This is a genomic window from Chryseolinea lacunae (genome assembly GCF_016735595.1).
Classification (GTDB): domain Bacteria; phylum Bacteroidota; class Bacteroidia; order Cytophagales; family Cyclobacteriaceae; genus Chryseolinea; species Chryseolinea lacunae.
On sequence record NZ_JAERRB010000003.1, the window covers coordinates 631,904 to 747,246 of the forward strand.

99 protein-coding genes and 2 tRNA genes (2 of these 101 running past the window's edge) are annotated in these 115,343 nt (G+C 50.3%); 53 read left to right on the top strand and 48 right to left on the bottom strand.

The window, feature by feature from the left end:
• The 4 genes from uvrA to JI741_RS11965 all read right to left on the bottom strand — a co-directional run.
• Positions 1-2,025, bottom strand: partial view of an excinuclease ABC subunit UvrA gene (gene uvrA, locus JI741_RS11950; protein ID WP_202009586.1) — the 5' portion only. 825 nt of this gene lie to the left of the window's left edge; only the first 2,025 of its 2,850 coding nucleotides appear in the window; its start codon is at positions 2,023-2,025; the stop codon falls past the left edge of the window.
• A gap of 184 nt (positions 2,026-2,209) precedes the next feature.
• Positions 2,210-2,740 carry a Uma2 family endonuclease gene (locus tag JI741_RS11955; RefSeq protein WP_202009588.1) on the bottom strand — a complete coding sequence of 177 codons (531 nt, stop codon included), beginning with the start codon at positions 2,738-2,740 and terminating at the stop codon, positions 2,210-2,212.
• 184 nt (positions 2,741-2,924) lie between these two features.
• Positions 2,925-3,797 (bottom strand): aldo/keto reductase, encoded by an 873-nt coding sequence (locus tag JI741_RS11960; protein ID WP_202009590.1) that lies wholly within the window; start codon positions 3,795-3,797, stop codon positions 2,925-2,927.
• Positions 3,798-3,810: 13 nt separating this feature from the next.
• The gene (locus tag JI741_RS11965) at positions 3,811-4,572 is read right to left on the bottom strand and encodes an alpha/beta fold hydrolase (RefSeq protein WP_202009592.1); all 762 of its coding nucleotides are present in this window, start codon (positions 4,570-4,572) and stop codon (positions 3,811-3,813) included.
• 72 nt (positions 4,573-4,644) lie between these two features.
• Between JI741_RS11965 and lysA the strand changes: the two genes are divergently transcribed.
• From lysA to JI741_RS11995, 6 genes are all read left to right on the top strand, one after another.
• Positions 4,645-5,877, top strand: coding sequence for a diaminopimelate decarboxylase (gene lysA / locus JI741_RS11970; RefSeq protein ID WP_202009594.1), 1,233 nt, complete (start codon positions 4,645-4,647; stop codon positions 5,875-5,877).
• An 88-nt stretch (positions 5,878-5,965) separates the two neighbouring features.
• Positions 5,966-8,077: a protein-disulfide reductase DsbD family protein gene (locus JI741_RS11975; RefSeq protein WP_202009596.1), complete on the top strand. Its 2,112-nt coding sequence runs from the start codon at positions 5,966-5,968 to the stop codon at positions 8,075-8,077.
• A 220-nt stretch (positions 8,078-8,297) separates the two neighbouring features.
• Positions 8,298-9,581: a M23 family metallopeptidase gene (locus JI741_RS11980; RefSeq protein WP_202009598.1), complete on the top strand. Its 1,284-nt coding sequence runs from the start codon at positions 8,298-8,300 to the stop codon at positions 9,579-9,581.
• An 86-nt stretch (positions 9,582-9,667) separates the two neighbouring features.
• Positions 9,668-11,956 (top strand): patatin-like phospholipase family protein, encoded by a 2,289-nt coding sequence (locus JI741_RS11985; protein ID WP_202009600.1) that lies wholly within the window; start codon positions 9,668-9,670, stop codon positions 11,954-11,956.
• Positions 11,957-12,099: 143 nt separating this feature from the next.
• Complete coding sequence (locus tag JI741_RS11990) at positions 12,100-14,130, top strand: OmpA family protein (protein ID WP_202009602.1); 2,031 nt, start codon at positions 12,100-12,102, stop codon at positions 14,128-14,130.
• A 15-nt stretch (positions 14,131-14,145) separates the two neighbouring features.
• A complete protein-coding gene (locus JI741_RS11995) occupies positions 14,146-14,847 on the top strand; it encodes an OmpA family protein (RefSeq protein WP_202009605.1) in 702 nt (233 codons plus the stop codon).
• Positions 14,848-14,868: 21 nt separating this feature from the next.
• On the opposite strand, the gene JI741_RS12000 is transcribed toward JI741_RS11995, so the two are convergent.
• The gene (locus JI741_RS12000; protein ID WP_202009607.1) at positions 14,869-15,687 is read right to left on the bottom strand and encodes a hypothetical protein; all 819 of its coding nucleotides are present in this window, start codon (positions 15,685-15,687) and stop codon (positions 14,869-14,871) included.
• A 118-nt stretch (positions 15,688-15,805) separates the two neighbouring features.
• Between JI741_RS12000 and JI741_RS12005 the strand changes: the two genes are divergently transcribed.
• From JI741_RS12005 to JI741_RS12015, 3 genes are all read left to right on the top strand, one after another.
• A complete protein-coding gene (locus JI741_RS12005) occupies positions 15,806-17,239 on the top strand; it encodes an aldehyde dehydrogenase family protein (RefSeq protein ID WP_202009609.1) in 1,434 nt (477 codons plus the stop codon).
• A gap of 142 nt (positions 17,240-17,381) precedes the next feature.
• Entirely contained in the window at positions 17,382-20,375 is a 2,994-nt protein-coding gene (locus tag JI741_RS12010; protein ID WP_202009611.1) for an AsmA-like C-terminal region-containing protein, read from the top strand.
• A gap of 153 nt (positions 20,376-20,528) precedes the next feature.
• Complete coding sequence (locus JI741_RS12015; RefSeq protein WP_202009613.1) at positions 20,529-21,677, top strand: MFS transporter; 1,149 nt, start codon at positions 20,529-20,531, stop codon at positions 21,675-21,677.
• An 8-nt stretch (positions 21,678-21,685) separates the two neighbouring features.
• Here the strand turns inward: JI741_RS12015 and JI741_RS12020 are convergent, their stop codons facing one another.
• Positions 21,686-22,525 (bottom strand): AraC family transcriptional regulator, encoded by an 840-nt coding sequence (locus tag JI741_RS12020; protein WP_202009615.1) that lies wholly within the window; start codon positions 22,523-22,525, stop codon positions 21,686-21,688.
• Positions 22,526-22,615: 90 nt separating this feature from the next.
• Between JI741_RS12020 and JI741_RS12025 the strand changes: the two genes are divergently transcribed.
• Together JI741_RS12025 and JI741_RS12030 are read left to right on the top strand one after the other, a co-directional pair.
• Entirely contained in the window at positions 22,616-23,617 is a 1,002-nt protein-coding gene (locus JI741_RS12025) for a zinc-dependent alcohol dehydrogenase family protein (RefSeq protein WP_202009617.1), read from the top strand.
• Between the two features lie 158 nt (positions 23,618-23,775).
• Positions 23,776-24,384, top strand: a complete 609-nt coding sequence (locus JI741_RS12030) for a pyridoxamine 5'-phosphate oxidase family protein (RefSeq protein ID WP_202009619.1) — start codon at positions 23,776-23,778, stop codon at positions 24,382-24,384.
• Between the two features lie 12 nt (positions 24,385-24,396).
• Here JI741_RS12030 and JI741_RS12035 read toward each other — a convergent pair whose 3' ends face one another.
• Positions 24,397-26,862 (bottom strand): TonB-dependent receptor, encoded by a 2,466-nt coding sequence (locus JI741_RS12035; RefSeq protein WP_202009621.1) that lies wholly within the window; start codon positions 26,860-26,862, stop codon positions 24,397-24,399.
• Between the two features lie 293 nt (positions 26,863-27,155).
• On the opposite strand from JI741_RS12035, the gene JI741_RS12040 reads away from it, so the two are divergent.
• Positions 27,156-28,331 carry a sensor histidine kinase gene (locus JI741_RS12040; RefSeq protein WP_236676012.1) on the top strand — a complete coding sequence of 392 codons (1,176 nt, stop codon included), beginning with the start codon at positions 27,156-27,158 and terminating at the stop codon, positions 28,329-28,331.
• A gap of 11 nt (positions 28,332-28,342) precedes the next feature.
• Positions 28,343-29,065 carry a LytR/AlgR family response regulator transcription factor gene (locus JI741_RS12045; RefSeq protein ID WP_202009625.1) on the top strand — a complete coding sequence of 241 codons (723 nt, stop codon included), beginning with the start codon at positions 28,343-28,345 and terminating at the stop codon, positions 29,063-29,065.
• A 13-nt stretch (positions 29,066-29,078) separates the two neighbouring features.
• Here JI741_RS12045 and JI741_RS12050 read toward each other — a convergent pair whose 3' ends face one another.
• From JI741_RS12050 to JI741_RS12070, 5 genes are all read right to left on the bottom strand, one after another.
• Positions 29,079-30,050, bottom strand: coding sequence for a Gfo/Idh/MocA family protein (locus tag JI741_RS12050; RefSeq protein WP_202009627.1), 972 nt, complete (start codon positions 30,048-30,050; stop codon positions 29,079-29,081).
• 34 nt (positions 30,051-30,084) lie between these two features.
• Positions 30,085-31,407: a sigma-54-dependent transcriptional regulator gene (locus tag JI741_RS12055; protein WP_202009629.1), complete on the bottom strand. Its 1,323-nt coding sequence runs from the start codon at positions 31,405-31,407 to the stop codon at positions 30,085-30,087.
• Between the two features lie 72 nt (positions 31,408-31,479).
• Positions 31,480-32,661 (bottom strand): SMI1/KNR4 family protein, encoded by a 1,182-nt coding sequence (locus JI741_RS12060; protein WP_202009631.1) that lies wholly within the window; start codon positions 32,659-32,661, stop codon positions 31,480-31,482.
• A complete protein-coding gene (locus JI741_RS12065) occupies positions 32,613-35,288 on the bottom strand; it encodes an FtsX-like permease family protein (protein ID WP_202009633.1) in 2,676 nt (891 codons plus the stop codon). Before JI741_RS12065 ends, JI741_RS12060 begins: the two co-directional genes overlap by 49 nt.
• Positions 35,285-35,629, bottom strand: a complete 345-nt coding sequence (locus tag JI741_RS12070) for a PadR family transcriptional regulator (RefSeq protein WP_202009635.1) — start codon at positions 35,627-35,629, stop codon at positions 35,285-35,287. Before JI741_RS12070 ends, JI741_RS12065 begins: the two co-directional genes overlap by 4 nt.
• Positions 35,630-35,881: 252 nt before the next feature.
• Between JI741_RS12070 and JI741_RS12075 the strand changes: the two genes are divergently transcribed.
• Entirely contained in the window at positions 35,882-36,406 is a 525-nt protein-coding gene (locus JI741_RS12075; protein WP_202009637.1) for a DinB family protein, read from the top strand.
• A gap of 48 nt (positions 36,407-36,454) precedes the next feature.
• Here JI741_RS12075 and JI741_RS12080 read toward each other — a convergent pair whose 3' ends face one another.
• Positions 36,455-37,057 (bottom strand): hypothetical protein, encoded by a 603-nt coding sequence (locus tag JI741_RS12080; RefSeq protein ID WP_202009639.1) that lies wholly within the window; start codon positions 37,055-37,057, stop codon positions 36,455-36,457.
• A 156-nt stretch (positions 37,058-37,213) separates the two neighbouring features.
• On the opposite strand from JI741_RS12080, the gene JI741_RS12085 reads away from it, so the two are divergent.
• Together JI741_RS12085 and JI741_RS12090 are read left to right on the top strand one after the other, a co-directional pair.
• Entirely contained in the window at positions 37,214-37,639 is a 426-nt protein-coding gene (locus JI741_RS12085) for an SRPBCC family protein (RefSeq protein WP_202009641.1), read from the top strand.
• Positions 37,640-37,656: 17 nt separating this feature from the next.
• Positions 37,657-37,953 carry an RNA polymerase alpha subunit C-terminal domain-containing protein gene (locus tag JI741_RS12090; RefSeq protein WP_202009643.1) on the top strand — a complete coding sequence of 99 codons (297 nt, stop codon included), beginning with the start codon at positions 37,657-37,659 and terminating at the stop codon, positions 37,951-37,953.
• Between the two features lie 64 nt (positions 37,954-38,017).
• Here the strand turns inward: JI741_RS12090 and JI741_RS12095 are convergent, their stop codons facing one another.
• The 4 genes from JI741_RS12095 to JI741_RS12110 all read right to left on the bottom strand — a co-directional run bounded on the left by JI741_RS12095 (position 38,018) and on the right by JI741_RS12110 (position 41,207).
• Positions 38,018-38,464 (bottom strand): DUF2188 domain-containing protein, encoded by a 447-nt coding sequence (locus JI741_RS12095; protein ID WP_202009645.1) that lies wholly within the window; start codon positions 38,462-38,464, stop codon positions 38,018-38,020.
• 221 nt (positions 38,465-38,685) lie between these two features.
• Positions 38,686-39,663, bottom strand: coding sequence for a hypothetical protein (locus JI741_RS12100; protein ID WP_202009647.1), 978 nt, complete (start codon positions 39,661-39,663; stop codon positions 38,686-38,688).
• A 54-nt stretch (positions 39,664-39,717) separates the two neighbouring features.
• Entirely contained in the window at positions 39,718-40,656 is a 939-nt protein-coding gene (locus tag JI741_RS12105) for a YihY/virulence factor BrkB family protein (protein ID WP_202009649.1), read from the bottom strand.
• 83 nt (positions 40,657-40,739) lie between these two features.
• Positions 40,740-41,207: a GNAT family N-acetyltransferase gene (locus JI741_RS12110; protein WP_202009651.1), complete on the bottom strand. Its 468-nt coding sequence runs from the start codon at positions 41,205-41,207 to the stop codon at positions 40,740-40,742.
• A gap of 683 nt (positions 41,208-41,890) precedes the next feature.
• Between JI741_RS12110 and JI741_RS12115 the strand changes: the two genes are divergently transcribed.
• From JI741_RS12115 to JI741_RS12140, 6 genes are all read left to right on the top strand, one after another.
• A complete protein-coding gene (locus JI741_RS12115) occupies positions 41,891-42,532 on the top strand; it encodes a DUF4047 domain-containing protein (RefSeq protein ID WP_202009653.1) in 642 nt (213 codons plus the stop codon).
• 3 nt (positions 42,533-42,535) lie between these two features.
• The gene (locus JI741_RS12120; protein WP_202009655.1) at positions 42,536-43,501 is read left to right on the top strand and encodes a coiled-coil domain-containing protein; all 966 of its coding nucleotides are present in this window, start codon (positions 42,536-42,538) and stop codon (positions 43,499-43,501) included.
• Between the two features lie 39 nt (positions 43,502-43,540).
• A complete protein-coding gene (locus JI741_RS12125) occupies positions 43,541-45,307 on the top strand; it encodes an OmpA family protein (RefSeq protein ID WP_202009657.1) in 1,767 nt (588 codons plus the stop codon).
• Between the two features lie 19 nt (positions 45,308-45,326).
• Positions 45,327-46,115, top strand: a complete 789-nt coding sequence (locus tag JI741_RS12130) for an ABC transporter permease (RefSeq protein WP_202009659.1) — start codon at positions 45,327-45,329, stop codon at positions 46,113-46,115.
• Complete coding sequence (locus JI741_RS12135; protein ID WP_202009661.1) at positions 46,112-46,909, top strand: ATP-binding cassette domain-containing protein; 798 nt, start codon at positions 46,112-46,114, stop codon at positions 46,907-46,909. Before JI741_RS12130 ends, JI741_RS12135 begins: the two co-directional genes overlap by 4 nt.
• Before the next feature lie 279 nt (positions 46,910-47,188).
• Positions 47,189-47,593: a hypothetical protein gene (locus JI741_RS12140; protein WP_202009664.1), complete on the top strand. Its 405-nt coding sequence runs from the start codon at positions 47,189-47,191 to the stop codon at positions 47,591-47,593.
• Positions 47,594-47,766: 173 nt separating this feature from the next.
• On the opposite strand, the gene JI741_RS12145 is transcribed toward JI741_RS12140, so the two are convergent.
• Genes JI741_RS12145 through JI741_RS12155 form a run of 3 tightly spaced genes read right to left on the bottom strand, consistent with a single transcriptional unit; the run spans position 47,767 to position 52,241 of the window.
• Positions 47,767-50,139: a hypothetical protein gene (locus JI741_RS12145; RefSeq protein ID WP_202009666.1), complete on the bottom strand. Its 2,373-nt coding sequence runs from the start codon at positions 50,137-50,139 to the stop codon at positions 47,767-47,769.
• Complete coding sequence (locus tag JI741_RS12150; RefSeq protein ID WP_202009668.1) at positions 50,136-51,200, bottom strand: S8 family peptidase; 1,065 nt, start codon at positions 51,198-51,200, stop codon at positions 50,136-50,138. The genes JI741_RS12145 and JI741_RS12150 overlap by 4 nt, the downstream gene beginning before the upstream one ends.
• Positions 51,201-52,241: a hypothetical protein gene (locus JI741_RS12155; RefSeq protein WP_202009670.1), complete on the bottom strand. Its 1,041-nt coding sequence runs from the start codon at positions 52,239-52,241 to the stop codon at positions 51,201-51,203. It abuts the gene before it with no gap.
• A gap of 483 nt (positions 52,242-52,724) precedes the next feature.
• Between JI741_RS12155 and JI741_RS12160 the strand changes: the two genes are divergently transcribed.
• Genes JI741_RS12160 through JI741_RS33050 form a run of 5 tightly spaced genes read left to right on the top strand, consistent with a single transcriptional unit; the run spans position 52,725 to position 55,961 of the window.
• Positions 52,725-53,183: a hypothetical protein gene (locus JI741_RS12160; RefSeq protein ID WP_202009672.1), complete on the top strand. Its 459-nt coding sequence runs from the start codon at positions 52,725-52,727 to the stop codon at positions 53,181-53,183.
• A gap of 9 nt (positions 53,184-53,192) precedes the next feature.
• On the top strand, positions 53,193-53,840 hold the full coding sequence (locus tag JI741_RS12165) for a hypothetical protein (protein WP_202009674.1): 648 nt from the start codon (positions 53,193-53,195) through the stop codon (positions 53,838-53,840).
• 9 nt (positions 53,841-53,849) lie between these two features.
• Positions 53,850-54,620 (top strand): sensor histidine kinase, encoded by a 771-nt coding sequence (locus JI741_RS12170; RefSeq protein WP_202009676.1) that lies wholly within the window; start codon positions 53,850-53,852, stop codon positions 54,618-54,620.
• A gap of 6 nt (positions 54,621-54,626) precedes the next feature.
• Positions 54,627-55,307 carry a response regulator transcription factor gene (locus JI741_RS12175; RefSeq protein WP_202009678.1) on the top strand — a complete coding sequence of 227 codons (681 nt, stop codon included), beginning with the start codon at positions 54,627-54,629 and terminating at the stop codon, positions 55,305-55,307.
• A gap of 57 nt (positions 55,308-55,364) precedes the next feature.
• Positions 55,365-55,961, top strand: coding sequence for an acyl carrier protein (locus JI741_RS33050; protein WP_202009680.1), 597 nt, complete (start codon positions 55,365-55,367; stop codon positions 55,959-55,961).
• Positions 55,962-55,968: 7 nt separating this feature from the next.
• On the opposite strand, the gene JI741_RS12185 is transcribed toward JI741_RS33050, so the two are convergent.
• The 3 genes from JI741_RS12185 to JI741_RS12195 all read right to left on the bottom strand — a co-directional run bounded on the left by JI741_RS12185 (position 55,969) and on the right by JI741_RS12195 (position 58,385).
• Positions 55,969-56,268 (bottom strand): hypothetical protein, encoded by a 300-nt coding sequence (locus tag JI741_RS12185; protein WP_202009682.1) that lies wholly within the window; start codon positions 56,266-56,268, stop codon positions 55,969-55,971.
• A gap of 306 nt (positions 56,269-56,574) precedes the next feature.
• Positions 56,575-57,642 carry a DNA polymerase beta superfamily protein gene (locus JI741_RS12190; protein WP_202009684.1) on the bottom strand — a complete coding sequence of 356 codons (1,068 nt, stop codon included), beginning with the start codon at positions 57,640-57,642 and terminating at the stop codon, positions 56,575-56,577.
• A complete protein-coding gene (locus JI741_RS12195) occupies positions 57,639-58,385 on the bottom strand; it encodes a nucleotidyltransferase domain-containing protein (protein WP_202009686.1) in 747 nt (248 codons plus the stop codon). Before JI741_RS12195 ends, JI741_RS12190 begins: the two co-directional genes overlap by 4 nt.
• 170 nt (positions 58,386-58,555) lie before the next feature.
• Here JI741_RS12195 and trxA point away from each other — a divergent pair, with 170 nt between their 5' ends.
• Entirely contained in the window at positions 58,556-58,858 is a 303-nt protein-coding gene (trxA, locus tag JI741_RS12200) for a thioredoxin (RefSeq protein WP_202009688.1), read from the top strand.
• Between the two features lie 23 nt (positions 58,859-58,881).
• On the opposite strand, the gene nhaA is transcribed toward trxA, so the two are convergent.
• Positions 58,882-60,045: a Na+/H+ antiporter NhaA gene (nhaA, locus tag JI741_RS12205; RefSeq protein ID WP_202009690.1), complete on the bottom strand. Its 1,164-nt coding sequence runs from the start codon at positions 60,043-60,045 to the stop codon at positions 58,882-58,884.
• 332 nt (positions 60,046-60,377) lie between these two features.
• On the opposite strand from nhaA, the gene JI741_RS12210 reads away from it, so the two are divergent.
• The 5 genes from JI741_RS12210 to JI741_RS12230 all read left to right on the top strand — a co-directional run bounded on the left by JI741_RS12210 (position 60,378) and on the right by JI741_RS12230 (position 63,840).
• Positions 60,378-61,247: a sensor histidine kinase gene (locus JI741_RS12210; protein WP_202009692.1), complete on the top strand. Its 870-nt coding sequence runs from the start codon at positions 60,378-60,380 to the stop codon at positions 61,245-61,247.
• Between the two features lie 3 nt (positions 61,248-61,250).
• A complete protein-coding gene (locus tag JI741_RS12215; RefSeq protein ID WP_202009694.1) occupies positions 61,251-62,003 on the top strand; it encodes a LytR/AlgR family response regulator transcription factor in 753 nt (250 codons plus the stop codon).
• A gap of 142 nt (positions 62,004-62,145) precedes the next feature.
• Positions 62,146-62,409 carry a hypothetical protein gene (locus JI741_RS12220; protein WP_202009696.1) on the top strand — a complete coding sequence of 88 codons (264 nt, stop codon included), beginning with the start codon at positions 62,146-62,148 and terminating at the stop codon, positions 62,407-62,409.
• Positions 62,410-62,481: 72 nt separating this feature from the next.
• The gene (locus JI741_RS12225; RefSeq protein ID WP_202009698.1) at positions 62,482-63,168 is read left to right on the top strand and encodes a hypothetical protein; all 687 of its coding nucleotides are present in this window, start codon (positions 62,482-62,484) and stop codon (positions 63,166-63,168) included.
• 9 nt (positions 63,169-63,177) lie between these two features.
• Positions 63,178-63,840 carry a hypothetical protein gene (locus tag JI741_RS12230; protein ID WP_202009700.1) on the top strand — a complete coding sequence of 221 codons (663 nt, stop codon included), beginning with the start codon at positions 63,178-63,180 and terminating at the stop codon, positions 63,838-63,840.
• A gap of 5 nt (positions 63,841-63,845) precedes the next feature.
• On the opposite strand, the gene JI741_RS12235 is transcribed toward JI741_RS12230, so the two are convergent.
• Positions 63,846-64,604 (bottom strand): rhomboid family intramembrane serine protease, encoded by a 759-nt coding sequence (locus JI741_RS12235; RefSeq protein ID WP_202009702.1) that lies wholly within the window; start codon positions 64,602-64,604, stop codon positions 63,846-63,848.
• Positions 64,605-64,911: 307 nt separating this feature from the next.
• Here JI741_RS12235 and JI741_RS12240 point away from each other — a divergent pair, with 307 nt between their 5' ends.
• The 3 genes from JI741_RS12240 (at position 64,912) to JI741_RS12250 (ending at position 68,434) form a co-directional block, all read left to right on the top strand.
• Complete coding sequence (locus JI741_RS12240; RefSeq protein WP_202009704.1) at positions 64,912-66,123, top strand: patatin-like phospholipase family protein; 1,212 nt, start codon at positions 64,912-64,914, stop codon at positions 66,121-66,123.
• 125 nt (positions 66,124-66,248) lie between these two features.
• A complete protein-coding gene (locus tag JI741_RS12245) occupies positions 66,249-66,977 on the top strand; it encodes an ATP-binding cassette domain-containing protein (protein ID WP_202009706.1) in 729 nt (242 codons plus the stop codon).
• Between the two features lie 23 nt (positions 66,978-67,000).
• A complete protein-coding gene (locus JI741_RS12250; RefSeq protein ID WP_202009708.1) occupies positions 67,001-68,434 on the top strand; it encodes a glycine betaine ABC transporter substrate-binding protein in 1,434 nt (477 codons plus the stop codon).
• Positions 68,435-68,516: 82 nt separating this feature from the next.
• Here the strand turns inward: JI741_RS12250 and JI741_RS12255 are convergent, their stop codons facing one another.
• The 15 genes from JI741_RS12255 to JI741_RS12325 all read right to left on the bottom strand — a co-directional run bounded on the left by JI741_RS12255 (position 68,517) and on the right by JI741_RS12325 (position 87,693).
• A complete protein-coding gene (locus JI741_RS12255) occupies positions 68,517-68,804 on the bottom strand; it encodes a UBP-type zinc finger domain-containing protein (RefSeq protein WP_236676013.1) in 288 nt (95 codons plus the stop codon).
• Positions 68,805-68,831: 27 nt separating this feature from the next.
• Positions 68,832-70,493, bottom strand: a complete 1,662-nt coding sequence (locus JI741_RS12260) for a response regulator (protein ID WP_202009710.1) — start codon at positions 70,491-70,493, stop codon at positions 68,832-68,834.
• Positions 70,494-70,535: 42 nt separating this feature from the next.
• Entirely contained in the window at positions 70,536-71,936 is a 1,401-nt protein-coding gene (locus tag JI741_RS12265; RefSeq protein WP_202009713.1) for an ATP-binding protein, read from the bottom strand.
• 285 nt (positions 71,937-72,221) lie between these two features.
• Positions 72,222-75,137, bottom strand: coding sequence for an FAD-binding and (Fe-S)-binding domain-containing protein (locus JI741_RS12270; protein ID WP_202009715.1), 2,916 nt, complete (start codon positions 75,135-75,137; stop codon positions 72,222-72,224).
• 138 nt (positions 75,138-75,275) lie between these two features.
• Positions 75,276-76,868: a class I SAM-dependent methyltransferase gene (locus JI741_RS12275; protein WP_202009717.1), complete on the bottom strand. Its 1,593-nt coding sequence runs from the start codon at positions 76,866-76,868 to the stop codon at positions 75,276-75,278.
• Between the two features lies 1 nt (position 76,869).
• Positions 76,870-77,838, bottom strand: coding sequence for an ADP-ribosylglycohydrolase family protein (locus tag JI741_RS12280; protein ID WP_202009719.1), 969 nt, complete (start codon positions 77,836-77,838; stop codon positions 76,870-76,872).
• Positions 77,839-77,854: 16 nt separating this feature from the next.
• The gene (locus JI741_RS12285) at positions 77,855-78,787 is read right to left on the bottom strand and encodes a diacylglycerol kinase catalytic domain-containing protein (protein ID WP_202009721.1); all 933 of its coding nucleotides are present in this window, start codon (positions 78,785-78,787) and stop codon (positions 77,855-77,857) included.
• 33 nt (positions 78,788-78,820) lie between these two features.
• The gene (locus JI741_RS12290; RefSeq protein ID WP_202009723.1) at positions 78,821-79,843 is read right to left on the bottom strand and encodes an SPFH domain-containing protein; all 1,023 of its coding nucleotides are present in this window, start codon (positions 79,841-79,843) and stop codon (positions 78,821-78,823) included.
• Between the two features lie 29 nt (positions 79,844-79,872).
• Positions 79,873-80,307, bottom strand: coding sequence for a hypothetical protein (locus JI741_RS12295; RefSeq protein WP_202009725.1), 435 nt, complete (start codon positions 80,305-80,307; stop codon positions 79,873-79,875).
• A gap of 13 nt (positions 80,308-80,320) precedes the next feature.
• Positions 80,321-81,754 carry a nicotinate phosphoribosyltransferase gene (locus tag JI741_RS12300; RefSeq protein WP_202009727.1) on the bottom strand — a complete coding sequence of 478 codons (1,434 nt, stop codon included), beginning with the start codon at positions 81,752-81,754 and terminating at the stop codon, positions 80,321-80,323.
• A 4-nt stretch (positions 81,755-81,758) separates the two neighbouring features.
• Positions 81,759-82,658: an NUDIX domain-containing protein gene (locus tag JI741_RS12305; RefSeq protein WP_202009729.1), complete on the bottom strand. Its 900-nt coding sequence runs from the start codon at positions 82,656-82,658 to the stop codon at positions 81,759-81,761.
• A 136-nt stretch (positions 82,659-82,794) separates the two neighbouring features.
• A complete protein-coding gene (locus JI741_RS12310) occupies positions 82,795-83,478 on the bottom strand; it encodes an NUDIX hydrolase (RefSeq protein WP_202009732.1) in 684 nt (227 codons plus the stop codon).
• A 72-nt stretch (positions 83,479-83,550) separates the two neighbouring features.
• The gene (locus tag JI741_RS12315; RefSeq protein WP_202009734.1) at positions 83,551-85,266 is read right to left on the bottom strand and encodes an amidohydrolase; all 1,716 of its coding nucleotides are present in this window, start codon (positions 85,264-85,266) and stop codon (positions 83,551-83,553) included.
• 67 nt (positions 85,267-85,333) lie between these two features.
• Entirely contained in the window at positions 85,334-85,582 is a 249-nt protein-coding gene (locus JI741_RS12320) for a hypothetical protein (protein WP_202009736.1), read from the bottom strand.
• A gap of 8 nt (positions 85,583-85,590) precedes the next feature.
• Positions 85,591-87,693 (bottom strand): M48 family metalloprotease, encoded by a 2,103-nt coding sequence (locus JI741_RS12325; protein ID WP_202009738.1) that lies wholly within the window; start codon positions 87,691-87,693, stop codon positions 85,591-85,593.
• A 215-nt stretch (positions 87,694-87,908) separates the two neighbouring features.
• Between JI741_RS12325 and JI741_RS12330 the strand changes: the two genes are divergently transcribed.
• The gene (locus JI741_RS12330; protein ID WP_202009740.1) at positions 87,909-88,109 is read left to right on the top strand and encodes a hypothetical protein; all 201 of its coding nucleotides are present in this window, start codon (positions 87,909-87,911) and stop codon (positions 88,107-88,109) included.
• 193 nt (positions 88,110-88,302) lie between these two features.
• Here the strand turns inward: JI741_RS12330 and JI741_RS12335 are convergent, their stop codons facing one another.
• From JI741_RS12335 to JI741_RS12345, 3 genes are all read right to left on the bottom strand, one after another.
• Positions 88,303-88,944, bottom strand: coding sequence for a DUF4349 domain-containing protein (locus JI741_RS12335; protein WP_236676014.1), 642 nt, complete (start codon positions 88,942-88,944; stop codon positions 88,303-88,305).
• A gap of 78 nt (positions 88,945-89,022) precedes the next feature.
• Positions 89,023-90,579 (bottom strand): vWA domain-containing protein, encoded by a 1,557-nt coding sequence (locus JI741_RS12340; RefSeq protein ID WP_202009744.1) that lies wholly within the window; start codon positions 90,577-90,579, stop codon positions 89,023-89,025.
• Between the two features lie 219 nt (positions 90,580-90,798).
• Entirely contained in the window at positions 90,799-90,984 is a 186-nt protein-coding gene (locus tag JI741_RS12345) for a hypothetical protein (RefSeq protein ID WP_202009745.1), read from the bottom strand.
• A 120-nt stretch (positions 90,985-91,104) separates the two neighbouring features.
• On the opposite strand from JI741_RS12345, the gene JI741_RS12350 reads away from it, so the two are divergent.
• The 6 genes from JI741_RS12350 to JI741_RS12375 all read left to right on the top strand — a co-directional run bounded on the left by JI741_RS12350 (position 91,105) and on the right by JI741_RS12375 (position 98,515).
• Positions 91,105-91,668 (top strand): RNA polymerase sigma factor, encoded by a 564-nt coding sequence (locus JI741_RS12350; protein ID WP_369411765.1) that lies wholly within the window; start codon positions 91,105-91,107, stop codon positions 91,666-91,668.
• 1 nt (position 91,669) lies between these two features.
• On the top strand, positions 91,670-92,740 hold the full coding sequence (locus tag JI741_RS12355; protein ID WP_202009747.1) for a S1 family peptidase: 1,071 nt from the start codon (positions 91,670-91,672) through the stop codon (positions 92,738-92,740).
• Between the two features lie 283 nt (positions 92,741-93,023).
• Positions 93,024-93,647 carry a hypothetical protein gene (locus JI741_RS12360; RefSeq protein WP_202009750.1) on the top strand — a complete coding sequence of 208 codons (624 nt, stop codon included), beginning with the start codon at positions 93,024-93,026 and terminating at the stop codon, positions 93,645-93,647.
• Positions 93,648-94,090: 443 nt separating this feature from the next.
• A complete protein-coding gene (locus tag JI741_RS12365) occupies positions 94,091-95,497 on the top strand; it encodes an RtcB family protein (RefSeq protein ID WP_202009752.1) in 1,407 nt (468 codons plus the stop codon).
• Between the two features lie 6 nt (positions 95,498-95,503).
• Positions 95,504-97,621: a hypothetical protein gene (locus tag JI741_RS12370; RefSeq protein WP_202009754.1), complete on the top strand. Its 2,118-nt coding sequence runs from the start codon at positions 95,504-95,506 to the stop codon at positions 97,619-97,621.
• 6 nt (positions 97,622-97,627) lie between these two features.
• On the top strand, positions 97,628-98,515 hold the full coding sequence (locus JI741_RS12375) for a hypothetical protein (RefSeq protein ID WP_202009756.1): 888 nt from the start codon (positions 97,628-97,630) through the stop codon (positions 98,513-98,515).
• A gap of 16 nt (positions 98,516-98,531) precedes the next feature.
• On the opposite strand, the gene JI741_RS12380 is transcribed toward JI741_RS12375, so the two are convergent.
• Both JI741_RS12380 and JI741_RS12385 read right to left on the bottom strand, forming a co-directional pair.
• The gene (locus JI741_RS12380; protein WP_236676015.1) at positions 98,532-101,969 is read right to left on the bottom strand and encodes a TraB/GumN family protein; all 3,438 of its coding nucleotides are present in this window, start codon (positions 101,967-101,969) and stop codon (positions 98,532-98,534) included.
• Positions 101,970-102,104: 135 nt separating this feature from the next.
• Positions 102,105-104,213 (bottom strand): PrsW family glutamic-type intramembrane protease, encoded by a 2,109-nt coding sequence (locus JI741_RS12385; RefSeq protein ID WP_202009760.1) that lies wholly within the window; start codon positions 104,211-104,213, stop codon positions 102,105-102,107.
• Between the two features lie 297 nt (positions 104,214-104,510).
• On the opposite strand from JI741_RS12385, the gene JI741_RS12390 reads away from it, so the two are divergent.
• The 10 genes from JI741_RS12390 (at position 104,511) to JI741_RS12435 (ending at position 113,525) form a co-directional block, all read left to right on the top strand.
• Positions 104,511-104,903, top strand: a complete 393-nt coding sequence (locus JI741_RS12390; RefSeq protein WP_236676016.1) for an S-adenosylmethionine decarboxylase family protein — start codon at positions 104,511-104,513, stop codon at positions 104,901-104,903.
• Positions 104,904-104,905: 2 nt separating this feature from the next.
• The gene (locus JI741_RS12395; RefSeq protein WP_202009762.1) at positions 104,906-105,544 is read left to right on the top strand and encodes a hypothetical protein; all 639 of its coding nucleotides are present in this window, start codon (positions 104,906-104,908) and stop codon (positions 105,542-105,544) included.
• A complete protein-coding gene (locus tag JI741_RS12400) occupies positions 105,531-106,781 on the top strand; it encodes a DUF4178 domain-containing protein (protein WP_202009764.1) in 1,251 nt (416 codons plus the stop codon). Before JI741_RS12395 ends, JI741_RS12400 begins: the two co-directional genes overlap by 14 nt.
• Positions 106,782-106,794: 13 nt before the next feature.
• Positions 106,795-106,977: a hypothetical protein gene (locus JI741_RS12405; RefSeq protein WP_202009766.1), complete on the top strand. Its 183-nt coding sequence runs from the start codon at positions 106,795-106,797 to the stop codon at positions 106,975-106,977.
• Between the two features lie 12 nt (positions 106,978-106,989).
• Positions 106,990-107,196: a DUF350 domain-containing protein gene (locus JI741_RS12410; protein WP_202009768.1), complete on the top strand. Its 207-nt coding sequence runs from the start codon at positions 106,990-106,992 to the stop codon at positions 107,194-107,196.
• Positions 107,197-107,208: 12 nt separating this feature from the next.
• On the top strand, positions 107,209-108,735 hold the full coding sequence (locus JI741_RS12415; protein WP_202009770.1) for a polyamine aminopropyltransferase: 1,527 nt from the start codon (positions 107,209-107,211) through the stop codon (positions 108,733-108,735).
• Positions 108,732-110,333 carry an FAD-dependent oxidoreductase gene (locus JI741_RS12420; RefSeq protein WP_202009772.1) on the top strand — a complete coding sequence of 534 codons (1,602 nt, stop codon included), beginning with the start codon at positions 108,732-108,734 and terminating at the stop codon, positions 110,331-110,333. The genes JI741_RS12415 and JI741_RS12420 overlap by 4 nt, the downstream gene beginning before the upstream one ends.
• Positions 110,330-111,385, top strand: a complete 1,056-nt coding sequence (locus JI741_RS12425) for a hypothetical protein (protein ID WP_202009774.1) — start codon at positions 110,330-110,332, stop codon at positions 111,383-111,385. Before JI741_RS12420 ends, JI741_RS12425 begins: the two co-directional genes overlap by 4 nt.
• 319 nt (positions 111,386-111,704) lie before the next feature.
• Positions 111,705-112,400, top strand: coding sequence for an RNA ligase family protein (locus JI741_RS12430; protein WP_202009776.1), 696 nt, complete (start codon positions 111,705-111,707; stop codon positions 112,398-112,400).
• Between the two features lie 18 nt (positions 112,401-112,418).
• A complete protein-coding gene (locus JI741_RS12435; protein WP_202009779.1) occupies positions 112,419-113,525 on the top strand; it encodes an AAA family ATPase in 1,107 nt (368 codons plus the stop codon).
• Positions 113,526-113,606: 81 nt separating this feature from the next.
• Here JI741_RS12435 and JI741_RS12440 read toward each other — a convergent pair whose 3' ends face one another.
• From JI741_RS12440 to JI741_RS12450, 3 genes are all read right to left on the bottom strand, one after another.
• On the bottom strand, positions 113,607-114,758 hold the full coding sequence (locus tag JI741_RS12440; RefSeq protein ID WP_202009781.1) for a LamG domain-containing protein: 1,152 nt from the start codon (positions 114,756-114,758) through the stop codon (positions 113,607-113,609).
• A 243-nt stretch (positions 114,759-115,001) separates the two neighbouring features.
• Positions 115,002-115,074, bottom strand: a tRNA-Arg gene (locus tag JI741_RS12445).
• A gap of 204 nt (positions 115,075-115,278) precedes the next feature.
• Positions 115,279-115,343: transfer RNA gene (locus tag JI741_RS12450), tRNA-Pro, on the bottom strand (it continues 9 nt past the right edge of the window).

Below are 115,343 nucleotides of genomic sequence, written 5' to 3' on the forward strand. Positions count from 1 at the left end.
GGTGCGCGAGTTGTAGAAATATTGGTTGAGCAGCGGGAACAGCGTGTCGTGTATGAGCGTGGACTTGCCGCTTCCCGAAACGCCGGTGATGCACGTGAGCGTGCCCAGCGGAATGGTGAGGTCAACATTCTTCAGATTGTTGCCACTGGCCTGGGTAAGTTTTATTTTTTCGCCGGTTCCTTTTCTGCGTTCATTCAGAATTTTGATACCCAGTTTTCCATTCAGGTATTGTGCGGTGGAGCTGTTGCCCTTCAGAAAATCGGCGGGCTCTCCTTCGGCCACCACATGTCCACCATGTCGGCCAGCACCGGGGCCGATGTCGAGAATGTAGTCCGACTCCAGCATCATGTCTTTGTCGTGCTCCACCACAATCACCGAGTTGCCAAGGTCGCGAAGGTCTTTCAACGCCTTAATAAGTTTCACGTTGTCGCGTGCGTGCAAGCCAATGCTGGGCTCGTCCAGAATGTAGAGCACGCCCACAAGCTGTGTTCCGATTTGTGTGGCCAGACGAATGCGCTGCGATTCGCCACCGCTCAACGTGCGGATGGGTCGGTTCAGGTTGAGATAGTCAAGACCCACGTCGAGCAGGAAGCCGATGCGTTTCCGGATTTCTTTCAGCACTTCGGTGGCAATGATGCGTTGCTTGTCGTTGAGTCGTTTCTCCAATCCTTCAAACCACTTCTGCAGTGCTGTAATGTCAAGCACAGCCAGCTCGGCAATATTTTTTTCGTCGATCTTGAAGTGCAACGATTCTTTTTTCAGGCGCGCACCGTTGCACTCGGGGCATGTTTTCACGATGGTGAAATCTTCCACCCACTTGCGTATCGCTTCCGAACCTTCGTCGCGTTGTTTTTCAAGAAATGAAATGATGCCTTCAAACTTTGTGTTCCACTCCGTGCCCGGATGTTTCACCGAGGCAACCGCCACCGGCACATCGTCGCCATAGAGCATGATCTGGATCACTTCTTTGGGAATGTCTTTGATGGGTGTGCTGAGCGTTACTTTGTAGCGCTTCAAGATGGATTCTACCTTTTTGAAAATCCAGATGTCGCGATACTCGCCCAGCGGAAGAATGCCACCACGGCTAATGCTGAGCGACTTGTCGGGAATGACCGACGCTTCGGTGATCTCTTCAATTTGCCCCAGACCATTGCAGGTAGGGCAGGCGCCATAGGGCGAGTTAAACGAAAATGTGTTGGGAGCAGGCTCGTCGTAGGCGAGGCCTGTTTTGGGATCCATAAGAAATTTGGAGAAGTGATGCACCTTGCCGTTCTCTTCCATCACCATCATCACCCCTTTGCCTTCCTTGAGCGATTTGTTGATAGACTGTCCGATGCGCGCCAGGTCCTTGCGGTCGGCCACGATGCGGTCCATCACAATCTCGATGTCGTGAATCTTATAACGGTCCACCTGCATCTTGGCGGTGATGTCGAGCAACTCGCCGTCGACACGCACTTTGGTATAGCCCGACTTCCGGATTTGCTGGAACAGTTCGCGATAGTGGCCCTTGCGACCTTTCACCACCGGTGCCAACAACACCAGCTTCTTGTTCTTGAAGTGTTGCAGCAACGAATCGAGAATCTGGTCTTCCGACTGGCGCACCATCTTTTCACCCGTGAGGTAGGAGAACGCTTCGCCGGCGCGGGCAAACAACAAACGCATGAAATCGTAGATTTCTGTGACGGTGCCCACGGTTGACCGTGGATTTCGCGACGTGGTTTTCTGTTCGATAGAAATAACGGGGCTCAGGCCGTTGATCTTGTCCACATCGGGGCGCTCCAGGTTGCCCATGAAGCTGCGGGCATAGGCCGAAAAGCTCTCCATGTAGCGGCGCTGCCCCTCGGCATAGATTGTATCGAACGCCAGCGACGACTTGCCGCTGCCACTGATGCCCGTGATCACCACAAGCTTGTTGCGGGGAAAACTGACGGAAATATTTTTAAGGTTATGCTCACGGGCACCGACAATTTCGATGACATCGTGGCCCGTACTGTCAAATTTCTTTTTCGCTGCTGATTTGGCCATGAAAGGTAATAAAGGAGAATACAAAAATGAACGCCTTATTGTTGCAGTACAACTAAAAAATAAAATAGGTAAACAAAAAGTAAAAGGAGGAACTAATTAGAAAAAATACCAGGCAACAGTGCAGTGGCGGAGAATGCCGGGTTGGAAAGGGAGCGGTAGCAGCCACGTTTGCGTGGCCCGGGCATCAGAATTCGATTTTTGTGTTTAACAAAGGCGATTTGATCCGGCCAGGCTCGTCCTGAACAAGAACGTAGGTGGCACCCTGCAACGAAAACCCCTGTGCACGTCTGGTTTTTGGATCGATGATCCAGTATTCCTTCACCCCAAATTGTTGATAGAGTTTTTTCTTTCGAACAACGTCGTGACTTCTGTTGAAAGGCGATAGAATTTCAATCAGGAAGTCGGGTGTGCCATAGAAATGTTCATCTTCTTTTAGCTGCGACAGATTCGTGTCGAGAATGATCACCACATCAGGTTGCACGATATTCCGTTCATCTAAATGAATGTCGAATGGCGCGATGGCGACTTTTCCTTGCCCGTTCTGTTTGAACAAATCTCTCAACTCCGATGCGAGGTTGAGAAGAACTTCCTGATGGCCATAAATCGGTGAAGGAGACATAAACAAAACGTTATCGATCAATTCTGCCAACGTGCCTTCCGGAAGATTGTCGAAAACTTCGCGAGGGTTGGAAATATGCTTCAGAGGGCTGGTCATACCATGAAATTAAGAAATATCAGAACACAAAAAGTAACATCGCCTCCTTCCCGAAGGCACCAACGTGCATCGAACTTCCAGAAATTTCAGCCAAGCGAAATGCCATCGCGAGAATTCGCATGACTTCGCGCCATAAGTGCAACGAAAGAAATAAAAAAAGATTTCTGAAAAATTTACACTCACCCTACGGCATCTCTCGCCCCTGCACAACTTTCAACATCTCGAACCAATCCTGAAGATCAAGACGAATGTCTACGGCCTTGCCGCTTTCAATGACGCGCTCCGGCTTGGTGGTACCGATCACGGGGAAGATAGACGATGGATGTCGGAGCAACCACGCGAGCGAAAGCTGAGCGTCGGTGGCCTGATAGTGCGGGCCCTTGGCAAACAAACCGTGCGGCGTTTCGCTCACCAGTTTCCCGCCACCCAGCGGCGACCACGCCATAGGCGCCACGCGATGTTTCATGAGCACATCAACGTTACCATCGAACAGAGGCGCGTGGTGTGTGATAGAGATTTCGAGTTGGTTCGTCACCAACGGAAACGGCAAATAGCTCTGCAGCATTTCGAATTGTGTGGGCGTGAAGTTTGACACACCAAAGTGCAACACCTTGCCGTTCTGCCGAAGCTGCGAAAAGGCTTCCGCCACTTCTTCCGGATTCAGCAACGGATCGGGTCGGTGAATCAAAAGCAAATCCACCCGGTCGGTGCCCAGCATCTTCAACGAATTCTCGGCCGACCACACAATGTGCGCCTTCGAGGTGTTGTAGTGTTTCACCCACGACTCGGGCCGGTGTGCCGAAGGAAACTTGATGCCGCACTTGGTCACCAGCTCCATGCGCTGTCGCAGCGACGGGTTGTTCTTCAGCACACGTCCGAAAATTTCTTCGTTGCCATGGTCGCCATAAATGTCGGCATGGTCAAACGTGGTCATGCCGGCGTCGAGCGAAGTGTGAATGAGTTTTTCCACCGTTTCGGTGTCGATGTTCCAACGCCATGCGCCCACCACAATGCGTGAAAATTCGGGACCGTCTTTATGCAGTTTCTTGCGTTCCATGTTCTGTGTGTTTTTATGCGTTGAGCCAGCGTGTCACCACGTCCACAAACTCCTGGGGTTTTTCGGCTTGCACCCAATGGCCGGTCTCCATCGTTTCGAGACGCGCGTTGGGGAAAACGCTGGTGATCTTTTCCCAATCCGAATCGGGAATGTATTTCGAAAAACGACCGCGAATGAAAAGCGTGGGTTTCTCGAACGTGCCCTGCACGTGCAGGTCAACGCCAATGTTGCTGAGCTGTTCGCTGATGAGGGGCAGGTTTATTTTCCACGTGAATCCGCCTTCCGCTTTTCGTTGCAGATTTTTCAGGAGGAACTGGCGAACATCGGGTTCAGGAACATATTCCGACAGCAGCGTGTCGGCTTCGTTGCGCGAGGCAAGCGTGCCAATGGGGATGGCGTTAAGACCTTTCACGATCACATAGTGCTCCAGGTCGTAGCGCCGGGGGGATATGTCTACCACAATGAGCTTGTCCAGTTTGTCGGGATGTGTAAGCGCAAAATTCATGGCCACCTTGCCGCCCATGGAGTGACCAAGGATGACCGGGTTCTTAATGTTTTGCGCGTCGATAAATTCCGCCAGGTCCGCCACCATGCTGGGATAATTAAACGCGTCGCTGTGGGGCGACTGGCCATGGTCGCGAAGGTCCACGGTGTAGACTTTATAACTGGGCGACAAAAGTTTGGCCTGGGTCAGCCAGTTGTCGCTGGAGCCAAACAGGCCGTGGAGGATGATGAGCGGCGAACCCTCGCCGTATTCGCGAAAAAATAATTGCATAGGGCAAATTAAATAAGGCGAAGGCAGAATATAAGGGTGTGTGCCGTTATATTTGACACTTTTAATTTTACCATGGACCTGTTAAACGGAACGTATTCCATTCAAGGAATTCCCGCGCTCGACATCGCGAAACAATTCGGCACTCCCCTCTATGTTTATGATGCCGACAAAATCGGCCAGCAGATCAAAAATCTGAAGAATGCATTTTCGGGTGCCGACGTAAACGTGAAGTATGCGGCCAAGGCCCTCACCAACATTTCCATTCTCAAACTCATCCGCAAGAACGGTGCGGGCATCGAAGTGGTGTCGCTCCAGGAAGCGCACATTGCCCTGAAAGCCGGGTTCACCCCCACCGAAATCGTGTTCACTCCCAGCGGGGTCGACTTCAGCGAGATTGTGGAAGGCGTTAGCCTCGGCCTCGGCATCAACCTCGACAACCTGTCGGTGTTGCAAAAGTTTGGCGAGAAATATAAGAACACCTACCCCTGTGGCATCCGCCTCAACCCGCACATCATGGCGGGCGGCAACCTGAAAATATCCACCGGCCACAGCAACTCCAAGTTTGGCATCTCGGTGCAACAGATCGACCTCATCAAAGACATTGTGAAGACCCACGATGTGAAAATCCGTGGCCTGCATGTGCACACCGGTTCGGAGATCACCGAAACCGACGTGTTTCTGAAAATGGCCGATGTGTTGTTTAGCGTGGCCAATGATTTTCCCGACCTGAAGTTCATCGACTTTGGAAGCGGTTTCAAAGTGGCCTATAAAGAAGGCGACAAGGTGACCAACGTGAACGATGTGGGCGCGCAGCTCACTAAAATATTTAACGAATTCTGCCAGCACTACGGCCGCAAGCTGGAGCTGTGGGTGGAACCGGGAAAATATATCGTGAGCGAATCGGGAACCCTGCTGGTGCAAGCCAACGTGGTGAAGGCCACACCCACGGTCACGTTTGTGGGGGTGAATTCGGGCCTGAATCACCTTATACGCCCCATGATGTATGAAGCCTATCACCACATTGTGAACGTGTCGAACCCGGCTGCTCCCGAAAAGGTGTATACCGTGGTGGGCTATATCTGCGAAACCGACACGTTTGGTGCCGACCGGAAACTGAGCGAAGTGCGCGAAGGCGATATCCTGGCGTTGAAAAACGCAGGAGCCTACGGTTTTTCCATGTCGTCGAACTACAATTCGCGCCCGCGTCCGGCCGAAGTCATGGTCATCAACGGCCAGGCCAAGCTGATCCGCGAACGCGAAACACTGGAAGACATCATGAAACGTCAAATCGAAATAGACGTGTAGTTTGTCGCCGGCCTTACCTTTCTGCACGGGCCATCAACTTTTTTAAGCAGGCAAGCGTTATTTTAGCATTCCGAAAAATTCCATGATCATGTTGAAGCGGTTCTCATTCATTTGCACAGTAGTTCTCCTTTCGATAGCCGCACAGGCTCAGATCCTTCAGCCGGCAAAGCTCAGTGTGGAAACACCGGCAAAGCCCGTAGCCGTGGGCGACGAAATTGAGCTGGTTTTCAAAGCCACGATCGACAAAAACTGGTATATCTATTCCGTTGATTTTGACGGCGAATGTGGGCCAATCCCCCTGGCGGTGACCCTGGAAAAACATCCCAGCTTTAGCCTGGTGGGAAACCTCCGGGCCGTAGAAGACAAACCTAAACACGACAAGATTTTTGATTGTGATGTGCGCATCTTTATCGGCACAGGTGAGTTTCGTCAGAAAATAAAAATCCTTTCGCCGGATGTGAAGATTGTGGGTGCCTACGAAGGGCAAGTGTGTTCGGAAGTGGAAGGGAAATGCGTGCTCTTCAGCGGCGACCTGAGCGTCGGTCCTTTTAAAGTTACCGGCGAAAAAAAAAACGACAGTGAAAAGCAAGCCCCTCAGCAAACCACAAAAATAGAGACGACGCTTCCGGCGGCGCCTGCCATTAAAAAAGAAAAAAAAATCGATTCTGCGTCTGCCCCAGCCGTTGCAACCACCACACCCGCAAAAACCTATGGCGAAAACAAAGGTCCGCAGCTCGATCCTACGCTGAGCAAAGAAGACCCCAGCCAGAATTCCTACCTCGGCTTTTTTATACTCTCTTTTGTGGCCGGCCTCTTCGCGCTGCTCACACCCTGTGTTTTCCCGATGATGCCCATGACGGTGAGCTTCTTCACGGGTCCGGGTCGCACCAAATCGCAGGCACTCATCTATGGCCTTTCCATCATCATCATCTATACGCTCATTGGCACGGCCGTGGCCCCGCTCATGGGACCCGAAACAGCCAACCACCTCTCTACGGAGTGGCTACCCAACCTCATTTTCTTTGCCGTGTTCATCGTGTTCGGACTTTCTTTTTTGGGCTTGTTCGAGATCACCCTGCCGGGCACATTCATCAACAAAATGGATCAGCAATCGGAGAAGGGTGGCTGGATCGGCATCTTCTTTATGGCCTTCACACTGGTGCTGGTTTCTTTTTCGTGCACCGGTCCATTGGTGGGCAGCATCCTGGTGTCGTCGGCCGGAGGAGAATTTCTGAAACCGATTGTCGGCATGGTAGGCTTTTCGCTCGCGTTTGCCATACCCTTCACGTTGTTCGCGTTCTTTCCGGGCTGGATGAACTCGCTCCCCAAATCGGGCGGCTGGCTCAACTCGGTGAAAGTGATCCTGGGTTTTATCGAAATAGCCCTCGCCTTCAAATTCCTCAGCATCGCCGACCAGGCGTTTCACTGGCGAATTCTCGATCGTGAAATCAACATTGCCATCTGGATTGTAACCGTGGCCCTGATGGGTCTCTATTTGATGAAAGCCTTCCGCCTTCCCGGCGACACGGGCAAAGACGCCGAAGACAAACGCGTGGGTGTGCCCCGGCTAGTGCTGGCCATGGTGGCGTTCACGTTCCTGGTCTACCTCATCCCCGGCATGTGGGGTGCGCCGTTGAAATCGCTGGCCGGCTATTTACCGCCACTCTATACGCACGACTTTGACCTGGTTTCCAAAAACGAAACGGCAAACCAGATTTGTGAAGAACCGAAGTATTCCGAATTCCTGCACCTGCCCCACGGCCTTCAGGGTTATTTTGACTACGATCAGGCGCTGGCCTGCGCGCGTCAGCAAAACAAACCACTCTTTATAGACTTCACCGGCCACGGCTGCACCAACTGCCGCGAAATGGAAGCCGTGGTGTGGTCTGATCCCGAGGTGCTGAAACGTTTGCAGAACGACTTTGTGATCGTGGCCCTGTATGTGGACGACAAAACGGAGCTTCCGGAGTCGGAATGGTACACGTCGGCCTACGACAAGAAAGTGAAAAAGACCATCGGCAAGCAAAACGCCGACCTGCAGATTGCTAACCTGAACAACAACGCCCAGCCGTTCTATATCCTGGAGGGCAACGACGAAAAAGTGCTGGTGGCGCCCTACGGCTACGACAAGAATGTGGCCAGCTTCGTGAAGTTTCTCGACAGCGCCAAGAAGAAATTCGCCGCGTCGGCCTCGAAATAGGGGTTGTCGCGTTCCGGGAAAGCAGGACGTTCATGCCCTGTCATGACCCCTCACCGCCTGGAAGCGCCGCTTCGGGTTGTGAGGGGTTTTGAATTCTGAAACAATGGGTTATATTTGAAAAGCAAGTGGTTTCTTACATGGCCTAGGCCAATTTTTTAAACTTCGTATCTTTGCCACTCTATTTTTTAACTGCCGCAAGGCTAAAAACCCAAAGACCCTCATGCAAAAACGCTGGTTAGGATTTATTCTCGTCGCTGTCCTCACGGTAGCGGTAGTGCTCACAAACCGATATTATCTCCCCACACTGATGCAAACCGAAGCCTCGCTCGACACAGCGAAGGTGGTGGTGGCAAAAGCCCCCAGCGTGCTCTATGGCATGGTGGTGGACAACTACACGGTGATCGAAGACAAGATCAAACGCAACGAGCGTCTCGGCGACATCCTCACGGCCTATAATGTGCCTGCCAGCATCATCCATCAGATATCACAGCTTTCGCGCAACGTGTTCGACGTTCGCAAGATTGCTCCCAACAAAAAATACACACTGCTCTGCAATCAGACGGATTCGTTAAAGACCGCCAAAGTGCTGGTATACGAACCCAACTCCATCGACTATATCGTGTTCCGTTTTGAAGATACCCTCTGGGTTGACGTTTGCAAACGCGACGTGGTGATTCTGGAGAAAAGCATTGCTGGCGAAATTCGCTCCAACCTCTCCGAAACTATTGAAGAACTGGGCATCTCGCACGAACTCACCAACAAGTTTGTCGACATCTTTGGCTGGCAGGTAGACTTCCAGCGTTTGCAGAAAGGCGACAAGTTCAAACTCATCTATGAAGAAGCACAGGTAGAAGGCGTGTCGGTAGGCATCAAACAAATCAACGGCATCTACTTCGAACACTTCGGCCATCCTTATTATGCCGTTCCGTTCGATCAGGGCGAAGGCATCGACTATTTTGACGACGAAGGCAAAAGCACACGCAAAGCCTTGTTGAAATACCCCATCGAATTCACGCGCATCAGCTCGCGCTACACCATGAGCCGTTTTCATCCCGTGCAAAAACGTTGGAAGGCTCACCTGGGCACCGACTTTGCGGCACCTGTGGGCACACCCATCCGCACCGTGGGCGATGGCGTGGTGGAAGAAGCACAATACAAATCCAACAACGGCAACTATGTGAAAGTACGTCACAACGGTACGTATACCACACAGTACCTTCACATGTCGCGCATTGCCGACGGCATCCGTGCAGGCATGCACATTCGCCAGGGCCAAACCATTGGCTACGTAGGCAGCACCGGCCTGGCCACCGGCCCGCACCTTTGCTACCGCTTCTGGAGAAATGGTGTGCAGGTAGACGCCTTGCGTGTGGAGCTTCCGCCGTCGGAACCCGTGAAAAAAGATCACGAGGCCGAATTCAATGCGCTGAAAGAAAAGCTGGTTCGCAAGCTGGAAGCCATTCCATTCCCCGAACAGAAGCAAGATCCCATCGCATCGCTCTGATATATTTTTTTATTTAACGCTGCGTTGATAGATCATCCGCTTTTTCTTAGCTTTTTTGCTTAAGAATCATCCGAGATCACAACAGCATGCGGCGTGCGCTCCCGATAGTTTTCATATTCATAACGGCTTTTGCCAATGCCCAAAAAGTGGGCCTTGTGCTCAGTGGAGGTGCGGCAAAAGGATTGGCACACGTGGGTGTGCTGAAAGCGCTGGAGGAAAATGAAATTCCCATCGACTACGTAGTCGGCACCAGCATGGGTGGCATCATTGGCGGTTGCTATGTGGCTGGCATGAGTCCGGGGCAGATCGAAGACATGGTGTTGTCGGAGCACTTTCTGCGATGGATCAACGGCCTTCCCGAAACCGGCTACAACTACTACTACCACCGTCCCGACGAAACGCCACAGTTTCTGAAGGTCAATCTCGCGCTCGATTCCACCTTCAATTTTCAGCTCAACTCCAGCATCGCCAACGACGTGTCGCTGAATTTTGTGCTGGCCGAAAAAATGGCGCAGGCCTCGGCCATCTCCAACAGCAACTTCGACAGTTTGTTTGTGCCCTTCCGCGTGGTGGCTGCCGACATTTTCACACAAAACGAAGTGGTGCTTTCAAAAGGCTCGCTCAGCGATGCACTCCGCGCCACGCAAACGGTTCCATTCTTCTATAATCCCATTCGCGTCGACGGCAAATACCTCTTCGACGGCGGCGTCTATAATAACTTTCCTGTCGACGTTGCCCAACGCGACTTTAACCCCGATGTGATTCTGGGCGTGAACGTGTCGGGAAAAATCTTTGATGAATATCCCTACGACCAGGACGAAAAACTGATCTCCCACTCCTTATTGTATCTGCTGCTCGACAAGTCCGATCCGGCCCGCATCCCCAGCAGCGGTGTGTACATCCAGCCGAACCTGAAAGGTTTCACCTCGTTCGATTTTGCCCGCGTAAAAAGTTTGATCGACAGCGGCTATGTGCAAACGATGCGGCAAATGGACGAGATCAAACAGAAGGTGGCCGCGCGCGTTGCCTGCGACGACGTGATGACGCGACGCAATCGTTTCAACGATCAAAATGTGCCCATGGCCTTCGACGCCATTTTGTTCAAAGGCTACAGCTCGAACCAACGGGGCTATATACGCACCATTTTCCGCAACCGTAAAAATCAGGGCAAGTTTCAATTCAGCCAGATCAAAAGCGGCTACTTCAAGCTGGTGTCGGAAGACTATTTCACCAACACCTACCCCAGCATCCTCTACAACCACGAGCAACGGAATTTTAACCTGCAACTGACACGCCGCCCACAGCAGAATTTTCAGGTGGGCTTTGGCGGCGTCATTGCCACCCGCGACATCAGCAACGTGTTTCTCGGACTCAACTATTATTACTTCAACAAAATCCTCACCCACTACTCAGCCGACTTTCAGACGGGCAATTATTATAAGTCGGCCATCCTGAAATTGAGGATGGACTTTCCGTATCAGTTCTACCTTGAGCCCATGGTATCATTCGATTCCTGGGACTACCTGAACAACGACGACTTGCTGCGGTCGGTGTCGCTGCCCACCATTCTGCGAAGGATCAACCGTAAATATGGGGTGCGCGTTGGGGTGCCGGTCAAAAATTCGTTCAAGGGCATTTTCAGCATCGAAGGCATCAGCAACATCGACCGCTATATCAATGGCGATGTGTTCATCAGCACCGATCAGCTTGACGAGCTTCGCCTGCGCGGATACAAGGCGGGCCTCAGCCTTTCAACCAACACGTTGAACCGGCGACAGTATGCGTCGGCAGGAAGGTCGTTTGCTTTTTCGGGCGAATATTTTTCGGTGCGCGAGAAGTTCGCGCCGGGCAACACCTCGGTGCGCACTTCACCGGCATCGGTGCATCACTCCTGGTTCAGGGCGAGGGCCACGGCCGAACAGTACTTTAACCTGGGTTGGTATAAACTGGGCTATCTCACGGAAGTGGTGTTTTCCAATCAGCCACCGTTCCAGAACTACACGGGCACCATCATCAACGCGCCGGCCTTCATGCCCATGCAGGACAGCCGCACGTTGCTGCTCCAGAACTTCCGGTCGTTCAACTACCTGGCCGGGGGCATACGCAATGTGTTCACCCTGCGCAACAAGCTCGACTTCCGGGTGGAGGGATACCTGTTCAAACCGTTGGACTATCTTCAGGAGAATGCCAACCAGGAGGCGGTGAACTCAGAAGACCTTAACACGTTTTTCTTCGCGGGCACGGCCGGGCTTGTGTTTCACTCACCCATCGGACCCCTCAGCCTCAGTGTCAATTATTATGATGACAGGGAAAACCAGTTGGGTATATTATTGCACGTCGGCTTCCTGTTGTTTAACAAACACTCCCTGGAATAACGGAGGAATGAAGGGTTAGTGCAGGGTTAGGATCGTCAACGACTGACCTTAAGTATTTTGTTTCCTTTTTGATGTACTGTTTTCGGCCGAAAGTTGATTTTTTTAACTAAGTTTAAAACTAGATTTCTAACCTGACGAAGTGCATGAAGCGTTTTCTACTTTCCCTCTTTTTGTTAACAGGATTTACCCTCTTATCAAAAGCCCAAGTGGTTCAATGGGCATCGAAAGTTATCGAGTTTTCGTCTGAACTGACCCCGGTTCAATATTCAGCCAAACAAGCCTTAGGCAAACCCAACGTGCTTCCGGCCGGCGGGCAAAGCCCCAACGCCTGGGCGCCAGACAAACCCAAGCGCAAAGAATTTCTGAAGCTTGGTTTCGATAACCCCATCAGCATTCGTCAGATTGCCATTGCCGAGTCGCACAACCCCAGCGCCATCTACCGCGTGCTGGCCTACGATGAAGCAGGTAAGGAATATGTCGTGAACACCCTCAATCCCATGGCCGTGCCCCTGAAAGGCCGCATGCTCAACGTGTTCATGGAACCCACACCCTATAAGGTGGCTGCTGTTAAAATAGAGTTCGACGGTGCCGCTGTGCCCGACTACTATAGCATTGATGCCGTAGCCATCTCGGATTCCAACTATCCCATCATCGCCGACATTCCCACCATGCAGCTGCTCGCGTCGGGCATTCTCATCGAAGCCCTCGACAAAAACGTGAACAGCGAATACAGCGAATTGAACCCGCTCTTGTCGCCCGATGGCAAGACACTCTACTTCAGCCGCCGCAACCACCCCGAAAACGTGGGCGGTGTGAACGACAAGGAAGACATCTGGTATTCTCAATTGGATTCGGCCGGACATTGGCAACTGGCTCAAAACATGGGTCGCGAATTCAACAACTCCGGTCCCAACTTCGTGAATACCATCCGCTCGGTGACACCCGATGGCAAATCGGCCATCATGCTTTTGGGAAACAAATACCTCAACAACGGCAAGATGCTGGCCGGCGTGTCCATCAGCTCTAACGTGAACGGCGTTTGGTCAAAACCCAAAGCACTCGAAATTGCCAACGACTATAACTACAACGAAAAGGCAAACTACTTCCTCACAGACAATCGCCAGACCCTGCTCATGTCGGTTGAACGCGAAGACTCACAAGGCGACCGCGACCTCTATGTGTCGTTCATGAAAAGCGACAGCACCTGGACCGAACCCCTCAACCTGGGCGACGTGCTGAACACCGCTGGCGAAGAAACTGCACCCTTCCTTGCCTCCGACGACAAGACACTCTATTTCTCATCCAACGGCTTTAGCGGCTATGGCGGAAGCGACATCTATGTTACCAAACGCCTCGACGACACCTGGACAAAATGGTCGGATCCCGAAAACCTTGGACCCGAAATCAACTCGCCGCTCGAAGACTTGTTCTTCAACATTCCGGCGTCGAGCGAATTTGCCTACTACTCACGTGGCGTGAGCGAAACCAACACCGACATCTTCCGGGTGAAACTGCCCATCATCAAAAATCCTGAGCCCTGGATCACCGTGCGCGGAAAGATTATCGACAAAACAACAGGTCAACCTTTGGGTGCCAAGATCATCTACGAACGTTTGCCCGAAGGCAAAGGCGTGGGCATCGCACAATCCAATCCTGAAACCGGCGAATACGAAATCAGGCTGCCTGCCGGTCATCTCTATGGCCTGAGAGCAGAAGCAGACGGCAAATTGTCGGAAAGCCAGAACCTCGACACGCGCGATGTGAAGGCCGACAAGACCATCGACAAAAACTTTAACCTCGATCCCATCCAGGTGGCCACCATTGGCGAAAACGTGACGATCACACTCAACAACGTGTTCTTCGATTTCGACAAGGCCACGTTGAAACCCGAATCGTTCCCCGAACTGGATCGCATCGTGACGATGATGAAAGAGAAAAATACCCTGGAAATCGAAATTTCAGGTCACACCGACACCGCCGGACCGGAGCAATACAACCTGGGCCTGTCTGAACGACGCGCCAAGTCGGTGATGAAATATTTTAATGACAAAGGTGTGCCCGCAGAACGCATGAAAGCGCTGTTCTTTGGCGAAACCAAACCTACCGAATCGAACGACACAGTGGAGGGCAGAAAGAAAAACCGTAGGGTTGAGTTTAAGATTTTGAAACTCTAATCTTTTAAAAACCATATGGGAAGAAAATTTTTTAAGCTGGTTCTCCCGCTTTTCTTCATCACCACAATTTCGTTCAGCCAAAGCCAGGACAGCCTGGTGGTTGCCGAAGGACAAATTTTGAATGCCGCAACGAAAGAACCCGTCATGGCGCGCATCACCTACCAGAGTTTGCCCTATGGCAACAAGGTGGGTGTGCTCAACAACAACGCCTATTCATTCCCCATGTTCGATGGCGAAAAATATTCCATCATCGTGGAGGCGCCGGGCTTTTCGGTGGCCAAGTATATGCTTGATCCCGCCGAAGCACGCGGCAGCAAAAAAGTAATCAAAAACATAGAGCTCACCACCGGAGCACCCGTGGCGCCCGAAGTGGGAAAAGTTATTCGGCTCGACAACCTCATCTTTCAGGTGGGCAAGGCACGCATCAGCCCCGAGTCGCACTCCGAACTGGAGGCCGTGCTCGACATGATGCGCGAAAACAAAAAGATGGTGATTCAATTGGAAGGCCACACCGACTACCAGGGCGACCCGAAAGAAAACCTGAAGCTGTCGCAGATGCGGGTTGACGCGGTGAAGTCATACCTCGTGTCGAAAGACGTTTCCAAACAACGAATCAAAACCAAAGCGTTTGGTGGCACCATGCCGCTTTCGCGCGACAACACTCCGGAGGCCCACCGCCTCAATCGCCGGGTGGAACTTCGCATTCTCGAAAACTAATTTAAACTGGAAAGGCAGCGGCTAGTTTGCGCTGGCCGTCATGGAAAGTTGTTTCTTCCGCAGCGAATAAATGCTGCGGAGGCATTTTTCTTTCACGGAGGTGTCGAGGTTGCTTTCTTGCACCGACAACATCAGGATGTGTGAAAGCTCTTCGATGCGCGGCGACGAATATAAGTCGAGCGCTTTAGCCAAGTGCTGAATGGCCATCGGGAGCTGTTGACTGTTATAGTCAACGATCGACATATTGTAATACAACAACCCCAGCATTTCATCGAGGTTCACTTCGTTATACAAATTCACTTTGTATTGATAGTAGGTCTTTGTGGACGCCACCGGCTGAAGCTTGTTTTCTTTGTAAAGTCTTAACCGGTTGCTTAACGTCACGGGATCGTCGATAAAACCATGTAGGGGGTCCGTTGCTTCGAACAGCACATCGCCGTTGGCCGTTGTGGCCAGCAGGAAAATGTGATAGTTGGTTTCGATAATTTTGTAGGGCACGTTGAAATGATCCAGCAGCAATGCATAGAGGGCCGTTCCCGAAAGGCAATTGTATTGGCGTTTGTCGAGCTGCCCGAAAGAAGCGTATTGCGAATAGGTCTTTAAAAACTGCTGATGTGTTTTTGTGAACAGGTAGCGCAGAAAGTCTTTCTCTTTTTTGAAGGAGGCGCGTTTGTGATCGAGTTTCGCGGCAAAGGCCAGCACTTTGTCGGTGTTGGCGGCAGGGCCGTCTACCTGGCTATAGAGCGTGAAGTAATAGGAAAGACGGGCCGACTGAACATTCTCCTGCCCCTGGCTGAACGCCACAAAGGGAATCAGGAAAAGAACGAGCCAGCACTTCATGTTACGCCAATGTTAAATTTGTATTAATAAAGTTAATATATACATAACAAAAGTCAATCACTCGTAACCTGGGCGTAATGTATTAGGGCGAATGGCTGAATTTTGGCTATCTTGAAGTATGGAGGCAATAGCAAACCCATCGACCACCGCGCCCCTCGTGGCGGCTTTTTCCCGGCACAAAACCACCGCGCAAACCCTGCGAACAGAGCCCCTCCAAAACCGTAAAAACCGTTTAATGAAGCTCCGCGCGTGGCTTCACGCCCACCGGCAAGACATTCACACGGCCATGTTTGACGACTTCCGGAAGAATGCCACCGAAGTGGACGCCATCGAAATTTTTCACGTGCTCGGCGAACTCAAGTATGCACTGCAAAATGTTGAACAATGGTCAACACCAAAGAAAATCGACGCCCCCATCACCCTGGTGGGCACGCGCTCTTTCATACAGTATGAACCCCGAGGTGTTTGCCTCATCATATCGCCCTGGAACTATCCGCTCAGTCTGTGCCTCGGTCCACTGGTGTCGGCGTTGGCAGCGGGCAATGCCGTGGTGATAAAGCCTTCGGAAATGACACCGCATGTGTCGGCCTTGATCCGGAAAATGGTGGAGGAAATTTTTGAGCCAGAGGTTGTCTCCGTGTTTGAAGGCGGCCCCGAAGTGTCGCAGACGTTGCTTGGCCTTCCGTTTGATCACATCTTTTTCACGGGCAGCCCGGCCATTGGCAAAGTGGTGATGAAGGCCGCGGCCGAAAACCTGGCGTCGGTCACGCTGGAACTGGGTGGCAAATCGCCCGTGATTGTTACCGACACCGCGCGCATCAAAGACGCTGCACGGCGCACGGCGTTCACCAAATTTTTAAACAACGGCCAGACCTGTCTTGCCCCCGACTATGTGCTGGTGGACGAGAAAGTTGCCCCGGAGTTTACGCGTGAGCTGATCGAACAAACCAAAAAACTTTTCACGGAAACAGGCCAGACTTTTGAGACGTCGCCGCACTATTGCCGTATTGTGAACGACAAACATTTTGAACGACTGAACGGCATTCTGCAAGACGCTGTGCAGCGCGGTGCCAGGATTGAATATGGCGGGGCCGTGACCGCGGCAACACGTTTTGTGCATCCCATGATTTTGTCGTCGGTGCCGTTGGATGCGCGCGTGATGGAAGAGGAAATTTTTGGGCCCGTGCTGCCGGTTGTGCCCTATGCAAATCTGTCGGACGCGTTGGCCATTATTAATAGTAAGCCCAAGGCGCTGGCGCTCTATGTTTTCACCAACCATCAGAAAACACAGGATCGCGTGTTGCGCGAAACCAGTTCCGGTGGCGTGTGTGTAAATGATTGCGGCATCCATTTCATGCACCACGATCTTCCCTTTGGCGGCGTGAACAACAGCGGTGTGGGCAAGTCGCATGGCCATGCAGGATTTCTCGCGTTCTCCAACGAAAAGGCCGTCCTGAAGCAACGCGGCGGCTTCACGTCTGTGTCAGCTTTCTACCCGCCTTACACCCCCCTGGTGAAAAAACTGATGGATTGGTTCTTGAAGCTCTTTTAGAAACATCCGGGCCGGAAAAGATGATAAAATCTTTAAACGGCGATTACACAATTTTAAGGCGCTTTTCCGTTAGGCAGTTTTTAAACTTCTGTTTAGTAACTTTGGCCCTTGAATCGTTATTCAAATAATTACTTATTCCTATATGAAAAAAGCGCTTAAATGGACCTTTATTGTTCTTGGTGGACTGATTGTGCTGGTATTGGCCGCAGCTTTCATCATTCCCATTGTTTTTAAGGATGACATCCAGGCTGCCATAAAGAAAGAGCTGGACAAGTCGGTGAACGCCGATGTGGTGTTCGATGTCGATAAATTCAACCTCACACTTTTCCGGAATTTCCCCAACATCACTGCCGAGATGAGCGATCTGGGTGTTATTAACCGCGCCCCCTTTGAAGGCGAAGTGCTTTTTGCCACCGAAAAATTTGAAGTGGAAGTGAACCTGAAAGCTATTTTGTTTGGATCACAATTGCGCATCAAAGGCATTTCGCTTGTGCGCCCCATCATTAACGTGACGGTGCTCGAAGATGGCCGCGCCAACTACGACATCGCCATCCCCTCGGCCGACACCGTGGTGACCGACGAAGGTGCCAGCGAATTTTCGTTTGGCATCGACCATTGGGAAATCGTAGAAGGCAGCGTGGTCTACAACGACAAATCGCTCCCCTTCAAAATGGAACTGAAAGGCTTGAACCACTCCGGCAGTGGCGACTTCACCCAGGATGTGTTTGACTTGAAAACAAAAACGGTTGCCGACACGGTGAACGTGGTGTTTGACGGAACCGAATACCTCTCCAACAAACATGTTGACATCGACGCGGTGATTTCCATCGCCGAACAATACACAAAGTACACCTTCAAAGAGAACTCGGCCAAGATCAACGACTTTGCCATGAGCTTCGACGGGTGGTTTAAAATGAATGAAAAAGATTTTGGAATGGACATCGCGTTCAAGAGCCCTGAAAATTCATTCAAGAGCTTGTTGTCGCTGGTGCCCGGCATGTATACACAAAGCTTTGGCGACATCGAGACCAAGGGCGACCTGGCTTTTAATGGTTTTGTGAAAGGAACATACAGCGAAAAACAGATGCCCGCGTTCAACGTGAACCTGTTGGTGAAAGACGCCATGTTCAAATACCCCTCACTGCCCACCGCCATCAACAACATCAACGTCGATTTGTTGATCGATAACAAAGACGGCGTGATCGACAACACCGTGATCGACTTGAAAAAACTTCACCTCGATTTTGGTTCCAACCCGGTGGATGCGAAAGCACTCATCACCAAAATGTATCCCACCAATGTAGACGCCAACGTGATGGCCAAGCTGAATCTGGCGGAACTGAGCAAAATGTTCCCGCTCGAAGGTCTCGACATGAAAGGCAACTATGCGCTCAACCTCAGCGCCAAAGGTGTGTATGACAGTTTGAAGAAAACCATTCCTGCCATCGATGCATCGATGTCGCTGGCAAACGGCTTTGTGAAGTCGTCGCAGTTTCCGATTCCCCTCGAAGATTTGAAATTTAGCTCTACAGTGAAAAACGCATCGGGCAAATTGGCCGAGACCTTCATCACGGTGAAAGACCTGTCGATGCTGATGGACGGCGAACGTTTTAACGCCGACCTGTTGCTGCAAAACCTGGATGACTACACGTGGGATCTGAAAGCAAAAGGCGGCATCGACCTGGAAAAAATCACGAAAGTGTTCCCGTTGGAAGGCATGACGCTGGCCGGAAAAGTGAAAGCCGACATTCAAACAAAAGGAAAATATTCTGACGTGCAAGCCGAAAAATACGATCGCCTGCCCACCAGCGGAACGGCATCGTTAACGGATTTCAAATACATCACCAAAGATCTTCCCACCGTCACGCTGTCGCAAGCGTCTATGGTTTTCGATCCAAAGAAAATTGACTTGCAAAAGCTGAACGGAAAAATCGGCCGCAGCGATTTCAGTGTGAACGGTTCGGTGCTGAACTACCTGGGCTATGTGTTTGGTAAAAATGAAACTATCAAGGGCAATGTGAACTTCACGTCGGGCCTGCTCGACCTCAACGAGTTTATGACCGACACAGAAACGACAACGGCCACCGACACCGCGAGCTTTGGCGTGATTCCCGTGCCGGACAACATTGACTTTGTGCTGAAGTCTAATGTTCAAAAAATTGTGTTCATGGACTACAACATGACAAACGCCTCTGGCGATGTGATTGTGAAAGACGGCGTGGCCAACCTCAGCGGCCTGCGCTTCAACATGCTGGGCGGATCGTTTGTGGTGAACGGAACCTACAACACCCAAAACATTGCACATCCTAAATATGATCTCGGTCTCAAGATCGACGGCGTGTCGATGAAAGAAGCCGCCAACAAGTCGTCGCTCGTGCAGAGCTATGCACCCATTGCCGGCCTTGTGAATGGAAACTTCTCGACCGACTTTAAAGTGAGCGGCGAACTTCTCAAAACCATGATGCCCAACATGGCCACGGTGAACGGCGCAGGTCTGGTGAAGATTGCGCAGGCAGCCCTGACCCAAAGCAAACTGATTTCGGGCATCACCTCGCTCACCAAACTGGAGAACACCAATGAAGTGACGTTGAAAGATGTGCTCATGTCTACCAGCATCAAAGATGGTCGCCTCAGCGTGCAGCCCTTCGACGTGAAGTTTGGTAACTATAAAACCACAGTCGCCGGAAGCACCGGCCTCGATGGTTCATTGGCCTACACCCTGAAGATGGATGTGCCCGCCGGAAAACTCGGCTCGGAATTCAACAGCTTCATCGCTAAAAATACCAGCGGCAAAACCGATCCGAACGGCAACGTGCCCGTCACCATCGGTCTGGGTGGCAACTATACCAATCCCAAACCCACCTTGCTCATGGACGACCAGAAGGCACAGGTGAAAGAGGCAGTGACCAACGTAGCCAAAGAAGAAGGCGCGAAGGCCATCGAAAAAGCTGTGAAAGGAACAGACGCCGAAAAGATTGTGGGCGACTTGCTGGGTGGCAAAAAGAAAGACACCACCAAAACCGCAGCAGCCGACACGGCCAAAGCAAAGCCTGTAACCACCGAAGATGTTCAGAAGAAAGTGGAGGACGAAGCCAAGCAGAAGATTCAGAACTTCCTGAAGAAAAAGAAAAACTAGTGGGCTGAAGCCCGCAGGCAAAGTGCCCGTTGATGAAACATGAATCATCGACGGGCATTTTCTTTTTATCGGTTCCGTCAGCGATTTTTTAACCACCGTTCAGCGTATATATCCTGCCAGGATTGTGATATTTGCATCCGAATACACCAGCCAATGGACTCACCGAAAAGGCAGCGCGCTTTTCTGAACGTATTTTTCTTTCTTTCGGGCTTTTGCTTTTCTACGTGGGCATCGCGCATTCCCACCATCAAAACATTTTTTGGATTCAACGAAGCCGAGCTGGGCACCATTTTGTTGTTCATGCCCATCAGTTCATTGGTGAGCCTGCCCATCTCGGGATGGCTGGTGTCGCGCTACGACAGCCGGGTGCCGTTGGTAGCCGCGTTCTGTGCGCTGTCGGTGGCGCTGTCGTGCATCGGATTTTCCACCACCAAGATCGGTCTCATTGTGTCGTTGTGCTTCATGGCGTTCACCATGCGGTTGGTGAATATTTCAGTGAACACACAGGCGCTTCACCTTCAGAAAGTATTTAACCGAAACATCAACGGATCGTTTCACGGCTTGTGGAGCACCGGAGGCATTGCGGGTGTTAGCTTCACCACGCTGCTGCTCACACTCGATGTGGGCATCGCCAACCACCTGCTCATGGTGTCGGTGGTCATTTTGTTGGCAACGGTCTATTGCTATCGGTTTTTGCTGCGCAACGACAAGGCACCGGCGGGCAACAAACTGATGTTGGCAAAACCCGATCCGTTCATTGTCTATCTGGGTGTGTTGGTTTTTCTGGCCTCGATTTGTGAAGGCGGCATGTTTGACTGGAGCGGAATTTTTTTCAAAGAGGTAGTGAAGCAAGAAATTTTCACTCTAGGCTATCTGAACTTCATGGTGTTTATGGCGCTTTCACGTTTTGCGTGCGACCGTATTGTGGAGCGGATGGGTATGGAAAAGACGTTTAACATGAGCGCAGCATTTATTTTTATCGGCATCGGTCTGGCGGTGGTGTTCCCGTCGTTCTGGCCTTCGATGATTGGATTTTGTTTGGTGGGCTTTGGCTCGGCGGCAGTCATCCCCATGACGTATTCGTTAGCGGCCACATCGCGAAAATATTCACCGGGCATGGCCATTTCCATCATTGCCACCTATGGCATTGCCGGTGCGTTTCTTGGGCCACCCCTCATTGGTTATCTCGCGCAGGCGTTTGGATTGAAGAATGCATTTATCGCGTTTGCCATTGCCGGCATTTTGTTGGTGCCCATGTCGCAAAGGTTCTTCAGGTATCAGCGCGAAATCAAACACGCGTGATCATGCTTCTATGATTTTTCTTTTTTAAACGCGGAAGGATTCATTCCCCTGTGCTTTTTAAAAATTCTGTTTAGGTGACTTTTGTCGGTGAAGCCCAGTTCATCGGCAATTTCGCCGATGCGCATGTTGGTGTGCAGCAACCGGTTTTCAACGAGCGTCAGTTTATAGTTTGTGATGTATTGTTGCAGCGTTTCGTTCGAATGTTTTTTGAAGTATCGCCCCAGATACGTTTCCGAAATGCCAAAGTGCGCGCCGATGATGTCGGCTTTTAATTTATCAGGTTCGTGGATGTGACTTTGAATGTAGTGAAGAATGTCTACAGCTTTTTCGTCGCTTCCTTCGTGAATGGCATCGGGCCACCGTTGTGAAATGTTGCGGGCCACAATCACCAACAGGGTGTTCACATAGTGCCGCAAAAGATCTTCGTGATAAAGGCCATGTTGTTCATGCTCTTGCACGATGGCTTCCATAATGGCCTTCACCACGTTTCGGTCAGCGTGCAAATGAAGGATGCAACCCGGTTCGTGGCGTGCGTTTCTGAGAATGTTATCCAGACGATTCAACGTTTCATGGGCCTGACCATTTGTGCCGAGATAGGACTTGGTGAAACGGATAAACAAAAGTTGTGTGGGTGTTTCAAATTCAAAGACATGCGAATCTTCGGGCGTGAGCAGGAAGAGGTGGGCGGCGCGATAGTCGACCTTGGTTTTGTTGATGACCTGTTTGCCCGTTCCGGAAACGATATAAACAAGTTCAAAAAAACTGTGGGCATGCTCCAGCCGTGGACATTTGTCCATCACTTCTTTCAGCACGATCTGAAAGGGCTCGTAGAGATTGTCCTTGACCATACAATAAAGTTACACCCTTTACGAAAATTAGTACAACACGTTTGCCTCCCCGATGATTCAATTTTGCATCGAACAAAACGCAAACACACTATGAATACATCGCACAAAACCATGCGGGCCTTGGTGCTTGAGGTCTACAATTCTCCCTTAACCATGCACACTGTGCAAAAACCTGTGCCCGCAAAAGGTGAGGTGTTGGTACGCATCAAGGCCGCTGGTCTCAACCCGTTGGATCTGAAAATCATGGCGGGTCAGGCAGGCCACGCGCAAACAAAACTCCCCGCCACGCTGGGCATAGACATGGCCGGTGTTGTTGAAGACGTTGGCGATGGCGTTGCATCGTTCAAAGCCGGCGATAAAGTGTTTGGCATGGTTGGCGGTGTGGGGGGCATGCAAGGCACGTTGGCCGATTATGCCTCGGTGGATGCGGAGTTGCTGGCGCATAAGCCAGTAAATCTCTCCATGAAGGAAGCAGCCGCATTGCCCCTGGTGCTGATCACCGCGTGGGAAGGATTGGTAGACAGGGCCGGTGTGCATGAGGGTGAAACCGTGTTGGTTCATGGTGGCGCGGGCGGCGTGGGCCATGTGGCGGTGCAACTTGCACGGGCAAAAGGTGCACAGGTGTTTGCAACCGGATCGGCGAGTAACATGAACTATTTGCGTGCGCTGGGCGCTCAACCAGTTGACTACATCTCCGAAAAACAAGAACAGTATCTCGCGCAATACACCAACGACGAAGGTTTTGATGTTGTGTTTGACACCGTGGGCGGCGCCACACTCGACGCTTCTTTCACGGCAGTGAAACTGTATAAAGGTCGTGTGGTGAGCGCATTGGGTTGGGGCACGCATAGCCTCGCGCCGCTCTCATTCCGCAGCGCCACCTACTCGGGAATATTTACACTGTACCCGCTCATCAGCGGAAAACAACGGGCGCACCACGGCCACATTTTGAAGCAGGCAACGGCGCTCATTGAAGCCGGAAAGATTGTGCCGCTGGTGGATGAACGACACTATGATTTAGAAACTGCAGCTAATGCCTATGCAACCATGGCGAACCGTACGGCGAAGGGTAAAGTGGTTATTGAACTTTAGCATCGAATTCAGTAACCAGAATTTGAACGGGAGTCGCGAAATCTCTAAATAGTGCTATACAAACCACGGTTTGTCTGATGGCCAACACAACAAAAAGTGTTGATACGATTGACGGAAGGAAGTGAAGTTGTGATAACAATCTAACCAAAAAAAGTGCTATGAACTATTCAACACTGGCATTCTCGGACGCAGCCCGAAAGATTCAGGAAAAAGCAGGAAGCCGGGCCAACTATGCCCGCCGGGAAAGGCAATCGCAAACGGATGGACTCACAGAAAACGAAAGCGCCTTCATTGCCGAGCGCGACAGTTTCTATATGGCAACACTTGGGGCAAATGGATTTCCCTACATCCAGTTTCGCGGAGGCCCCAAAGGATTTCTGAAAACGATTGATTCCACACGGCTGGCCTTTGTTGATTTCAGAGGCAACATGCAATACATCTCCGTTGGCAACCTGGCAACAAACAACAAAGTGTCGCTCATTCTGATGGACTATCCCACCCGCACGCGTCTCAAATTATACGCGGAAGCAGAAGTTGTTGAACTGAAGGACGACCCCGCGTTGTTTGAAAAGCTAGACCTGGAGAACTACAAGTTTCGACCGGAACGCATGGTGGTGCTGCACGTGAAAGCCTATGACTGGAATTGCCCGCAACACATCACACCGCGCTATACGCTGGAAGAAATTGGAGACGCCTTTGCGTCGCAGCAAGACTACATCGCCAAACTGGAAGCCGAAATAAAAACATTGAAGCAAAGCGCGACCTGACGATGACGCGGATCAGTTTCTTCTTATCCTGTCGCGCTCGTCTTTCGATGTGCCGTCGCGCGAACTTTTGCTTTTCACTTTCACATTGCCGAACGATTTGGAATAGGTGAGTCTCACAATGCGGTTGTTGGCTGACTCTGCGCCATAAACAAAATGAGCTTTTAAAGAGAAGGCCTCTTCCGTAATCGTTCCAAAGTAGCCGCTCACGCGCATCGACTTGAAAATGTCGGTGACAGACAATTGAAGACTTCCCCAGTTTTTGTTCAAATCCTTCTTGATGCCCGCATTGAGCATCCCAAACCCGTCTAGTTTTTTCGACCCGTCATATTGGGTGGAGTTATACCATCCGGAAAGCTCCAGCGAAAAATTCTTGGGCAGGCTAAAGGTCTGGCTGCCGTTGAAGGAATAGGCAAAGTAGGTTTTCACCAGCTTCTCTTGGGTGTGATCGAGTTTGAACTGGCGAAGGCCGCCCACATAGCTATAGGTCATCGTCCACCATTTGGCCACGGTGAATGGCAACGTGGCCTGGAACGTGAGGTTGTTTTGATAGGCCATGTTTTCGGGGCGGTTATACATGAGGTCGCGCGCCGGACTTTCTTTTTCCTGGTAGAGCACGATGGGATGATCGTCGCGACTGGCGGTGAGCGAGAACGAGTAGCCGTGGTGATTGTAGCCAATTTTGAAATTGTTTGTGACGGTGGGTTGCAACGCGGGGTTGCCCGTGGCCACCGACATGGGGTCGGTGTAGAATAAGAATGAGGCAAGGTCGTTGAATGAAGGACGACTGATTCTTTTGGTGTATGAAAATTGCAGCTCCGATTGCTCTCCCAGTTTTTTAGAGAGGAACACGCTGGGAAACAGTTTGCCAAGACGACGGTCGATCTTGTTTTCGTCCTTGTCGGCATTGGCAAACGTGTGTGAATATTCGTAGCGCGCGCCGGCCATCAGACTGGTGGAAGCATTTAGTTGCACATTCATGGACGCATAGCCAGCGGCGATCCATTCGCGCATGTCGGTGTCGTTCAGGTAGCGGGGGCTGCTCACCCATTCGTTGTTCTCTAACGTTTCGATGCTCGACGTGCTGGTGCTTCGGGTGAACGTTCCCTTCAAACCACCTTCAAACCTGACACCCTTGGAAAACTGTTTTGCATAGTCAACCTTAGCCACACCCACGTGTATGGGCGAAGAAGAAACACCCCGTTGACGGTTCGAAAAAATGGAACCGCTGGGTGTGGCCTCGTTGCCTTCGCGATCGAAAAAAACCGTGTTGACATCGGTTGGGTTTTCAATGTCATAGCCCAGGTAGTCAACATCGATGTTCAGCGACTCACCTTCGCGCCAGCGATGTTCAAGAAAGACACTGGCGATGGTGTTGCGCCAGCGGCTGTTTCCGGCAATGTCGGCGCGCATCACCAGCAGCGAATCGGAGGCAACGATGGTGTAGTTGCCACGATTAAAAACCTCGCGTGCAATGCGACTGCTGTTGTAGGTCACGCTGCCACCAAAAGTGGTGTTGCTGGTGGCGTTCACGTCCAGCCCCAGCGTGGCGTTGTGGCTGTTGGCATTCTGGTTTTGCATGCTCGACACATCAACACTCAGCTCGCCTCCAAAGGCCGGCATGTTCTGTGTGCTTTGTGCCACCCAGCCGTCGCGCTGCCGGTTGTGCAGGAATGCGTAGCTGCCATACAGATTCACTTTTCCAGTATTGTGGGAGAGGTTGACACTCGCAGCACCTTTTTCCTTCCAGCCATAACCCGTTGTGGCAGAAAACGACCCCGTGGTGCCAATCTCTTCCCGTTTCTTTAACACGATGTTGATCATGCCAGCGCTGCCGTCGGCGTCGTATTTGGAGGTCGGCGTGGTGAGCAGTTCTATTTTTTCGATGTTGTTCGCGCTCATACCGTTCAGCATGGCCACCACTTGTGCGGCGGGCAGGCGCACAAGCTTGCCGTTGAGCATGATCATGACGCTGCTTTTTCCATTCAGTGCAATGCTGTTGTTTCGCATGTCGACAAAAACACCCGGCGATCGCTCCAGCACCTGCAATGCAGAACTCCCCTTGGTAAGCACACTATTCTCAACGTTGATGACCGTGCGATCGATCTCCTGCTGATACAACGGTTTCTCTCCCTGCACCACAATTTCGGCAAGTTGCTGCGCGTCTTCTTCCAGCACCAAGGTTTCGAACACCTTGGTTGCATTGGGAGTGGTTAACGAAAATGATGGCGAGTGATAGGATTTATATCCGATGGCGGTGATGCGCAGCATGTAGGTTCCACCCGGAACATTTTCAATCCTATATTCACCAAGCGCTGTGCTCATTATGCCTTTCACAAGGGCGCTGTCGGCAGCATTCAGGAGCAGCACATTGACAAAGGGCAAGGGTTCGCCGTTGGCGGTTGTTAGCTTGCCCGACACTTGTCCGAAAGTGCTGAGCGCGACGAACGCAAACGCAAAGAAGAGGAATGCAGTTTTCATGATATCGGAATTTGGTGTTGGTGCCCGAAGTAAATGAACGGGAACCCCGACGCGAGGGAAAACTTATTTGCTGACGTGCGGCGTATACTTGCTGAACAACATGTGGCGATTTGTATGTTGTGCGAGGGGCAATGCGTTAAACACAAATCGCCTGTCGTCAATGAAACGTGTTTGTTGGGCAATTTTTTAGCCCCGGTTGTGGTGTTGGTTCACACGATGATATGGATTTTGATTATTTTAGTAGGTTGGTGGATAGACCGCCACAGGTTCGGGCACGTAAAATCATAAATCCATTGACGCTCACGGCATCTAAGTTCGACTGGATCTTTAAATACAAGCTCCATCACCTGCCCTTCTGGTTTGTGTATCATTACCTGTGGTGGACGGTAACGATTGGCAGTGCGTGGCATGCCGCCAACAACATTTTCTTTTCGGCCTATTCCATTAAGTATTGCTTCTATGTGATCTTTCAGGCCATCGGTGTCTACTTCAATCTGTATTTTCTGATTCCACGTTTCCTGGAGAAAGGCCGCTTTGTAGAATATATGTTCTGTTTGCTGGGCACCATTTTGGTGACGGCAACGCTGATTGTTCCGGGCTACTATGTGAGTGCATGGATTTCGCAAAGCACATTTGAGGAACTCTACCAACGGAAACCTGAACAGTATTTGTATTTCTTTCAGATAAACACGTTGCCGTCTACAGTGGCGAGCACAACGTTGGGCATGAGCATTAAGCTCACCAAAAACTGGATTCAATCGAAACGGCGCGAGCAGGCGTTAGAGAAAGCAAAGCTGGAATTGGAAAAGGAGAAATTGGAAACAGAACTGAAGTTTCTGAAGTCGCAGTTCAATCCGCATTTTCTATTCAATACAATCAATTCCATTTTTGTGTTGATCAACAAAAACCCCAGGATGGCCTCCGAGTCGTTGGCAAAATTTTCAGACATATTGCGTTATCAGCTGTATGAATGCAACGAACAACAGATTCCGCTTAACCAGGAGTTGAATTATCTGGAGAACTTTATCGAATTGCAGAAGCTGCGTCACGATCACAACGAAGTGACTTTGTCGCAACAGGTGGAAATTCTGCACACGGGCAACCTCATCATCGCACCTTTTGTGCTTATGCCTTTCGTAGAGAACGCTTTCAAACACGTTTCCAAACACCGCGACATCACCAACTGGATTGATTTGACGCTGCGTTTAAAGGAGAACGAACTGCAACTGGAAATATCAAACAGCACATCGTTGCTCCACAGCTCATCGACAGAGTTTATGCGGCACAGCGGCATTGGACTGAAGAATGTGAAGCGACGTTTGGATTTGCTCTATCCCGACGGTCATCAACTTTCTATTCGGGAAGAAAACGCCGCGTTCTATGTGAGCCTGACGTTGGATCTTCAGGAACGAAAAATTATTGAAATGCCCGCGATGGCGGAAGACACTGTTCTTAAAATAAATTCATAACCTGTGCCGAGATGCTGAAATGTGTGATCATAGATGACGAACCGCTGGCCCGCGAGTGCATTGCAAACTATGTGAAGGAAGTGAATTTTCTACAGCTTGTGGGCACGGGCACAAACCCGATGGACCTGACGCGCATTGCAGACGAACAACCGGTCGACCTCGTGTTTCTCGATATAGAGACCCCCGTCATCAACGGCATCGAGTTTTTGAAAATGACGCCCAACCCTCCCATTGTTATCATCACCACGGCCTATCCCAGCTATGCCCTCGAAGGATTTCAATTGGACGTGCTCGACTATCTGGTTAAACCAATCACCTTTAACCGGTTTTTTAAAGCGATAAACAAAGCAAAAGACTATCATCAACTCTTGCACAATGCAACCGGCAGCACACCCAAAGCCGACGCGATCGACTATTTTTTTATTAAGTGTGACTATAAATACGAGAAGATCTATTTCGACGACATTCTCTACATCCAGGCAATGCAAAACTACATCACCATTCACACGCAAAAAGGAAAATACATCACGTTGCTTTATCTGAAAAGCATCGAAGAAAAACTGGACGCCAGCGCATTCATCCGCGTGCACAAAAGCTACATTGTTTCCATCCCTAAAATTGAAGCCATCGAAAACAACGACATCGTCATTCAAACACATCGCATCCCCATCAGCCGGAACTATCAGACCGAAGTGTTAAGCAAAGTGGTGAACGACCGGTTGTGGAAGAAGTGAGATCGTGTCACTTTCACGAAAGTGTTTTATCCATCATGCGAAGGGTGACGAGAGCTTCGTCTAGCGAACAGGGGTTGGGGCCTTCGCCTCTGAAGTATTTTGTGACCGATTCAATCATGGGCAACTGAATGTTCACCGGGAAATTCATAGCCACCGTGTCGGTGCCTTTGTCCGTTACTACATGCAGGTCGGAGTTGATAAAGAATGAAAACCGAAGCTTCCCCTTTTCGCCGACAATTTCACAAACATCCTCCCGCGAATTTTCAGCTACATTAAATGCCCAGATTCCCTGAAACAGAATGTCGTTTCGGAAGCTGGCATCAATCGTGGTAACATCGGGAGCATTGTACAGCCCAGCCTGGTTGAACGAGCGACCTGAAGACGACACCGGCTCACCAAACAACCAATACAGAATGTCGAGCTGATGCGGCGACAGATCGTGAAACAAACCGCCACCCGACAAGCTCGGGTCCAGTCGCCATGGCTCCTGGGTGTTTGTGTATTTCTGTTTGGGTTGCTGAAGCACGCTGATCCGAACAAAACGAATCTTCCCAATCACATTCTTCTCCAGTAAATTTTTCACTGTAGTGAAAAGCGGAAGTGCGCGCCGATAGTGCGCCACGGAAACTTTGTTGTTATACTTTTTTGCAAGCGCAATCATTCGCGCGCACGAAGCGCTATTGATGGTGACAGGTTTTTCAACATACACCGGCTTGCCCGCTTTGAGCGCTTCTTCCACATACTGTTCGTGGGTCGATGGCGGCGTGGCCACATAGATGGCATTCACCTCGCTGTCGTTGATCAACTGAGATGCATCGCTATAGAATTTTGGAACGTGATGACGTGCCGCATAGTCTTTAGCCTTGTCGGCATCGCGTCGCATCACGGCAACCAGCGACGAGTTGTTCACCTTATTAAACGCCGGTCCGCTTTTCACCTCGCACACATCGCCGCAGCCGATAATTCCCCAGTTGATTTTGTTCATGGTTGTTCAGGTTAAGAAGGTGTTGCCTACGCGATCAGAGTTCGTAGTCTTTTATTTTTTGATAGAGCGTGGTGAGGCCGATGCCCAGCAGCTTGGCCGTTTGTGTTTTGTTGCCACCGGCATGTTCCAGCATTTTTTTGATGTGCTGTTTTTCTACCGACGCAAGGTCCAGGGCGGTGTTGTTCACGAGGGTTGTGTTGAATTCGGATGGGAGCACGGTGGCATCGAGTTCGCCGTCGGAAAGAATGATGCTGCGTTCAATCACGTTTTTTAGTTCGCGGATGTTTCCTTTCCACACGTGTTGTTCCAGTGCCTGGATGAAGGCCGGCTTCACAACGGGTTCGCGTTTGTTTGTTTTCAATGAAAACTGGGTCACAAAAAAGTTAGCCAGCAACGCGATATCGTCGCGGCGGTCGTTCAACGAAGGCAGGGCGATGGTGAAAACCGAAAGCCTGTAGTACAAATCTTTTCGAAAATGTCCGGCCTCCGATTCCTGCGCCAGGTTCCGGTTGGTGGCGGCCACAAAACGGACGTTCACTTTTCGGGGTTTGCTTTCGCCCACCCGATAGAACTCGCCCGTTTCAAGAACGCGCAGGAGCTTGGCCTGAAGGTCGATGTTCATCTCGCCGATTTCGTCGAGAAACAACGTGCCTTCGTGCGCTTCTTCCACGTAGCCCTTCTTAGATTTTGTAGCACCGGTGAATGCGCCTTCCGCATGACCAAACAATTCGCTTTCCAAAAGATCTTTGGGAAACGCGCTGCAGTTGAGTGCCACAAACGCTCTGGCTGCACGTGGACTGCCATAGTGAATGGCTTGCGCAAAAACTTCCTTGCCCGTGCCCGTCTCGCCGAGCAGCAACACACTCGTGTCGGTGGCCGCCACTTTTTGGGCGAGCAACACGGCCTCTTTCAGCGCTTTGCTTTTGCCCAGGATGTTGTCGAAACCAAATTTGTCCTGCAGGCGCTGCTCCAGGTTGAGCACACGTTGCTGGAGTTTCGCTTTTTCAGAAGCTTTGCTCAGCAGTGGAATTATTTTTTCCTGGTGGTCGCCCTTGGTGAGGTAGTCGAACGCGCCGTTCTTCATGGCCTTCACGCCGTCTTCGATGGTGCCGTAGGCGGTGAGCACAATCACTTCCACACCCGGGTGTTCCTGCTTTATTTTTCCGGCAAGGTCCACACCGTTGCCATCGGGAAGTTTCACGTCGGAAATGACCACGTGAATGGTTTCCTTTTGCAAAACCCTGAGCCCCTCTTTTGCCGTGCCGGCCTGAAAAACGGCATAGCCCTCCAACTCCACCACACGGGCCAAAAGTTTTCGAAGATTGTCTTCGTCGTCAATGATCAGGACGTTGCTCACACTTTTTTTGCCACAAAAGTACGCGATTTTAACAATCTTCTCGCTGGCCCCAGGCTAACGGTTGGATCGGTGTCAAGATAGCTTCGCCAGGAATTTGATAAAGCTTGGCGAGTAGCAGTCAAACTTCCAGGTGCCGGCACCATGCATGGCCGTATATACCGGTGCATCGCCATCTTTGATTGCCGCTAGATCGAGGCAATATGGGTCGCCGCCATCGTCGGCAATCACAACATAATGCTCCGGCCAATCTTTTAACGTAGCGTGAGTTTCTCCGTGTATGGCGTAGCCGATTTGGCGTGCTATCAACTCGCTGGCGCCGTAGAGCGACAACCCGCCTTGAATAAACTTGCGACTCTCTACGAAGACATGTAAGGGTGAATATCTTTCCAGGAACATATCGTAGTGTTCTGGCAGGGTCCATTTTTTTCGGATGTCAATAAGATCTTTGGCGTTGGCCGCCACCAGCCAGTTCGAAGGGCTGGAAAGGTCCTGATATTTTGCGCGTTGCCGGGCCAGTTTTGTTTCCAGTTTGGCTACTGTTTTTTCAAGCAATGTGTAAGGCGCATTCAGCGAAGGATGTGTTTCCGGAATACTGTAGCCTTTACCATCTGCATAGCCGTTCCGTTGCCACTCAAGTACTTCGGTGAAGCGAAGGGCGTCAATTTTCCAATGGCCGGGATCTTCGGGCAAGCCTCGGTCGAAGTGTTGTTTGCTGTATTGCGCAAGACTTTTTATGGCCTTCGCGCGCGTTTCTAATGCATGTTCGGAGTTCAACGTGATGGCAATGATTGCGTCGTATGACTGTTTCCCTTTTGTGCTGAGTAAACCATCAATGCCGTAGTAGGTTAACGCCGGAACGGTTACAGCCCACTCAAAAAAAACCGCATACCTGTTTTCATTTTCTTTCATCAGACTGACAATGTCTGACATCAGGAATTCGCGCCAGTGTAAAATTTTCCCCTCACGCACATACTGCATCAATATAGCAATGACCTCTTCGCGTTCTTTTTCGCCAAATAACTTTAAAAGTTTCGCTTTTTTAGTAGAGAATTTAACACCGTCGGATTCCAGAAACAAGGCTTGTTTCAACGTGTCGAGCGTGTCCTTTTTTGCCATAGCGAATCGTGAGTATTTTGAGCGCAATGCAAAGTATGCAGTTGGTTTTGAAATTACAATGAGACATTTTCCAGGTCGTGTCAACAACGCTATTCCATCTTCAAAGCGTCTACCGGTTTGGCCCGCGCGGCGCGCCATGTTTGTGAACCAATGGTGAGCATGCCCAATGCAATGAGGATGAGGATGGCCGACACCAGTATTCCCAACCCAAACTCAACACGGTTTGGAAGCGTTTGCAACCACAGGTTGTTTGCAAAATAGCTGAGGGGTGCGCCGATGAAAATGGACAACAGCACAATCTTCATAAACTCTTTTGACAACAGCAGCGCAATGCTTTTGTCGCCCGCACCCATGGTTTTGCGAATGCCCACTTCTTTTGTTCTGCGCTCGGCCGAATAGGTGGCCATGCCCAACAAACCGAGACACGCAATGGTGACGGCCAGGAAAGCGATGAACCCGAGTATCGACACCAGGTCGAAAATGCCGGCTTGCATACCCGCCAGTTGATCGTCGAAGAACTCGTAGTGAAAGGCGTGCACGTTGTCGATGGTCTTCCATTTTTGTTCGAGCTTGGCCACCGTGCCCATCACGTCGGGCGAAATAATTTTTATGTTGGCGTAGTGATAGTTGGCCGTATTGCGCATGGCCAGTGGCTCCACTACGTCGGCATTGAGCAACAACTTGAAACGGAAGTCGCGCACCACACCCACCACTTCCCACAGCTCTTTGCCCCAGGCCGATTCAAACGCTTCGCCCACAATGTCGGCGGGAGTGGCGTAGCCCATTTGCTTCACAAAGGCTTCGTTCACCAGGATGAATCGTGCAGACGAAGTACCAGCCGGCAATTTTTTTCCAGCCAGCAACTTCAACTCCAGGTTGTCGGCAAAGTTCTCGTCGGTTTGAAGGAGGCCCACGCTAAAGTAATCGCCGGTAGCATTTACTTTGCGTAGCTGGCAGTTGTCGTTCCGGTTGGTGGCCGGAATGATGTCGGTGGCCGAAATGGTAGACACTCCCTGCACTGTGCCAAACACGTGCGACACCTTTTCGTAATCAGCACCTTGCAGCTCAACATTCACGATGTTGTGTGAAGCAAAACCATAGTCGAACGCCAGATAATGTTTGAATTGCTGATAGATCAACAACGACGTGGTGATGAACAACAGCGACACCACAAACTGCGACACACTCAATACTTTGCGAAGCCCCAGTTTGCCGTGACCAGCGTTGCCCGAATTTCGCAAAGCTTGGATGGGCTGGTAGGTCGAGAGCTTCAGCGCCGGATAGGCACCGGCAATAATTCCCACCACCAGCGCAAAACAGACAAACGCAACGTATACGCCGGGCGTCATGGGAAGCTCAAAGTTCAGAAATTGATTCACCCAAAGTCCTTTGAACGCGTTGGCGATAAAGATCAACATCACCCCGGCCATGACGAGCGCGAGGAGCGAGGTGAGAATTGACTCACTGAGAAACTGCGTCAGCAATGCACGTCGGGTGGCGCCCGTCACTTTTCGCACGCCAATTTCTTTGGCCCGTGTCAACGCGCGTGCTGTCGACAGGTTTGTGTAGTTCACACAGGCCAACACCATGATCATGATGGCGAGACCTCCCAGAAAAAAGTATCCTATGCGCGGCAGGCGATTGTCGGTGTCGTTTCCTTTCAGATCGAGTTGAACTTCGGGAAGCGATTGTGTGAGGAGCTTAAAATCTTTGGTGGTTTCGGACGTGAAATTTTTATACTTGCGAATGGCCAGATCCTGCAGCGCCGCATCGAGCTCGTCGCGTGTGTGATCCGGGTGCAACAGCACATAGGTGTAGGTTCGGTAAAAGCCTTCCCAGTTGTTGCTTTGATCTTCCATCTTCTTTTCGGCAATCAGTGCCGTTTGGGTCGAGGCCGAAATCAGTGCATCGAACACGAGATGCGATTTGTAGTTTGATTCGTCGATCACCCCGGTCACGGTGAATGTTCCCCACGCAACCGCCGGGCTGCCGGTGCCGTCGTGCCTTAGCGGAAACGACAACTGGCGATCGGAGAAGTCGAAGGTTTTGCCCAGCGCATTTTCATTTTGAAATAATTGCTGCGCCAGTGCACGACTGATGATGACAGAATAGGGTTGTGTGAGCGCCGTTTTTTTATCGCCCTGAATCAACTCGAAATCAAACACGCGAAACAAAGCGCCGTCGGCAAAATAGCCCCGCATGTCGGCCGTGCGTTGTTGATAGACTGCGTCGCCGCCAAAGCCCGGTGTGAGGTTCACCGTTTCTTCGGCAACCGGATACTCGGCTTTGAACGTGCTGGCGAGCGGAAATGCTGTGGTGGCGTATGACTGCCGCGAATTTTTATAGTTCGACAACACGCGATAGATGCGGTCTTTCTTTTCATGAAAGGCGTCGTATTGCGATCGGTCGCCCAACATCAGAATGATGAGCATGCACACCGACATGGCCACGGCCAGGCCAAACACGTTGATGAACGAGAACACTTTATATTTAAGAATGTTCCGTATGCTGACGGTGAAGTAATTTCTGAACATAGAATAAGGATTAATGAAATAGAAAGGTTGAAAGGGCCGCATCATAGACGGCCTGAAAAGCAACAGCACATCGATCATGAACCGACGATTGGCGTGTCCTTTACCTCGGGCTTGAACACGCTGTTGATAAAGCTCATGCAAATCGCCCTCGATGGGCGCAACCAAATCGCGATGACAAAACCAGCGAAAGAAACGAAGCATGAAACGGGGCGGCTGAGGCGATGAGTTCATAGGCCGATCATTTTTGTTTGCAACGCCATTTTTGGAATGGAAGCCCACAGCGAATCGCGCGTTTCTTTGGTGTGTTCCAGCGCGCGCTTGCCCAACGCCGTGATGGTGAAGAAACGTTTGGGGCGGCCCGCGCGCTCCTGCGTAGCCTCTCCCTCCGACGATTTGAGATAACCCTTTTCTTCCAGTCGTTTCAATGCCGACTGCAACGCGCCAACACTCACCTTGCGCGCCAACCGCGTTTCAATTTCCAACTTCACCGACACGCCATAAGCATCGGGAAACAAAACGCCTACCGTGAGCGTCACTACTTCTTCAAATTCGCCCAGCTGATATTTTTTCATCGCGAATAATTAATTCCTAATCGTAGTAATAATATTTGTGCCAGGATTAAAAACGCCCTGTTTGAGTTCTAAAACGCGGTTTGCACCCCACAACGTTGTTCGTAATTGAACAACGCCGAACGGTCGCGCGCGAAATGAAAGGGGAATGGTTTGGGATTTTTTCAGAATAATTTTTAATGCCCAAACCATGCTGACATAAGGTTGTCACCACTGCTCCTTTATTTTGAGACATAGAAAATAACCCCACGATATATGAAACCGGAAACTTTAGAAAACCCCACCCTGAAAAAACAACCTGTCGTATTCACCCCCGAAACCTTGCTCGAACACTGGCAGGGACATCGCCGCGTAAGCCGTCGTGTGTTGGAAGTTTTTCCCGAAGACAAACTGTTCACCTACTCCATTGGCGGTATGCGCACCTACGCGATGCTGACCATGGAAATGATTCGCCTCGCCGTGCCTGGTCTGCAAGGCGCTGTCACAGGCAAGTGGGCAAACATGGACGATCTGTTTGGTGAAAAAGCCCCCACGCCTCCCACCACTAAAAAAGAACTGCTGGAGTTGTGGGATAAATCTACCGACATGATCAACCAACTCTGGACACAAATGCGCCCACAACGTTTCCAGGAAGAAGAAGCGGCCTTTGGCATGTTCATGGGCACCATCACGTCGAGTCTGTTCTATCTCATCGACAACGAAATTCACCACCGTGGCCAAGGGTACGTATACCTCCGCTCGTTGGGCATTGAACCGCCTGCTTTCTGGGATAGAAATTGAACGTGATCAGAAAAGAAAAAAGACTGTCGTAATCGACAGTCTTTTTCATTAATACTTTGTTATAATTTCTGATGTTTCAGTCGCAAGGCAACAGCGAGGACAACCAAAACACAAAATCCGCCAAGGAGAATTTTTGTTGAGGAAGGTATTTTTTTGCGGCTGTTCGGGTATTAGTATGTGAGAAAGCGTGCCGCCGCAGATACCGGAGGTACGGTATGGAGGTTCGCTGAAATTTGGTTTAAAATTGAAAACCCAAAACTTGTCGTGATAGTTAAGGTATGAACGAACATTCTGTTTTTTACAAATGGAGAATAGACTAACCAGGGTACCGTACTTTGCGTCATCTTTAAATGTGAATTCGATTCCTTTTGAAGAATCCGGGTCATTCATTAGATCTTGGATGGCAAGTTGTGCGTCCTTCAGTTTAATTGCGTCCTCGTCCTTATTCCCGGTGAGTGTGATATGCTCGAATTTTTTATTCACATATTTAAATGGACTGTAGTCGGCATCTCGCGGATCCCAATAGTTAACCTCCAACACGCGCAGTTTTGCAGGAAAAGGTCCGAGGCTGAAGAAAAGAAATACGGCAAACAGGGATAGACCCACAATACCAACAGACTCCTGGAAACCGATTTTTTTGAATGCCGGCATAGATCTGAATTTCTTCTACTAATTCCGCAACAACGCTAAAGTCACACCGGTGTCGCAATCGACCCTGAAAAAAGTCGTTTTCTGCCAACGCGTGGCGTAAATTCTTGTTCTATGTTTGTATTGTCAACAGCAACATAACCCTAAAAACATACCATCATGGAAACTGCAACCAAAACCCAGATCACTGTAGAAGCGCTTGTGAAAGCCCCTGTAGAAAAAGTATGGAAGTATTGGAACGAACCCCAACATATCAAACAATGGGCTTTTGCTTCCGACGAGTGGCACGCACCTTTTGCCGAGAACGACGCGCGCACCAATGGCAAATTCAAAACCACCATGGCCGCCAAAGACGGCAGCATGAGCTTTGACTTCGAAGGCGTTTATTCGCACGTGGAACCCAACAAGGTGATTGAATATGATATTGCCGATGGACGCAAAGTGAAAATCACATTCACCGCGCAGGGCTCCGAAACCAAAGTGACCGAAACCTTTGAAGCCGAGGGCACAAACCCAATCGAAATGCAACGCGGTGGCTGGCATGCAATTTTAGACAACTTCAAAAAACACACGGAAGCAAACTAATATGTACGTAGCGCATTATGTCTTCTGTGAACAAAAACCTGCGTATTTGCCAGAAGGGACATAGGTATTATAAAAGTACAGACTGCCCAACCTGCCCAATCTGTGAGCAGGAGCGAGCTCCTAAAGAAGGCTTCTTGTCTACCCTTGCCGCTCCGGCGAGGCGCGCGTTGGAAAGTGCAGGCGTCAAGACCGTGCATCAGTTGTCCAGCCTAAGTGCGTCGGAAGTTTTATCGTTACACGGCATGGGGCCGGGCAGTATGAAGAAATTAGCAGAGGCCCTGCACGCCAAAGGCCTTTCATTCCGAAAGAAATAAGCAAAAAAACGGCGCGACGAATTTGGATAACATCCATCGTCGCGCCGTTTCAGTTTAGGGTATTTTAGTGTGTTGCTTTTGCTGCTCGCTTTCGCGGATTATACGAAATACGTTTTTCAACCCTTCCAGACTTCTGTTGTATGGTGAGCGAGGCATTTGCACTTCGCGCTTCGCGTCGGGCCTGGCGCACGGCGTCTTTTTTGGTGCGAAAAATTTTTTCTACTTTCTCTTCGCCTTCCACCTTAATGGCCCATTCCTTTTCGTGCGGAACAACATAGCGGTCTTCGCCATGGTGTTTCACGTCGGTGATGTTAGATGTGTCGGGATTGTCTACTTTCAAATCGTGATTTGCGGCCCAGTCTTTGGCACGACTGATGCCGGTGGCAATGGCGATGCCTTCCTCCATATCTCGTTCTTCGAGCAGGGCGTTGGCAATGTCTATCGCTTTGTCGCGAACCCGCTCCGGAAGATTTTTCATGGAGTCGGGATAGTTCGATGTTGTCCAAGGCATGATTTTTTTGTTTAGTGTTTTTACAAAAGTTTTTCAGCGCGATACATGGGACGCGCATAGGCCAAGGGGATGCTTATTTTTCCACAAAATTTTTACCAATCCGAAATGTGCGCTTCACGCTAAAATAACGGTAAATTAACATGCTGTGCTGTGTCAAAAATCCACACCAGGCGGAATGGGTGACACAGTCGGCAGTTCAAGAGGTGTCGAGCCGATAGCAACTATTTCAAGTACTTCACAGCCTTTTTAAAATTCATGATGTTGGATGTGATGCCGGCGCTGAGCTGGGTGAGTTCGCCGTTGAGATAATAGATGTTATAGTAATCCTGACCGCGATAGAACCGCATAAAGAATGCAACTTCATCAAACCACTTGGGATAATATTTATAAGTGATGTCAATCACAAGGCGATGCGACATGTCCAAGGGGCTGGCACCATTCATCTGGCCCATGATCCAGCCCGCTTTCAACTCAAGACTGGATTGCTGAAGCCACCGGTTCACGGCATCGTCTTTTCGTTTTCGCATAGGACCGATGAAACCCGCTTTGGCATAGAGACGATAGTAACCATAGTTATCGTTCATTTCGTTGATCGACCAACCCGGCGGATGCCACTCCAGCCACGCTTTTATTTCGCGTATGGAAAAATTGTTCTTGCCCAGTTTTTCGAGGTGGTAGGACGACACACCAATTTCCAGGAAGTTGGTGGCAAAGTTTCCGTTTTCAAGATTCACGTTGCGTGTGGTGTCGGGACTATAGAACGATCCGTCTTGTCCGTTGGAATGATGCGCAACGGATGCATACCAGAGCGCGTTTCGGTAGAACAGCTTCTTCAAGAACGATGTTTGCCAGAATTTGATATCGTGATAGTACGTGACATATACCTTATAGCTTGGATTTCGGATGGGCATTGACTTCCGGTCGAGCATGCGGATCTGCACCTGCGGATTGAGTACAAGTGCCCACGAACGTTTTTGTCCCGTGAAAAAATAGCTCGGCGACAATCGCGATTCGAAGATGAGCGGCTCCAGATTTCCCAGGCCGCTGCCAAACGTGATATAACTCTGCTCGCGGTTGGCGTTCACCATCGTCAGAAACTTTTGATGCTCAACAGAATTCTCAAGCGTGTCTACCTGGCCCATGGCGAAGTGGCCAACCAAAAGCAACGTGAAAAAAAAACTGAATGATTTCGCTGACATACGGAAGACCGTAAACGGCCGGAGGGTAGTGGTATACATGACGATTAGTGGGGATTAAACTTTCACAGATTTCACTGGCGGTCGTCCCATTCCTTTTGTGACCACCTGTTGTTCGTATTTGTCGCCCAGTTTTCCGGGGCGAATAACATGCCCGATGGCTTTGGAATATTCAAACGTGAAGGATGCGCCAAAGTAAAGGATGAACGAGCAATAGAAAATGAGCAGCAACACCATGGCGATACCGCTCGATGGCCCAAAGAGCTGTCCTAGTTTGCCGTTGGCCAGCAAATGCGTGAGCACAATGCGACCCAATAGAAACAACGTGCCCGTAAATAGCCCACCGGCAAAGGCAACTTTCCACTGCACCTTGGCCTCAGGCATGAAGCGATACACAAACGTGAGCCAGGTCGAGATGAGCGCAATGGAAAAGATGACGTTAACACCTTCATAAAGAACCGTGGAAACCTTGTGGTTGACGCCCGACAACGAGAGCTGGAAAGCATCCATGCCCTTGTCGATCAGCAAGGTGAAAAGAAACAACACGCCAATCAGCAGGATCATGACAATTTCGATGAGGCGTTCCTTGAGGTGATAGGGAAACTTTTGAGCAGGCTTTTTCTGGATGGACCACAGCTGGTGAATGGATTGGCGAATGGCGCTGAGCAAGGTAGTAGCAATGAAGTAGAAAAAGATGCTGAGGGCAACCGTGATCCAGACATTTGTTTCCAGCGACAAGAAATTTTCCACAATTCGGCGGATGCCGTGTGTAGATTTTTCCCCAAACACTATGTTTATTTTGTCGAACAGCTTAGGAAGAATCACCTTTTCGTCGAGGAGCAGACTGAGCAGGTGACTTAGGATGATGAGAATGGGCGACAAGGCAAAGGTGGCGAAAAACGCCGTCGCTGCCGATAACAACAACGGATTGGCGTTACTCAACAGGTGATAGGACTTCTTCAGAAGCTCGAAAATCTTTCGGCTTTTCAACAGCATGCGCTTGGGGTATGATGCCAGGTATGCAATGAACCTGCCACCTTCTCACCCCATGGCGGCAATGCTGGGGAACGGCCACCTCATTATTCAAGCTTCAGCACCATTTTCACATCGGCCGTTTCGAAGGGTGAGTCTTGCAGGGGCACATGCTGAAAGCCATAGCGTTCATAAAGCTTCAGCGCCGTTTGCAGCTTGGTGCTGCTGAACAGCTCGATCTTTTCCGCACCAAGTTCGCGCGCTTTCTGAATGCAGATTTCGATGAGCGGTTTGCTCAGGCCTTGTCCGCGATAGTCTACCGCCACGGCCATCTTGGCCAGCTCATACACACCTTTGTGTTCTTTCATGATGGCAGACGAACCAATAACTTTTCCGTTGTCTACAGCCAGAAAAATGAAGCCGCCTTCGTCGAGGATGTGTTTCCGTGGATCGTTCAACACATCAAGGTCGCGTTGTTCGGTGAGGTTGTGCAGATCGAGCCACTCCAGATTCAACGCTTTGAAGTCGGGTTGATGCTGGTCTTCGTAGGGAATGATGGTAAAAGAGGGTTTCATAATTTTTTTAGCGTACACGAAAATAAAAAAATCGATGCGTTTGTCATCTATGTTTGCATAATATATATGAGTGATTTATGCAGAGACAAGAAGCGATAAGGTTGCATCGCCATTCATTCGCGCAGCAACGCATAAACCAAAATGAGTATGAATGCTTTGCAAACCACCACCAACAACACACCTACTTGCAATGACGTTGCGCGCGTATTGCAACCTTATTACACATTGCGAATCATTGCGGCACAAGGGCAACCGTTGTCAATACAATTCATAAATGCCACAAATTGAAGGCGTCTACCGTTTGCGTTGCTTGCGGCGTTTGCGAAAATGTTATTCATGTATTTAGCAATCATTCTACAAGTGTTGTGTGAAATATTTATTTGATTGAAACACTGCATCCATTTCCTACGCGCAGCGTTTATTCTTTCAATTTCCATCACACCAAGAAAATGACAAGCGCACCGCCTGCCAACTCTTAAGCCTGCACAAGGCACATCTCTTCGAAAAGGTTTATTGCAAACAATATCCTTCAGGCGAAAAGGCTTGTGCATGACTCCTTTTGACCAATAGTTTCCGACACCAGAAAACGTATGGCCCAACGGCTGCCATACCGGTCGGATACTGCCCTGATCAACGCGATCCGAAGTTTTTCTTTTTTCTATTTCACTTAACCAAAAAAAAGCATGGCTAATCTTTTTAAGAAAGCTATGGGCCTCTTTGTCGAGTTCGACGAAGACCCCCAACGGCATGTGTCACCGGCAGCGAATGCGCCCATGGACCCGCGTCCACCGGCAAGGGCTGTGTTGAACGATGAAGAGCTCGACAAATTTGAAAAGCACTTCGAGAAGTTGTTCGATCAGCAAAACCTGCCGGGTCCCGACTACTACGAGTTCATGAAAATGATGGAGACACTCGAGGTTCACATCAAGGATGAGAACGCGAGGATCTCAGCAACGTATGCAGCACTGGCCATTCAAGGCTTGACAAAAGAAAAACTTGTCGAGACGGCAAATGTGTATCGGCAGCTTATCGATCAGGATCAGGCGCAGTTTGAAAAAAGCGCGCAAGACAAACTCGACAGAGACATCGGTCAGAAAGTGATGGAGGTGAAGCAGCAGGAAGAAACCATTGCACGCCACGCCGAAGCCATTCAGAAGCTGACAAAGGAAATCACGGAAGCACAGCAAGCCATGGCAAAGCTGAAGGGAACAATTGCCGTGGAGGAAGAAAAGCTGAGCAAGAACAAACAGGGCTATCGCGTAGCGTGCGAGGCCATGACACGAAAGATTGTAGACGACATAACCAAAATTCAAACAAACCTATAAACTATGGAGACACAAATTTTTCCTGCAGACGCACAACAGCTAAAGTCCTACTGGAAGCGACCGGGTGGAAAATTCGGAACGCTGGCCGCCCTCGGCATCTTCGCCGCCGTGGGCTACTATGTGCTGCCGATTCTGACCCGCATCGTGTGGAACACGCTGAACTTCGGCATCGCCCTGGCGTGTCTTGGAGTTTTTCTCTACTGCATCACACACCGAAAGTTTCGGCTGAGTCTTTTCTACTTCTATGAAATTCTCATGAAGAAGCTGGTGGGTGTGGTGATCGAACTCGACCCGTTCATCATTGCCGAAGACTACATCAACGACATGCAGGACGAACGCGAGAAGCTCTACAAGCAAGCCACTGATGTGGACGCGCAGAAGGAGAAAATCCACGCCAAGATCAGCGAGAAAGAATCGGAGATCAGCAAACTCATGACCAAAGCACAGGTGGCGCGCGAACGAAACATGATGCCCGAGTTGGGCAATGCCACGCGGCAGATCGGACGGTTGAATGAATACATCAAACAACTGACGCCGATTCATGAAAACCTGTCGCGCATTGGCGACTACCTCACCAAGGTGCACAAGAACAGTGCTTACCTGATTGAGGACGCCAGAAATGAGCTGGAGCTGAAGAAGGATCTGTATAAGTCGGTGACGTCGGGCAACCGGGCGTTGACCTCGGCACTCAAAATCTTTAAGGGCGACCCCGAGAAGAAATTGATGGTAGAGCAGTCGATGGAATTTTTGAAGGAAGACATTGCGAGCAAACTGGCCAACATGAAAAAGGCCATCAGCTACTCGTCTGACTTTATGAAATCGATAGACCTCGACAACGCCACCTATGAAAAAGAAGGCTTGAAGATGCTGGACCAGTTTAACCCGGACAGTGAATTCAAACTGCAACGATCATCACAACACCACGCGCCCGACAACAACAGCGGTGGCTATGGAGATCTTTTGAAATAACAATATCATTTAAACCAAGCAACATAAACCAAAACAAGTATGTCAGTAAAAGTTAAAACATCCGGAAAAGTATTCATGATTGTGATTGTGCTCGCGGGCATCTTCGCCGCCAAGGTGTGGTGGTGGGACAAGCGCCCGCAGGAAGCAAAACAGTCGCACGAGATTGGCCGCGTGTCGTTGCCCGACGCGCCCGAAGCTTCGCTGGCCGGACAGGCTGTGATGTTACCCTTGCCTTCGCCAAAAGAATCGGTGAACGGTGGAACAAAAATCGTGTGGAAGATCATGGCGTGGAACTCGCAGTTCCCGCTCATGTATGCCAACGGTGGGGCACGCACCACACAGGGGTCGCTGCTCGACAAATCGAAGCTGCAAGTGGAGATCTCGCGACAGGACGACTGCTTCAAGTCGCTGGCCGACGTGGTGAAGTTTGCACAGGACTATAAGAATAATCCTTCGACCCCCGGTGTGTTTGCGTCCTTCATGGGCGATGGTATGCCCGCGTTCTTTGCTTCATTGTCGAAAGAGCTTGAGCCTCTTGGTCCCGAGTATCAACCGATTGCTTTCTATGCCATGGGTAAGTCGTATGGTGAGGACCAGTTGATGGGTCCTGCAGACTGGAAGAAAAATCCTTCGTCTGCTTTGGGTAAAACCGTGGCCTGTGTGCTGCGCGACGGCGACATGAACATCTTGTTGAAATGGGCGGGCGACAACAACCTGCGCGTGAACCCTGATGAAACTACCTACGACAACGAAGCCATCAATTTGATTGCGGCCAACGACTTTCTGGATGCCGGTAACAAATACATCGCCGGTTATAAAGAGAAGAGAAAGATTGTGAAGAACGGTCAGAAGCTTAGCGAGGAGATTACCGTGGGCGTTGACGCCGTGGCAACCTGGACACCCTGCGACGTGAACATCGCGCAACAAAAAGGTGGACTGGTGACCATCGCCAACACAAAACAGTATGCGTCGCAGATGCCGAACATCACGATCACCATTAAGAAGTTCGCCTACGACCACCGCACTGACATGGAAAATCTGATTATGGCCCTGAGCCAGGCGGGCGACCAGGTGAGATCATTCAACGAAGCAAAGGCGTTTGCTGCAAAAGTTTCGGCGCAGGTCTATAACGAACAGAGCGCCGACTATTGGTTGAAATACTACAACGGTGTGACGGAAAAAGACATGCAGGGCATCAACGTGACACTGGGTGGCTCGATGGCCTTCAACCTGCAGGATGCTGCCAACATGTTTGGTCTTGGCAAAGACGGCATCGATCGCTACAAGATTGTGTACACCACCTTCGGCGACATTTTGTCGAAGATGTATCCTGAGTATATGGCAACGTATCCTCAATACAGTCAGGTGATCGACAAGTCGTTTCTGATGTCGGTGATCGCGAACCACAGCGAGCTGATGGAAGGCAAGGCGTTGCAGGTTTCGTATTCGAACGAGATCACCAGCGAGGTGTCGTCGAAATCGTATCAGATCCAGTTCGAAACGGGGAGTGCCGTCATCAAGCCGGAGTCGTATAAGCTGCTCGACGAAATTCTGCAGAGCTCGGTGGTAGCCGAAGGTTTAAAAGTAGGTGTGTATGGTCACACCGACAACGTGGGCGGCATGGAGTCGAACCAGAAACTCTCTGAAGACCGTGCCAACTCGGTGAAGAGCTACCTGCTGAGCAAAGGTCTGGCCGCTGCGCGTATCGAGTCGAAAGGTTTTGGTTCAACCAAACCTGCGGCCGACAACGCCACGGCTGCGGGTCGCGCAAAGAACAGACGTGTTCAGATTGCCCTGGGTGAATAATTTAAAAACAACAACGTCAATGGATACGATTCGTAAAATTTTCAGTCCGTTGACCCAGATCAAAGGCCGCACCTCCATAACGCTGGTCGTTATGGAGGCCACGGCGGCCCTGGTGGCCTGGGAGCTGTTCGGGCAGCATGGCTTGATACCGACGCCATCGAAGATCTTGATGGCAGCGTGGAAAATTGTGACCTCGGCTTTTTTTGCCGACAACCTGTTCAGCAGCCTGGCACTCACCTTCACCGGCATGGGCATTTCCATTGTGGTGGCACTGCTGGTGAGCTACCTCTCGCTGATCCCGGTGTTTGCGCCCGTGGCGCGGTTCATCGTGAAGTGTCGTTACCTCACGCTCACAGGCTTGATCTTTTTGTTCACCCTGCTCACGCAGGATGGACATCAGCTGAAGCTCAGCCTGCTCATCTTTGGCATCGTGCCGTTCTTCGTCACGTCGTTGTTGTCCATCATCGACGCCATCAATGTGCAGGAATACGAGCTGTGCAAAACGTTGCGCATGAACAACTGGCAAACGCTGTGGGAAGTCGTGATTGTGGGAAGGCTTGATCAGGTGTTTGAAGTGATGCGACAAAACTTTGCCATTGCCTGGATGATGATCACCATGGTGGAAGGGCTCAGCATGTCGGAAGGTGGTTTGGGAACGATGCTCATCAAGTCGAACAAGTACATCGACCTGGGCACGGTGTTCGCCATCCTCGTCATCATCTTCGCGCTGGGTGTGTTTTTCGACAGCGTGTTGAAGCACTTGCGGCATTGGCTTTTTCCTTACACTAAACTGCAGACACGCGCATGAACTATACAAAGAACGAAGTGCTCATCGATGTGAAGGAGGTGAACCTCACCTACGACAAAGTGATTCTTCGCGACATCAACTTCCGCATTCAAAACATTGTGCGGCCCGGCATGAACCAGGGTCAGGTGGTGTCGCTCATCGGGAGAAGTGGCATTGGCAAGACACAGCTTTTTAAAATCCTGGCGGGGCTGGTGAAACCCAATAGCGGAACGGTGATGGTGGGCGTGGACCAACACCCTGTTGAGGCCGGAGAGGTGGGCATTGTGTCACAGAACTACATCCTCTTCAATCACCGGTCTGTGCACGACAACCTTCGGCTGGCCATGAAGCACGACAGTCTTGCGCTCAACGACAAAGACAAGGATGCGCTCATTGCCGATTATGCACAGCGTTTTGCGTTGGAAGAGCATCTGAAAAAATATCCGTTGCAGCTGTCGGGCGGGCAGCGCCAGCGGGTGAGCATCATTCAACAGGTGTTGACGGGCAACCGTTTCATTTTGCTGGACGAACCATTCTCGGGGCTGGATGCGCTCATGATAGACCGGGTGATGGAGTTGCTGACACAGGTGGCCACGTTGCATGAGTTGAATACGCTCGTCATTGTGAGCCACGATGTGGAAAACTCGCTGGCCATATCCGACACGGCCTACATTCTGGCCAAGGAGAAAGAAAAGGAAGGCGCCACGATTACCGAAACGCTCGACCTCATTGAGATGGGGTTGGCGTGGAATGCGGGCATTCGCGAAGACAGTCGCTTTCAACAACTGGTGTCGCAGATGAAGCATAAGATTTAAGAGAACACGTTGTGGGTCAGAAAATGCCGTTAGCCTGTTTCCGTTGTGCGTTATCCGCAGCAGTAGGCTGGAATGTGTTGTGGTGATTTGAAACAGTTGTGTGCCAGCGTTGTCGTTGTTGGTGATAGACCGTTGTGGTGAGCTGTTAGCGTTGTCGGCGAATAACCGTTGTTGGTTAAGCCCGGAGCCCATCCATTGGCGTTTGCGCTGGTGGTGGGCTCTTTTGTTTTGGGATAAAGTTTTAATGCATAACTTCATTGCATGCATAAACCAGGAACGATGAACGCGCGGCTTTTTTTTAAGAATGGATTGAAATATGTTTTCGCCGCTTTGGCGCTTATGCTGACGTTGGATGGAGCTTTGGCGCAGGTTCCGTTTTCGAAAGGCGTGAACCTCACCTCGTGGTTCCAGGCATTGGGACCACGACAGATTCAGTTTACACGGTTCACGCGAAAGGATTTCGAACGCATCAAATCGCTGGGTTGCGACGCGATCAGACTTCCCATCAACCTGCACACCATGACCAGCGGCGCGCCGGACGAGGTCTTCAATTTTTTGGAAACAAGAAAACGAAACGGGTCAGACTTTTTTGATTATGCTCTCCCGGCAAATGGTGGGGAGCATCACAGCGATCGCCGTTCGTCGGAGCGATCTGGTCACTTGAAAGCAGCGCTGTTCAGGTGAAAGGGAAAGCCCATCGTCCAACCACGCGAAACGCGAAGGGAACAGATGGGCTCTGGGTTCAATGTAGAAAAGGAGAGGGACTTTTACAATGGAACCCGGTTACAAAGTCATTAAATACGTCGGTCATTTTTTTTCATCCCTGAATGTGTGGATGCATCACGTTGAAGTCAGCATCACTTTCTTCTTTTCTCAAAACGTCTTTCTTTGTTATAGATATTGAACAAAGGAATGTCGACTGCGAGAAAAGCATTCCATCGCCAATAGGGATTGTCAACAACCGTGTTGCCGCTTTCGTCGATCGAACTCAGACCCGGACCGTATTGTGCACCAAAGCCAAGAGAGAGCGGCAGGTTCCACGGCAGTCCGTAGATGAGATAACCACCGGGCGAAAATATCTGACCAAGTTTGACCTCATAGCTCTTGCTGGTTTTCACATCGGCGGCTGACGATGGCGTTTTGGGAACGGAGTCGTATTTCAATTTGTAGTCAACAATGGCACCAAGGTCGAGCAACGATGCAAAGAGTGTGAACGATCCTCCTTTGCGAAGGCCATAGCTCATGCCAATGCCAATGGGAGCAATGACGCCAAACTTGTCGCTCCACGCTCTTTCCACATCGGTGGTTCGGTTGCTGGTGAGGTAGTAGGCACCGAGATAGGATTGCACGGCCAAGTTCCATTCCGAATTCTTTTTGATGGACGAGCTGCCCACGGGAAGCACGGCGGCTTCGATGATTTGTTCCACTTCGGCCGGTGTTTCTGCGGAAGCAACATTGGCGATGAAGCGACCATATTTGGATATTTCTGGGATCACCTTTGTTAGCTTTGCAAGCCCCTCTTTAGCAGGAGGTGTATTCACAATTTGTTTGTTTGTCGCCGACATGTCGGCTGGAGCCAATGAGGCTGTCAATAGATTAAGATCTTCCGATGAAGTTGATTGATCTTGTTGAGCTTTTTGGAGACGTTTTTTTATTTTTTCATCCGATATTCGTCCGCTATTTACAGCGCGCAACAATGTGTTAACCTCCGCGCGATGAGCAGCGTCTATTCTGGCCAGGTTTCGATTCTCACTGACGATGGTTTGAATCTGGTTGAATATGTCGACAGCATTGGTGATGGCCGCGCTATACTTCTTTTCTGCAACATTTAAATACAGATCGTTTCCGCTTCGGGCTATTTTCACATAGTCGGACGTTACAAAATCGTCGTTGAATAATTTGGCGATGTCAAAACAATATTCGATCACATCAATGCCTTGACTGATGTAGTTGTGAAAGTCTTGCGGCGTGGTGTTTTTGTTGGTGTTGACTTCTTCGAGCGTTACTTTTACTTTTTCTGCCAACTGGATGAATTCAGATAATTTTGATTGGAATAGAATCAAGTTGTCTTTGTTGGCGGCCATCAACTTTCCAAAAGCAATGGTGTCGGGCGCCACCACGAAGCGGATCGAGTCGGATGTGGCATTTGGGAAAATCATTGTCACATGATTCACTTCTTGGTAAACGAGAGCGAGATAGATCTTGAAAGTAGTTTTGTCCTGAACCAGAGCTTTGAGTTCTTTTGACGTGATCCATGGCGATTTCTTCGTGTCCCATTCGGAAGAATCGCGTGTGAGGCTCAGTGAAAAAGTATCTCCCAAGCGAATGCCGTTGCCCATGTTTTCGAGCAAGACCGAAGCGTTGGGATCGTCCCACTCGGAAAGATTTCCCAGTTCGTGAATGATGGTGAGCGGGTGATTTTCTTTTGACTCAAGATCGCTCACAATACGGAGCGTGTGAATGACGATTCTCACTTCCGGAAAATTCTTAAGCAATTCTTTATACTTCGGAAGCTCCAGCACATCGTCGAGGTGAATTGGAAGCAAATCGAGGTCGGCAATAAAGGCCTCCTGCAAAGAGGGCAACATTTCGGGGTAATGGTAGTCGAGCAAATTTTCGAGTGCAATGGTCGTCTTTGGAAACATGACCTGGATTTCGGGGTTGGCTTCTACGCATTTTTTGAAACGGTTAAAAAAAGCGATCGTCAGTTCTTCTTTCGCACGGCTGATCATGAATTGAGAAATGCCTTCGGCGATGTTGGTGACGTCGAGACCACCCAAGGATGAAATTCCAGACTTGACAAGGGCGCCTAGATTTGGTGCGCCCGGACCAAAGAAGGCTTGGGTTGAGCCCGGAAAAATGATTTCTTCCAGGAATGGATTTTTATGTAGAGCGGCATTTAACGCCTCCTCGTTCCCAACATCGCTTGCGCTCACGATTTTGTATTTGACCAGAATAGAAAGCACACTATCGCGCTTCGCCGATCGGATGGCTTGTCTTGACTTTATTAGTGTTGCTAATGCGGCGGTGTCAACAGGTACTTTGGCTCTTGCCCGGGTTATTTCGTCGTCCATTGTTTTCTCGCGCGTTGTAGGGTGTTTCGTAAAGTCTAAATTTTTGCCATCGAGATACTTGGATATAAATTTCGCATCGAGGTACGGTGTCTGCGCATGTAGCGCGCTTGTCGCGGTGAGCAGCAAGAGAATGGAGAGGGTAGCTATTTTTTTCATTTTCTGAATATTTTTAAGGAACCGTCAAATGTATTTTGTGTCAACGCAGGCGCGTTGGTCGTGAGAATGGAGTCGGCACGATCTGGATTTTGATTGGCCTTCTGCCAGGCGCGTATCAAGGCCAGGCTTCCCGAAACAAACGCTGCCGACATGCTTGAACCGCGCAGGTTGTGATAGCCCGTTCCAAAATTTTGTGGCGCCAGGAAATTTATATTCGGCACCACGAAGTCGATTTGCGGATGAACAGGCGTGTCTTGAATAGAAGTCTTTGACATGCTTCCGACGCCCAGCACCAAAGCATCTTTGGCCGGATAGAAAATGCTGTCTGAATAGACAGCCGATTCGTTTTGACCTGCGGCCACCAAAATAATGCCTTGGTTGCTTAATGTTCTCAACGTGTCTTGAAATTCCTGTTTCAGTCCGTCGGTCAATGTGAAACTAACGCTCAGGTTGATCACGTCAGGTTTCACTCGAAATGTGCTGAGCCATTTCAGTCCTGCGAGAATGTTTTTGTCGAGCACACCATTCTTCACAGCTTTCACCACGATGAGCTTGGCCTTGGGAGCAACGCCCACGATTTCGTTGGAAGGATTTTCGCGTGCGGCAATGATGCCCGCCAGAAATGTTCCATGGCCATCGTCCGATTCGTCGTTTTGATCGTCTTCCTTTTTTGTGAAAACATCGAAGCTGGCAAGCACGGCGTCGCCCAAAGCTGCGTGGTTAAAACATCCGGTGTCGACAATGGCCACGACCGATCCTTCGCCCTTTGTGTTTTTGAATTGATCAGGTAGTTGCAGCAGTTGGTTGTAGTCGAATTTCAGTGCCGCCGGTCTAACCACTTCGAGCAACAGGCCCGACATGTTCTCCTGGAAAGCCCCACTCCAATAATAATTCTCCGCCGCATCCTTCAACCAGGTATCGATCCCTTCAAACCGGTCGCCTGCATACAATTTCCCATCCACCTCAACGATGTTGCCGGGGTCGAGAAATTCGAATGTGGGTGCGTTGACGCTGGGTTTGCCCACACGCACATTCAGATGATGTTTAACGGTGACTTTCATTCAGCCCTTGGGAATAATGATGGTCTTTGTGCCGCCGCCGCTTTGCTTCGGGTCGGTAGCCGGTGGCACGGCACCGCGAAGTTTCATGAGCTTGTTCAGCAAGTCAAACCAAAACGGCGCGCCCAGTGAAATGGCGAGGGCGGTAATGATCCATCCGGGAAGCGACCATGCATCGAAGCTATGGTCTTCCCATCCCAAGGCCAGCACTTCGTTCGCATTTTTCAAATCGGTGTTCACCAGGTCGGTGGCCTCTTTCACCAGCTTGTCGGTCCGGATAATCAAACTGTCAAGCGACTGTGTTGCTTTCGTGGTGTCGTTGCCGGCAGCTCGCTGTTGTCTTTCGGCAAGCTCTTCCTTCAAATTCGAGTGTGCTTTCAAATAACCGTCGGCCTGCTGAATGATCTGTTGTCGCAGCTCGGGGTCGTTCGACAGTTTGTCAACAATCTTGACCGTGTCAACATTAAACACACCGGCAATGAACAGTCCCACGAAGAACAAGATGATTTGTGTTCGTTTTTTATACCAGCCTGTGGCGCGCTCCATGGTGTCGTCGAACCATTGCTCCAATGCTGCTCTGAATTTGTCGATGTCGCCCTGGGCATCGGCCCACAGCGATTGCAGAAAGGTGAGTGTTTCACCTCCTGTAATTTTTGAGTCTTGGGAAACGGTGATGCCGCTGTTGAGTGAGGCATCGATGCGCCCTCTGAAATCTTCGCCCGGTTTTGTGCCGGGGCCTTTCAGGATGTCGAGCAATGCCTTGCTGAAATTGCGTGCGGCAATGTAGGCAGGGGTCTTTCCGTTTGTGGGCCCCAGGTATTTAATGAGTGGGGTTTGATAGAACGCCGTGCTCAGCAACTCTTTGGTTTGCCTCACAGAGCCCGTGTCGTCGAGCATTCTTTTGATGGCCTTTTCCAGAACTTTGGCGCGAAGCCGAATGATGTTGGTGGCCAGAATTTCCTGGAGAATGGTGGCCAGCAAACTGTAGAGCAAGTAAACAAAGACAAGCCCGATTACAACGTCCAATGCAACTGATCCGGTCATAGTAGTAGGTGTTTAAAAGAGGTGTTTTTTCAATTAGTTTTATTTTCGAAGCGATATGTCCCAACCTGTGCCGCCGTGTCTTCTGGTGTTTACGCACGTGCGCAAAAACCATCTGACTGAATGTAGAAAAGCACGTACTTTTTTCCTATCGGGCGCCACCACAAATTTGTCTTTGCCGCGCGGCAATCGCAGAAACCAGTGATCTTGTTTTTGCGTGTCAGCCTTTTTCGCCGAAGTGTGTTAAGCAAAAAAACGTTTGAACGCATAACCTTTCCCCCCATTAACAGGGAGGCATTTTGGTATTGCGAGCGTGATGTAAAGGTACCGTTGTGCAGCACTACAGCAAGAGGAAAAAGCAGCAGATTGCACAGGATTTTTCCTGTATGTCAAAATAGAAAAACACGGGATTTCATTTCCGACGATACACCCAAGAAAAATTACGCATAGCTTTATCCTATCGATCAACAAAAACCCTTAACCTCTATGCTTTACAAACTTAACAGCGACACCCCGGCCGAAGCGTTGACTGCGGGCTGCAACCTGAGCACCGAAACCAGCAACAACCAAACGCCCATGCAGACAAACCCTCTGAAGGAGCAGGTTGAAAACTATCGCAAAGTGATGCAGGAAGATTTCAACGTGAAAGAAGAAGTTTTCTTCAACACCATTCCCATCAAGATCAATCACCTGATCTCGTTTGTGTCGAACAACGGCATGGACCTGGCGGGCGTTCGAATCTATATGGCGAAGAAAACACCCGACCCACTGCTCGACGACTATGAACTCATCTTTGTACCTTGCAATGCATTCAGAGATGAAGATGGCAATGTGTTGTATTATCGCGACAAGCTCGGAACGCAAGCCGAAGAAATCAGCAACATCATCACCGTTCAATGCCGTCGTCCTCCCGGATGCCAGCTTGGAGCCCTGTTGTTGCCCTAACGTTTCCCTATGACGCTCGTAAACACGGTTTATGTCATCCTACTGGGCTTTAACCTTTGCATACTGATTTTTAAATGGTATCGCCACGGGCTCGTGATACCATTTAAAATTCTTTTTGCAATTCTTGCCTTTGCCATTGCCCTCGAGCTGGGCGAGGCTATGTTGTTCATGCATTTACCGAACAACCTGTTTCTCTATCACATCTACAACCCACTGGAGTTTACGTTGTACTCTTTGTATTTCATCAACCTGTCGATGTCGCCGCGCATTAACCGCTTTATTTTTGCAGGTATGCCGTTGTTTCTGGTGTTCTCGTTTGTGTGCAGCATATTCATTCAAACCATACAGGTAAACAACAGCTATGTGGTGCTGGCCGAAAGTGTGGTTCTGATTTTCTATGGTCTGTTATATCTGCGCTTTATTAATGTATATCAAATCGAACGCCGTGCCGAAGGGAATCCATACTTCTGGGTCACGCTGGGCATACTTCTTTACTTCACCGGGTCGCTATTCATCGAAGGTTTTTTAAATTTGTTGATGAACGTTGGTGAAGACGTTGCACGGCGGTATTATAAATTGGGATTTGTGTTTAAATACCTGATGTGCATTTTATTTTTGATTGGCATTCTGAAACGAAATCCTCCTGCTTCAACCTAAAGCAACACTGTGGCCGACATCGAGCTTTTCATATTGACCGGCATCATTGTCACGCTCCTCTTCGGGGCATTCATCGTATCGTTTTTATTAGTCAACCAGAAGCGGCATTTCCGCTACCTCCGCGAGAAGGAAGACATCAAAAACACCACCGCGCAAATGCTGTTGCAATCGCAGCTCGAAATAAAAGAACAAACCCTTCAGCACATCTCGCACGAGCTTCACGACAACCTGGGCCAGGTGGCCAGCCTCATCAAAATCAACCTGAACACCCTTCAACTGCACGACGAGCAAAAGGCGCTGCAAAAAATTGAAGACACCAAAGAACTTGTGCGCCAGCTCATCACCGATTTGAAATCGCTTTCGGTGCACCTCAACAGCGACTGGGCAGTGCAGGTTGGCCTGCTGCGTGGATTGGAAAACGAAGTGGAACGACTCAACAAGACGGGCCAGTGGCAAGCGTCATTGAAACAGGAAGGCCCGCTTCCCGACCTTGACGCCAACACCACCATTTTTTTGTATCGCATGGCGCAGGAGATTTTGAACAACACCATCAAACACAGCAGCGGAAAACACGTTGCCGTTTCGCTTTGCACTACGGGAAATTTGTTTACATTAGTATTTACCGACGACGGCGTTGGCTTTGATCCGGAAGAGAAAACGAAGAGCGGAGGTTCGGGATTGATGAACCTGCAACACAGAGCACGGCTCATCCAGGCCACACTGAACATTCAAAGCGCCCCTGCAAACGGTACCAGCATTGCCATTGAATTGCCGCTATAAAAATTTATGCCTTCCCCCGCACCCACGAAACTTGGGCTTGTAGACGATCACAAACTATTTCGCAAAGGACTCATCAGCCTCATCGAAATGGTGAACAAGGACTACACCATCCTGTTTGAGGCCGACAACGGTCTTGACCTTCAAGCAAAAATAGACAAGAACAATCCGCCCGACATCATTCTCATGGACGTGAACATGCCCGGCATGGATGGCTTTGCCAGCGTGCAATGGCTGCGCACGCATTTTGCCGACGTGAAAGTTTTGGTGGTGAGCATGATCGAGCAGGAAGAAACCATCGTGCGCATGCTCAAGCTGGGCGTGAAAGGTTATCTCTGCAAAGACGTTGAGCCCAAAGACCTGGGCGACGCACTGCTGGCCGTGGCCAACAAAGGATTTTATTACACTGACTTCATCACCGGAAAGCTGGTGCACTCGCTGCAAAACGACGACGCTGCCAAAGCAAAAAATCTTCAGCCCGACACCATGAACGATCGCGAAAAAGAATTCATCCAGTTGGCCTGCAGCGAAATGACCTACAATGAAATCGCCGCCAAAATGTTTCTCAGTCCAAAAACCATCGACGGCTATCGCAACGCCCTGTTCGAAAAACTGAGCGTGAAGAGTCGCGTTGGGTTGGTGATGTACGCCATACGCAACGGCATTGTGAATGTGGATTGGAATCGGTGAGATTCTTGGATGAATACTATTGAGATGTTTCTTTGCATAAAAATCTGATAATCGCAGATGGGACTTGATACCGTTGAATTGCTGATGACCATGGAAAAGCATTTCTCCATTGCCATTCCCGATCGGGAGGCATCAGGGATTAACACTGTGCAGGATTTTGCCGATTGTGTTTGCGCCAAAATTACGCTGAGTCCTGGCTCGGACGACAAAAGGGAGGTGATATACCATCGACTCACAGAGGTGCTTCAAAGCCAACTTGGTATCGAGCCAGACGTGATACATCGCGAGGCAAAGATAAAAGAGGTGTTGATGGATCGTGACGTTAAATCGTGTTGGAAAAATCTGGAAGCAGGCCTGGAATTGAAACTTCCGTCACTCACATCATTAGACTTAGATGCAACCGGACCACGACAACGTAAATTTTTCGGAATCAAACTTGATCCCCCGATCAAAGCCGTCACAGAAGGTTCGCTGCGTGAACTGATCAGCTGGATCATGGCGTTAAATCACCGGCAGCTTCTTGATCCACGGACGCTGGGCAGCAAAGCCGAAGTTGAAAACATTGTACTTGGCATCGTTAGCGAATCGTGTGGCATACCGGTGTCGGAAATCGAAATGCGTCATAGCATCACGAGCGACCTTGGCATGGATTGATCCGCGTTCAATTCCAACACAAAAAATAAGCATCCAACAAGCCTACCGGAATGGCGCGGCACAATACGGGAACAACAACGCCCAAATGTTTTGTGCCCTTGAGCGCTGCATAAAGAATGAGAATCACACCGATCAGAATGGAGATGCCCCCGATGAAGAACATTTTCAAATAGCTATTGTGACTGGGTTGCAACGACATGATGAAAAGCCCGATCAACGAAATGGCCGTGCTGAACCAAAGCACTTTTGGAACGATGCTCTTCGACAGCAAGTCGGTAAAGTTCCAACGCCCCGTCTTCCGAGCCACGAATCTCAATGGGTTTGTAGCTTGACAAATAATAGACGATGGCCAACGCGATGAGTGAGATGGAAACAACGATGAGGGCGCCAATTTTCAAATAGATCAGCACAAGCCCGACGGCCAATCCCGCCAGAAAAATCTTTTCGAGCAGACTCAGGTACGGTGCGATTTTTTGAATGGGATGTGGTTTGGGAGTTGACATGGGTTGGAGATTGGGTTGACCTAAACGGTCTTTTATGACACTTGACACATGGTGATTTCTAAATATAGAAATGGAATGTTGATTCGCAAAGCCTGACGGGTTGAGTCCACTTAGCTCGCGTAGAATTTCTCACGAATTTCCACCAGCAATTCGTCTATCGTTTCGACGTTGGGGGTTTCGGGAAGATCTGAAACATCGAACAGGGCGTTCACCGTCGCTATTTTTTCTTCGGCTTGCTGCAACAGGTCTTCATACAAAAACTCCCCGGCACGAATGCGTAACAGGAAGTCGCGCTCGGGCCGATGAACGTTCACGGTTTTGAAACGGGCAATTTCTTCGGCCATGTTTAGCAGCCGGAAAACATGCATCATGTTTTTGGCGTCATAGTTTTTGCCATGGTTCATGGTGTTTTCAAAACGCTCCTCGTTTCGAACGGCCACCCATTCCCAATACTGTCGAAATTCTTTGCAATAAATGGAATAGCCATCGCGATTAAAATGAAGAACCCCAAGCGGCGAAAGTCCTTGCGGCACCGACGACAACGAAACTTCATTGGCGATTTCAGATACCTGAATTCCTTTGAATACCGTGCCCTGAACCTGTGTGTTGTGAAAAACCAGGTAAACATCGCGCATGTGATCTACCCGCACCAACCCACAATGCTCCTGCTGGAAGCCATTCGCTTCCAGCCACGCCGGCAGGGTGATGGCTGCCTGGCCGCTAATGACGCGACAGAAATCGAGAATGGTTTTTCGTTTGGGTTCCTGTGGCTTCATAATTTTTTTGTTGAGGCCGCGTGCTTTTTTTATCTGCGTCAGCGCATATGCCCCAAAGGTGTCTTTGCAAAGCCTCGACAGAAAAATTTCGGGCCGAATGGAATCCATCAGGGGATGTTTGTACAGAATGTATCCGGATGGCGTGCCCAGCAGCTCCAGCAAGTTGGGGTTGTTTCGCAGCAGCAGTTCCATGAATTTTTTGAACTCATAAAACATTACATCGTTGGTTTCGCTGTTAAGCTGGTCGGTGTAGGTCAGTCCGAAAAATTTTTTCTGGGGAAGCACAAACACGCCTTTGATGTCGGTGTCGGAATGCGGCAGCGCGAGGCCATAAGCCCGGCTGCCGCTAACACATTTCAGCAAAAGATGCTGGTTGTTGTCCTGTAAATCTATCCACGTCATATGGCAAATTCTTTAAAGATAACATTCAGAGCGTCGTTGTCAATCCGGCCGGAAGCTTCGGGCACCATCGCTTCACAGGCAGCAAGCTCGCGGGCAATGAGGGCATGAAGCGACTCTACTTTCTCCATAGTAAACGTTTCGTCTACAGTTGATTTTTTCAGAATCATGGCCTGAGCGATTTCTTTGATGGCGTCGCCCAGCTGCAGGCTCAGGGCGTCGAAAGCCATGGGTGGCATGGTGCCGCGTTCGGCAATCCATTTGCTGGCCAGCAGGGTGCGAAGCGCGTAGAGGTATTTTTTCAGACGCACGGTCTCACCCTGAATGTCGTTGTTGAAAATTCCACGGGTCATGCTCAGGTAGTGATGCATGCCTGCGCGTGGCGAAAAATACTGTGGAAGAACAACGTTCATCCGGTCGACAAAATTTGCATCGGCCGCGTAAACAATAGGCGATTGCAGCCATTCGAAAATTGTGGCGTTCGACTTCTTTAGCAGACGGAGCGTCTTGCGCAGTTCCCAGCCGCCAATGTCGAGGGTGGCGTCGATGGGAAATTGCATGACATCACTTGGCTCATCAACAGAGAGGTATCGGTCTTTGGCATAGACATAAATAAAGCGCACGTCATAGTCACTGTCGGGCGAAGGAAAACCCCAGGCGCGACTGCCCGATTCGCAGGCATACAGTATTTTTATGGCGTTGTCTTTTGCCAGGGCATCCAGTTTCTTGAGAATAGTCGCTTTCATTTGTTTCATACTTTTGGGTGCTCAAAAATATGAGGCCACTGCGCAGTCTTTTTGCGCATCTGGATTTTCTTTTCCAGTCCACCATTTTTATCCAACTCCGAACCACCGGCGGGTTCTCTTTGTTTCATCAACAACTATATTGCAGTCTCACAACTGAACGGATAAAGGATATGGCAAAAGGAAGCTTTTCAGATTTGATAGCAGGTGAAAAACCCACCATGGTCGACTTCTCGGCCGAATGGTGTGGCCCCTGCAAAATGATGGCGCCCATATTGGACGAACTGAAATCCAAAATAGGCGACACGGCCCGCATCATTAAAATTGACATCGACAAAAATCCCCAGGCTGCCGCGGCCTATGGTGTTCAGAGTGTGCCCACGCTTATTCTCTTCAAGAAGGGCAGCCCCGTGTGGCGCCAGTCGGGCGTGGTGCCCACAGAATATCTGAAACGGGTCATTGACCAGCACGCATAGTCCAACCTACTTCTAGCGCAAGGTCATTCTCCGGCCAGGGTTTTGGGCAATGAAGCCTTGAGCCAGAAAAATCCCAGCGTACCGGCCACGATAGAGGAGAGCATGATGGCGATTTTTGAATCGTCTATGAAGCCGCCGGTTTCAAACGCCAGCAAGGTGATGAAGATGGACATGGTGAACCCGATGCCACCCAACATGCCCGCACCAAAAATCTGTTTCCATTGCAAGTCGCCCGGCAAGTGCGAAAGTTTTAGCTGCACGGCCGCGTAGGCAAACAGGAAAATTCCGATCGGTTTGCCCGCCACAAGTCCGAACATAATCCCCAGGCTATTGGCAGAAACAAGATTGTCGACCCACGTTGGCTGAATAATCACACACGTGTTGGCCAACGCAAACAGCGGCACAATAACAAACGCCACAGGACGGTGAAGAAAGTGCTGAAGAATGTAGGACGTCGATTTTTCGTCGCCGTTGCCAAACGGAATGGCGAAGGCCAGAAGCACGCCCGAAATGGTGGCGTGAATGCCCGAGTGCAGCATGAAGTACCACATCACCACCCCGCCTGCGAGATAGGGAATGAGGTTGCGCACTTTTATGCGATTAAAAATCAGCAACACACCAAACACCGAGAGCGCAATCAGCAGGTTGGTCCATTGCAACGAGTCCGTATAGAAAAGGGCGATCACCAGAATGGCACCCAGGTCGTCGATGACGGCAAGCGCTGTGAGAAAAATCTTGAGCGACACGGGCACGCGGTTGCCCAAGAGCGACAGGGCCGCCAGCGCAAACGCGATGTCGGTTGCCATGGGAATGCCCGCCCCGTCTTGCGACGGCAACCCGCGGTTGAAAACAAAATGGATGCCTGCCGGCACCAACATCCCGCCCAGGGCGGCGATGAGCGGGAGCATGGCCTGTTTCACATGCGACAGCTCGCCGATGTAGACCTCGCGTTCCAACTCCAGCCCTACCAGTAAGAAGAAGATGGTCATGAGGCCGTCGTTGATCCAATACTCCACCGTGTTTGTGCCGAGGGGATGTTCCCAGAGGTGAAGATACCCTTCGCCCCACGCGGAGTTGACCACCACCAGCGAGAACAGCGTGCATCCCATAAGGATGATGCCACTGGCTTTTTCGCTGTGAAAAAAATCGTTGAACAGTTTTGTGAAGTATCGCTCGCGTCTTGCCATGGGTCTTGTGTAAAAATAACATTTCCCCGCAGCATTTTGTGAAACGGGTTGAATCATGGCGGCGATCCGCGGCCACCAGGTGTATCGAACGTTTGTGTGGCAGCGGTCTATAAAAAAGAACACCCCATAGTTGGGTATGCCCGACCTAATCCAAAAATTTAATACCGGAGGGAATGCTTTTTTCGCAGGGGAATATATATCTTCATAAGCCCATCCAACTACCTGAGACGCAGGTATATTCCAGAAGTAAGGTTAGTCAGTCGTGCGCATCCTGAACCGGCACGCCTGTTTGATTTTTTTGGTTTTTTATTTGGAGTAAATGAACGACGACTATGGATGGAGATTTCCGTCTGCTCTTTTGGAATGTATTTCTTGATGTGCTCTCCCCTTCCGGCAACAACAGTTCGCTGGAAACGCAGGACCGCCAGATCAGGGCTACCGTATTGTTGGCATTGGTTCCCGTGGTAGTCGCGTTTTCATTCATCATTTTCATTTTCTATCGCAAAAAACGCGAAGCCTTTTTCAAGCAAACCGAAGCCGAATTGAAACTGAGCATCGCCGAGGTGGAGATCAAAGCCCTTCGCGCGCAAATCACGCCCCACTTTATTTTCAACTGCCTCAACTCCATTCACCATTTCATGCACCGGAACGACATTGCGCTGGCCGGAGAATACCTCGTGAAGTTTTCACAACTCATCCGGCACGTATTGGAAACGTCTTCCTCGAAAATGATTCCCCTCGACGACGAGCTCACGGCACTGCGGCTCTACATCCAGCTGGAGCAACTGCGGCTCAACAACTCCTTCGAGTTCACCATCGTGACCGACCCAATCCTGCAAAGCGACGACGTGCAGGTTCCGTCCATGCTCATTCAACCCTTTGTGGAAAACGCCATCTGGCATGGGCTTAACAACCGCGGTGCCGGGGGCAAAATGCTCATTTCGCTAACACCCGTGCACAACATGATAAAGTGCGTGATCGAAGACAACGGCCACAGCAGTTCACACGAAGGCGCAGCCGAAAGCTTTGATCTTTCACACACCATAAAAAAAACATCGCTGGGCATGACGCTCATTCACGACCGGCTGGCCATGGTGAACACACTCTATCGTGTGAACGCCGGGTTTGTGATGGAAGATATTCTGGAACACGGCGAGCCGAGTGGCAAGCGCGTGGAGTTGCTCATCCCTTTTGAAGCATAAGCTATGGCCTACGAAGTTTTGATACTGGAAGACGAACCGCATCAGGAAGAATTTCTTAAAGGCATGCTTTCGCAGTTTGCCCCCGAATTCACGGTGGTGGCCACGGCCGGCTCCATCGACGAAGGACGCCGCCTGCTGGAGCGCCACCAACCCGACCTGGTGTTTATGGACGTGCTAATGCCGCCACACACGTCGTTTGATTTGCTGTACACACTCACACACATTCCCTTCGAGGTGATCTTCACCACGTCCTACGAAGAATTTGCCGTGAAAGCCTTCCGGCTCTCGGCTGTAGACTATCTGGTGAAGCCCTTTGCACGCCAAGATTTGTTGGAGGCGCTGCACAAATTCAAACAGCGCCGCCTTTCGCGCGAAGCCTCGCTGAACCTGCAGGCCCTGCTGGAAAACGCCCGCGCTCCCCGGGCCGACCAGGCTAAGATTGCACTGCCCACCCTCACGGGATTTATTTTTGTGAGCGTGAAAGACATTATCCGCTGCGAGTCCGACAACACCTACACAACCTTTCACACCACGGAGAACCGAAAGATTGTGGTCTCAAAAACCCTGAAGGAATGCGAGAAGCTGTTGACGGACTATCATTTTTTCCGCGTCCACAATTGCCACCTCATCAACGTGGCGCACATTGCGGAGTATGTGAAGGGCGAAGGCGGCATCCTCATCATGTCCGATCACTCCACCATCGACGTGTCGCGCCGGCGCAAGGACGAGTTTTTGAAACTGCTGAAAAAAGTCTGATCGCCGGCGGCGCGTAGTGCTTTTGCCATTTTCTTTCTCCTGCCCACCACAGTCAAAGCCGAAAGCGCCGTGCACTATTTCCTGCTGTTGCCGGGTTGGGTTGACGACTATCTTTCGTCCATACCCGTTAAGAAAATCATTCATGACGCCATTTATTGCTTCAACGTTTGTGAGCGGCGGCTCGCTGTGGCTCTATATTGATAACAACGTTGTGTTGAAGAATAGCAACAATGCTACCGTGGAACTGGAGGAAGAAGGTGAGTACATCGTGCACTGGTTGGTGATGGGCTCACCGGGCAGTTCGTATTCAATCACCATCTCCTCCCCGCGGGAGGCACAATTTCAACTGACCCGTGTGTTGGGAATGGCCGGGAAAGATTTCGGCGGGTTTCGTTACAAAAGCTGACCGCTCTGCTCAAAATGAAAAATATACCAGCAACACCCTAAACTCAACTTCCAACCCAGTCCTTAACTTTTCATGAGCGCATTTCGTGTAGACTTCAATGAGGTGAACCGCATGGTTCTCGGATTCCTCACACAACAACCTTTGTTCGACCTGGCCACGACCGAATCTATTGGTGGTACCCTGGCACTCGGCACCTTTATTGACCCAGCAAAAAACAAGGCATGGTTTTGCCGCGGCGGCCAACCGCTGGGCTTGCCCGCATTTTTTTTGGCCTTTGAGTGGGGCGACTACAGCCCGAGCCATGTCCCGGCCGCACCACAACAATCCACACTGGTGCGTTCCACCGCCACCTTCACCTACAGTGGCGAACCCACCGCCGCCGCCGTGCGGCAATGGCTCTCAACGCAAACCATCGCCCTCACCGAAGACGCAAGCATCGACAAAAAAACGGTCGAAGGCCTGCTCAACAAATTGCCCAACGATCCTGCGGGCAAGCCTTACAATAAATACGCCTGCAGCTATTTTGAAAGCAAGCTCGACAACGACCTGCATGCATTCATCAACCAGAACGACATACAAGGTGTGCGCTACTATTTTGGATACGACGACTCCAACCCGCACTATGTCACCACCAATCGCATTCGTGTAATTCTCGTTGCTGTTGACCGGCAAGGTGCTAATATTGTACCTTCATCAACACGGCCGGCCGACTCGGTCTGGATGCTGCAACGCTCCTGGCCGCCACCGCCGGTGCAATAAACCAAAGGCTTGTTTTTCGAACGCATTCCACTACAGGAAATTTCGACGTTGTCGATCCTCGTCCCCTTGGTGATGAGTTTGCCGGTGCTTCGCACGGGTGCGCTATCGCTCCGCCTTTTCTTTTTGTTTTTGCTGACTGGTCTGGCCACCGATGGTTTGGGATGGTGGGTGGCCTATCACCACGACCACTGGCTCTATTTGCAATATGCATTCACCCTCTATTCGTGTCTGGAGAGTTTGTTCTTTCTCTGGTTCATTGGCCACCATGCCAAAGCAAAAACGCTACGCCGACTGGCACGCGCGCTGTTTGTGGCGACGGTGATTTGGTTTCTTTATGTGTTTTTGATTGAAGGCGCCGGCTCGGGCGAAACGTCGCACAGTTATTTTGACCCGGTCTATCTGCTCACCGTGTCATTCCTGGCCGGCTTCGCGTTGTTACAACTTGTGGAAACGGAAGCGTTCATCACGCCCTTGCCGGTGTTTTGGTTGCAGACGGGAATTTTTTTCTACGGCTTCAGCACGTTTTTCATTTTCATGGTGAAGCTGATCGTGGGCCCGGAGCTGGCAGGCAAAATCTGGTTTCTGCACAACCTCATCAACATCACCACCTATGGCCTCTACACCGTAGGGTTTTGGAAAGCGTATGTGGCACGTCAGGCCGAACAGCCCTAGCAGAATTATTCCAATATTGTTACGTTGCTTTTTTCGCGGGGTCCTCGCCAGTACCACATCAGCAAGAAGCCGATGATGGCACCACCGATGTGAGCGAAGTGTGCAATGCCACCACCAAAAATGGAAACCCCCGTCACACCCGAAAACAAATCCATGCCGATGAGAATGGGAATGAAATATTTTGCTGCGATGGGCACAGGAAAAAATATGAGCGCCAGTTTGGCGTTGGGGTAGGTCATGCCGAAAGCCACAAGCACGCCATAGATGGCGCCCGAAGCACCAACGGCAGGTATGGCAAAAAGGTGATAGAACGTTTCCATTTTTTCCTTAGACACATCCGAAAACGCAGAAGGTATATATTTCCCGGTTTTCAATAATGTCTGAAGGTCATCGGCAGAAATTCCTGCCGCCACCAATTCATTGTAGAGGGCGTTGAACTGAAAGTAGTTGATGAGAAGATAAATGACGCCCGCACCAATGCCCGACAAAAAATAGAAAAGCACAAATCGCTTGCCTCCCCACTGTGCGAGCAGCGGTGAGCCAAAGGCCCACAAGGCATACATGTTGAAAACGATGTGCATGAGGCCGCCGTGCATGAACATGTTGGTGACCAGCTGCCAGTATCGAAAATGTTCATTCTTCGGAAAATATAACGCCAGCGTCTCAAACATCGGATCTTCCCAACCCGGCACCTGGAAGGTGACGAGGGCAAGAACCACATTGATGGCAATGATGACTTTAATGACGTCGATAGTTTTTCCCATGGCTGCACGTGGCTTTTTTTGACGGCCAAAAGATACCACATTTGGTCGACTATCCCTTGATGCCGGGATCTGCCAGAGCATCACCAGACCCGATTTCGTGCCACGCAGGTTTTGTTTCCATCACGTTTGGGGTACCCGCCGATTTTCAGAAGAACGTGTCTCACTGTAAACTTCCGACGATGTTCATTGCATTCCGCCAAACACTTTCTACCTTCGGTTTGACGAGCCCATCGTTTCTGTGCGCCCCTCAGGGTTTGCAGGGAGATGGGCTTTTCGATTACAGGTTCAAAAAAAACACCCCACTCGTATGACAGAAGCAGAAAAAAAATCAGCGCGTCAGAAGCTGAACATCAAGGAAGGCAACCGCGTCATCCTTAGCCTCGACGGCGGTGGCATGAGAGGAATTTTCACACTCCAGTTGCTAAAGAAACTGGAAGAACTTGCCGGTGGCCCCATTCACCAATGGTGCGATATGGTGGCGGGCACATCTACCGGCGCCATCATTGCCGGGTTGATTGCGTCCGGAAAAACGGCCGTGCAAATCGAAGAGCTCTATGTGCAACTGGTGTCGCGTGTTTTCACAAAGCGCGGCCTGCTGGCAAACCGGTTCTACAATCCACCCGCGTTCGATAAAAAGAACTACCGGCGATTGCTCAAGGAGATTGTGGGCAACAAAACGTTGGCGCAGCTGAACACCGAAACAGGGCTCGACATGTTGTTCACTTCCAAAGATCTTGCGGCGGGCGAAGAAACATTTTTTACCTGCTTCAACAACAACGGTCAACGCGGCACCTATCGCGATGCGCTGCTGCGTGGCGTGCTGGAAGCCACCATGTCGGCACCCACTTACTTCTCACCGTTCGAAAGGTTTGTCGATGGTGGCACCACCACATTCAATAATCCCTCTGGCGCGGCCGTGCTCGAAGCGCTGTATTATGACGGCAAAGAAAAGTATAAGACAGACCAGACCACGGTGTTCAGCTTTGGCACGGCTAGCCTCTATCGCTTCATCGATCCAAAAGAATCGGGCGAGCCCAAAGGACTGGATGCGTTGTTCTGGTTGAACTATGTGATGAACGAGTCATCGAAAGACGCCAGCGAGATGCAAGTGGATATGTTGAGAAGTCACCTCATCAAGGATCTTGACTTCAGGCGTTTTCAGCTTTCGCTGGATGAAGAAGCGATCAAACGCCTTCCCGACAAAAACATCGGCCACGTGCCCGACGTAGAGGCCGACACCCTGCATCAATTGAAAAACGACGACCTGAAAAACATCGACATGGCCGACGTGTCGAAATTCTCGTTGATGAAAACCATTGGCGAGGCGGTATCGGAATATATTTGCCCACCCAGCGAAGCAGCGTTGCCCGAAGCGCAACGCCAGGGCAACTGGTTCAGAGGCGACTTGCTTGCCAAGTCCTCGAAACGTGGAGCGCTTGTTACCGCCCGAGGCGATATCGATGGCATCAAGGCACGTTTGTCGAGTGCAGAGTGGATCGATTCACAACCAACGGACTAAAAAATTTGTGAACAGAAGGAATAGGGTCCCACAAAATAATTCCTGGATTGATTCGGGCCCCGGTGCGAAAAGAGTGCACCGGGCCCGATTTTTTTTCTTTAACTTGACCTGCATTATTTCCCTGAATGGCCCCTTTGGTTTTAGAAGGCATATCGCACACCTACGCGCAGCAACCCGCACTGCACAATGTGACCGTGGCCTTTCCCGGCAACAAGGTGACGGCCGTGTTGGGAAAAAGCGGCAGCGGAAAATCAACACTGCTGCAAGTGCTCAACGGCATGATCCGCCCGGCGCAGGGCAAGGTTTTTTTTCTGAACCTACCTTTTGACTACGCAGCCGCCGACGCACTGCGTCTTCGGATGGGATATGTTATTCAGGGCGTGGGCTTGTTCCCCCACCTCACCGTTGAACGCAACATTCTGTTGGGCACGCGTCTTCAGAATTTGAGCGCACAGCAACCGGAAGCCCGAATGGATTCGCTCATGACAAAAATGAACCTGCCGCTCGCGTACAAACAAAAGTATCCTTTCGAACTTTCGGGTGGCGAGCAACAGCGCGTGGGCATTTGCCGCGCCCTGCTCCACAACCCACCCGTGTTGCTGATGGACGAACCGCTGGGCGCGCTCGACGCCATTACGCGCGAAGACATTCAGCACGAAATTCTTCAACTGCAAAAAACCGAACAGCGCACCATCATCATCATCACACACAGCCCCCAGGAAGCCGCGGCCCTTGCCGATTATATTCTTGTGCTGGACGAAGGGCGTGTGTTGCAATTCGACACAAAAGAAAATGTGTTGCAACGGCCCGTCAACACGTTGGTGCAACGTCTCACGTCAACCCAAGCCAGCTGAAAAAGATCATTGTCATATTGCTCGTGTTGGTTTCTGCTTTTGCACAGGCGCAGAACGTGACCGTGGGCGCCAAGCATTTTACCGAAGGTTACATTCTTAGCGAAATCATGGCGCAACTGCTGGAGGCAAATGGTTTCACCGTCGATCGGAAATATAACCTCGGAGGCACCATGGTGTGCTACAAAGCATTGGAGCGTGGTGAGATTGATGTGTATCCGGAATACACCGGTACACTCTCGTTTGAAATTTTGGCCGCCGCAAAAAATCTTTCGGTCAACGACATCAATGCACAACTGAAGACACAAAAACTGGCAATCGCCCAACCCTATGGTTTCAGCAACACCTATGCGCTGGTGGTTCCGGACAAGTGGTCGCGCGAAAAGGGCGTTAGGAACATTTCCGATCTGCAATCTCACCCCGAAGCAAAGATTGGTCTTAGCTATGAATTTCTGAAAAGACAGGACGGTTGGGAAAATCTGGCCAAGGCCTACACCCTGTTGCAAACACCGGTTGGCCTTGAACACGGCCTGGCATACTCGGCCCTTGTTGAAAACAAAATCGAAGTGACCGACGCCTACTCCACCGACGGCGAAATTGTGAAGCATCACCTCGTTGTGCTCAACGACGATCAGAAATTTTTTCCGGACTACCTCGCCACATCGTTCTTTCGCGAGGACCTTGATCCGAAAGCACAAAAAGTTTTGGAAGCCCTAACAGAAACCATTACGCCTTCAGAAATGCAGGCCATGAATGCCGCGGTGTTGTTTGAGAAAAAGAATTTTCAACAAGTGGCCGCAGGTTTTCTGAAGGATAAAAAATTGGTGAACGATGCAGCGGCCGAGAACACATCAATCGTTCCGGACTTGCTGGTGAAAACGGGCGTGCATTTGCGGCTCACATTCATTTCGCTTTTGCTGGCAATGTTGGTGGCCATTCCGTTGGGCATTGTGTTGTATTGGAACCCTGTGCCGGCGCGCTATGTGTTGTATGCCGTAGGGTTGTTGCAAACCATTCCGTCCATTGCCTTGCTGGCGATATTCATTCCGCTCACGGGCATCGGCGAGGTGCCCGCGGTTGCTGCGTTGTTCCTCTATGCGTTGTTGCCGATGGTCAGAAATACTTACACCGGCTTGCAAGGCATCGACCCCGTGCTGAAGAAAGTGGCTGTGGGCATGGGCATGAACAAAACCCAACGCATGAAAATGTTGGAGTTGCCTTTGGCGATGCCGTTCATTTTGTCGGGCATCCGCACGGCCGCCGTCATCAGCGTGGGCACAGCAACGCTCGCGGCATTTATTGGAGCAGGAGGATTGGGCGAATATATTGTGACCGGTCTTGCACTTAACAACACATCACTCATCTTGCGCGGCGCCATTCCGGCGGCTGTGCTGGCCATCGCCATTGAAATGCTGTTTGAAGTAATTGAACAGATCGCGAAGCCAAAATACTTAAAATGATTTCAAACGCTTTCGCGGATCGGCACATCGAGCATTGAAAACTGCGCATTTGAAAATCAACGATTCATGGAATTTCCGGCGTTCAATACTCAACCATTTCCTCGTCCTCATAGCACCATGCCCAGCGTTCGCCGGGCTCGGCCGAGATGGTCACGGGGTGACCGGCATCTTTGGCATGCCGCGATGCATGACGGTTTGGCGAAGAGTCGCAGCACAATGTGGCGCCACACGTTTGACAGGTGCGCAAGTGCAGCCATCGGCCACCAGCCTTCACACACTCTTCGCATTCGTGTTTTTGAGGCTTCTTGATTTCTTTCCAGTTTTCGAGGTGAACACACAGTTGAGGTTCATCCATTTCCGACTTGCTCATGGGCTATAGTTTTGGTGTGTTTCGATTCTAATTTTCGGCCAGGTATTCGTGCACAAACTTTATGGCCATAGCCCCTTCGCCTACTGCCGACGCCACACGGTTCATGGCACCCGAGCGCACATCGCCGGCGGCAAACACACCGGGGCAACAGGTCTCGAGAAGATAGGGCTCGCGGTTCAGCTTCCACGTTTTTTTGAACGACTCGTACTTCAACAATTCACGGCCCGTTTCCAAAAATCCTTTGTCGTCTTTAATGATGTTGAGCTTGATCCAATCGGTGACAGGTTTTGCGCCAATAAAAATGAACAACGCACCCGCTTCAACCTTGCTCACATTTCCGGTCTCTATATTTTTGAGGTCGATGGCGTCGAGATTTCCTTCACCATACGTTCGGCTCACCACAGTGTCGGAGATGATTTTGATGTTTGGCGTGGCCTTGATCTGATCGATGAGATATTGCGACATGGTGGACGACAAATCTTTTTTACGAATCACGATGAACACGTTGCACGCATAGTGCGCAAGGTACATCGCGCCTTGACCTGCCGAGTTTCCACCGCCCACAACATACACATCTTTGTCGCGACAGGCATGGGCTTCGGTGGTGGCGGCGCCATAATATACTCCAGCACCTGTGAATCGCTCCACGTCCACCGCATCCAGTTGCCGATAGTCAACGCCGGTGGTGATGATGATGCTCCGCGAGTTCATGGTGGTGCCGTCGTGAAGCGTGATAATTTTGTAATCGTCTTTGATGGCAATGTCGACTACTTCGGTTGGCGACAAAAATTCTACACCAAAGCGTGTGACCTGCGAGATGGCTCGACGCGAAAGTTCGGAACCGCTGAGGCCGTTGGGAAAGCCTAGATAGTTTTCGATGCGCGAGCTGGTGCCAGCTTGTCCGCCCGGAGCGCGCTTTTCCACAAGTGCCGTGTTCAACCCTTCGCTGCCCCCATACACCGACGCGGCAAGGCCAGACGGACCCGCACCAATAATCGTGACATCATACATGGTCTTCGAAGCCTTGGAGCGCATACCGGTTTTTTCGCCCACTTCGCGAATGTCGGGGTTCACCAGAAAGGAACCGTCTTCAAAAAAAACGGCGGGCAGATTTTTCACGTCAATGGCGTTGACCTGCACAAGATCTTTCGCCGTTTCGTTCGATTCCACATCCAACCATTGATAGGGAATGAGATTGCCGCTGAGAAAGTCTTTCACCTCGTGCGACCGTGGCGACCATTGATACCCCACGATGCGGATGCCTTGAAAAGTAGGAACATGCCGACTCTGCCATTCTTCGAGCTGATCGTTGAGGATGGGAAACAGTTTTTCTTCGGGCGGGTCCCACGGCTTCATCAAATAGTAGTCGAGCTGCACATCGTTGATGGCACGGATGGCGGCTTCGGTGTCGGAGTAGGCCGTGAGCAATATGCGACGGGCATCGGGAAATAGTTCTTTTGCTTTCTTAAGGAAGTCAACACCCAGCATTTCGGGCATGCGCTGGTCGGAAAGAAAGAGCGCGATGGTTTCATTCTTGTTTTTCAAATCAACAAGCGATTCCAGTGCTTCGTTGGCAGAGGCGGTGCTCATGAGTCGATAATCTTTTCCATACACACCACGCAAGTCGCGCACCACCGCGCGCAAAACTTGCAGATCGTCGTCGACTACAAACAGTATTGGTTTTTTCATGGGCTCTACTAAAAATACTTTGGGTATATGCGTTACTATATTTTATCCAATCGGGAAGCAAACTTCAAACGAAGTGCGCCCCGGTTCTGATTTCAATTTCACATCGCCTTTGTGACGGTGAATAATTTGCCGCACCATTTCCAGTCCCAGGCCGGTTCCTTTGCCAATGGCCTTGGTGGTGTAGAAGGCGTCGAATATTTTGTCCTGAATTTCTTTTGGAACACCGGGTCCGTTGTCGGTGATGGTGACCACAATAAATTCGCGATCGACCTCCGTTTGAATTTCGATCTTGCCATCTTCTTGTCCTTCGAGGGCATCCAGCGCATTGTCGATGATGTTCATCCACACTTGGTTCATGGAGCTCACGTATATTTTTGCTTTCGGCAACACGTCGGCAAATTTGCAAACCAGTTGCACGCGGTTTTTTTTGAACTTGTGGTTCAACACCATCACGGTGCTTTTGATGCCTTCGTGAACATCTGCCGGTTCTTTTTCGGGCGCCTGGTCCATGTGGGTGTAGCTTTTGATGGAGCTCACCAGGTTGTTGATGCGCCGCGAGGCTTCTTCAATTTCGTGAACCAGTCGTTCGGTGGTGAGCACCTGGTGAAGCCAGTTGATCACGGCGTTCTTGTCTTCGGGTCGCAGAATAGTTCCCAGTTTTTCGAAATCATCGAGCGTAAAGCCAAAGTCCGAAAACGTTTCGGTCATCAAATACGCGTCTTCAATGCCGTTGTCCTCAAGCCAGGCCAGTAGCGCGTCTTCTTTCTCGGTCTTGCTCGACAGACTCAGCAACGCCTGGGGTGAATTTATTTTTGCGACCACGAGGTCATTCACCGTGTCCACAATCTCGTCGGTTGCCTTTATTTTGATGACGCCCTTAAAATGCTTGGGCAGGTTCGACAAATGTTTTTTTAATTCCTGTGCGCCGCGCACCACAGCGGCCGAGGGATTGTTGAGTTCGTGTGCCAGACCCGCGGAGAGTTTTCCCAGCGCCACCATTTTGTCGTTTTGTTGTTGCACACGCGTGAACTCGCGCACGCGGTCGGTCATGGCATGCACCAGCACTTCGGTCAGCCCATAGTGGTCACGCACCAATTCCTGAAAATGACGCGAGTGAAGTTGAAACGAAACGGTCACGCCCCGCGCAATGCCATGGCCCGCGGCACCCTTCATGCGACTATAGGGCAGACGGCCGGTCATCTCATAGGGCTCCATCACATCGTAGAATTGAAGACTGCCGTTTTGTTCCAGATAGAAGTCGACTGCACCTTTAAACAAAATGCGCAGTTCCTCCATGGGATCTCCCGCCTTGAAAATTTTTGTGCCGTCGGCATATTCTTCGGTTGCTCCCCGCTCAGCCAACCACATCAAATCTCCCGGAGGCAGGTTCTTAAACTCCGGTACCATTTTTAATTGACTGAAAATCTCCTCTTTCGTTAGCATAGACCTGAAGACGTTTGGGAACAGACGGAAAATAATGAAGAGCCCAATTTAGCTAAGTATTTCAAGATTATAGCACGCAAACGGTTAACTGCATTCGCGCCCGTTTCAGTAACCGTGTTTTATACATCAACTAAAATAAATGAACCATTTACGCGGGCCGATAGCGATTGCAGTAAACAACGCGCTTTTGAATACCGCAGGATTTGTCGGAAAAAAGTCATACTGTGAAGCCGCCGCCGCCTTTTGTCTTAAGGTGGGCGGCGTCATGAATGGAGGAGTCTTCGGCTATTGCTTCAAAGCATTCCAAAGAATCTCTACCGGATGCAATGCCTTCCGGCCGGTGCCATCTTTGATCTGGTGCCGGCAGCTTGTGCCGGGCGCGGTGATGACCACCGTTTCGGGTTGCTTGCGTACCGTGGGGAAAAGCACCAGCTCGCCGATCTGCATCGAGAGATCATAGTGCTCTTTTTCGTAGCCAAACGAACCCGCCATGCCACAGCATCCCGCAGCAATGAGGTGCACTTCGTTTTTGCCCAGCGCCGTAAGAATTTTTTTCACGGGCGTCATCGACGACAATGCTTTCTGTTGACAGTGGCCATGCATCTTGATGAGCAACCGTTGTTCTTTGAAAGCGTTTGGATCGATTCGACCGGCGTCCAGTTCTTTTGCTAAAAATTCTTCGATCATGTAGGTGTGCGCCGCGATCTTATAGGCTGATGCTTTCTCATCGCCGCGAAGCAAGTCGGGATACTCATCTTTAAATGTGAGTATGGCCGAAGGTTCCACGCCGATGAGGGGCGTTTCGTCGGTGATCACGTCTTTGAACAAAGCCACGTTCTTGCGGGCAAGATCACGTGCCTGTTCCAGCAATCCCTTCGACAGGAAACTGCGACCGGAATCGTGATGGGCGAGAAAACGAATTTCATAACCCAGCTTGTCGAGCAACTTCACCGTGGTGATGCCGATTTCGGCTTCGTTATAGTTGAGCAACTCGTCAATGAAAAGATAAACAGTTTTCACGGGTGTGGTCACCGTGGGCTTGAATTTGGTGGTGAACCATTTGCGCCAGCTCACGGCCGAGAGGTGCGGCATGCTTCGGCCATGTGCAAAACCGATAACCGATTTCGCGAGGTTGCCCACCGCCTTAGAACCAAACACCATGCGATAGCCCCACGGCATCAGCGACGCCAGCTTCATGCCCATGGAAAAATTTCCGATCAATCGCGTACGGAACGGAACGCCTTTCTCTTTATAATATTGATACTGCCACTCCTGCTTCAGCTTGCCCATATCCACATTCGACGGGCACTCCGACTTGCAGCCCTTGCAACTGAGGCAGAGGTCCATCACGTCTTTGATTTCGTCTTGTGCAAACGGGTTCACTTTGTCGGTGCGCGTAATCATCTCGCGCAAAATGTTTGCGCGCGCACGTGTGGTGTCTTTCTCTTTGCGCGTGGCCATGTAGCTGGGGCACATGGTGCCGCCGCTCAGTTCGGTCTTGCGGCAATCGCCCGAGCCGTTGCATTGTTCGGCCGTGCGCAAAATGCCGAGTGTGGAAGAGAAATCGAGAATGGTATCGAACTCTTTGGTGACCTGGCCTCCTTCATAGCGAAGAAATGTATCCATGGGAGGCGTGTCCACAATCTTGCCCGGATTAAAAATCAGTTCCGGGTCCCACGTGCGCTTCAGGTCTTTGATGAGCTTGTAGTTGTGCTCGCCGATCATGAGCGGAATAAATTCGCCGCGCAACCTTCCGTCGCCGTGTTCGCCCGAGAGTGAGCCTTTGTATTTTTTTACCAGCGCGGCAATGTCTTCGGCAATGGTGCGGAACAATTTCACACCTTCCACTTTCTTCAAGTCGATGATGGGGCGCAAGTGCAGTTCGCCGGAGCCAGCGTGAGCATAGTGAACACTGTAGAGTCCGTGCTTCTTCAGGATCTCGCCCACTTCGGCAATGTAGGCGGGAAGATCCTGCACATCCACGGCCGTGTCTTCAATGACGGGAACAGGTTTGTCGTCTCCGGGAATGTTGGACAGCAAGCCGAGACCTGCTTTGCGCAGGTTCCATACTTTCTTGATGTCGTCGCCACTCACAATGGGATAGGAATATCCAAGCCCCTGCTTTTTCAAATCGGCGATCAATGCATGCGCATCGGCATCCACAGCAGCTTCGCTATGACGCGTAATTTCCGCCACCAGAATGGCCTGGGGATCGCCTTCAATAAAGAAGCGGTTCTCGGCCTGGCCACGATTTCGCTTCGTGGCTTCAAACACATAATGGTCCATCAACTCTACTGCCGACGGTTTGTGATTCAAGGCTACCAGGTTTGCGCGCAGCGATTCGTCGATGCTCACGCAGTGAATGCACACCAGTTTTTTGTAGGGCGGATCGAGTGGCGTAAGTTTTATTTTTGCCGTGGTCACAAAAGCAAGCGTGCCTTCAGAACCCGCAATGAGACTGCTGAAGTTGAAGGGTACGCCGTCGCCACGGAAGGGCTGCATGCGGGCCAGCATGTCGATGGCATAGCCCGTGTTGCGCCGCTCGATGGAATGTTTGGGAAATTCTTTTTCTATCTCACGCACGTTGCCTTCGTCAGACAACATGGTTTGAATGTGGTTGTAAAGTTTATTTTCTAACGATGCACCTTGAGTTTTGGCGGCGAAGTCGTTTTTGCTGAGCGGGCCAAACCAGGCTTTGCTGCCGTCAGACAGCAGGGCATTTACTTCCAGCAAGTGCTCGCGTGTGCTGCCAAACACCACGGAGTTTGAGCCACATGAGTTGTTGCCGATCATGCCGCCGATCATGGCGCGGTTGGCCGTGGACGTTTCGGGTGCAAAGAAAAAGCCGTATGACTTCAGGTGTTGATTCAGGTCGTCGCGAACGATGCCGGGTTGCACCAGCGCCCAACCTTCTTCTTTGTTGATCTCGAGAATCTTGTTGAAGTGCTTCGACACGTCCACCACAATGCCGGCGCCCACCACCTGGCCGGCCAGCGATGTGCCGGCGGTGCGGGGAATGATGGAGGTTTTGTTTTCGCGGGCAAAGCGGATCAGCTTCACCAGGTCTTCTTCCGACTTCGGGATGGCTACCGCCAGGGGCATCTCGCGATAGGCCGATGCGTCGGTGGCATATAGTTTCCGGGTCGTTTCATCGGTAAAGAATTCTCCTTCCAGCGCTTGCTTGAGACTATTCAGATTCATGGTGTCAAAACTAATTTATTACACCCGAAGTAGCAACGCACCGCGCAGCGTATAACATCGTCCGACGGAGCGTTAGCCTCTATATCTACACTCATCGTCTATCCCAAACCTTACAGTCATTCGGGTAGACAAATGATCTTATCGTTTCTCGGCCAGCAGCATCATGTTGGTGACCGGATACGGCAACGGTTGTAGTTGCCCGCCGGCTTCAGCAAACAACGTTACTTTGCCTTCGAAGCGGTTTTTCACAATCCAGTCGTTTGTGTAGGCCGCCGATTCGGGCAACACGGCAAAGCCCGCATCTTCCAGGTGTTGTTTCCATTCCGAGAAGCTCCAGAACGTGAAGGTTTCGTGCATCTCGCTTTCCCAGTTGTCGTTGTAATCTTTGCGGCTCATAAACTCGCAGGCGTCGCTCAGTTTGAGCGCGACAAACGATTCGCCATTCTTTTCGTGAAGGGCATACGACAAGGCATAGCCTTCCTTCTTGCGAAAGTCGCGCGCGAAGCGTAGAAACTTTGCATACGTAGACAACCCTTTCAGGTAGGTGGCCAGGCTTTCGCGATCGGCAAACGATTTGTCAAAGTCATCGTTGCGGCCATCGGTTTGGTTCAGGCTCATCCACACGGTTTCGTTTTTGCTTTCGGGGCCCACCACATCGCGGTTCACCCAGATGCCGCCGGGTGCCAGTTCCTGAAAACGGTTTTCAATGAACTGCAGAAGCTCCTGCCGTCCGCCATACGATTCAATTTCGTGGGTTAAGGATGAGGTGTGAATGGTGTTCATCGAACTACGATCGAACACGAGGCCCGTCACGGCATTGCGCTGCGAAAAGAACACGAAGGGATTGGCAAACTCGCCGTTGTGTTTTCGCTGTTGACAAATGTCGAACAGGTGTCGTGCCACTTCAATGCCATAGAAGTCTGACTCGCGAAACCGTTCGTCGCCACAAGCCAGCTTTATCCACGAGCCCACCGCGCAGCCAATGTCGCCGATGCGACCCTTGCGGATGTGTGGAGCCGTGTCCTGATATTTCAACAAGGCAATTTCATCCATCTGCCGCACATAGGTGTTGTAGTCGCGCGTGGTGGTGATGTCGCCGTCGTCGCTAATCATTTTGTCGCGGAACAGCAACTTCACCTTGTCGCCCAGCCGGTATTTTTTCCAGAGGTCGAACGACGACGGGTGCATGTGCTTCTTCACATTCTCGTTTGTTTCCCAACGCCCTTCTCCGGCAATCCACTCCACCACATCCCAGGGCATGGCGCTGGTGTGTTTCCAGGTGGTGCGATCTTCCAACTCGGCGGGCAGGATGCGGAAACCCTGGTGCTCATACAATTCAAGCACGGGTGTCGAACACATCACAACGGTGTTGGCAGGCGTGAGGTCGAACATGCCTTCACTTTCGTGATGAATGCGTTTCAGGGTGTAGCTGCCAAAGCTTTGCAGGTTCCCCACATCGTCCACACCATAGATGAACGTGGGAATGCCCAGCGTTCGGCCAAATTCCTGAATAGCCATCGCCCGGATGTAGAACGGCAGCGGGTTTCGCCGCGTGTTGCTGTGGTTGGCCGATGTCACTGCGAAGATGATGGCCGACAGCTTCCGGTTGTTTCCCAGCGGAAGACCCTGAATGTCGGGTGCCCGACCCAATCCATCGGCGGCCAGGTTTTTAATGTAGTCAAACTGAAAATGCGTGAGCAGTTGATGCCGTCCGGGGAAGAGAAGATACATGCTATGAATTTGGATGTAATATCCTCTTCTTCACGGAATCTGTAAAATTTTTAGAGAGGTTTGTGATGTCCTCTTGCCGCGCCAGCACACGGATCCATTCGGCGGGAATGTTTTCTTCGCCATAATACAGACCGGCAAGCGCGCCCGTAACACAGCCTGTGGTGTCGGTGTCTCCTCCCAGGTTAACCGCTTTGAGAACGGCATCCTTGAAATTGTCGGTGGTCAGAAAACACCAGAGGCTTGCTTCGAGGGTGTGCATAACATAACCTTGCGAACCAATGGAATCTTCTGAAGCGTGAAGAATACGCTTGTCCAGGATGCGACCAAACCGTTGCATCTCTCCCGCGTTGAAGCCTTCGCGCATGCAGTAGGCGTTCACGTCATCGATAGCCTCGTGAAAGGCGACAAATTTTTCCTTGCCTTCAAATAGTGCTGCAACGAAACGCGAATAGATAACACAGCTGAACACAGACCGGAAATGTGCATGGGTGATCGACGACACTTCGTTTATACGCGAGTGCAATGATGCTATGTCGAGGTCGGCAAAATACAGAGCCGCAGGGGCGATGCGCATAAGTGACCCGTTGCCATTGGAATCCTCGTCAACCTCACCCGAAAACCGCGGGTCTTCTCCCCTTTGAATTCGTTCAATGGCCAGACGTGTGGTGCCGCCGATGTCGAACAATTGATGGTGCGCACCCCAATAGCCCTGCTTGAACCACGCCAGAAATTTTTGGCCAACATCGTTCAGCTGATAACCGTCGCATAGTGATTCTGCCAGGCAAAACGAAAGTGAGCTGTCATCCGACCATGTGCCGGGCGGCTGATTCCATACTTTATATCCTATCATGGTAGTTACGGGAAAGGCCAGAAGTTGCGCGCGAGATGAAAACTCAACCGGCACACCCAGTGCATCGCCAACGGCAAGACCTAGAAAACAACTTTTAATTTTATCAAATGCGTATGTCATACCAGTAAGTCAATATTTATTTAATTCCCCGAACAAGACGGGCCTTGTGTTTTGCCAATCCAATCTCCACCGTAGTGCCGGCGTTGAAGGCGAGAAAGTCGGCTTCAACACCGTCGCTGAAAATGATTCCGTTCGAAGGCATGTGCGACTCAATCACAAGTCGCTCCACACCGGCAATAAATCCTCCCGACACAGTAGTTTGTGAATGTTTGCTTTGAAACGGCTCGCGCACCACAAACGCCAGCGTGTCGTCATCCCAATTCATCTTAAAGTTGCCCGAAGCACTCGCCGAATGAAACGTTTTCTGCACGCCATAGGTCATGTTGAAAACCGAACTGAGCCATCCCGTCGATCCCGCACCCGTCGAAACAATGAGCCCGCTGGAGCTTTGATTTTCGGAATGGTCATGATACGATATGCGATAGCGCGCCGAGGTGTGCGACGAGGGCCCGATGAACAGATCGTTGAAGGCCAGCAGATGCTGACCTTCGTTTGTCTTTGCCTCGGCCATGGTCACCTGACTAATTTTCGCCGTGTTGTTGGAGAGTGCGATCAATCCCCTTTCGAAATTCTGAACAGTGTAGGGCAGAAGTATGCCGTCGTTGCGTACGGTGTCGGGATTTACGGCAAGTATGGGAAGCTCTCCCGCATACTTCGCCACGTTGGCCACCAACCCATCCTGCCCCACTACCACAACCACATCTTTGTCGCTGAAGAGAAAATTGGGAAGGAACTTGCGTTCGATCACTTTCATTTTTCCGTAGCGGCCTGCCACCTGTGTCACCTTGCCGAGCGAGCGGTGAAAGACTTCGTGTTCTTCTTCATACGTTTCAAAATCGCCGCCGGCATGTTCGATATAAAACTTAGCCTGTGCTTTGGTGTTGAAGCGTTCAATGAGATGTTCGAGCCGGGTTTGGCTCACCACAACCCGTATATGTTCAAAGTCCATGACTGTTGTTTTTAAAGTGTTGGTAACCGATTTTTATTTTCTCGGTTTTTCATTCTTGATGAGTGAGTCGAGCAGATCGGGCGTAATGTTCAGCGTGCCGATCTTACTTGCGTTCTCTGCCAGTTCGCGGAAAGCAAAGCCGATGTTGTCGCCTGCAGAAATGGCGTCGCCTTTCAAAGCCATCAGCAATTTCCAGTCGAGTTCTTTATAGGGCGTCAATGTTTTTTCAAGCATGTAGCCTTTGGCATCGGCCAGTGTGCGGTCGTTTTCGCTTTGCAGTTGCACGAGCTTCGTCTTTTGTTCTTCCACCGAGAGATCGGCGTCCATTTTCATTTCGCGCAGTGTTCGTGCTTTCTCGGCGTCCACCAGTTTGATGTCCCATTGCTTTTCGTTGATCTGCTTTTGTTTTTCCTGAACGGCAATCTCGGTGTTCAATTCGCTCTCACGAATTTTGCGCTCCTGCTCCACGGCAAAGTTGCGTCGTTCATAGATGGCCTGGTCGGCGTCGCGTTGCAACGACTCGCGTGTTTCGGTTTCCAATGCCTTCGCCATCTCTGGCGTGGGGCGGATGGCCAGCACATCCACACTCAGAATGCCGACTCCGAGAATCTTCACCGCGTTCGAATTTTTGAGGCCGTCTTCAATGCGCTCGCTGATGGCCTTCGCACTGCGCAACGTTTCTTTCAGCGTGAGCCCCTGGATGAACGACGATGTTGACGTCTGCGCTTCGTTGTTGAGGCGTTGGTTGAGCTTTTCAAAATTGCTCTCGTCAATTTTTCGATCGTTGGCCAACGTAAAGTCCAGCAACTCGGCCAATTGTTTCGGATCTTCTATGGCGTAGGTAATCTGTCCTTGAATGGTGATCTTCTGAAAATCCTTGGTGGTTTCGTTGAAGATAAACTGGATGTCTTTGCTGCCCAATGGAACGGCTGTGATCGATGTGGTGGGGCTGTAGTAGAAGAAGGACAAACCTCTGCCTTCACGTTTCACTTGCCCTGAGGCGTACTGGATGACGTAGGTCATCGCGTCGAACTTAATGAAATTAATGCCAAACATAGTTTTATGATTTTAATATTTCGTTTCTATCAGGGTTCTTCTGGTTCGGGATACGCCTTCAGCAAACTACCGATGCGTGCCCAGTCGCTTGCCGGATCAAACCCTGCCTTGTCTTCCAGCAACACGTTGAAATAAAATTTCTCTTTATAATATCCATACGCGCCATTGCTCACTTCCGGGTTCTGGTTCACGTAGTCAAAGTGAATGTCGTGTGCCGCGAAGTGCTTCAGGTATATTTCGATCTCGTGTGGATAAGAGCATGTGTAAAGTATCCGCACAACATCTTTTCGCTTGCTCAGCAGCTGAAGCACCGGAATGGCGTCCGGATAAAACTCTGTCGACACTTCGGTGGCTGAGAAGTTTGGTTTCAGGATGGTGCCGTGTATGTCGATGGCCCAATACGTCTTGTCCCATTTTTTGGCCCAGGCTGTCCGGATACTGTTTTCGATGGCTGTTGTAATCATGCGTATACTTTAATTAGACGGCTACTGTGCTTTGAATGCGAACCCGTTCGCGAATGGATTCGAATGTGTGTTGTTGTTTCACTTCACCATTTTCAAAAACAGTCTGCAACAGGTCGGGAAGGTCTGGTCGATCGTGTTCACTAATCGTTTTGAACTGTTGCCCGTCGCGCACCAATTTCAAGCGGCCTGCTTTCGATGTCTTGAAGGAAGCGATCAGCTCGCCGTTTTCATTCATCTCTACAGGTTTCTTGCTCACGTCAACACCTTGACCATTCACTTCGGCATAGGAACACTTCAGGGCAAACTTTTGTGTGTCGCGATTCACCTTTTGTAGAAGGGCACCGCCCATGCCCAGCACCAGGTTCTCGGCCGAAATGCCTTTGCCTTTCAGCGCTTCATAAATGGCCGGGATCGATTCCTGATCAATGCCGTCGCCTTGAATGACGCGGAGTTGTGGTGGAAGAACTTTAAAGCCTTTCGTGTTCACCGTGGACCCGAATTTCTCGAAGAGAATTTCAAAGACTTTCAGCAACGTCATCACGGGGTCGCCAGAGTCGGGTCGGATCACCAGGGTGCCGTTGCGTTGCAGAATTTTTTCCCTGAACGCTTCGCCCCAATATTCTTCTACCGCGCGAAAGATGTTGTACGAATCGGACACACACGCGATCAACCCTTGTGGATAGGCATCCAGCACATGACCAAAGGCTTCCTTCTCCTTAGCCGCACCGCCAAGCGTCATAATGGAGTGTTCTGTGGCCGGGATGGATTTGCCGTAGACTTCTTTCGCGGCATAATGTTTTTGCGCGAAGTAAGAAGCATACACCGTGTCGCTCCCCTTGAAGTTGAGCAAGTGTGCTGACCCCCCCAAGCCTGCGCTCTCCACCGAACTCACACCGCGGAAGCCAAAGTCGTTCAACACAAAGTCGATTGCTGCTTTCGAAGCGTTGTCGGCCGTTTGTTCAAAGTAGCGTTCCACAATCTTGCGGATCTCGTGCGACAAAGTGGCCACCGTGTTTGGATACCACACCTGCATGAGCAATGTTTCCAGGAAGTTGGTGAGCCAGAAACATTTTGGATCGGTGTTTTCGATCGTCATCAACACATTGTGCACGGGAAGCGCGGTACCTTCGGCAACGGCTTTGATTTTCACCGGCAGTCGACCGTCATATTTCCGCAGAATGTATTCGAAGTTTTCGCGGCTGAACACATCGCTTCGACCAAACACACCGTTCAGTGTTGCTTCGGCTTCGTCGAGGTCTTCTTTGGTGAAGGCCTGGCCTTCAAGATATTCTTTCAAATAGTATTGCAGACCATAGAAAACCGTTTGGGGAAACAAGCCACCACGGCTCTCGAGATAGGAATAGATTTTTGTGGTGCCGGGTGTGTACAATTTATAGTGTGAATATTTGTAGGCATCGGCCAGCAGCAACAGATTTTGCTTTTTCATGACGTTATTTCGTTAAGTACTTCTCTAAAAGATTTTGAAGTTGCGGATAGTGTTCTTCGGCCACTTCGTGTGCGTTCAGCATTTTTTCTACTTTCTCCAGCGCGAACCAATCCACATCGGCAATGTCGTCGCTGCCTTTAGGATCGCCGGCAATGAAGTCGGTCGAGAAAAGTGTGGTGATGATTTTATCGGCTTCGCGTTTGTAGCGCCAGTCGTCTACGCGAAACGACTTTTCATAGCGCATGCCTGTGATTTCAATGGGGCCACATTCTTCGCGAAGCTCGCGTTCGGCGGCCATCTCGTAGCTGTCGTCGGTAGGGTCAGAAAATCCGCCCAACAAACGCCACTTGTTGTCGATGTCTTTCTTGCCCAGCAACAATTCCGTTTTGTCGTTGCGGAACACCGCGATGTCCACAGTAGGATAGACCTTCACGTACGTGTTGGCGTAGGCATAGATGATGCCCGAGCGAAACGCTTCGGAGTCTATCACCTTGTCGCTGAATTTTTCGCGCAGTGCCGTGGAGTTGTGCGGACCGTTCTCTGCAAGCGGCACCACCTTTTTGCTACCGGAATAGCTGGTCATGAAACTGTCGCGACTTCCATAGAGCGTGAAGGTTGAGCCGGGAAAAGTTGAGCTCAACAAGGTGTCGAGATTTTGTGTCCACTTTGCGTCCAGCGGATGGTCAGACAAGGGCAGCACCACCATGTCGGGATATTCTTTCTTGATCATCTTCTCGCGCGTAGGAAAGTCCAACGGATTGCGCCGGCTTCCCAACACGGGCGAGATGCCCAGCACGATCACCGTTTTGTTGTGCTGCTGCTGCACGGTTTCGATGAGGGCCTTGTGACCGTCGTGCAGGTAGGGCGTTTGAAAGCGGGCGATGATAACTCCGATGTTGTTCATATTGATGTGTTTGATTTTAAGACTGATGTTTGATAGTTGCTATTTGTGTAATATATACGCAAATATAGAAGCAACGTTTTGATTCCGACTATCTATTTTGCGTAATTTTTACGCTAATTCAGTAATCGCTTGATTGCTAGTAGAAAAGATCGGAGTTGTAGCCTTTTTCTTTCAGCTCGAAATATTTCTTCCGGTTAAAACGATAGAGACGTGCGGGTCTTCCGGCGCCGCGTTGAATGGTTTCATCAAGTTCTTCGAGGAAACCCAGGCTCATGATGCGTTTTTTGAAATTGCGCCTGTCCAGGTCGTTGTCGAGCAACACCTGGTAGAGTTTTTCCAGATCCGAAAACGGAAACTCCTTGTCAAGCAGTTCAAACCCGATGGGCTCGTAGGCAATTTTGCCCCGCAATCGTTTGATGGCCACGTCCAAGATGTGTTTGTGGTCGAACGCGAGCTTGGGCATTTTTTTGATGTTGAACCAACCCACGTCTTCGGCGTCGGTTTGCGCCGAAAGCTGGTAGTCGTCGGGGCGAACCAGTCCAAAATAAGCAACCGAAACCACCCGGTTTCGTGGATCGCGCCCGGGCTGGCCAAACGAATAGAGCTGTTCGAGATAGTTCACGTCAATTCCGGCTTCCTCTTGCAACTCGCGGCGCACGGCTTCTTCCAGCGACTCGTCGTTCAACACCAGCCCGCCTGGCAATGCCCACGACTTTTGAAAGGGCTCATACTTTCTTTTAATGAGCACCACCGATATGCCGTCGTCCTGGCGATAGCCAAAAACAACGGCGTCGACCGATACTTTGATGTCTTGCTTCATGGAATGATAAGAGGCTGATTTGTGTACAAATAACACAAAAATCAGAAGATTAGGAAGGTGACGGTCAAAGGGTCATTTCCGAAACACCACGTCGCCGCCAAACATGGTCCACAGCACGTGTGTTTCTTTTACTTCCTGTGGGGAAACGGTCAGCACGTCGCGGTCGAGCAAAACAAAGTCGGCTTGTTTGCCGGGCTCAATGGAGCCAATGGTTTTGTCGCGCCACATCACTTTGGCTGCGTTGATGGTATAGGCTTCGAGCATAGCGATGCGCGGCATCTTTTCGCGGGCAATGAGCACGCCCATTTTTCCTTCACGGGTTTCGGCAACATAGATGGCTTCGAATGGATTGGCCGAACTCACGGGCCAGTCGCTCGCGCCGGCAATGGTGGCCCCATTGTCCATCATGGATTTGGCTGGATAGTGATTGCTGAAAAGTGCCGCATCAAGATAAGGTTCCACAAGGTCAACGGTATAGATGTCGGCTGTGGCCCATAACAATTGATAGCTGGCCAGAACATGCAACGCGGCAAAACGTTTGAAATCTTCCGGCACAACCAGTTGCATGTGCGTTATAGAATGTGCCAGTTTGGAATTTCCGTTTGCTTTTCGGGCGGCCGCTGCGGCGTTCAGTGTTTCGGTCACGGCCCGGTCGCCTATGGCATGCACGTGTACCAACAGTCCTTGTTTGTCCGACTGGATGAAGAACGTCTTGAATTTTTCGGGATCAAACATCAGCGAACCCGTAAGCCCCGAGTTCTTGTAGGGCACCGACACCGCCGCGGTCTGCGTTGGATATTCCAGCACACCGTCGGCAAATATCTTGAATCCCAACACCGACACATCGTTGACAGACTTGAAGGACTGTTGCAATTTTTTCAGCACATCAATTTGCCGCTGCACATCCGCGTCGCCATCGGCCACCACGGTGGCAGCCACGTGGGCCGTCAGTTGTTTTTGCTGTGATAGTTTGCGATAAAGTTCCAGGTCGGCATTTTGTTCGCCCTGGTGTGTGGCGCCCGTGGCGGGATCGAGCCACGCGGTGATGCCGAGACTATTCAGATGTTTCACCGCCAGCACGGCCGACTCGTAAGGATCAATGTTGGTGGGCGCCAGAATTTTCCGAATGGTGTTAAAGCCTTCTTCAGAGATGCGCCCGTTGGGTTCGCCTTTGGCCGTGGTGCCAAAAAATTCCAGATCGCTTTCGGATAGTCCTTTAAGGAAGGCGGCATCGATTCCCGCACGGGTAAGCATCACGTTGTTCACCCACGCGGTGTGTCCATCCGAACCCCGCAGCACAACGGGTTGCGTGTTGTAAGGCGCTTTATTAAAGACATCGCGTAGCGCGTCGATCTGCGTCCAGGTCACACTGTGCATGCCTTCAATAAACAACACATCGCCACGCATGCCTTTTCGAGATTGAAGCGTTTGTGCGGCATACACAATCAAGGCATCGACGGACAATGGTTGGTCGCCAAGGTTTGCAGCCATCAGACTTCGGCCGCCACTCAGTGCGTGGTTGTGACTGTCGACAAGACCCGGCATAAGAAATTTTCCCTGAAGGTCGATGCGCGTTGCGGGTCCTTTCAAATGTTTCTCGACATCTTTTATGGTTCCGACATACACAATCTTGTCGCCCACAATGCCTACGGCGTCAGCATAAGGTTGAGCGACGTTGGCCGTGAAAATTTTTCCGTTGTAAAGAATTTTGCGCGCGCCTGTTGATTGCGCCAGGGAGAAAGAACACGAGAGAAAAGGGAGCAATAGCAGGAGCAGACGCTTGGACATGGCTTTCGGGGTGAGTCTCCGAAAATAGTCAAAAGGCCGCATCGGTAAAAGAATAGTTCGGTTGCTCTTAGCGCCACGTTCCACCGACATGCTGCTTCAGCTTTCGCAGCAGGTGACGGAGCACGAAGAAATCAGAAACGGCAGATATAATAACAATCAATCGCACCCACCGATCGGAGCTTAACGGAAGATTTCTGAACCCCGGATGCATGGTACTGTATATAAACGAATAGAAATACGAAATGACAACCAGACTCAAGAAGCTGGCCAAAATAATGAATCCAATGGTGGCAACACCCTGTATGATTTTTTTCATCACCAAAACTAGTCCAGCAACTGCAGTTGCCAATCCAGTAATTCTTTTTTCAAGGCGAAGGTATAGTCGGCACCGATGCCCTGAAAGAGCATTATGGATTCGTTGAAGAGTTTCAATTCGCCATCCAAAAAAGTGTCGTTGGCAAAATACGCTTGCTGCTTCGATACATATTCTTCCAGTGTGCTTTTTTCGGCTGGTGTATACAGCGTCTGTTTCGAAGGGTCGGCCAGCATATCTTTTATGCTCTCTTTGATGGGCGACTCCAGCCGCTTCATGAGGTTGACCACAGCGTGGACTTTTTCAAGCGTCAGGTTTTCGGCGTAGAGCGGATAGACAGCTTTCCGGATTTCTTCAAATTTTTTCTGGCTCTCTTCAGCAGTTTCGGCCGACGCGAAAAAGTTTTTGTAGTCGGTTTTGATTTTGTCGAGCTGGCCCTTTTTTTCCGCTTGATGAAAGAACAAGGCAACCATGTTCCGGTCGGCGGCTACCATCTTGGCTTCGGCAACGCTCAATTCATTTTTTAATTCATCGCGAAGGCCGGCGGCTTCATCGCGATTCATTTTCTTTCCTTCAAACTCAAATGTGTGGATGCCGTTTCTCGCCTCCTGAATCAACTCCAACGTATGGATGTCGCTTCGCAATCCGTCGGCCAACAGGGGAAGTTCGAGTGTGGCTTCGTCCAGAATTTTTTCGAAGGTGTCGACATTTTCCAACAAGCGGTCATAGTCCAGGGTGTCGATGTTCACAGTGGTCATTTTCCGGAAATTGTAAAAATTCTTATAGGCGGGGTTCAGCGTATATTTTTTTACTTCCGTTTCATAGCGTTGCGTAAACAGATTCAACGTGAGTGTTTCGGGTGTCTGTTTGAAGCCTGCGTTGGTGTAGAGTTTCTCCGTTTGTTGGCGTTGCAACGCTTCGGCGTTTGTGAACACGACCCATGCCGGTGTTTGCAACGTTTCGGTGGGGATGTTGAGCGACAACAAGTGTGTTTCGCGATCGTCGGTGCTGGGGTGCGAAGCCCACTGATCCTTTACCACGATGCGTGTTTTGTTGAGACGGGCAAACGATGCCGCGCTAACCTGTGGAAGACCGCCTTGCAACGCCAGACCATGCTCGTTGGCAAATTGCGTCATCACCGCCGAATGTTGCGGATAGACATTGTCGGGTTTCAGATTTTCGCGCGCCCATTCCTGGTAATGTTGAAAGAGACGATTGTAGCATGTATCGGCAACCTCTAGCCGTCGAAGCGACGTGATGAGGTGATTGGCCCCGCTCACATAGGCCGACACCGAATCGGCATGGAACTCCATTTGCCGCGACAAGCTCATGTAGTTTTTATTGACGATGCCATAGCATTGTTGCAGCACCCACTGAATGCCCCGCACAATGCCCGCCGTGAGGCTGGCGAAAAACGCGAAATAGCTGCTCACGTTTGCCCAGGCTTCCAACGTTTTGCCATAGTCGTTGTTGTCGTAGAGCATGTTGTGAATCACATGGTTCACGTTATACACATAGCTCCCCAGCTTCATGCTGCGCTGCGAGAAGTGACCAAACTCGTGAGCAAGAATGGCTTTGAACTCGCTGAGGTTAACGGCGTTGACAAGGCCCAACCCGATCACGAGGTTTTTGCGAACCGGAAAAAACATGCTCCAGAAACTGGAGTCGTAAAACACATAGGCATTTACTTCGGGAGAAATATAGATCCGCTTTGGAAACGGCGACTGTGTTTCGTTGGTGAGCGTCCGCACAAAATTGAACAGCTCGGGCTGATCGGCCGGTTTCAGTTCGGTGAGGTGCGAACGGTCGGTGGCGTTTTTCTTGAACAGAAACTTCACCAGAAAATACAGCACCATCACACCAAGACAAATGAGCCCCGCGCCAAAAATAAAGGTGATGAGGCGCGGAAACACGGTCACCAGCATCACACCGCCATAGCCGCACAACACCGCGAGCAAAACCCCCGCGAGCACAAGCACAATGTAGGTGACGATGAAGAAGAGAATGGACCCAAGCACTTTGGAAACTTCTTTTTTGAATGCCGCCGACGGTTTGATGATTCGTTCGTCTGCATGTTGAGGTCTGGCGGGGTAGGTAACGGTTGCCGTTTGCATAGAGATAAAAATGGTGAGCCTAAAGTAGAAATTTTTTTTATTCCTGAAACACCAGGCCGCCAACTTCCCGGCTAGTTGTTCATTTTTGATCAGCGCGGTGTGCACATTCGAAATAAAAAAGCGGAAGCGCCGCCGTTTTCGGGCATGCTTCCGCTGTTTTCAGAATTGGTAAGGTGTTTGATCCCGTTCAGGCGAACCACAAATTCGTCATCGTCATGAGAACCCTGATCGCGCTTATTCTTTGGTGTATGCTTTTCGTGCTGTGCTGGCCAATAGCCCTGGTCGTGCTCTTTTTGTTTCCGATCTTTTGGCTGCTGCTGCTTCCGTTCCGCATACTGGGTCTCACGCTCGACCTTGGCTTCAAACTCGTGGGCGCGATCCTCATGTTTCCCTTCCGGGTATTTGGTGGAAAGTAGATTTTATTGTTTTGCCCTGAGGAAGCGCAGGTGTCTGCCTTTCACAAAAAAAGTGTAACGCCAACAAGCAGGAGAAGCGGCCAGATGTAGGTTAACGTGATCATCACGCTCACCACGCCGTGCCATCCCGATTTCAAACCCTCAACAAGCTTGTTGGATAGTGTTTCTTCAACCGGTTGTTTCACGGGCTCCGTCACGTACTGATAAATTCCAAATTGATGGTGCTAGAGCTCACCTGGTCGCGCAAGTAGTTGATGCGGCTCACCGTGGCTTCTATTTCTTCGTGGAGCTCGCCGATTTTCTGTTCGGCATTTAGCAACTCTTCAATGGTGCCGGCTTTCTTTCTCAGAATTTCGCCATAACGTGCTTCCACTTCGCGTTTGGTTTTTAATCGCGACTCGAGGTCAACAAATTCTTTTGCTACGTCGGTGCTCGACACATTTCGGAAATCAACGTGCAAAGCCTGCCCATCAATGTCTTTCAGGAGTTCAAAGAAATATTCGTTTTGAATGCGAATGGTAATTTTGTTTTCCAGCATCATGTTTTCGAACTGAAGGCTGGAGGTTGAAACATAGGCGGGGTATTTTTTCACGGCGACTTCAATTGCCTCCGAGCTTTGCTTCATGTTTCCCACCTCAAAGCGGTAGTTCACAGATTTTATCAGCTTGGCCCGTGGGTCCACATACCCATCGCCGGCTGACACTGTCGCGAGTTGTGTTTTTGCCGTGGCTGCAGTGGCATCGCTGGTTTCAACCGGCGCCGAGTCGGCCGAAGCCATCTCGTGTTTTGCGGCGCAGGAAAATAAGAATATAAAAAGGATTACTGCGAAAGGCATGATGAAGCGTTTCATAAAATTTTTCATTTTAAGATTAGATAAACGAGAAGAGAAAATTACAGGAAGAAACTCGCCAGCTTAATTGTTGTGAGCCAGCAGACCAAACGATTTCACCAAACCAACAAACTCGGTGCGATAACCTTCGGTGTCTTTTCCTTTTGCTCCTTGTGCCAGATCGCTCACCTGCTCGTAGGTGAAGTTGTTTATGTACTGTGAATCGCGAAGCAACATGCCGAACGCGGCCACCGAGGCAGACCAGCGAAAATTGTCGGATGTGTTGGTGAGCAAACGGTGGTCGTCCAGAATGGGATGCACCATAAGTTTGCTGTTGTCTTGATCGGGATTTTTGTAGCGCAGCTTCAGCGTCAGCAATTCGTTTGTGTTGTGAGCTTGGCCATTCACTTCGGTGGTTTGATATTTCAAATCGTCAACCGATGGTGTTTCGGTCGATTCGCCAATGGGAATTATTTCGTAGAGTGCCGTCACGGTGTGGCCCGAGCCCAGTTCGCCCGCATCTTTTTGATCGTTGTTAAAATCTTCCTGTTGAAGCATGCGGTTTTCGTAGCCAATCAAACGATAGGCTTTCACCTTTGCAGGATTAAATTCCAGTTGAAGCTTCACATCTTTTGCAATGGCAAACAACGTTCCTCCAAATTCTGTCACCAGCACTTTGCGCGCTTCGTTGAGGTTGTCGACATAGGCATAGTTTCCGTTTCCGGTGTCGGCCAACGCTTCCATTTTCGAATCTTTGTAGTTGCCTGTGCCAAAGCCGAGCACGGTTAAGAACACACCTTCTTTTCGTTTGTCTTCAATCAATCGTTCCATCGCGGCATCGCTCGACTCGCCGATGTTAAAATCTCCATCCGTGGCCAGGATGACGCGATTGTTTCCGTTGCGTTCAAAATTTTCGCGGGCAATGTCATAGGCCAGGCGTATGCCTTCGCCACCGGCCGTGGAGCCGCCGGCCTCGAGGTTGTTGAGGGCTTCCAGTATTTTTGTTTTTTCATTTCCCGATGTCGACTCCAGCACAAGGCCAGCCGCGCCGGCATAGACCACCATGGCCACATGATCTTGCGGACGCAACTGATCGATCAACATTTTGAAGGAGGCTTTCAGCAACGGCAACTTGTTCGCCTCTTCCATGGAGCCCGACACGTCTATGAGGAACACGAGGTTTGAAGGCGGCAGATTATTGACTTCGATTTTTTTTCCTTGCAAACCGATGTGAACCAACTTGTGTTTCGTGTTCCACGGTGCTGCAGAAATTTCGGTGACCACAGCAAAAGGATCTTCACCCGTTGGCGCGTCGTAGTCATAATCAAAATAGTTAATCATCTCTTCGATGCGCACAGCATCTTTCGGTGGACGCCGGCCACCTTGAATGACCCGACGCACATTGGCGTAGGAGGCCACGTCAACATCAATCGAAAAAGTAGACAACGGATTTTTTAACGATTCAAGAAATTCATTTTCCCGAATGATGGCGTAGTCTTCGGTGTTGGGTGCGGGTGTTAGAGGTTCGGGCGCTGACAAAGCAGGTTGTGTGGTGTCCGCGGCTTCGAGGCGCAGGGCCGATCGTCTGTCGCAGGCAACGGTGAGCATCAGGATAAGAAAGGGCACAAGGAAGCGTTTCATAAAATTTTTGGTTTTAAGATTATGGAAGGCAAAAAAAAATGATGGCAAATAACCGGCCAGGCCTGCAGGGCAAGAGCGGGCAAAGGAGTGCGTGAAAAAAAGAAAGAGGTGTGAAGCTAAAATGTCATCGCAGGCGAGAGCGGCCGGCGGAGAGAGAGGTAAAGTTCAGAGCCCCCGGAATCGGAAGGCTCTGATTGTTTACAGGTAGGTGAGTGCGAATTAGTGAGCTGCAGTAGAATCGGCTGCAACAGCTTGTGTTGTGTCAGCTTCAGCGGGAGCAACAGTTTCAGTAGCGACAGAATCTTTAGTTTCGGTGGCTGTGCTTTCAGTCGATTTCGAAGTACAAGCAGCAACGGAAACAGCGATGGCCAACACCGCGAAAATAGATTTGATTGCTTTTTTCATGATTTCTACGTTTAAATTTCCCTTCATACCGGCTTTTCCGGAAGGTCACCCACGCAGAAAGATCTTTTTCTTTGGGTTACCTTGGGGACGACTTTGTATAAAACCAACCTTACGCACTACGTGGCCTATTATTTTGACGAGCTGATTGTTTCAGAGATCCGGAAAAAGAACGAGGGGGCGCTCCGGGAGCTGTACAAGACCCACTATCCCATGATCGTGAACCTGGTCTGCACCAACAGCGGCTCCGAACAGGAAGCGAAAGACATTTACCAGGAGGCGATCATGGCGTTTTATGACCGCGCCCAGCAGGCGGATTTTATCCTCACCTGCAAGATCAAAACCTACCTCTATGCCGTGTGCAGAAGGCTTTGGCTCAAGCGATTGCACGCCAAAAAGCGCTTTCACGGAAGCATCGAGGAAACCGAGTCCTTTTTGGGCGTAGACCAGGAAGTGGCCAGCGCCGAAGAAAAGGAGAAACAGTTCGACAGCATGGAAGATGCCCTCAACAAACTGGGTGAGCCTTGCCGGTCGATCATCGAAGATTTTTACATCCACGACCTTTCCATGGAAACTATCCGCGAAAAGTTTGGGTATACCAATGCAGACAATGCTAAAAATCAGAAGTACAAATGTCTGCAGCGACTGAAGAAATTGTTTTTTGACGGATACAAAGAAATAGAATAGTATGATTGCCGAACAAGATTTGCTGGATCGCTACGCCAAAGGCACCCTCGCCGCTTCCGAAGCGGCCGCCCTGGAAGCGCGGATGCAGCAAGACAAGGAATTTAAGGAACGGGTAGAAAAACACCTGGCCCTGGTGAAAGCGCTCAAATTTTACGGCGAACGTTCTGCCGTGCTCAAAACCCTCGACGAAGCTCACCGCGAAATTGAAATGCCGGTGAAAACTCTTCCCCTGGACACCCCCACAGGCTGGAAACGCTATTGGATGACCGCCGTGGCCGCTTCGGTGGCCCTGATCAGCATTTTGGGCACCCTGTTCATGACCCGCTCGCTCGACACAAAACAGACTGCTATATATAAGGAGTTGGGACGCAAAGTGGAGCAAATCCGCAAATCGCAAAAACTCATGATGGAAGACATGGCCGAGGTGAAAGAAAAACCCAACCCAAGGCCCGAATCCTTTGCAGGCACCGGCTTCCTCATTTCGTCGGGCGGCTATGTGGCCACCAGCTATCACGTGATTCGCGAATCGGACTCCGTTATTATAGAGAACGCAAAATTCGGAGCCCTCAAAGCCAGCGTCATCTTCAGCGACCCGGCCAACGACGTGTCTATTCTCAAAATCGAAAAACGCCCCGACGAAATGGCGCAACCGTTGCCCTTCACCCTTTCGAAAGTGGAAGCCAGCCTCGCCGAAGATGTGTATACGCTGGGTTATCCACGAGAAGACATTGTGTTTGGTGAAGGGTCGGTTAGCGCCCTCACCGGCTTCAAACAAAATCCAAATGCCTACCAGGTGTCGGTGCCCGTGAATCCCGGCAACAGCGGCGGTCCGTTGTTGAACACGCGGGGCGACCTCGTGGGTGTGATCAGCGGCTTGCAAACAGAAACGTTGGGCGCCGCGTTCGCCATTAAGTCAACGGTGCTGGTGGATGTAATCAACCAGGTCTCTGTCGACAGCGCCTCGCTGCCCCTTGTGCTTCCCAAACAAAACGCCTTCAAAAATTCCAGCCGTGTGCAGCAGGTGAAACGTTGGCAGGACTTTGTTTTTGTGGTGAAAGTGTACAAGAATTAGAACGTGGCCGGACACAGTTCAAAAATGAAACGGACCTTCTCGCTTTAACTATAGAGTGGACCTCTCGGTGAAATATTTTTTTGTGTTTCCAAGGAGGAAATCTTCTCAAAGTTGTTTGTAAATTTTGAATCTTTTATTGGCTCGATTGCAGCACACCCGGCGTGTATCACGGTCGGTAGCGAATTTTAGGGCATAGCATTGCAGCATCCCTGAAACCTTGGATTGTATGTGCAGAGGTGTTGCCCTAATTTCGTTGCCCCGAACCTGTTGAACCTAAATCGTTATGAGAAGGCCTGTCGTTAGAACTTATCGGCTTCTGGATTCCAAAATCGTATTCGTCATCAGCCTCCTGGTGATCGTGCTCACCATTTTGGGTGTTTACCTGCTGGGCCTTGGCTCGCACCACACCTTTTTCGAAAACTCATTCTTGTCTACCACCATTTTGTCGACGGTGTTTTGCGCGTTCATAACGGCGGGGCTGTATTATGGCGTGAAGCTGAAAGACAATGTGGGCCGTGTGACGGATGTACTGAAAAAAATACCACCTGCTCCCGACACCTCGAATTTTTCTGTTCCGGATGTTGACATCAACCTGGATGTTGACGACGAGGCTGGCATCGGCCTCATTGTGGGAATAGTCATCAGCATATTATTGTGGTTGCTTGTGGCGGGGCTGTTGGCGGTGGTGCTGTGGGCATTTGGTAGTATGCTCTTTATTACGTTCGCCACGTTTGTGGCCATGCTCTACTGGATATTCTTTCGCGCATTGCGACTGGTGTTCAAAAATTCAAAACACACCAAAGGCGACTTGCCCATGAGCGTTATCTACGCCGTGTTCTATACTTTTCTCTACAACTTCTGGATCTACGGAATATTCTTTTTGACGGCCTACCTCAAAAGCCGATAATCAAAAGTTGAAAGCCTGCAACTAAAAGGGACGTGTACATTTTCTTTGTCATTAACTTTCATTGATGCGATTGCTTTTTTAGAATCTTCCTAAATTAAAGAAAACAACAACGCTGGTCTTGATGAATTGCAAACACATGATATCTTTGTATCAGCATTTCGCCTTTGTTCATCTTTAACAAAACCGAGGGAGAAAATTTATGTTGGTACTCAGTTTACATATCCCCAAATAGTCGCCACGGTAAATCTTACTGGATCAGGACGGCATTTATCATTACCAAGTTTTAATTCTTAATCTTCGGGCTTCGCGCGCGAGGAAGTATGCGTTGTTTTTTCGCGACAAAAGCGTCACAAATAACTCACGGGATTTTTATGCCTTCGTCAAAAACGTTGGCGCAGCAATCTCATGCGTTCCTTTTCGCAAAGCCCCGGACAACACTATTTATGGACAAACATAAACTCACCCTTCAGGAAATGAGGGGTATAGAATTTCCGTCGGATGTTATCCGAAGCCTGGCCTTAAACATTATGAACCGCCACTTCAAACACACACCCAACGAAGAAAAAATAAATACAATCAACACCGTGCTCACACACCCGGAGCACTATCACGATCACGAAACGCTTAGCGTGCTGGCGTTGAAACTGATGTCGAAAACGGCGCTCGAAGTGGCGCACGACTTTTTTGATCTGGCCGATGAACCGAAACACTTTGAAGTGTTTGGCAACAAACACATCGAAAGCAACGCCATCAAACAAATGGAAATGGTGATGCGCCTGCCGGTTGTTATGAAGGGCGCCCTCATGCCCGATGCGCATCAGGGCTATGGCATTCCCATTGGCGGTGTGGTGGCTACAGAAAACGCCGTCATTCCCTATGGTGTGGGCATGGACATCGGTTGCCGCATGGCACTGAGCATCCTGGACCTGCCCGGAAGTTATGTAGATCGCAATGTGTACGCAGCCAGGAAAGCATTGCACGACAACACACACTTTGGCAACGACGGCGGATTGGAATTTCGTCAGGATCATGCCATACTGGATCATCCACATTTTCAAAGCACCGAGTTGCTGCGCCGGTTGCATGGCAAAGCCGCGCGTCAGTTGGGATCGTCGGGGTCGGGCAATCACTTTGTTGAATTCGGCGTGGTGATGTTGCACGAAGAGAACACGCTTCAGCTTCCGGGTGGTGCCTATGCAGCGCTGCTGTCGCACTCGGGTTCGCGGAGTCTTGGCGCAAACATCGCGCAGCACTACACCAACGTGGCCATCGCCAAATGCCGGTTGCCTCGCGAAGCCCGTCACCTCGCCTGGCTGACACTCGACAGTGACGAAGGGCAGGCCTATTGGTTGGCCATGAACCTCGCGGGCGAATATGCCAAAGCATGTCACGATCGAATTCATCACAACGTGTGTCGCGCACTGGGCGTGAAGACTGTGGCCACGGTAGAAAACCATCACAACTTCGCGTGGAAAGAAACGCACGGCAATACGGAGTATGTGGTTCATCGCAAAGGTGCAACACCCGCTGGCGAAGGCGTGCACGGCATCATTCCCGGCAGCATGACTACACCGGGCTACATTGTGCGCGGACTGGGCAATGCCTTGTCCATACAATCGGCCGCACACGGCGCGGGTCGGAAAATGTCGCGCCAAAAAGCGAAGGACTCAATCACCATGAGCAGCCTCAAAAAAATGTTGCAAGCCGAAAAGGTAACACTCATCGGCGGAAGCCCCGAAGAAGCACCGGGTGCCTACAAAGACATTGAGGTGATCATGAAGAGCCAGGGAACATTAATTGAAGTAGAAGGAAAATTTCATCCGCGCGTGGTGCGGATGGCAAAAGACTGAAACCAAATGAAAACACAAATACAACAACAAGCGTGGCTTGCTAAAAAAGAAAAACTGTCTGCCGTGACTGCGGCTTTGAAGCAACGTTTCATCGGGCTCGACGATGTGATCGACGAAACGATGTTGCTGCTGATGCCGTGGTATCTTTTCCCGGAGGCCCAACGGCGCCCCGCGGTGATAAATTTATGGGGACTTACCGGATCGGGCAAGACTGCTCTGGTAGAATCCATCGTGGCGTTGCTTGAGTTTGAAAATGTGTACGCCCATTTCGACATGGGCGAATTTGAATCGAAACGTTGGCTGAAAAATATTTTCACCAACGACCTTGAACATTTTCACGCGAAGCCGTCCATCATTTGTCTCGACGAATTCCAGTTTGCAAAAACACTTTCCGGCGGAAAAGAACTTCAGCGCGATTCGTTGCGTGTTGTTTGGGAATTGCTGGACTCCGGCAAACTCAACTACATCTCCGACGATGCATCGATCTGTGTTTTGCGAGCCGACCAGGCACTGACGCGACTCGAACAGGCGGAACAAGCCGGCGTGCGTTTGGTGAACGGCGAAATTGCGGACGGCCAGGAGGCGTTCTTGCAATGTTTCAAAGACTACTACTTCGACGAAAGTACACGCTATGGTGTGGCCGTAAACAAAAGCTACTTTCTGTCGCGCGATTTTGTGGAAGGTGTGAAGTGGCTCTTCGACAATAACCCAACCTTCATGTCTGATCAGATCCGCGAGCGTATCAAACAGTGTTCGCTCACTGAACTGAAAGTTATGCTGCTGGAGGGAATCAAAACGCGGCAAGCTACAAAGCAACTTGACCTGTCGCACGCTTTCATTTTTGTGCTGGGCAACCTCGACGAAGCCTATCTCATGAACGGCAGCATGAACCCGGATATTAGCGCCGACGATTTTCACCAGGCCACGGTGCGCATCACGGTGGCGACCATCAAGACCGCGTTGCGCGAGCGCTTCCGCAGCGAGCAGATCGCGCGGTTGGGAAACAACCACATCATCTACAAGTCGTTCCGCAAGGAGCACTTCCAGGAATTGATTCGTCGCGAACTGAATCGTGTGGCGGCTTTTGCTCACGAAACGTTTGGCTGGACGCTAATTTTTGATGAGTCTGTGGTAGATATTGTGTATGCCGAAGGCGTGTTCCCCACGCAAGGCACGCGGCCTGTGTTCACCACCATTGGAAACCTCATCGAATCGCGAACAGGCAAAGTGGCCCTGGCAATTTTTGAAAGGGGAACAGAGGCGGCCTCTGTGCTATGGCGTTTTGCTGACGACAAATTTCAGTTCACTGTTCAGCCTGTTGGAAGCGACGCTCCCTACACCTTCGAAGACAAGGTTAGCCTGAAAGTTGACACGCTGCGCAAGGTCTCCAACAAAAACCTGCAAGCCCATGTGGCCGTGCATGAAGCCGGTCACGCAGTGCTGGCGGCGTTGACCTTTCGCATCGTGCCCGGCGTGGTGGTTTCGAAAACTGCGGCCGGTGATGCCGAGGGATTTTGTCTCATCAATTATCCGGAAGGAAGCATGACAAAAGATTCGATACGCAAAGACATCATCGTTTCGCTCGGAGGTTATGCGGCCGAGCGACTGGTCTTTGGCGACTCGTTCACATCGGCGGGAGTGAGCTCCGATATTGAGTATGCAACGGAACTTGCCAACAAAGCCATTCGCAAGTTTGCCATGGGCACAGACCCTATCCGTGTCGTTGCGCAAGCCAGTAAAGATCCTGATTTGTTCTATCACGATGAACATCATTCGCAGCAAGCTGTGGCGCTCATCAACGACGCACTGAAGGAAGCCGATCGCCTTTTGGCACGAAACAAATTATTGCTACTGAAAATGGCGCAATACCTCACGGTGCACACGCGTATGGAGGAAGCAACCATCGCCGACTTTGTGACACGCTTCAGCGTAGAGGACTGGGTGCGCCGCGACGGATTTGTGAAAAAGGAAGATTATTATGATTTTCATGCTGTGTTGGAAAACCAACTGAATGCTTTGGAGCAAGCAGGATCACCATCAGCGGAAGCGTTGAATTATCTCTCGCTGATTCTTACCGACAAAGAACTTTCACTATCAGTCGACGAATGCATTCCAAAACAATAAGAAGAAATGAGTATGCAAGATAATGTAAACGAATATTTGGAAATGACCCGTTTGCGCTCTGCGCGTCGCCGGAAACGCGCACAACGTGAGGATTTTGACAAGATGTTGATTGGCCTTTCCAGAGAGCGACGTGCCTTGGCCAGAAAGCAATGGAGGGAAGCCTTGTTCGAAAAACTGGAAAAGCCCTATCAGCACGGATGGATCCGAAAATTTGTAGTTCGACCAGACGTAGCCCGCGGAAAAGACGGCGCGTTTTTTCAACGACTGCTGGATAAAATCAACAACACGAAATTTAGCCATCGCAAAGATTTTAAAGTGAAAAAGCGCCGCTTTGGCAGAAAGATTTATGTTGAAAAACCACAAGAGTTTGAACAGCTGAGCCCCTACGAGTTCGGACGGAAAAAATTCAGCGACAAGGAGAAAAGTTTCTTTGAATTGGTTTACCACTTTGATCCAAAAACAAAACAACATTATCCGAAGTATGCCTTAACAGAGACATGGCGATTCAGGCTTCGCGTGTTCCCGAACATCATCACACGCAGGCGGATCATTCGCGGTGAAGTGGAGGGACGTCTGGACCAGATAAAACAGTATATTACGCGCAACAACTTCGAACCGCGACTGCAAAAACTGCTGAGTGGCCACTATGGATGGGGCAGATGGAATGACGACGACGATCTTAGAAAGATCGACTCGTTTCGAAACAAACCCCTTGTCGAAATCTTGAACAAACACTGGCCTGAAGAAAACACAAACACAAACCCTCGGATCGACCCGGGGGTTTCTTTTTTTGCGAACGCGACTATTTCATTTTTGGTCTTGACCAATTTGTTTGAAGTATGGCTGGGTCATAAAAAAGAAACCCCGGCTTTTAGGCCAGGGTTTCTTCTATAGTCTCTGAATGATGTTGCTATTTGAGCAACTCTACCGATTCGTCGAGTAGCCCTTTCAAGATCTCATTTAACTTTTTGCTTTCAAACTCTTCATAGGACGCATAGGTATAATCGCCTTGGTCGGGCACGTGTTTTATTTTTTCAGGGAATGGGCCGCTGACGGCAACATACCAGGTGTTGTCGTCCGGATATTGATATTTATAGACGTACAGGTTTTGCCGTGCATCTTTGTAGCGGACGGCACGCGTCTCCACCAACTTGATGTGTTCGGGAATGCCGTCTTCATAGTTCATGTATTCATAGAGTGCTCCTTCGGCAAACTTCTCCTGCGAGAGAAGTTTGGGTGGATAGAGTTTTTCCTGCCCGAAGGTTTTCAACAAATCGTAGAGCGGGATGCGATAAAGGGGATCGGTTGCCATGGCGTCCAAATCAGCTGTAGCGACCTTCATGTTATTTTTCAGAAAAAACTTCGTTGTCACAATGCGGGTGTCGGGCATCAGCGGGTTGTTCATGGCAACGAAAATGGATTTTATAGTCTCTGTGGCCGGCGTCAACATCAGTATGTTCGCAATCCCTTCATAGTAAGAGTCCTGTTCAAAAGCGTTTTCGCTGTTCACGACAGACGCGATCGTTTTTACTTTTTCCTGCGCCAGCGCAAGAATTATTTCAAAGACCTTCGCTTTCGAAGTAGCATCCAATGCGTTGCTGTCTATCGCTTCGCGCGTGAGCCGCAGTGCATAGTAGGCGTACTCGAACTTTGGCAATTGTTTGAGCACACGGGGTAACGTGCTGTTCAGCAGTTGCAACGAATCCGAATAGGGATGCAAGAGTTGGTAGGGCGCGAAATCCTTTTTCTTTTCTTCTTTTTCGAAGAGCTCAATAAATGCCTGCGATGATGCGTGTGTTCGCATAGACGTGAGCACTTCCAATGCATCGGCTTTCCAGTCTGACGTGTCGGGCAGCGTGGAATAGATTCGCTTGATAAAATCGATCGTAGTTCCATCGTGTACGTTGTTCAGCACGGTGAATAGTTTCTCGCGTGTGTTCGACTCCTTGGCGTCGTCGGCATACGACTTGCCGAGAGCTTCATAGAGGGCTGTCAGCGCCGCAGGTTTAAAGTCATAGGCAGGCAAATAGCGGCTGGCCTTCTGTGAAACAAGTGTGTCTTTGGCAGAAAGGTCGTTAAGAATTTTTGCTGTCTTGTCAGTGAAAAGACTCCACGTTTCTTTTTGCTCGGGCACCTTCAGCGATGCGAAAAAATTGGTGGCAAGCGAAGGGTCTGCGTCGGCGGGAAGACGCACCAGCAAACGATAGATGGTTTGACCATAGATCAGCAACTTTTCGTGCAACACGGCATTTGATTTGGCAAGGGTAACCTTTAGTTGTTGACCAAAGAATTTTTTGTCGTGCAACAATGTCCTGGAAACCACACTGTCGTCTTCATAGCGGGAGTTCTGATCGGTAAAAAAATCTTCCTCACTGTCATAGTGGTCATAGTCCGACAGCCGGTCCACAGTCATCAGGTAGTTGATGCCGGAAGCTCCGTCCACGGCAGCATACTCGACATAGCCGCTGTCTCTTGAGTCGTCGGGCTTGGGATAGCCAACGGAGTCGGCCGGAAACGATGCGGGCAAGATGATCTTGAGATGATGGGACGGAAACTCAAATTCTTTTAGCTGCGGTTTCGAATACGGATTGAAGCGAAGAGAATTTATGAAGTTATCGACATTCGACACCGCGCCGTTGTTGGGTCCCGTGGCCAGCAACAGATACGTGCGGCCACCGCGCAACACCACGCGCCCTTTAACCTTGCTGCTTTCGCCCACGTCGAAGGTGAACTCCGATCCGCGCAGACCTTGAACAACCGCTTCATGTTGTTGCATATTTTTTCCCTGCATGGCCTCCACCATGTTCACGGCAATGCTGGCATAATATGCGCTATCGTCTTCGGAGGCGAGGTTCGATGGAAAATCATTGTAGCGCACCACAAATGTTTCGGAAAGTTCCTGGTCGGTCGCGTGAAAAATGTTGAGCGTGTAGCGGCCACCAAATTTTTCAGGATCCGGCTTAATGACTTGCGACTTCACGTCCGATGGCAGACGCACGGTGAATGCACCTTGGGGCACGGTGAAATCTTTCCACTCCGTCTTCCCAACTTCTAGGGTGCGAAACGAGTGAAAGAACTTTTCGGCATCTGCAGAAAAGGCTACATCACGCTGTGGTGACGCTTGCAGCATGTATACCATATCGCCCCGCAGCAAAATCTGCATGCGAACGAACGCGCCGCCTTGATTGCTGATGATCTCACGTCCTTCAAGACCCTGCACCTCAATGCGCGTCACTTTGTCCATCCTGAGTCGGCCTTTGCCCATGCGTTCCACCAGCTTGTCGAGCGCATATTTTGGCGACTTCCCTCTAAACTGTCCACCCAGCGGGATGTAAGTGGTTTGAAAAACCACGGGCGTGCCAATGTCGACATAGGTTTGAAACGTGAGGGCAATCGAATCGATCTTCAGTTCCATCGGTTTGGCCGGCATCGTCACCGAGTAAGCGCCCTGGCTGGAGGTGTAAGTATACCAGGGTTCTTCCAGCTTTTCATATTTATATTTTTTAGCCAGCCCGGTGAAGGTTGGTTTCACCACCTGCACCGTGTAGCCTTCCCGCTGCAGCAAATGAATGAGCCCTTCGTCGCCTGCCAGGTGTCCGGCACCCACGGCAAAGAAGGTGCTCTGCTTGTGAATTTCTTTCCGGATGTTCACGGCCATGCCCAGGTTTCGCTGTGTGATAAGCTGGTTGTAATAGTCGGCGGTGGTGGCGGGGTTGTCTTTTATATAGTTTCGAAGCGCATCGATATCGCCGTTGTAGTAGAGGCTGATCATGCTTGTGAATGGCGAGGGCATGCTGATGGCACTAGTCGACGCAGTGTCGAGCAGTGCACGGCGAAAATCGTCCGCAGAAAAATTGTCGAGCACCGATAGTTGATCTTTCGCGTTCTCGATGCCGACGATGCTTTTGCCCTGCCGGCGCGCAATGTTGTAGAGGTAGGCATCGAGGAACGTGCTTTTCTCTTTTTTTCCAAAGCGTTTCTCCAGGAACATCCGGGCCATGGTGGGAGTCTTCAGCTTGTCGAGCGAAAGCCCCGTGCGCTTCTGCATGAGGCTGTCGATTTCTTTGTATTCCTTTTCGTTAAGAAGTTCTTTAAACTTATTCTTGCCGCTTCTTGCCTGACCGATCATGATGGGAAGAAGGGCTTTCACGATCGAGTCGGGGTGCACCTCGAGCGAAAACGCCTTGCATTCCGAAATCTTCAGCAACACCGAGTCGCTAAAGTCGAAGGCGCGATTGTCCTGCACATGCATGGTGCCAAAGATGTAGGACGGCGACTTGAGGCCCTTGCCGGAGATTTTCCAGAGGAGCTTGTAGTTGGTGCGTTTGCCCGGGGTTTGGGCAGACAAAGAAAAGGCGGTCAGAAAACAGGCCGCGAGGAGGATGCAAAAACGATTCATTCGGAAAACAATATGGGTCAAAAGTAAGATTTTAGTCACGCACGCAAAATTTTTGTGCGCTGGGTTGGGATGATGTGTAATGTTTCAGGATACTTCGCGTGAAACGGGACCGATCAGCAGCGACATCAACACCCAACCGTGAAATGGGAAGGCGTCTTTGCGCGGATGCCGGGACTTCAGCACATCAAGATCGGGTATGGACTTGAAGAAGATCTGCACCTCGTCTTCGTGCAGCAGCGAGTCGTTTTGGTTCCGGAGTTTCACCAGCACATAGCGTTGGTTCGCGGTTTCGAACGGGAAGGGCTGGTCAAGCTTCACCACAAACCAATGCGGATCGAGGTCGTCCTTTTCTTTCAACACCACGCGCGTCACAATGGAGCCCTCCAGTCCATCTTCCAACAAGCCTTGCAGATTTTTATTGTAAGGATCGTTGCAGAGCGAGACGCGCTGGCCCACATAGTTGTGTGCGCGAATGGCATTCACAAAATACCAGCTGGTGAGCAGGAAGCCACGGTTCAATGTGCCATAGCCTTTTTTCTCGCGACTGCTGAAATAAATGTCGCGCCAATAGCCGCGCACCACGTTGAAGCTTCCCAGGTTCGACAGGAAGAAGATGATGAGGGTGCCGGCAAACGGAAGACTCGCATAAAATTCATAGTCGGCTTTTTCGGGACCTTTCACAAAAGCCACCAGCAAATATTCAAAGGCAAAAATCGCCGTGAGCGCAATGGCCACATATTTCGATTTGTCAAGCTCACCCACACGCGCGTATGAAAACCGAGGCGACTGATTGAGGCAATTGTTGATAATGATGATCCACACTTGCACCATAAAAATGAAGTAAATCACGAAAAAGAGCGTCAGGTTTTGCATGATCAGAAAATCGTAGAGCCCGTGCACCACCGCCCCGGCAACGAAGCCAAGCGAAACAATGAGCGCGCGATTTGTTTTCCGAAGCTTGAACCGACCCAGCACAAAACCATAGATCACCACCGACGAGGCAATCATGTGGCCAATCACCGAGAGGTAAGCTCGCCCGTGTATGATTCCTGTAGAGAGATTTTCGAAGTATAGCAGGTTCTCTACAAACGCAAAGCCCAGCGCGCTGGCAGCAGCATAGCGAATGTAGTGGATGGGTTCGTTCACCCGTGGCATCACCAGGAGAAAGAAGAACACAGGAACAATCTTCACAAACTCTTCGGGTATGCCGATCATCACAATGGCATAGAGCAAGTCATTCCAAAAGGTGTGGTCTGCTTCCCAGGGAATATAGAGCGAGTGAAGATCCACATACACCAGGCAAGGCAATGTGCTGAGGGCGCCGCCAAAGAAAAGAACAAGCATGGGCCAAGGTGAAGGGTGTGTCTCAAAAATTGAAAGCTTGAACACATACACAAACCACACACCACCAATCAACAAGGCGGCCATAAACCCAATAGTGTTTGCGCTGTGCCACACCGAACTCAGGAGCGACGCACCATAGGGCGTATAGTCGCCGGTCGTTAAATAGGTGTGGCGACGGAGCACGTCCGGAAAAATTTCTGGTGACGGGTTGTAGGCGAGAAGTTCCTTTAGTTGAAAATAGCGTTTGTCTTTTGTGTACAGGTCAACAAGGTAGGATAGTGCACCTTCAAAGTTTCCGTTCGCAATGTGGAGTTCCTGTCTGAATTCACGTTCGGCTTTCTGCGGCTGATTGCGCTTCACATAAAGCTGGCCTTTGCAATAATGGAGATAGGGCAAATCATGCTGATGCACATGGTCAAAATGAACTGCGGCCGAATCGAACGCTCCGGCTCTGAGGTGGAGCGCCCCCAGGGCAAAATGCGCGGTGTTGCGCACAGAAGAATCCGTTTCGTGAAGCAACGTTTCGTAGCTGCGCTGCAGGCGTGCCAATTTAATTTCGCCCAGCGAATCTCTGGTGCACGCCAGAAAAAGTTGATAGTGAAAAGGCGTTGGGTGCTTTGCCAGTTCCGAAAGCGTGGTGTCGTTCGCGTTCAACACCTGAAAATTGTTTGTGGGTGTATAGAGAGAAACTTCGGTTGATTTTTTCTCCGGAAAAAACTTTACAATCGCCATCGAAACGATCAGGATGCTGAGACTTGAAAGGATGGAAATGGAATAGGGAGACGAAAAGATGAGTTCCTTCTGGGCGTCGCCCGCGGGCCGGTAGTGGTACGCAAAGGCACCGAGCATGAACAAAAGGATTACGAACAGCATAACAGAAACATAGATGAAACGGGCACGGCTGAACCGACGAGAGGATATTTGCGAACAATATAAATAAATTCCATGCCTGCACAAATCGCCAACCTAAACTGCCAGCACCGACCCTCGGCTAAATCGAACAGGCCATGTGCTTTTTGTTGTTGCGAATGTTTGGAGGCGGGTAATCCAACAAGGATTTTCGGCCGGGCATTAATTGAGTCGTTGACGAGGTGACGTATTGAACCGTAATCAAAAAATTGCTATTCTTACCAAAACGTTGCGTCTTTGAACCAAATCTCTCCCGAACCCATCCTCGCCTCCCGGGGAACGCCTATTCCCGGTTTGCACATCGTGGCAAATTTTTCTGTGGCCAGCGCCGATAAAATTGAAGGGCATGCGTCGTTCAAAACTTTCATAGAGAGTCAGATTGCCCTGCTGGGCCTGAGCAAGGTCGGCGAAGTATATCACGATTTTCCCGGTGGAGGTTTCACCGCCGTGGTTTGTCTCACCGAGTCGCACCTTTCCATCCACACCTGGCCCGAGCAACACTACATCACGTTCGATGTTTTTTTGTCCAACTATATGAAAGACAACCGGGCAACAACGCGTCTGTTGTATGCTGCTGTGCAGCAATTTTTCAAGGCCGAAGTTCGCTTCGAACAAATTATTGACCGATAACTATGAAGCGCGGAGATGTTCACAGCTGCCCCAGTTGCAACACGTTGCACACCGTAACGTTGATCGAGTCGTCGTTGATTGTTTGCAAAAGCTGCGGTACTTACATTCATGAAGCCACCGGCGACGAAAACACACCCGAGCAGTCGAAGATGCCCGACGACTGGACTTTTCTGAAAATAGGATCTACCTGCGAATTGCCCCAGCAAACATTCCACCTCGTGGGCCGCTGCCGGTTGCAGTTGCGCAATGACTATAAAAATTTCTGGTGCGCCGAATATGGTCGTGGCAAATGTCTTTGGATTGCCGAATCGTTTGGAAGCTTTTCCATCTTTTTGTCGGCGTGGGAAAAATTCGCGGGCGATCCTGCACAACTTCGAGCCGGTGCGTCGGTCAAGATGTCGAATGAGTTGAAGTTGATCGGAGAGTACGTCGAGAAGTGTGAAGGCATTTCGTTCGCCGGAGAGATTGGGGCATGGAATTTTTTCACGCCCGGATTTTTTGTAGTGCAGGCGAGCGCAACCACAAAGACATCGTTCTTTTTCCTGGAGCCCAAAAAAAATGTGTCGTTCCTGAGTGGCGAAAAAATTCTGGCCGAAAGGCTCAACTTCAAAAATACCATCGAGTGGAATGAGTGGAAGTAGCTACACGATTGCCTGCCCGAAATGCCAGACGGTGAACACCGTTCGCGGCAAAGCCATGACTTTGGCGCTCACATGTTCTTCGTGCAAAACATACTTCGGCGTTGGAAAATGGAGTAAGGATCTCACCACGTTTGGAACAAGCTATGAGCCCGTGCTGCCCATTGGCGCGAAAGGCAAGATTGATGGAAAGGTGTATGAAGTGATGGGGCTTGTGGTGAAGAAGGAACAAAAGTACAAATACGACTGGCGAGAATACATCATCTTTAATCCCTTCGAGGGCTACGCATTTTTGTCGGAATACAATGGCCACTGGAACATGGTGTGGCCTGTCGACGATGTTCCGCCACTGGCCATGTCGGCAAGCGATTTTGTTGACGAGGGATTTCACTTTCGCCTCTTTCAGAAATACAAAGCCAAAGTGATCTACGCGGTAGGAGAGTTTTTTTTCGACGTTGTTCACATCACTGAAACCACATTCAACCGGGAATTCATTGCCCCACCCCTGCTCTTCGCGTTGGAGAAAAGCGACGACAGCGTCCTCTGGTGCAAGGGCGAATACATGACTCCCAGCGAGGTGGCCAGCGCGTTTCAGATTCCGGTGAGCAAGCTTCCATCCAAAACCGGCATGGGCTACACACAGCCGATGATGGGCAAAATTAAAAATGGCGCGGTGGTTAGCTTTTCAATATTGGTCTTCATCTTCTTGCTGATTGCACAGATGTTCTTCAGCGGTAGCGCCGAAGAGAAAGTAGTGTATCAGGGCAACTTTTTTCAAGCCGATCTGAAAGACCAAAAGTTTTTTAAAACATCCTCATTCACCCTCGAAGGCGGTTCGAAAAGTCTGGAAGTGGTTGTGGTGGCGCCATTGCTGAACGACTGGTTCTTTGCCGAATTTTCACTGATCGACGAAACCACAGGAACAGAAACGATCTTCACAAAAGACGTGGAATATTATCAAGGCTACGAAGACGGCGAATCATGGTCCGAAGGGTCGACAAAAGGTGAAGCGTTCCTGTCGCAAATTCCCGCGGGAAAATATCACATCAATATCTATCCGGAGTTCAGCACATCGAGCCACGAGTTTTCGCTGACCGTGAAACGCGATGTGGCCGCGTGGTCAAACTTCTGGCTCACGCTGCTCATGTTGTCCGTTTTTCCGATCGGCTATTTTATCCGCAGAAACTGGATGGAGAAAAAGCGATGGTCCGAAAGCGACTATTCACCTTACGAATATTAAACCGCACAGCACTATGAATCTCGACGATCTTAAAGGACTGAAGTATTACATCGGCTATGCCGCTGCTGTGATGGGGTTCTTCATCTATTCGCACATGGTGGGCTGGAAATGGTTCAACCCCACGCATACCGAAAAAGAGCACAACAACGGAACACATCATGTGGGCGGTGGAAGAAGTTATATGTATCACAAATAAAACAACAGCATTATGGAATGGAAATACGTTATGGCATCGGTCATCTTTTCACTCGTCGGAATTCTGATTCTCGGCGTTTGTTTCTGGTTCTTTGAAAAGATCACGCCCGAAAATCTCTGGAAAGAAATCATCGAGAAGAACAACGTGGCACTTGCCATCGTGGCTGGTGCATTCATGATCGCCATGGGCATCATCATCGGTTCGGCGATTCACAGCTAGACAATTTTCGTGATGACTTCAAAGAGAGATACGGCGGCAAGCTTTGAATGGCTGCTGCTTATTTCTGTGTTCGTGGTAGCCACGTGCGGACTGATCTACGAACTGGTGGCCGGCACACTGGCCAGTTACCTGCTGGGCGATTCGGTCACACAATTCTCGACCATCATCGGCACCTACCTTTTCGCGATGGGCATTGGCTCATACCTTTCAAAATTTCTGCGCAGCAACCTGTTGTCATGGTTCATCACCATCGAACTTTTGGTGGGTATGGTGGGCGGCTTCAGCGCCGGCGTGCTGTTCATCCTTTTCGAGCAGGTTGTTTATTTCCGCGTCATCCTCTATGCATTGGTTGTGCTCACGGGCACACTGGTGGGACTGGAACTTCCATTGCTGATGCGCATCCTGAAAGACCGCATCGAGTTCAGCGACCTCGTGTCCAGAATTTTCACCTTCGACTACATTGGCGCGCTTTTCGCGTCATTGCTTTTTCCATTGATCTTCATTCCCTACCTCGGCCTCTTGCGCACATCATTTTTCTTTGGGTTTCTCAACGTGAGCGTGGCTTGGGTGGTGGCATACAGGTTCAAAGAAGACATTCGTGCTTATCCACGACTGAAATGGAGTTCCATCATCTGCTTGTTATTGCTGGCCACGGGTTTTATTTTCTCCGAAAAACTGACCGCGCTTTCAGAAACGCTCACCTATCCCGACAAAATTGTGTATGCCAAGTCAAGCCCCTATCAACGCATCGTGCTGACGCGTGGCGTGAACGACTGGCGCCTGTTTTTGAATGGCAACCTTCAATTCAGTTCGCTCGATGAATACCGCTATCATGAAGCATTGATCCATCCCGGCATGAGCCGTTTGAAAAACCCGGAAAACATATTGGTGCTTGGCGGTGGCGATGGCATGGCCGTGCGTGAAATCCTGAAGTATCCGTCGGTTAAAAAAATTACGCTGGTCGATCTCGATCCTTCTGTCACAACATTGTTTCGCTCCAATGCGACGCTGCAAAAACTGAATGAACATTCTTTGTCATCGGCGAAGGTGAGTGTGATAAACCAGGACGCGTTTGTCTGGATCAGAGGTCAGGAGAAATTGTTTGACTTCATCACCATCGATTTTCCGGACCCGTCAAACTACTCGCTGGGAAAACTATATACGACCAGCTTCTATCGCGAGCTGCACCGCATACTGGCACCGGGTGGTTGCTTGGTCATTCAATCGACATCGCCTTTTGTGGCGCGAAAGTCGTTCTGGATCATAGACGCCACGCTGCACAAAGCGGGCTTCGACACGCAACCCTATCATTGTTATGTCCCCTCGTTTGGCGAATGGGGTTTTGTGCTGGCATTCGAAAAACAGCCGGAAGAAACCTATCATTTTCCCAACGGTTTAAAATTTGTGAACGAAGCCAGCGTGGCCCAGCTCTACAATTTTCCACCCGACATGAGCGCCGTGGAAAGTGCCTACAACACCCTGAACAATCAGGTTCTGGTCAACACGTTTGAAAAAGAATGGGCTGACTACACACGATGATAACGCGCAGAAATTTTGTGACCCGCATGGCGCAAGGCGTAGGAGCCTCGTTGATGCTGCCCGCCCTGCAACATTGCTCATCCCAACCTCACTACACGGCGCATACCGCAGGAGCCAACGCCCAGCTGGGCCATCGGCTCCGCACCATGGATTTTGGAAAGCCAACTTCATCGCAGCAAACAGACGTGGTCATTGTTGGCGGAGGCGTGGCGGGTTTGTCGGCGGCGCGCATTCTGAAAAAACAAACAAACAACTTTGTGTTGCTCGAGATGGCCGAAGAGACCGGAGGCAATTCGCTAGGCGGAAGCAACGCGTTGACATCCTATCCCTGGGGCGCGCACTACTTGCCGCTGCCTAACGCCAATGACCCGGAGCTGACAGCTTTCCTGCGCGAGTCGAATGTGATAACGGGCTATGAAAACGGGCTTCCGGTGTTCAATGAATATTATCTGTGCTTCGATCCCAAGGAGCGTTTGTTGATCAATCAATATTGGCAGGAGGGCCTCGTTCCGCGCGAGGGTGTGCCGGCAAAAGATCGCGAAGAAATTGAACGATTTCTTTCGATGATGCACGACTTCAAAAACAAAAAAGGCAGTGATGGCCGCGAAGCGTTCATGATACCCGTAGCCGAAAGCTCGCAAGACCCTGAATTGTTGCAGTGGGACAACATCTCAATGGAAGAATTTCTGAAGCAACATCAGTTCGCTTCACCCTATTTGAAATGGTATGTGAACTACTGTTGTGCGGATGACTTTGGCTCGTCGCTGGCCGACACTTCGGCATGGGCCGGCATCCACTATTTCGCATCGCGCAAAGGCCACGGCGCCAATGCAACATCCGATGCCGTGCTCACGTGGCCGGAGGGAAACTTCTGGCTTGTGAAACAGCTGCGACAACCGGTGCACAATCACATCAGGACAAACACCCTTGTGTATACCATATCAGAAACATCACAAGGTGTGGACGTGACATGCTTCGATGCGAAAACAAATTCGTCGCTCGTCATCCACGCACGCAGTGTCATCATGGCCACGCCACAGTTTGTGACACAACGCCTTTTGCAAACACCCAGAGTCATCGACTACAAAACGTTTCACTATGCGCCGTGGATGGTTGCCAACATCACCACAACAGCAGGGCTTGCCGAGAAGAAGGGAGAGCCGCTCAGTTGGGACAACGTTTTTTACGGTAGCCAATCCTTGGGCTATGTCAATGCCATGAATCAACACACCGGCCTGTCGGGTCCGGAAAAAATAATCACCTACTACCATCCCATGTTGGGTGCTGATGCGGCCGTGCTCCGAAACCAGGCATACAAAACTACTCCCGACGAGTGGACCAATACCATCCTCGCCGATCTGAAAGTGGCACACCACGACATCGAGAAATACATCACCGACATAAACATCTGGATCTGGGGCCATGGCATGATCAAACCTTCGCCCGGGTTTATGTGGAGCGACAACCGGAGAAATGCCGGTCGTGCGTTGAATAAAAAAATATTCTTCGCGCATTCCGACCTCAGCGGTCTTTCAATTTTTGAAGAAGCGTTTTATCAGGGACACACCGCGGCGCACGCGTTGCTTACAGAATCATGAAACCCTCCGTTCAACCCTGGCTCGCCGATCCTGTGAAAGAGAGTTTTCTCATTCTGGCACCCGCGTTTGTTCCGGTGGCGGTGGTGATTTTGTTTCAGGATTATTTTATCCAACATCAGCAAGTGTCGGCGGTGTGGTGGGTGGTGCTTGTGTTGTGCATCGATGTGAGCCACGTATACAGCACGCTCTTCCGGCTGTATTGGGATAGACCTACGTTTTCGAAATATAAAAACCTGTTGCTCATCATTCCTGTTGCTTCGTTTGGCATCGGCTTTCTGCTTCACCTTTATGATGCCGCAATCTTCTGGCGCATCCTGGCCTATGTGGCCGTGTTTCATTTTGTTCGACAGCAATACGGGTTCATGCGGTTGTATTCGCGAAAAGAAAATAACAACATCGCAGTGCGCATACTCGATGGCGTGTCGATCTACGCAGCCACACTCTATCCCTTGCTCTACTGGCATCTGCATTTAACAGGCAGCCTAAGCTGGTTTGTGTCGGGCGATTTCATTTCCATTCCCCTTCAAGGTTGGGATACAGCGCTGAAGACAATTTATGTTGTCATCATCATTGCCTACAGCGCAAAGGAACTCTGGCAAAGTTACCGCCGAAGAGCGTTCAACATCCCCAAAAACCTGATCATGGCCGGCACTTATCTGTCGTGGTATGTCGGCATTGTGATGTTTGAAGGGGATTTGATATTCACGTTGCTCAACGTTGTGGCACACGGCGTTCCCTACATGGGGCTGATCTGGATCTATGGAGAGCAGAAGGCCCAGAGCACTTTCTCGTTTTCCTGGCGGGGTGTTGCCATTTTTTCAGGTGTGCTGTTCGCATTCGCATATGTTGAGGAAACCATTTGGGATGTGCTGGTGTGGAAAGATCACGTTGGTGTGTTCCCATTTCTCACGTCGCTGGCGCCCTTAGAGAATCCGGTTTTGCTTTCGATTGTTGTGCCATTGTTGGTCTTGCCACAGATCACGCACTATGTGCTTGACGGATTTATCTGGCGGTTTTCGAAAGACAGCACGGCGCGGTTGTCATCAAGATAAATCGCCGGCAACTTCTTCGAGCCCTTTCCGTATTAGCAGACAATGTTTACCTTTGCTGGTGACAACGATGTATAACCCTATTAAAAGAGGGACTTAAAAAATGCCTGTCATGTGATACCATATTCTGCTTTATGATCCTGATTTCTTCAGGACCAGCATGGTATTGCCGCTTTACTCACTAAACATTTTGCGAATTGATTTTATCCGGACCGTTCCGGTGTAAAAACGCGCAGTGTGCATTTGGCATTCCGTGCGCTTCGAGGCCGTTATCCTACAATGGCTTGATCGTAGTTTATTGTGAAATTTTAAATTTGATTTTATGAGTGTTTCAAGAAAATATGGAAGAACCTATCACTATCCATTTTCGCCCGGCACCACCAGCGACGATCGCATCAATGCCGACTATTGGAGCGACGTGCTTCGCATGAAGCAGATCGTGCACACCGAAAAGCTGGATGGCGAAAACAATTGCCTGAGTCGCTATGGTGTGTTTGCCCGTTCTCACGCCGCGCCCACGGTGTCGGCCTGGACAAAAGCCATCCGGCAACATTGGGAGTCGATCAAAAACGATCTGGGCGATGTTGAAATTTTTGGTGAGAACCTGTATGCCATCCACTCCATTGAATATAGAAAACTGGAGCATCACTATTACGTTTTCGCCGTGCGCCAACACGACATGTGGCTGGGTTGGGATGAAGTGAAGTTCTATGCAGGGTTGTTCGATTTTCCAACAGTGCCGGAAATCAAGACGGCAACGCCGGAGCGCGAAGAGCAACTCAGAGACGAGGTGTTAACCTTGGCCCGCCAACACAGCGTGCTGGAATCGTACGACATCCGGACAAATGAACCCTGCACGCGCGAAGGCATCGTGACCCGCAACACGGAGGCTTATCCCGTAAACGACCTGGCACACCATGTGTTTAAATATGTGCGCAAAGGTCATGTGAAAACGGATGAGCATTGGACGCGCCACTGGCGCAGAGCAAAACTGGTATGGGAATTTTCCCACCACTAACGTTAAAAAACAGAATCTATGAAATGGACATTAACAAAATATAGAGCGTGGGATGATTTGGAAAAAATGTTCCCGTGGGTAAACGACATGAAGCATATTCCGCAAGATGCCATCCACCACACGGAGGGCAACGTGGCCATCCACACCCAAATGGTGCTTGAAGCCTTGCTGTCTTTTCCGGCCTATCGGAATCTTGACGAGCAACAGCAGGAATTGTTGTGGGCATCGGCGTTGCTACACGACGTGGAAAAAAGATCGACCACCGTCACCGAAGACGATGGTCGCATCACATCGCGTGGACATGCCCGGAAAGGAGAAAACACGGCAAGGCAAATTCTGTTTCAGGATATCCCGACGCCGTTTGCATTGCGCGAACACATTGCATCGCTGGTGCGCTATCATGGCTTGCCCCTATGGGTGTTGGAGAAGACCAATCCACAGAAGACGCTGCTCGAAGCGTCGCTGAATGTCGATATGAAGGCACTGGCGTTGCTGGCACGCGCCGATGCTACCGGAAGAATTTGTCGCGACCAAAGCAAGTTGCTGGAGCGCATCGATTTTTTCGAGGCCTATTGCCAGGAGCAAGGATGCTGGCAGACGCCGAAAAAGTTTCCGTCGGCATTGGCGCGTTTCCACTACTTTCAAAAAGAAGAAGCATCGCCCGACTATGATCCGTTCGACGATCTGAAAGGAAAAGTGATCATGCTTTCAGGGCTTCCCGGCATGGGCAAAGACCGCTACATTCAAAAGCACTATTCCGACCTGCCCATGCTCAGCCTCGACAACATCCGCCGCGAACACAAACTGAAACCAGACGACGCGTCGGCAACCGGATGGGCCGTGCAGCAAGCAAAGGAGCAAGCGAAAATTTATTTACGCAAAGGCCAGCCCTTTGTGTGGAACGCCACCAACATCACCCGACAGATGCGAACGCAATGGGTGGACCTCTTTGTGCAATACAAGGCCCATGTCACTATAGTATACCTCGAAGTTCCCTACAAGGAATGGCTTAAACAGAATAGCGATCGCGAACACGTGGTTCCCGCGCACGTGCTGCAACGGCTGATGAATAAATTGGAAGTGCCGCGTTTAGATGAGGCGCATGAGGTGGAGTATGTTGTGTAAAATAAAAGAAGCTGCCGGAATGGGCAGCTTTTTTTATTAGAATGGGGTCGTCTTTGCGAGAATATAAATTCAAGTAGTCATTTATTGTACGGGAGCTTCCGAGGGCACGCGGGTGGCACCGCCTTTCAGGACTCCATTGAATTTGTTGGAAGATTTGTCTATGACATTATCACCTTTGGCTTCGTTAAAATCCCAATAGCCCACCAGACCAGGATCAACACTGGTAGCCTTTGTAATTATCGATTTTTGAATTTCCGCTTCGGTGAGCGCCCTATTCCAAATTCTTAACTCGTCCAGCTTACCTTGGAAATGAATCGTTCTTCCGTTGTTTGACAGGATGCCGACTTTAGCGTTTTCGTTGGGCGAATTGGAATTCATGGACGAATTGGACTCGCCAGCATAGTAGCCCCCCATTTCAACACCATTGAGATACACGTTCATATCGGAAGCAGCGCGCATAACGCCAGTCATGTTTACCCAGCGTCCTGTCACTGGAATAAACTCGGCTGACCTGGCCCTTCTGTAAACACTGCTGTTTTCGCCCTGACCATCACCATACTGCACACCTATGTGTGAAATGTTGCTGGTGATTAAACTAAAACCATTATACAGTGGAAGTCCGTCCTGACTATCAAAAATGGGGAGCGAACCATCTGCAACATTGGGATCAATCCATACCCACACCGAAATGCTTACGGGGAGTTGAAGGTCATCGAGGATATTTCCGAGATCGATATAGTCGTCGACGCCGTCAAACGAAATCGCGCGATTGGCGTCGGGATACCTTTCGACATCGCCAATGGTTGCCAAAAGCGTTTTTGCATCGCCGGTAGTCAACCCATCGGAGGTCCCTTCAATAACAAAATTCACTTTTTCAGCAACTTCGGCTTCGAAATCAGCAAGCGCGTGAATCGTGAAAGATGCACCGGACGAATCTTTTGGGACGAGCACAGTAAAATTACGCTCCAAAAACAATAGGTTATCTATTCCATAGTCCACTCCGAATGTGGCTGTCGACGATGTTACCTTTAGCGTCACGTACTCATCCTTTGCCGCCGGCTTGGAGAGTTCGAGTCTGACGCTAGCCTTGGCGTTTTCATTGGCTTCAACAGACGACTTCTTGAAGGCTACAGGAATTTTTTCTGCAACTTCATCGTCTTTACAAGAAAAAATATTTAAAGAAAAAACGAGCAAAGTGCTCTGAAGGAGGAGTGATTTTGTGACATATTTCATATTGAATAACGTTTTAATACGTCGCAAAGAAAGGGATTAATACTGTAAAATTATTTCAGTATAAAATTTCATTTTTTCAGAGGCGGACCTACTGACCAAGGTTTAAACTTCGGTTTTGTGTGAAACAGAAAGGGCTTCCCCGTCGTTTGGGAAGCCCTGTTTCACTGGCCGACAACGGACATGCTAGTGCGAAAGTATTGAACACAAACGACTAGCGCGTTTCTAAATGACAACTACCTATTGTTACTCCGGCAAGAATCGAACTTGCACTTCCAGGTTCGTAGCCTGGTGTCCTGATCCGTTAGACGACAGAGCAATTTTGGGTGAGGCATGGGGCTCGAACCCATAAACATAAGATCCACAATCTTACCGCGAAGCCCGTTTGCGTTACGTCACCATGTGAAGTTGATCGTGGTTGTAAGCGTATCGCCCAGTACATGGCACAATCAAACTGTCGGAGAGGGAGGGATCGAAACTCCAGTCCGCCAGCTGGCGGATACTCTCCGTTATTAAAGTTCTGTCAGGGCAGAAGGATTTGAACCTCCGATCTCTTGCTTCCAAAGCAAGCGCAATACCTGGCTTCGC

Coding starts and splice junctions, on each gene's coding strand:
- JI741_RS11955 (WP_202009588.1), bottom strand. CDS start 2,740: ATGACCAGCCCTCTGAAGCATATTTCCAACCCTCGCGAAGTTTTCGAC.
- JI741_RS11960 (WP_202009590.1), bottom strand. CDS start 3,797: ATGGAACGCAAGAAACTGCATAAAGACGGTCCCGAATTTTCACGCATT.
- JI741_RS11965 (WP_202009592.1), bottom strand. CDS start 4,572: ATGCAATTATTTTTTCGCGAATACGGCGAGGGTTCGCCGCTCATCATC.
- lysA (WP_202009594.1), top strand. CDS start 4,645: ATGGACCTGTTAAACGGAACGTATTCCATTCAAGGAATTCCCGCGCTC.
- JI741_RS11975 (WP_202009596.1), top strand. CDS start 5,966: ATGTTGAAGCGGTTCTCATTCATTTGCACAGTAGTTCTCCTTTCGATA.
- JI741_RS11980 (WP_202009598.1), top strand. CDS start 8,298: ATGCAAAAACGCTGGTTAGGATTTATTCTCGTCGCTGTCCTCACGGTA.
- JI741_RS11985 (WP_202009600.1), top strand. CDS start 9,668: ATGCGGCGTGCGCTCCCGATAGTTTTCATATTCATAACGGCTTTTGCC.
- JI741_RS11990 (WP_202009602.1), top strand. CDS start 12,100: ATGAAGCGTTTTCTACTTTCCCTCTTTTTGTTAACAGGATTTACCCTC.
- JI741_RS11995 (WP_202009605.1), top strand. CDS start 14,146: ATGGGAAGAAAATTTTTTAAGCTGGTTCTCCCGCTTTTCTTCATCACC.
- JI741_RS12000 (WP_202009607.1), bottom strand. CDS start 15,687: ATGAAGTGCTGGCTCGTTCTTTTCCTGATTCCCTTTGTGGCGTTCAGC.
- JI741_RS12005 (WP_202009609.1), top strand. CDS start 15,806: ATGGAGGCAATAGCAAACCCATCGACCACCGCGCCCCTCGTGGCGGCT.
- JI741_RS12010 (WP_202009611.1), top strand. CDS start 17,382: ATGAAAAAAGCGCTTAAATGGACCTTTATTGTTCTTGGTGGACTGATT.
- JI741_RS12015 (WP_202009613.1), top strand. CDS start 20,529: ATGGACTCACCGAAAAGGCAGCGCGCTTTTCTGAACGTATTTTTCTTT.
- JI741_RS12020 (WP_202009615.1), bottom strand. CDS start 22,525: ATGGTCAAGGACAATCTCTACGAGCCCTTTCAGATCGTGCTGAAAGAA.
- JI741_RS12025 (WP_202009617.1), top strand. CDS start 22,616: ATGAATACATCGCACAAAACCATGCGGGCCTTGGTGCTTGAGGTCTAC.
- JI741_RS12030 (WP_202009619.1), top strand. CDS start 23,776: ATGAACTATTCAACACTGGCATTCTCGGACGCAGCCCGAAAGATTCAG.
- JI741_RS12035 (WP_202009621.1), bottom strand. CDS start 26,862: ATGAAAACTGCATTCCTCTTCTTTGCGTTTGCGTTCGTCGCGCTCAGC.
- JI741_RS12045 (WP_202009625.1), top strand. CDS start 28,343: ATGCTGAAATGTGTGATCATAGATGACGAACCGCTGGCCCGCGAGTGC.
- JI741_RS12050 (WP_202009627.1), bottom strand. CDS start 30,050: ATGAACAAAATCAACTGGGGAATTATCGGCTGCGGCGATGTGTGCGAG.
- JI741_RS12060 (WP_202009631.1), bottom strand. CDS start 32,661: ATGGCGCGCCGCGCGGGCCAAACCGGTAGACGCTTTGAAGATGGAATA.
- JI741_RS12065 (WP_202009633.1), bottom strand. CDS start 35,288: ATGAACTCATCGCCTCAGCCGCCCCGTTTCATGCTTCGTTTCTTTCGC.
- JI741_RS12070 (WP_202009635.1), bottom strand. CDS start 35,629: ATGAAAAAATATCAGCTGGGCGAATTTGAAGAAGTAGTGACGCTCACG.
- JI741_RS12075 (WP_202009637.1), top strand. CDS start 35,882: ATGAAACCGGAAACTTTAGAAAACCCCACCCTGAAAAAACAACCTGTC.
- JI741_RS12080 (WP_202009639.1), bottom strand. CDS start 37,057: ATGCCGGCATTCAAAAAAATCGGTTTCCAGGAGTCTGTTGGTATTGTG.
- JI741_RS12085 (WP_202009641.1), top strand. CDS start 37,214: ATGGAAACTGCAACCAAAACCCAGATCACTGTAGAAGCGCTTGTGAAA.
- JI741_RS12090 (WP_202009643.1), top strand. CDS start 37,657: ATGTCTTCTGTGAACAAAAACCTGCGTATTTGCCAGAAGGGACATAGG.
- JI741_RS12095 (WP_202009645.1), bottom strand. CDS start 38,464: ATGCCTTGGACAACATCGAACTATCCCGACTCCATGAAAAATCTTCCG.
- JI741_RS12100 (WP_202009647.1), bottom strand. CDS start 39,663: ATGTCAGCGAAATCATTCAGTTTTTTTTTCACGTTGCTTTTGGTTGGC.
- JI741_RS12105 (WP_202009649.1), bottom strand. CDS start 40,656: ATGCTGTTGAAAAGCCGAAAGATTTTCGAGCTTCTGAAGAAGTCCTAT.
- JI741_RS12110 (WP_202009651.1), bottom strand. CDS start 41,207: ATGAAACCCTCTTTTACCATCATTCCCTACGAAGACCAGCATCAACCC.
- JI741_RS12115 (WP_202009653.1), top strand. CDS start 41,891: ATGGCTAATCTTTTTAAGAAAGCTATGGGCCTCTTTGTCGAGTTCGAC.
- JI741_RS12120 (WP_202009655.1), top strand. CDS start 42,536: ATGGAGACACAAATTTTTCCTGCAGACGCACAACAGCTAAAGTCCTAC.
- JI741_RS12125 (WP_202009657.1), top strand. CDS start 43,541: ATGTCAGTAAAAGTTAAAACATCCGGAAAAGTATTCATGATTGTGATT.
- JI741_RS12130 (WP_202009659.1), top strand. CDS start 45,327: ATGGATACGATTCGTAAAATTTTCAGTCCGTTGACCCAGATCAAAGGC.
- JI741_RS12135 (WP_202009661.1), top strand. CDS start 46,112: ATGAACTATACAAAGAACGAAGTGCTCATCGATGTGAAGGAGGTGAAC.
- JI741_RS12140 (WP_202009664.1), top strand. CDS start 47,189: ATGAACGCGCGGCTTTTTTTTAAGAATGGATTGAAATATGTTTTCGCC.
- JI741_RS12145 (WP_202009666.1), bottom strand. CDS start 50,139: ATGAAAAAAATAGCTACCCTCTCCATTCTCTTGCTGCTCACCGCGACA.
- JI741_RS12150 (WP_202009668.1), bottom strand. CDS start 51,200: ATGAAAGTCACCGTTAAACATCATCTGAATGTGCGTGTGGGCAAACCC.
- JI741_RS12155 (WP_202009670.1), bottom strand. CDS start 52,241: ATGACCGGATCAGTTGCATTGGACGTTGTAATCGGGCTTGTCTTTGTT.
- JI741_RS12160 (WP_202009672.1), top strand. CDS start 52,725: ATGCTTTACAAACTTAACAGCGACACCCCGGCCGAAGCGTTGACTGCG.
- JI741_RS12165 (WP_202009674.1), top strand. CDS start 53,193: ATGACGCTCGTAAACACGGTTTATGTCATCCTACTGGGCTTTAACCTT.
- JI741_RS12175 (WP_202009678.1), top strand. CDS start 54,627: ATGCCTTCCCCCGCACCCACGAAACTTGGGCTTGTAGACGATCACAAA.
- JI741_RS33050 (WP_202009680.1), top strand. CDS start 55,365: ATGGGACTTGATACCGTTGAATTGCTGATGACCATGGAAAAGCATTTC.
- JI741_RS12190 (WP_202009684.1), bottom strand. CDS start 57,642: ATGACGTGGATAGATTTACAGGACAACAACCAGCATCTTTTGCTGAAA.
- JI741_RS12195 (WP_202009686.1), bottom strand. CDS start 58,385: ATGAAAGCGACTATTCTCAAGAAACTGGATGCCCTGGCAAAAGACAAC.
- trxA (WP_202009688.1), top strand. CDS start 58,556: ATGGCAAAAGGAAGCTTTTCAGATTTGATAGCAGGTGAAAAACCCACC.
- nhaA (WP_202009690.1), bottom strand. CDS start 60,045: ATGGCAAGACGCGAGCGATACTTCACAAAACTGTTCAACGATTTTTTT.
- JI741_RS12210 (WP_202009692.1), top strand. CDS start 60,378: ATGGATGGAGATTTCCGTCTGCTCTTTTGGAATGTATTTCTTGATGTG.
- JI741_RS12215 (WP_202009694.1), top strand. CDS start 61,251: ATGGCCTACGAAGTTTTGATACTGGAAGACGAACCGCATCAGGAAGAA.
- JI741_RS12220 (WP_202009696.1), top strand. CDS start 62,146: ATGACGCCATTTATTGCTTCAACGTTTGTGAGCGGCGGCTCGCTGTGG.
- JI741_RS12225 (WP_202009698.1), top strand. CDS start 62,482: ATGAGCGCATTTCGTGTAGACTTCAATGAGGTGAACCGCATGGTTCTC.
- JI741_RS12235 (WP_202009702.1), bottom strand. CDS start 64,604: ATGGGAAAAACTATCGACGTCATTAAAGTCATCATTGCCATCAATGTG.
- JI741_RS12240 (WP_202009704.1), top strand. CDS start 64,912: ATGACAGAAGCAGAAAAAAAATCAGCGCGTCAGAAGCTGAACATCAAG.
- JI741_RS12245 (WP_202009706.1), top strand. CDS start 66,249: ATGGCCCCTTTGGTTTTAGAAGGCATATCGCACACCTACGCGCAGCAA.
- JI741_RS12255 (WP_236676013.1), bottom strand. CDS start 68,804: ATGAGCAAGTCGGAAATGGATGAACCTCAACTGTGTGTTCACCTCGAA.
- JI741_RS12260 (WP_202009710.1), bottom strand. CDS start 70,493: ATGAAAAAACCAATACTGTTTGTAGTCGACGACGATCTGCAAGTTTTG.
- JI741_RS12265 (WP_202009713.1), bottom strand. CDS start 71,936: ATGCTAACGAAAGAGGAGATTTTCAGTCAATTAAAAATGGTACCGGAG.
- JI741_RS12270 (WP_202009715.1), bottom strand. CDS start 75,137: ATGAATCTGAATAGTCTCAAGCAAGCGCTGGAAGGAGAATTCTTTACC.
- JI741_RS12275 (WP_202009717.1), bottom strand. CDS start 76,868: ATGTATCTTCTCTTCCCCGGACGGCATCAACTGCTCACGCATTTTCAG.
- JI741_RS12280 (WP_202009719.1), bottom strand. CDS start 77,838: ATGACATACGCATTTGATAAAATTAAAAGTTGTTTTCTAGGTCTTGCC.
- JI741_RS12285 (WP_202009721.1), bottom strand. CDS start 78,787: ATGGACTTTGAACATATACGGGTTGTGGTGAGCCAAACCCGGCTCGAA.
- JI741_RS12290 (WP_202009723.1), bottom strand. CDS start 79,843: ATGTTTGGCATTAATTTCATTAAGTTCGACGCGATGACCTACGTCATC.
- JI741_RS12295 (WP_202009725.1), bottom strand. CDS start 80,307: ATGATTACAACAGCCATCGAAAACAGTATCCGGACAGCCTGGGCCAAA.
- JI741_RS12300 (WP_202009727.1), bottom strand. CDS start 81,754: ATGAAAAAGCAAAATCTGTTGCTGCTGGCCGATGCCTACAAATATTCA.
- JI741_RS12305 (WP_202009729.1), bottom strand. CDS start 82,658: ATGAACAACATCGGAGTTATCATCGCCCGCTTTCAAACGCCCTACCTG.
- JI741_RS12310 (WP_202009732.1), bottom strand. CDS start 83,478: ATGAAGCAAGACATCAAAGTATCGGTCGACGCCGTTGTTTTTGGCTAT.
- JI741_RS12315 (WP_202009734.1), bottom strand. CDS start 85,266: ATGTCCAAGCGTCTGCTCCTGCTATTGCTCCCTTTTCTCTCGTGTTCT.
- JI741_RS12320 (WP_202009736.1), bottom strand. CDS start 85,582: ATGAAAAAAATCATACAGGGTGTTGCCACCATTGGATTCATTATTTTG.
- JI741_RS12325 (WP_202009738.1), bottom strand. CDS start 87,693: ATGCAAACGGCAACCGTTACCTACCCCGCCAGACCTCAACATGCAGAC.
- JI741_RS12330 (WP_202009740.1), top strand. CDS start 87,909: ATGAGAACCCTGATCGCGCTTATTCTTTGGTGTATGCTTTTCGTGCTG.
- JI741_RS12335 (WP_236676014.1), bottom strand. CDS start 88,944: ATGCCTTTCGCAGTAATCCTTTTTATATTCTTATTTTCCTGCGCCGCA.
- JI741_RS12340 (WP_202009744.1), bottom strand. CDS start 90,579: ATGAAACGCTTCCTTGTGCCCTTTCTTATCCTGATGCTCACCGTTGCC.
- JI741_RS12345 (WP_202009745.1), bottom strand. CDS start 90,984: ATGAAAAAAGCAATCAAATCTATTTTCGCGGTGTTGGCCATCGCTGTT.
- JI741_RS12355 (WP_202009747.1), top strand. CDS start 91,670: ATGATTGCCGAACAAGATTTGCTGGATCGCTACGCCAAAGGCACCCTC.
- JI741_RS12360 (WP_202009750.1), top strand. CDS start 93,024: ATGAGAAGGCCTGTCGTTAGAACTTATCGGCTTCTGGATTCCAAAATC.
- JI741_RS12365 (WP_202009752.1), top strand. CDS start 94,091: ATGGACAAACATAAACTCACCCTTCAGGAAATGAGGGGTATAGAATTT.
- JI741_RS12370 (WP_202009754.1), top strand. CDS start 95,504: ATGAAAACACAAATACAACAACAAGCGTGGCTTGCTAAAAAAGAAAAA.
- JI741_RS12375 (WP_202009756.1), top strand. CDS start 97,628: ATGAGTATGCAAGATAATGTAAACGAATATTTGGAAATGACCCGTTTG.
- JI741_RS12385 (WP_202009760.1), bottom strand. CDS start 104,213: ATGCTCGGTGCCTTTGCGTACCACTACCGGCCCGCGGGCGACGCCCAG.
- JI741_RS12395 (WP_202009762.1), top strand. CDS start 104,906: ATGAAGCGCGGAGATGTTCACAGCTGCCCCAGTTGCAACACGTTGCAC.
- JI741_RS12400 (WP_202009764.1), top strand. CDS start 105,531: ATGAGTGGAAGTAGCTACACGATTGCCTGCCCGAAATGCCAGACGGTG.
- JI741_RS12405 (WP_202009766.1), top strand. CDS start 106,795: ATGAATCTCGACGATCTTAAAGGACTGAAGTATTACATCGGCTATGCC.
- JI741_RS12410 (WP_202009768.1), top strand. CDS start 106,990: ATGGAATGGAAATACGTTATGGCATCGGTCATCTTTTCACTCGTCGGA.
- JI741_RS12415 (WP_202009770.1), top strand. CDS start 107,209: ATGACTTCAAAGAGAGATACGGCGGCAAGCTTTGAATGGCTGCTGCTT.
- JI741_RS12420 (WP_202009772.1), top strand. CDS start 108,732: ATGATAACGCGCAGAAATTTTGTGACCCGCATGGCGCAAGGCGTAGGA.
- JI741_RS12425 (WP_202009774.1), top strand. CDS start 110,330: ATGAAACCCTCCGTTCAACCCTGGCTCGCCGATCCTGTGAAAGAGAGT.
- JI741_RS12430 (WP_202009776.1), top strand. CDS start 111,705: ATGAGTGTTTCAAGAAAATATGGAAGAACCTATCACTATCCATTTTCG.
- JI741_RS12435 (WP_202009779.1), top strand. CDS start 112,419: ATGAAATGGACATTAACAAAATATAGAGCGTGGGATGATTTGGAAAAA.
- JI741_RS12440 (WP_202009781.1), bottom strand. CDS start 114,758: ATGAAATATGTCACAAAATCACTCCTCCTTCAGAGCACTTTGCTCGTT.